The 108,125-nt window shown below is 66.1% G+C and carries 114 protein-coding genes, 1 tRNA gene and 1 pseudogene (1 of these 116 only partly in view); 61 read left to right on the top strand and 55 right to left on the bottom strand.

The window, feature by feature from the left end; translation table 11 throughout:
* The first annotated feature begins 85 nt into the window (after window positions 1–85).
* The 7 genes from CHINAEXTREME_RS13405 (at window position 86) to CHINAEXTREME_RS13375 (ending at window position 7,035) form a co-directional block, all read left to right on the top strand.
* Window positions 86–526 (top strand): hypothetical protein, encoded by a 441-nt coding sequence (locus CHINAEXTREME_RS13405; protein WP_007141866.1) that lies wholly within the window; start codon window positions 86–88, stop codon window positions 524–526.
* A gap of 104 nt (window positions 527–630) precedes the next feature.
* Window positions 631–1,224, top strand: coding sequence for a DJ-1/PfpI family protein (locus tag CHINAEXTREME_RS13400; protein WP_007141865.1), 594 nt, complete (start codon window positions 631–633; stop codon window positions 1,222–1,224).
* 173 nt (window positions 1,225–1,397) lie between these two features.
* A complete protein-coding gene (locus CHINAEXTREME_RS13395) occupies window positions 1,398–2,150 on the top strand; it encodes a hypothetical protein (protein ID WP_007141864.1) in 753 nt (250 codons plus the stop codon).
* A gap of 180 nt (window positions 2,151–2,330) precedes the next feature.
* A complete protein-coding gene (locus CHINAEXTREME_RS13390) occupies window positions 2,331–2,699 on the top strand; it encodes an ArsR/SmtB family transcription factor (protein ID WP_007141863.1) in 369 nt (122 codons plus the stop codon).
* 483 nt (window positions 2,700–3,182) lie between these two features.
* Complete coding sequence (locus tag CHINAEXTREME_RS13385; RefSeq protein ID WP_007141862.1) at window positions 3,183–3,770, top strand: arsenate reductase (azurin) small subunit; 588 nt, start codon at window positions 3,183–3,185, stop codon at window positions 3,768–3,770.
* A 2-nt stretch (window positions 3,771–3,772) separates the two neighbouring features.
* Window positions 3,773–6,355: an arsenate reductase (azurin) large subunit gene (locus CHINAEXTREME_RS13380; RefSeq protein WP_007141861.1), complete on the top strand. Its 2,583-nt coding sequence runs from the start codon at window positions 3,773–3,775 to the stop codon at window positions 6,353–6,355.
* A complete protein-coding gene (locus CHINAEXTREME_RS13375) occupies window positions 6,352–7,035 on the top strand; it encodes an FKBP-type peptidyl-prolyl cis-trans isomerase (RefSeq protein ID WP_007141860.1) in 684 nt (227 codons plus the stop codon). Before CHINAEXTREME_RS13380 ends, CHINAEXTREME_RS13375 begins: the two co-directional genes overlap by 4 nt.
* Here the strand turns inward: CHINAEXTREME_RS13375 and CHINAEXTREME_RS13370 are convergent, their stop codons facing one another.
* The gene (locus tag CHINAEXTREME_RS13370) at window positions 7,036–8,580 is read right to left on the bottom strand and encodes an FAD-dependent oxidoreductase (RefSeq protein ID WP_007141859.1); all 1,545 of its coding nucleotides are present in this window, start codon (window positions 8,578–8,580) and stop codon (window positions 7,036–7,038) included.
* Between the two features lie 126 nt (window positions 8,581–8,706).
* Between CHINAEXTREME_RS13370 and CHINAEXTREME_RS13365 the strand changes: the two genes are divergently transcribed.
* The 3 genes from CHINAEXTREME_RS13365 to CHINAEXTREME_RS13355 all read left to right on the top strand — a co-directional run bounded on the left by CHINAEXTREME_RS13365 (window position 8,707) and on the right by CHINAEXTREME_RS13355 (window position 10,480).
* Complete coding sequence (locus CHINAEXTREME_RS13365; RefSeq protein WP_007141858.1) at window positions 8,707–9,225, top strand: YciE/YciF ferroxidase family protein; 519 nt, start codon at window positions 8,707–8,709, stop codon at window positions 9,223–9,225.
* 4 nt (window positions 9,226–9,229) lie between these two features.
* Window positions 9,230–10,102 carry an alpha/beta fold hydrolase gene (locus CHINAEXTREME_RS13360; protein WP_007141857.1) on the top strand — a complete coding sequence of 291 codons (873 nt, stop codon included), beginning with the start codon at window positions 9,230–9,232 and terminating at the stop codon, window positions 10,100–10,102.
* Window positions 10,103–10,180: 78 nt separating this feature from the next.
* On the top strand, window positions 10,181–10,480 hold the full coding sequence (locus CHINAEXTREME_RS13355) for a MoaD/ThiS family protein (protein ID WP_007141856.1): 300 nt from the start codon (window positions 10,181–10,183) through the stop codon (window positions 10,478–10,480).
* Window positions 10,481–10,489: 9 nt separating this feature from the next.
* On the opposite strand, the gene CHINAEXTREME_RS13350 is transcribed toward CHINAEXTREME_RS13355, so the two are convergent.
* Both CHINAEXTREME_RS13350 and CHINAEXTREME_RS13345 read right to left on the bottom strand, forming a co-directional pair.
* The gene (locus tag CHINAEXTREME_RS13350) at window positions 10,490–12,163 is read right to left on the bottom strand and encodes an aldehyde ferredoxin oxidoreductase C-terminal domain-containing protein (RefSeq protein WP_007141855.1); all 1,674 of its coding nucleotides are present in this window, start codon (window positions 12,161–12,163) and stop codon (window positions 10,490–10,492) included.
* Window positions 12,164–12,275: 112 nt separating this feature from the next.
* Entirely contained in the window at window positions 12,276–14,237 is a 1,962-nt protein-coding gene (locus tag CHINAEXTREME_RS13345; protein ID WP_007141854.1) for a S9 family peptidase, read from the bottom strand.
* A 227-nt stretch (window positions 14,238–14,464) separates the two neighbouring features.
* Between CHINAEXTREME_RS13345 and CHINAEXTREME_RS13340 the strand changes: the two genes are divergently transcribed.
* The 3 genes from CHINAEXTREME_RS13340 (at window position 14,465) to CHINAEXTREME_RS13330 (ending at window position 17,903) form a co-directional block, all read left to right on the top strand.
* Complete coding sequence (locus tag CHINAEXTREME_RS13340) at window positions 14,465–15,061, top strand: GNAT family N-acetyltransferase (protein WP_007141853.1); 597 nt, start codon at window positions 14,465–14,467, stop codon at window positions 15,059–15,061.
* Window positions 15,062–15,278: 217 nt separating this feature from the next.
* The gene (locus CHINAEXTREME_RS13335) at window positions 15,279–16,964 is read left to right on the top strand and encodes an acyl-CoA mutase large subunit family protein (RefSeq protein WP_007141852.1); all 1,686 of its coding nucleotides are present in this window, start codon (window positions 15,279–15,281) and stop codon (window positions 16,962–16,964) included.
* A gap of 105 nt (window positions 16,965–17,069) precedes the next feature.
* Window positions 17,070–17,903 (top strand): aldo/keto reductase, encoded by an 834-nt coding sequence (locus tag CHINAEXTREME_RS13330; protein WP_007141851.1) that lies wholly within the window; start codon window positions 17,070–17,072, stop codon window positions 17,901–17,903.
* A gap of 32 nt (window positions 17,904–17,935) precedes the next feature.
* Here CHINAEXTREME_RS13330 and CHINAEXTREME_RS13325 read toward each other — a convergent pair whose 3' ends face one another.
* Window positions 17,936–18,250 carry a YbjQ family protein gene (locus CHINAEXTREME_RS13325; RefSeq protein WP_007141850.1) on the bottom strand — a complete coding sequence of 105 codons (315 nt, stop codon included), beginning with the start codon at window positions 18,248–18,250 and terminating at the stop codon, window positions 17,936–17,938.
* A gap of 162 nt (window positions 18,251–18,412) precedes the next feature.
* Between CHINAEXTREME_RS13325 and mce the strand changes: the two genes are divergently transcribed.
* The gene (mce, locus tag CHINAEXTREME_RS13320; RefSeq protein ID WP_007141849.1) at window positions 18,413–18,802 is read left to right on the top strand and encodes a methylmalonyl-CoA epimerase; all 390 of its coding nucleotides are present in this window, start codon (window positions 18,413–18,415) and stop codon (window positions 18,800–18,802) included.
* Window positions 18,803–18,917: 115 nt separating this feature from the next.
* Here the strand turns inward: mce and CHINAEXTREME_RS13315 are convergent, their stop codons facing one another.
* On the bottom strand, window positions 18,918–19,112 hold the full coding sequence (locus CHINAEXTREME_RS13315; protein ID WP_007141848.1) for a cold-shock protein: 195 nt from the start codon (window positions 19,110–19,112) through the stop codon (window positions 18,918–18,920).
* A 159-nt stretch (window positions 19,113–19,271) separates the two neighbouring features.
* On the opposite strand from CHINAEXTREME_RS13315, the gene CHINAEXTREME_RS13310 reads away from it, so the two are divergent.
* The gene (locus CHINAEXTREME_RS13310; RefSeq protein ID WP_007141847.1) at window positions 19,272–19,511 is read left to right on the top strand and encodes an FmdB family zinc ribbon protein; all 240 of its coding nucleotides are present in this window, start codon (window positions 19,272–19,274) and stop codon (window positions 19,509–19,511) included.
* Window position 19,512: 1 nt separating this feature from the next.
* On the opposite strand, the gene CHINAEXTREME_RS13305 is transcribed toward CHINAEXTREME_RS13310, so the two are convergent.
* On the bottom strand, window positions 19,513–20,169 hold the full coding sequence (locus CHINAEXTREME_RS13305; protein WP_007141846.1) for an FAD-dependent oxidoreductase: 657 nt from the start codon (window positions 20,167–20,169) through the stop codon (window positions 19,513–19,515).
* Window positions 20,170–20,321: 152 nt separating this feature from the next.
* Between CHINAEXTREME_RS13305 and CHINAEXTREME_RS13300 the strand changes: the two genes are divergently transcribed.
* The 5 genes from CHINAEXTREME_RS13300 (at window position 20,322) to CHINAEXTREME_RS13280 (ending at window position 25,026) form a co-directional block, all read left to right on the top strand.
* Window positions 20,322–22,064 (top strand): 2-oxoacid:acceptor oxidoreductase subunit alpha, encoded by a 1,743-nt coding sequence (locus tag CHINAEXTREME_RS13300; RefSeq protein WP_007141845.1) that lies wholly within the window; start codon window positions 20,322–20,324, stop codon window positions 22,062–22,064.
* Window positions 22,064–22,927, top strand: coding sequence for a 2-oxoacid:ferredoxin oxidoreductase subunit beta (locus CHINAEXTREME_RS13295; RefSeq protein ID WP_007141844.1), 864 nt, complete (start codon window positions 22,064–22,066; stop codon window positions 22,925–22,927). The genes CHINAEXTREME_RS13300 and CHINAEXTREME_RS13295 overlap by 1 nt, the downstream gene beginning before the upstream one ends.
* 481 nt (window positions 22,928–23,408) lie before the next feature.
* Window positions 23,409–23,840: a DUF2214 family protein gene (locus CHINAEXTREME_RS13290; RefSeq protein ID WP_007141843.1), complete on the top strand. Its 432-nt coding sequence runs from the start codon at window positions 23,409–23,411 to the stop codon at window positions 23,838–23,840.
* A complete protein-coding gene (locus CHINAEXTREME_RS13285) occupies window positions 23,830–24,321 on the top strand; it encodes a hypothetical protein (protein ID WP_007141842.1) in 492 nt (163 codons plus the stop codon). Before CHINAEXTREME_RS13290 ends, CHINAEXTREME_RS13285 begins: the two co-directional genes overlap by 11 nt.
* An 81-nt stretch (window positions 24,322–24,402) precedes the next feature.
* Window positions 24,403–25,026, top strand: coding sequence for an ATP synthase subunit B family protein (locus tag CHINAEXTREME_RS13280; RefSeq protein ID WP_007141841.1), 624 nt, complete (start codon window positions 24,403–24,405; stop codon window positions 25,024–25,026).
* Between the two features lie 102 nt (window positions 25,027–25,128).
* Here CHINAEXTREME_RS13280 and CHINAEXTREME_RS13275 read toward each other — a convergent pair whose 3' ends face one another.
* A complete protein-coding gene (locus tag CHINAEXTREME_RS13275) occupies window positions 25,129–25,908 on the bottom strand; it encodes a hypothetical protein (protein WP_238593282.1) in 780 nt (259 codons plus the stop codon).
* A 256-nt stretch (window positions 25,909–26,164) separates the two neighbouring features.
* Between CHINAEXTREME_RS13275 and CHINAEXTREME_RS13270 the strand changes: the two genes are divergently transcribed.
* The 3 genes from CHINAEXTREME_RS13270 to ccsA all read left to right on the top strand — a co-directional run bounded on the left by CHINAEXTREME_RS13270 (window position 26,165) and on the right by ccsA (window position 30,436).
* Window positions 26,165–27,538 (top strand): cytochrome-c peroxidase, encoded by a 1,374-nt coding sequence (locus CHINAEXTREME_RS13270; RefSeq protein WP_029601657.1) that lies wholly within the window; start codon window positions 26,165–26,167, stop codon window positions 27,536–27,538.
* A gap of 75 nt (window positions 27,539–27,613) precedes the next feature.
* The gene (locus CHINAEXTREME_RS13265; RefSeq protein ID WP_007141838.1) at window positions 27,614–28,075 is read left to right on the top strand and encodes a thioredoxin family protein; all 462 of its coding nucleotides are present in this window, start codon (window positions 27,614–27,616) and stop codon (window positions 28,073–28,075) included.
* Between the two features lie 27 nt (window positions 28,076–28,102).
* Entirely contained in the window at window positions 28,103–30,436 is a 2,334-nt protein-coding gene (gene ccsA, locus CHINAEXTREME_RS13260) for a cytochrome c biogenesis protein CcsA (RefSeq protein WP_007141837.1), read from the top strand.
* A 15-nt stretch (window positions 30,437–30,451) separates the two neighbouring features.
* On the opposite strand, the gene CHINAEXTREME_RS13255 is transcribed toward ccsA, so the two are convergent.
* Complete coding sequence (locus CHINAEXTREME_RS13255; protein ID WP_007141836.1) at window positions 30,452–31,129, bottom strand: heme exporter protein CcmB; 678 nt, start codon at window positions 31,127–31,129, stop codon at window positions 30,452–30,454.
* Window positions 31,126–31,935, bottom strand: coding sequence for an ABC transporter ATP-binding protein (locus tag CHINAEXTREME_RS13250; protein ID WP_010546765.1), 810 nt, complete (start codon window positions 31,933–31,935; stop codon window positions 31,126–31,128). Before CHINAEXTREME_RS13250 ends, CHINAEXTREME_RS13255 begins: the two co-directional genes overlap by 4 nt.
* Window positions 31,936–31,991: 56 nt before the next feature.
* On the opposite strand from CHINAEXTREME_RS13250, the gene CHINAEXTREME_RS13245 reads away from it, so the two are divergent.
* The 3 genes from CHINAEXTREME_RS13245 (at window position 31,992) to CHINAEXTREME_RS13235 (ending at window position 35,242) form a co-directional block, all read left to right on the top strand.
* Window positions 31,992–32,672: a cytochrome c biogenesis CcdA family protein gene (locus tag CHINAEXTREME_RS13245; RefSeq protein ID WP_029601656.1), complete on the top strand. Its 681-nt coding sequence runs from the start codon at window positions 31,992–31,994 to the stop codon at window positions 32,670–32,672.
* Window positions 32,673–32,993: 321 nt separating this feature from the next.
* Window positions 32,994–33,464 carry a cytochrome c maturation protein CcmE domain-containing protein gene (locus CHINAEXTREME_RS13240; protein WP_007141833.1) on the top strand — a complete coding sequence of 157 codons (471 nt, stop codon included), beginning with the start codon at window positions 32,994–32,996 and terminating at the stop codon, window positions 33,462–33,464.
* A 266-nt stretch (window positions 33,465–33,730) separates the two neighbouring features.
* Window positions 33,731–35,242, top strand: coding sequence for a molybdopterin-dependent oxidoreductase (locus tag CHINAEXTREME_RS13235; protein WP_007141832.1), 1,512 nt, complete (start codon window positions 33,731–33,733; stop codon window positions 35,240–35,242).
* Between the two features lie 87 nt (window positions 35,243–35,329).
* On the opposite strand, the gene CHINAEXTREME_RS13230 is transcribed toward CHINAEXTREME_RS13235, so the two are convergent.
* Complete coding sequence (locus tag CHINAEXTREME_RS13230; RefSeq protein ID WP_007141831.1) at window positions 35,330–35,473, bottom strand: CcmD family protein; 144 nt, start codon at window positions 35,471–35,473, stop codon at window positions 35,330–35,332.
* Between the two features lie 6 nt (window positions 35,474–35,479).
* Complete coding sequence (locus CHINAEXTREME_RS13225; protein ID WP_007141830.1) at window positions 35,480–36,226, bottom strand: cytochrome c biogenesis protein; 747 nt, start codon at window positions 36,224–36,226, stop codon at window positions 35,480–35,482.
* Window positions 36,227–36,508: 282 nt separating this feature from the next.
* On the opposite strand from CHINAEXTREME_RS13225, the gene hemE reads away from it, so the two are divergent.
* The gene (gene hemE, locus CHINAEXTREME_RS13220; RefSeq protein ID WP_007141829.1) at window positions 36,509–37,519 is read left to right on the top strand and encodes a uroporphyrinogen decarboxylase; all 1,011 of its coding nucleotides are present in this window, start codon (window positions 36,509–36,511) and stop codon (window positions 37,517–37,519) included.
* A gap of 13 nt (window positions 37,520–37,532) precedes the next feature.
* Here hemE and hemH read toward each other — a convergent pair whose 3' ends face one another.
* The 7 genes from hemH to CHINAEXTREME_RS13185 form a co-directional block, all read right to left on the bottom strand.
* Window positions 37,533–38,597 (bottom strand): ferrochelatase, encoded by a 1,065-nt coding sequence (gene hemH, locus CHINAEXTREME_RS13215; RefSeq protein ID WP_007141828.1) that lies wholly within the window; start codon window positions 38,595–38,597, stop codon window positions 37,533–37,535.
* Window positions 38,598–38,660: 63 nt separating this feature from the next.
* Complete coding sequence (gene hemG, locus CHINAEXTREME_RS13210; protein WP_007141827.1) at window positions 38,661–39,968, bottom strand: protoporphyrinogen oxidase; 1,308 nt, start codon at window positions 39,966–39,968, stop codon at window positions 38,661–38,663.
* Between the two features lie 254 nt (window positions 39,969–40,222).
* Window positions 40,223–40,510: a hypothetical protein gene (locus tag CHINAEXTREME_RS13205; RefSeq protein WP_044961917.1), complete on the bottom strand. Its 288-nt coding sequence runs from the start codon at window positions 40,508–40,510 to the stop codon at window positions 40,223–40,225.
* A gap of 6 nt (window positions 40,511–40,516) precedes the next feature.
* A complete protein-coding gene (locus CHINAEXTREME_RS13200) occupies window positions 40,517–41,053 on the bottom strand; it encodes a DoxX family protein (RefSeq protein ID WP_007141825.1) in 537 nt (178 codons plus the stop codon).
* Between the two features lie 220 nt (window positions 41,054–41,273).
* Window positions 41,274–41,636, bottom strand: coding sequence for a hypothetical protein (locus CHINAEXTREME_RS13195; protein WP_007141824.1), 363 nt, complete (start codon window positions 41,634–41,636; stop codon window positions 41,274–41,276).
* 141 nt (window positions 41,637–41,777) lie between these two features.
* Window positions 41,778–42,434 carry a helix-turn-helix domain-containing protein gene (locus tag CHINAEXTREME_RS13190; RefSeq protein WP_007141823.1) on the bottom strand — a complete coding sequence of 219 codons (657 nt, stop codon included), beginning with the start codon at window positions 42,432–42,434 and terminating at the stop codon, window positions 41,778–41,780.
* A 90-nt stretch (window positions 42,435–42,524) separates the two neighbouring features.
* Complete coding sequence (locus tag CHINAEXTREME_RS13185; protein ID WP_238593281.1) at window positions 42,525–43,169, bottom strand: helix-turn-helix domain-containing protein; 645 nt, start codon at window positions 43,167–43,169, stop codon at window positions 42,525–42,527.
* 167 nt (window positions 43,170–43,336) lie between these two features.
* Between CHINAEXTREME_RS13185 and CHINAEXTREME_RS13180 the strand changes: the two genes are divergently transcribed.
* The 6 genes from CHINAEXTREME_RS13180 (at window position 43,337) to CHINAEXTREME_RS13155 (ending at window position 48,445) form a co-directional block, all read left to right on the top strand.
* Complete coding sequence (locus CHINAEXTREME_RS13180; protein WP_238593280.1) at window positions 43,337–44,467, top strand: iron-sulfur cluster assembly protein; 1,131 nt, start codon at window positions 43,337–43,339, stop codon at window positions 44,465–44,467.
* 140 nt (window positions 44,468–44,607) lie between these two features.
* Window positions 44,608–45,384, top strand: coding sequence for an electron transfer flavoprotein subunit beta/FixA family protein (locus CHINAEXTREME_RS13175; RefSeq protein ID WP_007141820.1), 777 nt, complete (start codon window positions 44,608–44,610; stop codon window positions 45,382–45,384).
* Window positions 45,381–46,442: an electron transfer flavoprotein subunit alpha/FixB family protein gene (locus tag CHINAEXTREME_RS13170; RefSeq protein ID WP_007141819.1), complete on the top strand. Its 1,062-nt coding sequence runs from the start codon at window positions 45,381–45,383 to the stop codon at window positions 46,440–46,442. Before CHINAEXTREME_RS13175 ends, CHINAEXTREME_RS13170 begins: the two co-directional genes overlap by 4 nt.
* Entirely contained in the window at window positions 46,439–47,794 is a 1,356-nt protein-coding gene (locus tag CHINAEXTREME_RS13165) for an FAD-dependent oxidoreductase (RefSeq protein ID WP_007141818.1), read from the top strand. The genes CHINAEXTREME_RS13170 and CHINAEXTREME_RS13165 overlap by 4 nt, the downstream gene beginning before the upstream one ends.
* Window position 47,795: 1 nt before the next feature.
* On the top strand, window positions 47,796–48,107 hold the full coding sequence (locus CHINAEXTREME_RS13160; protein ID WP_007141817.1) for a ferredoxin family protein: 312 nt from the start codon (window positions 47,796–47,798) through the stop codon (window positions 48,105–48,107).
* A 107-nt stretch (window positions 48,108–48,214) separates the two neighbouring features.
* Complete coding sequence (locus CHINAEXTREME_RS13155; RefSeq protein WP_007141816.1) at window positions 48,215–48,445, top strand: hypothetical protein; 231 nt, start codon at window positions 48,215–48,217, stop codon at window positions 48,443–48,445.
* A gap of 85 nt (window positions 48,446–48,530) precedes the next feature.
* Here CHINAEXTREME_RS13155 and CHINAEXTREME_RS13150 read toward each other — a convergent pair whose 3' ends face one another.
* Window positions 48,531–49,190, bottom strand: coding sequence for a DUF6517 family protein (locus CHINAEXTREME_RS13150; RefSeq protein ID WP_007141815.1), 660 nt, complete (start codon window positions 49,188–49,190; stop codon window positions 48,531–48,533).
* A gap of 154 nt (window positions 49,191–49,344) precedes the next feature.
* Here CHINAEXTREME_RS13150 and CHINAEXTREME_RS13145 point away from each other — a divergent pair, with 154 nt between their 5' ends.
* Window positions 49,345–50,466: a pyridoxal phosphate-dependent aminotransferase gene (locus CHINAEXTREME_RS13145; RefSeq protein ID WP_007141814.1), complete on the top strand. Its 1,122-nt coding sequence runs from the start codon at window positions 49,345–49,347 to the stop codon at window positions 50,464–50,466.
* Between the two features lie 77 nt (window positions 50,467–50,543).
* Window positions 50,544–50,873 (top strand): YbjQ family protein, encoded by a 330-nt coding sequence (locus tag CHINAEXTREME_RS13140; protein WP_007141813.1) that lies wholly within the window; start codon window positions 50,544–50,546, stop codon window positions 50,871–50,873.
* A gap of 22 nt (window positions 50,874–50,895) precedes the next feature.
* Here the strand turns inward: CHINAEXTREME_RS13140 and CHINAEXTREME_RS13135 are convergent, their stop codons facing one another.
* A complete protein-coding gene (locus CHINAEXTREME_RS13135; RefSeq protein WP_007141812.1) occupies window positions 50,896–51,315 on the bottom strand; it encodes a nucleoside 2-deoxyribosyltransferase in 420 nt (139 codons plus the stop codon).
* Window positions 51,316–51,385: 70 nt separating this feature from the next.
* Window positions 51,386–52,411: a TIGR04024 family LLM class F420-dependent oxidoreductase gene (locus CHINAEXTREME_RS13130; protein WP_007141811.1), complete on the bottom strand. Its 1,026-nt coding sequence runs from the start codon at window positions 52,409–52,411 to the stop codon at window positions 51,386–51,388.
* A 253-nt stretch (window positions 52,412–52,664) separates the two neighbouring features.
* On the opposite strand from CHINAEXTREME_RS13130, the gene CHINAEXTREME_RS13125 reads away from it, so the two are divergent.
* A complete protein-coding gene (locus CHINAEXTREME_RS13125) occupies window positions 52,665–54,407 on the top strand; it encodes a Na+/H+ antiporter NhaC family protein (protein WP_007141810.1) in 1,743 nt (580 codons plus the stop codon).
* A gap of 1 nt (window position 54,408) precedes the next feature.
* On the opposite strand, the gene CHINAEXTREME_RS13120 is transcribed toward CHINAEXTREME_RS13125, so the two are convergent.
* The gene (locus tag CHINAEXTREME_RS13120; RefSeq protein WP_007141809.1) at window positions 54,409–54,714 is read right to left on the bottom strand and encodes a hypothetical protein; all 306 of its coding nucleotides are present in this window, start codon (window positions 54,712–54,714) and stop codon (window positions 54,409–54,411) included.
* A gap of 118 nt (window positions 54,715–54,832) precedes the next feature.
* Between CHINAEXTREME_RS13120 and CHINAEXTREME_RS13115 the strand changes: the two genes are divergently transcribed.
* The gene (locus tag CHINAEXTREME_RS13115) at window positions 54,833–56,287 is read left to right on the top strand and encodes an FAD-binding oxidoreductase (RefSeq protein ID WP_007141808.1); all 1,455 of its coding nucleotides are present in this window, start codon (window positions 54,833–54,835) and stop codon (window positions 56,285–56,287) included.
* An 18-nt stretch (window positions 56,288–56,305) separates the two neighbouring features.
* On the opposite strand, the gene CHINAEXTREME_RS13110 is transcribed toward CHINAEXTREME_RS13115, so the two are convergent.
* The gene (locus tag CHINAEXTREME_RS13110) at window positions 56,306–56,473 is read right to left on the bottom strand and encodes a DUF7577 domain-containing protein (protein ID WP_238593279.1); all 168 of its coding nucleotides are present in this window, start codon (window positions 56,471–56,473) and stop codon (window positions 56,306–56,308) included.
* A gap of 66 nt (window positions 56,474–56,539) precedes the next feature.
* Window positions 56,540–58,231 carry a thiamine pyrophosphate-binding protein gene (locus CHINAEXTREME_RS13105; protein WP_007141806.1) on the bottom strand — a complete coding sequence of 564 codons (1,692 nt, stop codon included), beginning with the start codon at window positions 58,229–58,231 and terminating at the stop codon, window positions 56,540–56,542.
* A gap of 105 nt (window positions 58,232–58,336) precedes the next feature.
* Between CHINAEXTREME_RS13105 and CHINAEXTREME_RS13100 the strand changes: the two genes are divergently transcribed.
* Complete coding sequence (locus CHINAEXTREME_RS13100; protein WP_010546763.1) at window positions 58,337–59,251, top strand: beta-propeller fold lactonase family protein; 915 nt, start codon at window positions 58,337–58,339, stop codon at window positions 59,249–59,251.
* 122 nt (window positions 59,252–59,373) lie between these two features.
* The gene (locus CHINAEXTREME_RS13095) at window positions 59,374–60,234 is read left to right on the top strand and encodes a UbiA family prenyltransferase (protein WP_007141804.1); all 861 of its coding nucleotides are present in this window, start codon (window positions 59,374–59,376) and stop codon (window positions 60,232–60,234) included.
* 15 nt (window positions 60,235–60,249) lie between these two features.
* On the opposite strand, the gene CHINAEXTREME_RS13090 is transcribed toward CHINAEXTREME_RS13095, so the two are convergent.
* Window positions 60,250–60,537 (bottom strand): amphi-Trp domain-containing protein, encoded by a 288-nt coding sequence (locus tag CHINAEXTREME_RS13090; RefSeq protein WP_007141803.1) that lies wholly within the window; start codon window positions 60,535–60,537, stop codon window positions 60,250–60,252.
* 264 nt (window positions 60,538–60,801) lie between these two features.
* On the opposite strand from CHINAEXTREME_RS13090, the gene CHINAEXTREME_RS13085 reads away from it, so the two are divergent.
* Entirely contained in the window at window positions 60,802–61,290 is a 489-nt protein-coding gene (locus CHINAEXTREME_RS13085; protein WP_007141802.1) for a type II toxin-antitoxin system death-on-curing family toxin, read from the top strand.
* A gap of 25 nt (window positions 61,291–61,315) precedes the next feature.
* Window positions 61,316–61,456: a hypothetical protein gene (locus CHINAEXTREME_RS21895; protein ID WP_007141801.1), complete on the top strand. Its 141-nt coding sequence runs from the start codon at window positions 61,316–61,318 to the stop codon at window positions 61,454–61,456.
* A 21-nt stretch (window positions 61,457–61,477) separates the two neighbouring features.
* On the opposite strand, the gene CHINAEXTREME_RS13080 is transcribed toward CHINAEXTREME_RS21895, so the two are convergent.
* Window positions 61,478–62,656, bottom strand: a complete 1,179-nt coding sequence (locus CHINAEXTREME_RS13080) for a redox-regulated ATPase YchF (protein ID WP_007141800.1) — start codon at window positions 62,654–62,656, stop codon at window positions 61,478–61,480.
* Between the two features lie 160 nt (window positions 62,657–62,816).
* On the opposite strand from CHINAEXTREME_RS13080, the gene CHINAEXTREME_RS13075 reads away from it, so the two are divergent.
* Window positions 62,817–63,545, top strand: a complete 729-nt coding sequence (locus CHINAEXTREME_RS13075) for a hypothetical protein (RefSeq protein WP_238593278.1) — start codon at window positions 62,817–62,819, stop codon at window positions 63,543–63,545.
* 123 nt (window positions 63,546–63,668) lie between these two features.
* Here CHINAEXTREME_RS13075 and CHINAEXTREME_RS13070 read toward each other — a convergent pair whose 3' ends face one another.
* Entirely contained in the window at window positions 63,669–64,403 is a 735-nt protein-coding gene (locus tag CHINAEXTREME_RS13070) for a bifunctional helix-turn-helix transcriptional regulator/GNAT family N-acetyltransferase (protein WP_007141798.1), read from the bottom strand.
* A 268-nt stretch (window positions 64,404–64,671) separates the two neighbouring features.
* Between CHINAEXTREME_RS13070 and CHINAEXTREME_RS13065 the strand changes: the two genes are divergently transcribed.
* From CHINAEXTREME_RS13065 to CHINAEXTREME_RS13055, 4 genes are all read left to right on the top strand, one after another.
* Window positions 64,672–67,068, top strand: coding sequence for a methyl-accepting chemotaxis protein (locus tag CHINAEXTREME_RS13065; protein WP_007141797.1), 2,397 nt, complete (start codon window positions 64,672–64,674; stop codon window positions 67,066–67,068).
* Between the two features lie 189 nt (window positions 67,069–67,257).
* Window positions 67,258–67,698, top strand: coding sequence for a hypothetical protein (locus CHINAEXTREME_RS13060; protein WP_029601655.1), 441 nt, complete (start codon window positions 67,258–67,260; stop codon window positions 67,696–67,698).
* Between the two features lie 167 nt (window positions 67,699–67,865).
* Entirely contained in the window at window positions 67,866–68,018 is a 153-nt protein-coding gene (locus tag CHINAEXTREME_RS21500) for a hypothetical protein (RefSeq protein WP_156875543.1), read from the top strand.
* The gene (locus CHINAEXTREME_RS13055; RefSeq protein WP_007141795.1) at window positions 68,015–68,752 is read left to right on the top strand and encodes a bacteriorhodopsin; all 738 of its coding nucleotides are present in this window, start codon (window positions 68,015–68,017) and stop codon (window positions 68,750–68,752) included. Before CHINAEXTREME_RS21500 ends, CHINAEXTREME_RS13055 begins: the two co-directional genes overlap by 4 nt.
* Window positions 68,753–69,198: 446 nt before the next feature.
* Here the strand turns inward: CHINAEXTREME_RS13055 and CHINAEXTREME_RS13050 are convergent, their stop codons facing one another.
* Complete coding sequence (locus CHINAEXTREME_RS13050; protein WP_007141794.1) at window positions 69,199–70,041, bottom strand: helix-turn-helix domain-containing protein; 843 nt, start codon at window positions 70,039–70,041, stop codon at window positions 69,199–69,201.
* Window positions 70,042–70,245: 204 nt separating this feature from the next.
* On the opposite strand from CHINAEXTREME_RS13050, the gene CHINAEXTREME_RS13045 reads away from it, so the two are divergent.
* A complete protein-coding gene (locus CHINAEXTREME_RS13045) occupies window positions 70,246–70,770 on the top strand; it encodes a hypothetical protein (RefSeq protein ID WP_007141793.1) in 525 nt (174 codons plus the stop codon).
* 17 nt (window positions 70,771–70,787) lie between these two features.
* Here CHINAEXTREME_RS13045 and CHINAEXTREME_RS13040 read toward each other — a convergent pair whose 3' ends face one another.
* The 3 genes from CHINAEXTREME_RS13040 to CHINAEXTREME_RS13035 all read right to left on the bottom strand — a co-directional run bounded on the left by CHINAEXTREME_RS13040 (window position 70,788) and on the right by CHINAEXTREME_RS13035 (window position 72,786).
* Entirely contained in the window at window positions 70,788–71,072 is a 285-nt protein-coding gene (locus tag CHINAEXTREME_RS13040) for an amphi-Trp domain-containing protein (protein ID WP_007141792.1), read from the bottom strand.
* Window positions 71,073–71,478: 406 nt separating this feature from the next.
* A tRNA-Trp gene (locus tag CHINAEXTREME_RS21495) sits at window positions 71,479–71,652 on the bottom strand.
* Between the two features lie 57 nt (window positions 71,653–71,709).
* Window positions 71,710–72,786: a DUF5794 domain-containing protein gene (locus CHINAEXTREME_RS13035; RefSeq protein ID WP_007141791.1), complete on the bottom strand. Its 1,077-nt coding sequence runs from the start codon at window positions 72,784–72,786 to the stop codon at window positions 71,710–71,712.
* Between the two features lie 446 nt (window positions 72,787–73,232).
* Between CHINAEXTREME_RS13035 and guaB the strand changes: the two genes are divergently transcribed.
* Entirely contained in the window at window positions 73,233–74,735 is a 1,503-nt protein-coding gene (guaB, locus tag CHINAEXTREME_RS13030) for an IMP dehydrogenase (protein ID WP_007141790.1), read from the top strand.
* 164 nt (window positions 74,736–74,899) lie between these two features.
* On the opposite strand, the gene CHINAEXTREME_RS13025 is transcribed toward guaB, so the two are convergent.
* A complete protein-coding gene (locus CHINAEXTREME_RS13025) occupies window positions 74,900–75,403 on the bottom strand; it encodes a cupin domain-containing protein (RefSeq protein ID WP_007141789.1) in 504 nt (167 codons plus the stop codon).
* 106 nt (window positions 75,404–75,509) lie between these two features.
* Here CHINAEXTREME_RS13025 and CHINAEXTREME_RS13020 point away from each other — a divergent pair, with 106 nt between their 5' ends.
* A complete protein-coding gene (locus CHINAEXTREME_RS13020; protein ID WP_007141788.1) occupies window positions 75,510–75,971 on the top strand; it encodes a hypothetical protein in 462 nt (153 codons plus the stop codon).
* Between the two features lie 23 nt (window positions 75,972–75,994).
* Here CHINAEXTREME_RS13020 and CHINAEXTREME_RS13015 read toward each other — a convergent pair.
* The 7 genes and pseudogenes from CHINAEXTREME_RS13015 to CHINAEXTREME_RS12985 form a co-directional block, all read right to left on the bottom strand.
* A pseudogene (locus CHINAEXTREME_RS13015) lies at window positions 75,995–77,742 on the bottom strand (YcaO-like family protein).
* A 102-nt stretch (window positions 77,743–77,844) separates the two neighbouring features.
* Window positions 77,845–78,996 (bottom strand): SPFH domain-containing protein, encoded by a 1,152-nt coding sequence (locus CHINAEXTREME_RS13010; protein ID WP_007141786.1) that lies wholly within the window; start codon window positions 78,994–78,996, stop codon window positions 77,845–77,847.
* Window positions 78,997–79,090: 94 nt separating this feature from the next.
* Window positions 79,091–80,335 carry a cation:proton antiporter gene (locus CHINAEXTREME_RS13005; RefSeq protein WP_007141785.1) on the bottom strand — a complete coding sequence of 415 codons (1,245 nt, stop codon included), beginning with the start codon at window positions 80,333–80,335 and terminating at the stop codon, window positions 79,091–79,093.
* Between the two features lie 290 nt (window positions 80,336–80,625).
* On the bottom strand, window positions 80,626–81,111 hold the full coding sequence (locus CHINAEXTREME_RS13000) for an RNA-binding protein (RefSeq protein WP_007141784.1): 486 nt from the start codon (window positions 81,109–81,111) through the stop codon (window positions 80,626–80,628).
* Between the two features lie 108 nt (window positions 81,112–81,219).
* The gene (locus tag CHINAEXTREME_RS12995; RefSeq protein ID WP_007141783.1) at window positions 81,220–81,456 is read right to left on the bottom strand and encodes a hypothetical protein; all 237 of its coding nucleotides are present in this window, start codon (window positions 81,454–81,456) and stop codon (window positions 81,220–81,222) included.
* A 103-nt stretch (window positions 81,457–81,559) separates the two neighbouring features.
* Window positions 81,560–81,754 (bottom strand): hypothetical protein, encoded by a 195-nt coding sequence (locus CHINAEXTREME_RS12990; RefSeq protein WP_007141782.1) that lies wholly within the window; start codon window positions 81,752–81,754, stop codon window positions 81,560–81,562.
* Window positions 81,755–81,869: 115 nt separating this feature from the next.
* A complete protein-coding gene (locus tag CHINAEXTREME_RS12985) occupies window positions 81,870–82,550 on the bottom strand; it encodes a type 1 glutamine amidotransferase domain-containing protein (RefSeq protein ID WP_007141781.1) in 681 nt (226 codons plus the stop codon).
* A gap of 186 nt (window positions 82,551–82,736) precedes the next feature.
* On the opposite strand from CHINAEXTREME_RS12985, the gene CHINAEXTREME_RS12980 reads away from it, so the two are divergent.
* Window positions 82,737–83,231 (top strand): Hsp20/alpha crystallin family protein, encoded by a 495-nt coding sequence (locus CHINAEXTREME_RS12980; RefSeq protein WP_238593277.1) that lies wholly within the window; start codon window positions 82,737–82,739, stop codon window positions 83,229–83,231.
* A 10-nt stretch (window positions 83,232–83,241) separates the two neighbouring features.
* Here the strand turns inward: CHINAEXTREME_RS12980 and CHINAEXTREME_RS12975 are convergent, their stop codons facing one another.
* Together CHINAEXTREME_RS12975 and CHINAEXTREME_RS21490 are read right to left on the bottom strand one after the other, a co-directional pair.
* Window positions 83,242–84,255 carry a DHH family phosphoesterase gene (locus CHINAEXTREME_RS12975; RefSeq protein WP_007141779.1) on the bottom strand — a complete coding sequence of 338 codons (1,014 nt, stop codon included), beginning with the start codon at window positions 84,253–84,255 and terminating at the stop codon, window positions 83,242–83,244.
* Window positions 84,256–84,281: 26 nt separating this feature from the next.
* The gene (locus CHINAEXTREME_RS21490) at window positions 84,282–84,632 is read right to left on the bottom strand and encodes a hypothetical protein (protein WP_007141778.1); all 351 of its coding nucleotides are present in this window, start codon (window positions 84,630–84,632) and stop codon (window positions 84,282–84,284) included.
* Here CHINAEXTREME_RS21490 and CHINAEXTREME_RS21485 point away from each other — a divergent pair.
* From CHINAEXTREME_RS21485 to CHINAEXTREME_RS12960, 3 genes are all read left to right on the top strand, one after another.
* A complete protein-coding gene (locus CHINAEXTREME_RS21485; RefSeq protein ID WP_085946397.1) occupies window positions 84,631–84,873 on the top strand; it encodes a GNAT family N-acetyltransferase in 243 nt (80 codons plus the stop codon). The genes CHINAEXTREME_RS21490 and CHINAEXTREME_RS21485 overlap by 2 nt on opposite strands.
* Before the next feature lie 314 nt (window positions 84,874–85,187).
* Window positions 85,188–86,654 (top strand): heme o synthase, encoded by a 1,467-nt coding sequence (cyoE, locus tag CHINAEXTREME_RS12965; RefSeq protein ID WP_007141777.1) that lies wholly within the window; start codon window positions 85,188–85,190, stop codon window positions 86,652–86,654.
* A 142-nt stretch (window positions 86,655–86,796) separates the two neighbouring features.
* Window positions 86,797–87,168, top strand: a complete 372-nt coding sequence (locus CHINAEXTREME_RS12960; protein ID WP_029601653.1) for an ArsR/SmtB family transcription factor — start codon at window positions 86,797–86,799, stop codon at window positions 87,166–87,168.
* A 77-nt stretch (window positions 87,169–87,245) separates the two neighbouring features.
* Here CHINAEXTREME_RS12960 and CHINAEXTREME_RS12955 read toward each other — a convergent pair whose 3' ends face one another.
* The 7 genes from CHINAEXTREME_RS12955 to CHINAEXTREME_RS12930 form a co-directional block, all read right to left on the bottom strand.
* Window positions 87,246–87,578 carry a 2Fe-2S iron-sulfur cluster-binding protein gene (locus CHINAEXTREME_RS12955; RefSeq protein ID WP_007141775.1) on the bottom strand — a complete coding sequence of 111 codons (333 nt, stop codon included), beginning with the start codon at window positions 87,576–87,578 and terminating at the stop codon, window positions 87,246–87,248.
* An 11-nt stretch (window positions 87,579–87,589) separates the two neighbouring features.
* Entirely contained in the window at window positions 87,590–89,050 is a 1,461-nt protein-coding gene (locus CHINAEXTREME_RS12950) for a glutamyl-tRNA reductase (RefSeq protein WP_007141774.1), read from the bottom strand.
* Window positions 89,051–89,055: 5 nt separating this feature from the next.
* On the bottom strand, window positions 89,056–90,333 hold the full coding sequence (locus CHINAEXTREME_RS12945; RefSeq protein ID WP_007141773.1) for a radical SAM/SPASM domain-containing protein: 1,278 nt from the start codon (window positions 90,331–90,333) through the stop codon (window positions 89,056–89,058).
* The gene (locus CHINAEXTREME_RS22260) at window positions 90,330–90,566 is read right to left on the bottom strand and encodes a YncE family protein (protein WP_238593276.1); all 237 of its coding nucleotides are present in this window, start codon (window positions 90,564–90,566) and stop codon (window positions 90,330–90,332) included. The genes CHINAEXTREME_RS12945 and CHINAEXTREME_RS22260 overlap by 4 nt, the downstream gene beginning before the upstream one ends.
* Window positions 90,563–91,477, bottom strand: coding sequence for a YncE family protein (locus CHINAEXTREME_RS12940; RefSeq protein ID WP_238593275.1), 915 nt, complete (start codon window positions 91,475–91,477; stop codon window positions 90,563–90,565). Before CHINAEXTREME_RS12940 ends, CHINAEXTREME_RS22260 begins: the two co-directional genes overlap by 4 nt.
* Window positions 91,474–92,646, bottom strand: a complete 1,173-nt coding sequence (locus tag CHINAEXTREME_RS12935) for a beta-propeller fold lactonase family protein (RefSeq protein WP_007141771.1) — start codon at window positions 92,644–92,646, stop codon at window positions 91,474–91,476. The genes CHINAEXTREME_RS12940 and CHINAEXTREME_RS12935 overlap by 4 nt, the downstream gene beginning before the upstream one ends.
* Window positions 92,647–92,719: 73 nt before the next feature.
* Window positions 92,720–94,570: a cytochrome D1 domain-containing protein gene (locus CHINAEXTREME_RS12930; protein ID WP_007141770.1), complete on the bottom strand. Its 1,851-nt coding sequence runs from the start codon at window positions 94,568–94,570 to the stop codon at window positions 92,720–92,722.
* A 415-nt stretch (window positions 94,571–94,985) separates the two neighbouring features.
* Here CHINAEXTREME_RS12930 and CHINAEXTREME_RS12925 point away from each other — a divergent pair, with 415 nt between their 5' ends.
* From CHINAEXTREME_RS12925 to CHINAEXTREME_RS12900, 6 genes are all read left to right on the top strand, one after another.
* A complete protein-coding gene (locus CHINAEXTREME_RS12925; protein WP_007141769.1) occupies window positions 94,986–95,705 on the top strand; it encodes an SCO family protein in 720 nt (239 codons plus the stop codon).
* A gap of 245 nt (window positions 95,706–95,950) precedes the next feature.
* A complete protein-coding gene (locus tag CHINAEXTREME_RS21890) occupies window positions 95,951–96,100 on the top strand; it encodes a hypothetical protein (protein ID WP_007141768.1) in 150 nt (49 codons plus the stop codon).
* A 6-nt stretch (window positions 96,101–96,106) separates the two neighbouring features.
* On the top strand, window positions 96,107–96,658 hold the full coding sequence (locus CHINAEXTREME_RS12915) for a cupredoxin domain-containing protein (protein WP_007141767.1): 552 nt from the start codon (window positions 96,107–96,109) through the stop codon (window positions 96,656–96,658).
* On the top strand, window positions 96,655–98,403 hold the full coding sequence (locus tag CHINAEXTREME_RS12910) for a cytochrome c oxidase subunit I (protein WP_007141766.1): 1,749 nt from the start codon (window positions 96,655–96,657) through the stop codon (window positions 98,401–98,403). Before CHINAEXTREME_RS12915 ends, CHINAEXTREME_RS12910 begins: the two co-directional genes overlap by 4 nt.
* Before the next feature lie 299 nt (window positions 98,404–98,702).
* Window positions 98,703–99,410 carry a hypothetical protein gene (locus CHINAEXTREME_RS12905; RefSeq protein ID WP_007141764.1) on the top strand — a complete coding sequence of 236 codons (708 nt, stop codon included), beginning with the start codon at window positions 98,703–98,705 and terminating at the stop codon, window positions 99,408–99,410.
* Window positions 99,411–99,627: 217 nt separating this feature from the next.
* Window positions 99,628–100,353 carry a serine-tRNA(Ala) deacylase AlaX gene (locus tag CHINAEXTREME_RS12900; protein ID WP_029601648.1) on the top strand — a complete coding sequence of 242 codons (726 nt, stop codon included), beginning with the start codon at window positions 99,628–99,630 and terminating at the stop codon, window positions 100,351–100,353.
* Between the two features lie 27 nt (window positions 100,354–100,380).
* Here CHINAEXTREME_RS12900 and CHINAEXTREME_RS12895 read toward each other — a convergent pair whose 3' ends face one another.
* Window positions 100,381–102,861 (bottom strand): heavy metal translocating P-type ATPase, encoded by a 2,481-nt coding sequence (locus CHINAEXTREME_RS12895; protein ID WP_007141762.1) that lies wholly within the window; start codon window positions 102,859–102,861, stop codon window positions 100,381–100,383.
* Between the two features lie 352 nt (window positions 102,862–103,213).
* Between CHINAEXTREME_RS12895 and CHINAEXTREME_RS12890 the strand changes: the two genes are divergently transcribed.
* Window positions 103,214–103,597, top strand: a complete 384-nt coding sequence (locus CHINAEXTREME_RS12890) for a helix-turn-helix domain-containing protein (RefSeq protein WP_007141761.1) — start codon at window positions 103,214–103,216, stop codon at window positions 103,595–103,597.
* A 160-nt stretch (window positions 103,598–103,757) separates the two neighbouring features.
* Here the strand turns inward: CHINAEXTREME_RS12890 and CHINAEXTREME_RS12885 are convergent, their stop codons facing one another.
* From CHINAEXTREME_RS12885 to CHINAEXTREME_RS12875, 3 genes are all read right to left on the bottom strand, one after another.
* Entirely contained in the window at window positions 103,758–104,447 is a 690-nt protein-coding gene (locus CHINAEXTREME_RS12885; protein ID WP_007141760.1) for a helix-turn-helix domain-containing protein, read from the bottom strand.
* Between the two features lie 168 nt (window positions 104,448–104,615).
* Window positions 104,616–104,831 carry a hypothetical protein gene (locus tag CHINAEXTREME_RS12880; RefSeq protein ID WP_007141759.1) on the bottom strand — a complete coding sequence of 72 codons (216 nt, stop codon included), beginning with the start codon at window positions 104,829–104,831 and terminating at the stop codon, window positions 104,616–104,618.
* Between the two features lie 368 nt (window positions 104,832–105,199).
* Window positions 105,200–105,628, bottom strand: coding sequence for a DUF3054 domain-containing protein (locus CHINAEXTREME_RS12875; RefSeq protein ID WP_007141758.1), 429 nt, complete (start codon window positions 105,626–105,628; stop codon window positions 105,200–105,202).
* Window positions 105,629–105,968: 340 nt separating this feature from the next.
* On the opposite strand from CHINAEXTREME_RS12875, the gene CHINAEXTREME_RS12870 reads away from it, so the two are divergent.
* Window positions 105,969–106,970, top strand: coding sequence for a J domain-containing protein (locus tag CHINAEXTREME_RS12870; protein WP_007141757.1), 1,002 nt, complete (start codon window positions 105,969–105,971; stop codon window positions 106,968–106,970).
* A gap of 18 nt (window positions 106,971–106,988) precedes the next feature.
* On the opposite strand, the gene CHINAEXTREME_RS12865 is transcribed toward CHINAEXTREME_RS12870, so the two are convergent.
* From CHINAEXTREME_RS12865 to tpiA, 3 genes are all read right to left on the bottom strand, one after another.
* On the bottom strand, window positions 106,989–107,609 hold the full coding sequence (locus CHINAEXTREME_RS12865) for a toll/interleukin-1 receptor domain-containing protein (protein WP_007141756.1): 621 nt from the start codon (window positions 107,607–107,609) through the stop codon (window positions 106,989–106,991).
* Window positions 107,610–107,636: 27 nt separating this feature from the next.
* Window positions 107,637–108,053 carry a hypothetical protein gene (locus CHINAEXTREME_RS12860; protein WP_007141755.1) on the bottom strand — a complete coding sequence of 139 codons (417 nt, stop codon included), beginning with the start codon at window positions 108,051–108,053 and terminating at the stop codon, window positions 107,637–107,639.
* Between the two features lie 67 nt (window positions 108,054–108,120).
* Window positions 108,121–108,125 carry the end of a triose-phosphate isomerase gene (tpiA, locus tag CHINAEXTREME_RS12855; protein ID WP_007141754.1) on the bottom strand. Its footprint extends 640 nt past the window's final position, so 5 of the gene's 645 nt are visible here — the last part of the coding sequence; its start codon lies beyond the right edge, outside the window; its stop codon occupies window positions 108,121–108,123.

The following is a 108,125-nucleotide window of genomic DNA, read 5'->3' as shown; positions in this document are numbered from 1 at the left end:
CGCCAGTCAGTGGCCCTGACTGTCTCCGGGTCCGACGGGTCCCAAGTCAAGAGACCTATGTACCGAGGGGCGAAACGGACGCCTCATGCGAGTCACGGAACTCGATCGCTCGAGGCTCTTGACGGCCGTCTCCGTCCCGCTCGTCGCCGCCGGGGTCGCGAGTACCGAGGGATTTACCCCGTCGGTCCGGACCCTGCTGGCGCTCGCGCTCGTCACCGTCGGCGTCTTCGGGGCGACCCGTGCCGTCGGCGACCGGCCGGTCGACGCACTGTGGGCCGCCGCGCGACGGTGGTGGGCGGTCGCGTTCGTTTCTTTCCTCCCCTACGGCCTCGCGACAGCCCCCGCGAACGAGGGTGCCGCGGCAGTCGGCGAAGCGTTCGCCGATCCCGCGGTCCTCCTCGCGCTCGAGGCGATCGCCGGGACGGCAGCCCTCTGTGCGATAGCGATCACCACGCTCTCCGTGATGGCGAGTTACGGGGTCCATCCGGGTGCGCCGTCGCCCGAGGAGCGCGTTCTGGAGGATTGACGCCCCCGGGCGGTCGTCGCTGACCGTCGACCGCCCGGGAATCGGTCTGGTACACGAGAACTAGGTTCATGTTCCTCCCCGTCCAACCCCTAGTTGGTGATTCGATGACACAAACGACAGTACTGCTGCTGGCCGGTGACTTCGTCGAGGACTACGAGGTCATGGTCCCGTTCCAGGCGCTCCAGATGGTCGGCTTCGAGGTACACGCGGTCTGTCCCGAGAAGGAAGCCGGCGACGCCTGCCCGACGGCAGTCCACGACTTCGAGGGCGACCAGACCTACACCGAGAAGCCAGGACACAACTTCGAACTGAACCACGACTTCGACGCCGTCGACCCGAGCGAGTACGACGCGCTGGTCGTACCCGGCGGGCGCGCGCCCGAGTACCTCCGGACCTACGACGAAGTCCTCGAGATCGTCCAGCACTTCTTCGAGGCGGACAAACCCGTGGCGGCGCTGTGTCACGGCCTCCAGATTCTTGCGGCCGCAGACGTGCTCGAGGGCCGAACCTGTACCGCGTACCCGGCGCTCGAGTCGGAGGTGAAGACCGCCGGGGCCGACTGGGAGGACAGCGTGACCCGTGACGGCAACCTCGTGACGGGACAGGCCTGGCCGGACCACCCCGAGTGGCTCGCCGAGTTCCTCGACTGCATGGGGACGGACGTCGACCACGCCGAGCCCGCCGCGGCCGACGACTGATACGGAGTGCTGTCCCGATGTCCCGGCACAACCGCGACCCGGGCGGCGGTTGCGCCGGAACTGACGGACAGTAAATCGTCCGGGAGCGGCGAACCCGCTATACGACGGGCGCTGACGATCCCTGCGACGGACCGATCGGCGTCCTTTTTTCGGATCGGTACCGAGCTACGGGTATGACCGCCGCGACCGTCGACGACCTCCTCACGCGAGACCTCCGCGACGACCGCACGGCCCTGGTCGATGCCACGGGGAAACCGTTCGACTACCACTGGCTGTGTACCTCCTCCTGGAAGGCGGGGAACTTCCTCCGGCACGCCGGCGTCCGGGAGGGAGTCACCGTCGGCGTCGTCGGCGACGGCCCGCTGGCGCTGCTCGCGTTCTTCGGAACGACACTGCTCGAGGGCCGGACCCGGTTCGATCCGCCGACGGACCTCGCCGCCGACGATCGCTTTCAGGCGCTCGTCGCACCGGTGGACGACCTCGAGAGCGGGCGGTACGACTTGCCGCGGGGCGCTCAACGGGTCGGCTACGGCGACAAACCCGAGGAACCCGACGTCCACAACTTCGACGCCGGCCTCTGGAGCGAGAACCCGTCGTTCCCGCCGCTGTCGATCGATCCGGACACCGACCTGCTGACCGACGGCAACCGCACGATCACACACGCGCCAGCCCTCGAGACGGCCCGGGCCGTAGTCGAGGAGCACGGGCTCGAGCGCGGCGACCGTGTGGTCGTCCGCGAGCCCGTTTCCGACCCCCGAGTCGTGGTCGCGGGCGTGCTCGCGCCGCTGCTCGCGGAGGGGGTGATCGTCCTCGATTCGGACGTGGCGGCCGACGAGGGGACGGACGGTCGCGGCGAGTACGCCGTCTCGAGCGGGAGGGTTCCCGAACCGAACGCGATCCCGCTTTCGGACGTCTCCGTTCCGTGATCGGATCGACTGCGGAGTCGGGATCGAGTCGCTTTTCGCTCGGACTGCCGGACGGGTAGTCCCGCCCGAAGCGTCCATCGTCCCGATACCGCCGGCTGTTCCGAGATTTGATTTCGGATAGAGAACGTCTCTTGATCGAGAGGTACCAATTTTATGCGCGTCCGGATCGACTAGCCGACAATGGGAGTGGAAGAAGCGAAGCGAGACGAATGTGGGTTCACCCTCCGAGAGGAGGACGTCGACCGATTGCTGAATCGATCGGTCATCGACCGAGTCGAACTGTTCTCGACGCTCGGTAACGAAACGCGGTACCGGATCCTGCTGGTCCTTACCGAGGCTTCGGATCCCGTCTGTGGCTGCGAACTGGAACCGTATTTCGACGTCGGACAGAGCAGTATCAGTCAGGCGCTGACCCGACTCCACAGGGCCGGGCTGGTTACGAGGACGAAAGACGGCCGCTGGCGATACTACGAACCGACCGCGACGGGCGAGCGTCTCGTCGGACTGGTCGAAGACGGCCTCGACGGCGAGCCGCTGATCGCCGACTGATACGGTACGGATCCCTGTGCCGATTTCCCGGGCACAACCGCCGCCCGGATCGGGTTGCGCCGGAACTGACGGACAGGAAACCGGATGAGCGCGCAGGCGTTCGTCCCCACTCACCGCTCGTTTTGGCGGGACTACGACGGACTCGAACGTCTTTTCGACAGAGACTGCCGGTAGTCGGAGCGTTCACCACGCACTCGGATACCGTCTTCCGCGAGAGCAGTCGTGGTTCTTCGCACAGTTTCGGTCGTACTCGTAACACTGCAGCAGTTCTCTCTTAAGTGTCACACCCAGTAAATAAGGGTCAATTATTAATATTACCATATAGCAATATAGCACTACGTCGTACGGGCGGCAGTACGGCGGGGAGGAGATCGAAAATGAGGACCGACAATACCGTGGCGGACGGCGGCTGGGGACCGTACTCGTGCCGAGAACCGGGTCGACTTTCGACCGGGACGAGCCGTTCGCAACACCACTCGGAACATGACTGAACGAACACTCGGTCGCCGATCGCTTCTCGCGACGGCGACCGCAACGACTGGGAGCGCACTGGCCGGTTGTAGCGCGCTTTTCAGCAATGATGATGATGATGACGACCAAGAACAGCCCGCGGACTCACCGACCGGACGCGCCGATCGACTCGAGCGGTATCCCCGTCTTCGCGTCGGCGCCGTCGACGACCTCTCGGAAGGGGACGTCGACACGTTCACGTATCCGCTCGAGGGGACGAGTAACTTCCTTACCCGGATCGACGGGGAAGCGTGGGGCGGCGTCGGACCGGACGCCAGCATCGTCGCGTACAACAGCCTCTGTACGCACATGGGCTGTGGCGTCGAAGGACAGGTGAAACCGGACCAGGAGATGGCCGGTCCGTGCCCCTGTCATTACACCACGTTCGATCTCTCGAAAGGGGGACTCGTCGTCAGCGGTGCGGCGACGACGGATCTCCCGCAGGTTCGACTCGAGGTCGAAGACGGCGACATCTACGCGACGGGGATCGACGGACTCGTCTACGGCTCTCGGCACAACCTGCGAGACGGTGATCCGATCGAGACCGAAACGGAGGACTGACGATGGCTGACAACCCAAACACCAACGAGGTTCCCGTTCCGCCGACGGACGCGGAGCGGAGCGTTCGATCGTGCCGGTACTGTATCGTCGGCTGTGGCTACGAGGTCTACAAATGGCCGGTCGGGGAGGAAGGCAGCCCCTCGGCCGACGAGAACGCCCTCGAGATCGACTATCCCGGGGGGTACGGCGAGTGGCCCTCGCCCAACATGCATCAGATCATCAAGGAAGACGGGCAGGAATACCACGTCCTGTTCGTTCCCGACGACGACTATCCGGTCAACGAAGGGGGATCACACTCGATTCGAGGGGGGACACAGGCACAGTCGCTATACACGCCCAACAACGAGGACTACGACGACCGGCTCGAACAGCCCAAGATCCGGATCGGCGGCGACCTCGTGCCGGTCGACTGGGAGACCGCCATCGAGGCGTGGGCTCGTGCCACCGAGATCGCGACCGACGGCGGGAGCGATCCGAACGGGTACGGCCAGAAGCTGTTCTTCTACCAGTTCGTCGAAAACACCTTCGCCGGGACGAAGCTCTGTTTCGACGTCATCGGCTCGCCCAACTGGGGCGGCCACAACCGGCCGGCACTCACCCCGGAGTGTCCCGGGATGGTCAACGCCGGCCTGTCCGAATGGTCGTACGCCTACGAGGACGCCGCCGAAGCGGACACGATGGTCATCGCGGGCGCGGATCCCAAGGAAAACCAGGACGTCATCTTCAGCAAGTGGATCGACGAGCAAGGCGACCCGGATATCGTCTTCATCGATCCCCGCCGGAAGTTCACGGCGAACTACGCCGAGAACAACGGCGGGATCCACCTGCAGGTCGACGAGGCGACGGACCCGATCCTGCTCAACGCCATCGCCCGTCACATCGTCGACCAGGGCTGGCACGACGAGGAGTTCATCGACGAGTGGGTGATGAGCGACCGCGAGACGATCGACGAGGAAGGCTGGTACCAGGAGGAGTTCGGGATGACCCCCGAGGAGTACTACGATCTCCTGGACGATTCCCGATACGACCCCGAGAACGCCGCCGAGACGACCGGCGTCCCGGCCGATGACATCCGCACGGCTGCCGAACTCATCGCACAGCCCGACGCCGACGAGACGAACACCCTGTTCATGCTCGAGAAGGGGCTCATCTGGGGCTGGTCCCACGAGAACACCGGTGCGATGGCGAACCTCGCGTTGATCACCGGTAGTCTCGGACGACCGGGAACCGGCATTACTCGCGGTGGCGGCCACCAGGAGGGATTCTGGACGCCCGGCGTCGAAGGGGACGTCATCGCCGAGCGCTCGACCCAGACCTTCGACGGCGAGAACGTCGACGACGTGACGATCCCACCGAACACGGTCGAGCGCGTCAGGAACGGCGAAATCAGCCACTGGCACGTCATCGGGAACGATCCGGCTCGCCAGTCCTACGCGACCCAGGACCTGCGCAACGCGTTGCGGGAGCGTACCGGCGGCCCCCAGCCACAGACCGCCGACATCGACGAGATCGAACGGGCGTTCCGCGAACGCATCGAGAACGGCGGGATGGTCCTCACCCATCAGGAACTGTATCCCAATACGACGACGCAGTTCGCCGACATCGTCCTGCCGGCGCGAGCGGTCGAGTCCGGGGAAGGAGGGGACTACCACCGCTGGAACGGTGAACGACGGTTCCGCCAGTACCAGGGCTTCATGGACGGTCCCGCAGGAGCGAAAGAGGACTGGGAGATCTTCTCGCTGATGGGCCAGCGTCTCGGGGCCGACGACATGGACTGGGACGGCCCCAGGGAGATCTTTACCGAGATCTGTGAAGAACACGCCGGCGCGGGCGGCGAACACTCCCTGCAGGGGATCGCCGACGCCGCCGCGGCAAACGACGTGACGCCGGCGGAGTACATGGAGACCGTCGAGGACGGCGTCCAGATGCCGACCTACGAGGAGGGCGGCGAGGTTCAGGGCACGCCTCGCGTCCACGCTCCCGACGGGGAACGCGAGGTGACGGACCATCGGTTCCACACCAGCACGGGCGAGGCGATCCTCCAGCGCGTCGACTGGGACCGCGTCGTCGATCCCGACGAGGGACTCACGATCGGCGACGTCTACGACCGGCTCAGCCCGGAGGGCGACGAGATCTGGGTGACAAACGGCCGTCTCCAGCACCTGTGGCAGAACATGTACACCCACCAGCGTCTGGAGTACATCCAGAAGCGGTTCAAACGGAACGTCCTCCAGTTACACCCCGTCGACGCCGAAGAACGCGGTATCGAAGCCGGCGACCTCGTCGAGGTCGTCAACGGCGACGTGTTCGACCTGCGCGGGGAGAACACCGAGGGGAGTTTCACCGCAGTTGCCTACGTCGTCGACGAGGACGACGCGATCCAGGGGCAGCCGGTTCCGGAGGGCGTTGCCTACACCTACTGGCTGTATCCCGAGCAGGTCAACAACGACATCAATCCGGCGTACCTCGATCCGGCGAACCCCAACCCCGGCTACAAGTACGGGAAAGGGGAGATCAGGCGACTCGGCGAGAGCGAAGTCAAAGACGAGATGAGCTTCAAACCCATGAACGTCGCACCCGAATGACGGACACGATGACACCGATGGCGGACCGGGAGTACCTCCGGATCGACTACGTCGCGCGAACCGGGAGCGGTCGGATCATCGACACCACGGATCCGGACGTGGCGGCCGACAGTGATCTCGCCGAGTTGGAGGCGTCCGGCCCCATCGTCGTCGTTCCCGGCGAAGGCCACCTGTTCGCTCCCGTCGAGGCCGCGATCGACGACGCCGACCCGGGAAGGACGGTGGCCGTGACCGTCGATCCCGAAGACGCGTTCGGGACGGTCGTCCCCGAGGAGCTGGTCACGCTCGAGGCCGAGGCGGTGGCTCCCGAAAACCGCGAGCCGGGAACGACCGTCCAACTCGGGGGGAGACGGGCCGTCGTCGAGGACGTCGGCGACGGGACGGTGACCGTCGACTTCAACCACCCGCTGGCGGGCGTCACCCTCGAGTACGAGATCGAGATACTCGAGCGACTCGAGGGAACCGAAACGCGCGCCGCCGGTCTGGCGACGACCCACGGGCTTCGGGAGGCCGCCGTCGACTACGATCCGGAAGCGGACGCCCTGACGCTTCGACTCCCGGACTCGAGCCCGTCCTCGGACCGCGATGCCCGAAAGCGGGCGTATCTCGAGGACGTGCGACGGCTCCTCGGAATCGCGTCCGTGACGGTGATCGAAGCGTACGGAAGCGACGCGGACTGATCACAGTTCCCGGTAGAGCAACCCCTCGAGGGCCGGCCCGGACAGGACGTCTCCCTCGTGGGTGAACCGAGAGCCGTGACACGGACAGTCCCAGGTTCGTTCGGCGTCGTTCCAGCGGACGAGACAGTCCATGTGCGGGCAGATCGCCGACACGGCGTGGACCGTCCCGCCGTCGTCGCGGTAGACGCCCATCGGCCGGCCCGCGCGTCGCACGACGCTCGCCTCGCCCGGGGACAGGTCCTCGAGGTCCGTCCGGAGCGACGCCAGCAGCGACTCGATCCGGTCGCCGACGAAGCTCCCGCCGACCTTCGCGTTCTCCTCGAGGAAGTTCTTCGCGGCGCTCGAGGTGGGCAGGCGCTGGGGGTCGAAGACGTCGGCCCACGGGTTCGCGCCGTCGACGATCAGGTCCGAGAGGATCAGCCCCGCGGCGGTGCCGCCGGTCATTCCCCAGCCGTTGAACCCGGTGCCGACGTAGACGCCCTCGCTGACGGGGTCGATGGGACCGATAAACGGCACCTCGTCGACCGGCGAGTAGTCCATCGTCGACCAGCGGTACTCGACGGACTCGACGTCGAAGTGCTCGCGGGCGAACGCCTCGCAGCGGCGGTACCGCTCGGAGGTCGGCGGCCCGTCGAGTCCCGGTTTGTGGCTCTGGCCGCCGACGATGAGGAGTTCGTCGTCACCTTCGGCGACCGGCTGGCTTCGGATCGTCGCGGGGGGCGACGAGGTGCTGTAGAACATCCCTTCGGGTGGGGTCCCCGCGATCCGGACGGCCAGCAGGTAGGCCCGGTGGGGATGCATCCGCGAGAAGTAGCCGGCCCGATCGAAGAACGGGAAGTGCGTGGCGACGACGACGTCGTCCGCGACGACCTCCCCGCGATTCGTCTCGACGCAGGGGCGAGGGCGGGGCTCGAGGTCCAGTGCGCGCGTCTCCTCGAAGACGTGGCTGCCGTCGCCGTCGATCCGCTCCGCGATCGCAAGCAGGTACTTCCGGGGATGAAACTCCGCCTGGTCGTCGAACCGGACCGCGCCCGGGACGTCGTAGGGCAACGGCGTCTCCTCGACGTACGAGGCCGACAGTCCGACCCCCTGGGCCGCGGCCACCTCGTCGCGGACCGCCTCGAGGTCGTCGCTCGAGGCCGCGTAGGTGTACGCCTCCGTCCGCCGGAAGTCGCAGTCGATGCCGTGCTCCTCGACGCGGCGCTCGACTGCATCGATCGCGGCCTCGTTCGCGTCGGCGTACCCCTTCGCCCGTTCGTCGCCGAACTGGGACGTGAGCGTGTCGTAGATCAGGCCGTGCTGGGAGGTAAGTTTCGCCGTCGTGTGGCCGGTCGTGCTCTCGACGATCCGGTCCGATTCGAGGAGGGCCACGTCGCGGCCGGCCTCCTTCAGTTCGATCGCGGCGGTGAGGCCGGTGATGCCGCCGCCGACGACGGCGACGTCGACCTCGAGGCCGCCGTCGAACGGGCCGTAGTCGGTCGTCGGCGTCGTGGCGAGCCAGAGGGATTCGGGTCGCCGGTCGTCGGGCGTGCTGGCGTCTGACATGAAGGACGGCTACCCCCTTCCACGCTCGGCGGCAAAAGACGGGGGCCTGCAAGGTTCTCGAGGCCGAACTCGGTGCCTGCGTATTCGGGCCATAGGGTTACCGGCCCGTCCGCCGGCAATTCAACCATGAACGCGAACGTAGACAGCCTGGACGAGCTGTTCGTCCACAAACTCGCCCAGCAGTATTACGCCGAACAGGAACTCGTCGAGGCGCTCGACGAGATGGCTATCAACGCGACCAACGACAAGCTCAGCGCCGGGTTCGCCGACCACCGCGACGAGACCCGAACGCAGGTCGAACGGCTCGAGGACGTCTTCGCCGCGCTCGACCGGCCCGCCGAGAGCCGCGCCATGCCAGTCCTCGACGCCCTCGAGGAGGAACGCCGCGAGTACGAGGACGCCATCGAGGACGACGACCTGCTGAACATGGTCTACCTGAACGCGGGGATGATGACCGAACGGATCGAGATGACGGCCTACGAAGGGCTGTCGACGATGGCGGGCCGGCTCGATTACAGCGACGAGGTCCGTACGCCCCTCGAGTCGAACTACGACGAGGAGAAATCCGCGTACCGCGAACTCGACGCGATGAAGACCGCCTCCGACATGAAGTCGCTGTGGGACCGGCTGACGCCGGGATCCTGAACGGGTGCTCCGAACCGAAAGCGGAGTTCTGCCGGCCGGACACCCCTACGCCCGCGTCGGCGACGGGCGGCGGGCGCTCGTCGTCCTGCCCGGCTTCGAGGACTCGATGTTCCCGGGCGTCTATCCGTCCGTCGCCGGCTGGGCGCTCGCCCCCTACTTCGCCCGGTATCTCGACGAGTACGCCGTCTACCAGGTCAGCCGCCCGCGCGGGCTGCCGGCCGGCTACGACGCCGCCGACGCGGCCGAGGGCCACGCCCGCTCCCTCGAGGCGATCGCCGACTCCCACGAGCGCGTCGACGTCGTCGGCATCTCGATGGGCGGGCTGATCGGCCAGGCGCTCGCCCGCCGCCACCCCGAAGTGGTCGACCGGCTCGTGCTCGCCAACAGCGGCTGTCGGCTCGCGGAGAGCGCGCACGGGAGAGCCCGCGAGTTCGAACGAGACGCCCGCGAGCACGACTGGGCGTCGATCCGCTCGAAGCTGGCGGCCGACATGTACTCCGACGGCCGGGCCGTGGCGTATCCGCCGACGATCCGGACGATCGGCCGGTTCCTCCTCCCGCGACCCGCCGAGCCCGCGGACGTGTGGCGCTCGCTCGAGTTCGTCCTGGGATTCGACTCGGGCGGGGGGCTCGCCGACCTCGAGCAGCCGACGCTCGTCTTCGGTGGCGAGCGCGATCCCTACTTCACGCCGGAAATCCTCCGCGAGACGGTCGACCGGCTCCCGCGGGGTGACCTCGAGCTCCGGCCCGGCGCGAAACACGGGGCCTTCCACGAGCGGAAGCCGGCGTTCGACTCGCGGGTTCGGGCGTTCCTCGATGGGACGCCGGCCGCGGGGGAGAGAGGAGATCCGGTCCTCGAGGCCGACAGCGGCCGGTAGTCGGCGACGGGTCCCTCTCGGCATCGCCACGGACTCGAGACCGTCGGCTACAAGACCGACCGCGTCGAACCGCGGACTGTGCAACTCGAGTGCGTCTTCTTCGGGCCGTTCCGCGACGCCGTCGGCGAGAAGACGGTTCACCACGAGGTCGAGGCCGACCGGGACGCCGATCGGGTTACCGTCGGAACCCTCCTCGCGGACCTCGAGGCGACCTACCCCGACCTCGAGGGGGAACTGCTCGCGGACGACGGAACCGCGACCGCCGGCGACACCGTCGTCACCGTCGACGAGCGCAACGTCACCCACCTCGATGGGCTCGAGACCGAACTGGACCCGTCGTCGGTCGTCCGGATGATCCCGTCGGTGTACGGCGGCTGACGGCGAGGGTCAGTCGTCTGCAGGAGCGGACTCCGGGGCTCGCGAGTCGGGGACGGTCCCGTCGGCCATCCAGCCGCGGGCGTCGTAGTACTCCGCGACGGCTTCCTCGAGGTCCGGGATCTCGTAGGGGAGGTCGTCGTCCGCACGGTCGAAGCCGCGCTGGTTGTTGAAGTGCCGTTCGAGGGTGACCGTCTTCGCGCCGACCGCGAGCAACTCGTCGTAGTCGGCGTCGAACAGCGTCTCGAGGCGCTCGTCGGTGACGTAGTCGCTCCCGAAGGCACAGACGACGCCCGAGTCGCGGAACGCGGCGTAGTTCTCCTGCTCGACGAGCCGCTCGGCCTTGCCGAGCGTCCCCTCCGGATCGAGTTCGCCGCTGTACTCGAGGGAGAGCATGCTCGCGTACATGTGGTCCGCGCCGCGGTTCGCGACGGCGTAGGACAGTCCCTGGCCGTGGAGCACGCGGCCGTCGTGGGCGGCGAACTCCATCCCCTTGACGGTGTAGTTGTCGACGCCGAGGTCGTCGTGACAGCGGTCGACGCCCTCCGCGAGCAGATCGCCGATCCCCTCGCGGTAGGCGATCTTCTCGGTGACCTCGTGGGCGAGGTCGGCGTTGCCGAACTCCTCTTCGCTGTCGAGGTACGCGGCGACCGCCACGCCCGCGGAGATGGTGTCCATTCCAAGCGTGTCACAGAGTTCGTTCGACTTCATCACGTCGACGACGTCACCGACCCCCTGCAGCGAGCCGAACGAGTAGACGGTCTCGAACTCCGGTCCCTCGGTCTCGAGACCGGTCTCCTCGTCGCGCGTCGGGAGTTTGCAGGCGTAGGCACAGGCCGAGCACGCGCCCTTCTTGTACTTCTTCTCCTCGACGGCGTTGCCGCCGATCCCCTCGACGCCCTCGAACTCGTAGTCGCGGAAGTACCGCGTCGGCAGCGAGAAGTTGTCGTTGATGAACTCCGTGCCGCCGGTCGTCCCCTGGCGGCGCATCCGGTCGTCGGAGGTCGCCGCCTCCCGGTGGATTTCGGACTCGGGCGGGTCCGGGATCTCGACCTCGAGTTCGGGCGCGGCCTCCCCCTCGAAGGTGACGCACTTGACGTTTTTCGCGCCGAGCACCGCGCCGAGGCCGCCGCGGCCGAACGCCCGCGAGTCGAAGGTCATCACGGACGCGAACCGGACCAGGTTCTCGCCCGCGGGGCCGATCGCGATGCAGTGTTCGGGGCCCAGATCGTGGTGTTCGTCCACGTAGTCGGAGGTCTCCGGTACCGTCGCCTCCTCGAGTTCGGGTACCTCCTCGAAGCTCACTCCGTCGTCGGTGACGTGGAACGCGAGCAGTTCGTCGCTCTCGCCGACGACCTCGAGGACGCTGATGCCCGCGTCCACGAAGTTCCGCGAGAGGTAGCCGCCGGCGTTCGTCGAGACCAGCCCGTCGGTCAGCGGCGAGAGGCCGGTCATGTTCATCCGCCCGGTAAACGACATCGCCGACTGCTGGAGCGGCCCCGTCGAGAGGTACGCCCGGTTCTCCGGGCCGAACGGGTCGGCGTCGAACGGGATACGGTCGTGGGCGAGCGCCGTCGCGAGGGCGCGGCCCCCGACGTAGTTCTCGAGCAGGTCCTCGATCTCGGTCTCGGTCGCGGTCCGCTCACCGACGTCGACGGTGAGCAGTGGCCCAGCGGCGTGAAGCATACTGGGTGGGTGGGACGTGCGATCCCTTAATACATCGGCTGCCGGCCAAGCGGCCGGTCGGTTCCGGCGCACCCGCGACGGGCCGCGCGGTTGCGTCAGTGACCCGTCAGTATCAGTCGTCGTCCGCGTCCACCGCGACGACCTCGCCGCCGATCCGTCGCTCGAGGAAGTCCGAGAGCAGCCGGAAGGTGCGCAGTTTCTGCTCCTGGTCGGTGGAGGCGTGGCCCTCCTCGCCCAACTCCTCGTACTCGAAGTCGCCGTCCTCGCCGCCCTCGTACCCCAGTTCCTCGAGTCGGTCGCGGAACAGCCGCGCCTGCGAGACGGGGACGCGGCTGTCGTTGATCCCGTGGACCATCAGCAGTGGGGCCGAGAGGTTCTCGGCGTGGGTGATCGGCGACCGTTCCTCGTAGAGGTCGGGGTTCTCATCGGGGGTCCCGAGGTACTTCTCCATCAGTTCGACGCGGTAGTGGGGCATCGTCGTCTCGTACTGTTCCTCGAGGTCCGTCAGCCCGATCCAGGCGATGCCGGCATCGTAGAGTTCCGGGTACTGGACGAGCTGCCAGTAGGCGGAGTAGCCGCCGTAGGAGCCGCCGAAGACGGCGACCCGGTCCTCGTCGACCCAGTCGCGTGTCTCGAGGACGTGTTCGACCGCGGTGGCGACGTCGCCCTGTTCGGCGCCGCCCCAGTCCTCGATGAGTCGCTCGACGAACTCGCGGCCGCGCCCGGTCGAGCCACGGTAGTTGACCTGCAGGACCGAGTACCCCTGCGCGGCGAGCACCTGCACGTAGAGGTTGAAGGACTTGTCGTCGCGACCCCGGGGTCCGCCGTGGGGCATGACGACCAGCGGTGAGCGACCGGAACCGGAACGGTCGCGATCCTCGTCGGAACTGCGCTCCGACGACGGCGACGGACGCTCGCCCGAATCGTACAGCAGGCAACCGATCTCGAGTTCCTCGGAGGGGTCGTGATCGACCGCCTCCGCGGGCGTCTCGGGAACGCCGTCCGAGTCGACGGTGAAGTACTCGGCGTCGGCGAAGTCGTCGCGGTCGAAGGGGCCGTATTCGGCCTCGAGCAGCGTCTCGTGGTCATCTTCCTCGAGGTCGTAGACCAGTAACTCGGGCCGTTTCGTCGGCGTCGTGTGCATGAGCAACAGTCGGTCGTCGTCCAGACAGACGTCGTTCGGGCCGATGCGGCCGAACGACGTCACGCCCTCCGGAACGTCGAGTTCGCGACCCTCGCCGCTCTCGAGGTCGTAGACGACCGGGACCGTGACGGCGTCCCGGGTGCGCAACGCGAGGACGCGCTCGCCGTCGGGCAGGAACGTGATCGGCGTCTCCTCGTACTCGTCGCCGCCGAACCAGACGGCTTCGTCGTCGGCGAGGTCGTACACTCCGACCCGGCCGAGATCCGGCGTGTTGTCGGAGACGAGCAGCCGGTCGCCGTCGGGCCCCCAGTCGACCGGCATCGATTCCGCGCCCACGTCGCCGATCTCGAGGTTTCCGGGATCGGAGCCGTCGGCGTTCGCGACGTAGACGTCCCGGTTGTCGAAGTCGTCGGTCTCGTTCGTCGAGTACGCGATCCGGTCGCCCGACGGCGAGAACGACGAGCCCCAGACTGCCCGCTCGTAATCCGTGAGCTTCGTCGTCTCGCCGTCCGCGAGGTCGTGTCGGTAGACGTTCATCTGCCCGTCCCGGTTCGAACCGACGAGCAGCGCTTCGCCGTCCTCGCTGACGTCGTGGAGGGTGACCTGCCCGTCCATCTCGAGGATCGTTTCCACCTCGCTGTCCCGCGAAAGGGCGTAGACGTCGTTCTGCTCGTCGCCGCCCTCGTCGCGGTGGAAGTAGACGCGGTCGCCGTTCGGGTCCCACTTCAGATACCAGCGGGCGTTCCGGGGGACCTCGCCGTCCGACCACTGCTCGAGGTCGCCGCTCTCGGCGTCGATGACGTGGAGTTCGTTGCGTCCCGTGATGTCGTAGTAGAGAGCGACCTCGTCGCCGTCGGGCGAAACGACCGGGTGGGCAACGGTCGGGAGGTTCGCGAGCTCCTCGAGCGGATCGTCGACTGAATCGACCATACCGTCGGCTCTCGCCGAACGCACGTAAAGTTTCGAGCATCGGCGAACGACGATGCACCCGATCGAAGACGGGTGCCGAGGCGTTACGGTCGGCCGTCCGGCGATCACCTGCGACCGCAGCCGACTACCGCACCGACCTCGCTCGAGAACGGGGGAGGGGCCGGAAACCCCGAGACGACGCCGAGATCCCACAAATCCTTTTGACCGCACGGCTCCTATGTCGAACCATGTACGTCCGGGACGCGAAAAACAGGGAGGAAGTCTGGCTGCTCGATCACATCGAGGAGATGGGCCTCGACGAGACGGCGTTCCGGTCCCGGGACTACGTCATCGCTATCGACGAGAAGTCGGGCGAGAAGGCCGGCTTCGGCCGGATCCGCATCCACAAGGTCGAGGACGACGATGACGACCGGGACGAAGTCTGCGAACTCACGAGCATCGGCGTCCTCGAGGGCTGGCGCGGTCAGGGCGTCGGCGCCCACGTCGTCGAACGGCTGATCGAGTACGCCGGTGACGACGGGTTCGACACCGTCTACGCGCTCACGAGCGAGGGGAGTTACCTCGCGCAGTTCGGCTTCCGCCGGATCGAGGAGTCGTCCCTGCCGGCCCCGCTCCGGGAGCGGCTGTCGGACAAACGCGAGGGCGTGGATCCGGACGCGGTGCCACACGCGATCGACGTCGATCGGTTCCGGATGCCCGAGCGCCTCCGCGAGGCGTTCAAGCACGCGCCCGAGGGCCGCGACGAGGTCTCGAACGAGGAGTCGGCCGAGGACTTCGGAATCGACGCCGATTCGGCGACGTACAAGTACGATACGGGTCGGTAGCCGCGTCGGCGGCGACCGTAGCGTCGGATCGGATTCGCTCTCTCCTCTTCGCTACCGTGTCCTCGCTCGTCCGTCCCGATCAGCGGCCGCTGTCTCGGCTCGCAGACTGCGGCATCCGACGTGGCATCCGACGGACCTGCGGTCGCGGGCGCTCGAGGCCGGGCAAACCTGGTACGTACATCAACCTTGAAGCCACCTCGCCTCTTCGGTAATCATAATGTTCGATTCCGACGAACTCGAGGAGATCCGTGCCAGCAAGGAGGAGTGGCACGAGGAGGAAGTCGAGCCGGTCCTCGAGCGCTTCGGGGAGCGCAAGGAAACGTTCACGACGGATACGGGCGGGCAGGAGGTCGACCGTCTCTACACGCCCGACGACGTCGCAGATCTCGACTACGAGGAGGACCTGGGGAACCCGGGCGAGCCGCCGTACACGCGGGGGGTCTACTCGACGGGGTATCGCGGTCGGCTGTGGACGATGCGCCAGTACGCAGGCTTCTCGACGCCCGAGGACACCAACGAGCGGTACCACTACTTGCTCGACCAGGGCCAGACCGGGCTCTCGATGGCCTTCGACCTACCGACCCAGATGGGGTACGACTCCGACGACGAGATGGCCGCGGGCGAGGTGGGGAAAGCCGGCGTCGCGATCGACTCGCTCGACGACATGGAGACCGTCTTCGACGGCATCCCGCTGGACGAGGTCTCGACGTCGATGACGATCAACGCGCCCGCCTCCGTCCTGCTGGCGATGTACATCGCCGTCGGCGACAAGCAGGGCGTCGACCGCGAGGAGCTGCGCGGGACGATCCAGAACGACCTCCTCAAGGAGTACATCGCCCGGAACACCTACATCTACCCGCCCGAACCCTCGATGCGGATCATCACGGATATCTTCGAGTTCTGCGCGGCGGAGACGCCGAAGTTCAACACCATCTCCATCTCGGGGTATCACATCCGTGAAGCCGGCTCGACAGCAGCCCAGGAACTGGCCTTCACGCTCGGCAACGGCATCGAGTACGTCGAAGCCGCCCTGGACGCGGGACTGGACGTCGACGAGTTCGCCCCACAACTGTCTTTCTTCTTCAACGGCCACAACAACATCTTCGAAGAAGTCGCCAAGTTCCGCGCCGCCCGCCGGATGTGGCACGATATCATGGACGAGCGGTTCGACGCGGACGATCCCAAATCGAAGCAGCTCAAGTTCCACACTCAGACCGCCGGCTCGATGCTGACCGCCCAGCAGATCGAGAACAACGTCGTCCGGGTGGCGTACCAGGCCCTGGCCGCCGTGCTGGGCGGCACCCAGAGCCTGCACACCAACGGCAAGGACGAGGCCCTCTCCCTGCCGACCGAGGAGTCCGTGCGAACGGCCCTGCGGACCCAGCAGATCCTCGCCCACGAGTCCGGCGCGGCCGACACCATCGACCCGCTCGCGGGCAGCTACTACGTCGAGTCCCTGACCGACGAGGTCGAGGAAGAGGCCCACGAGATCTTGGACGAGGTCGAGGACCGTGGCGGCATGCTCGAGGCCGTCGAGCAACAGTGGGTCCAGCGCCAGATCCAGGACACCGCATTCGACCGTCAGAGGGAGATCGAGGAGAAAGAGCGGGTCATCGTCGGCGTCAACGAGTTCGAGATCGAAGACGAAGAGCCCGAGATGGACGTCGAAGAGGTCACCGAGGAAGACGAACAGCGACAGATCGACCATCTCGAGTCCGTCCGCGCGGAGCGGGACACCGAAGAGGTCGACGCGACCCTCGAGGCGCTGCGGGACGCGGCGCGTGGCGACGACAACCTGATGCCCTATATCATCGATGCGGTGAAGGCGTACGCGACGGTCGGCGAGATCTGTAACGTCATGCGCGACGAGTTCGGCGAGTACCAGCCGGGCAGCGCGCTCTGAACGGCGGGTTCCGTTCCGTCGATCCGGTTCGGTTCGGTTCGGTTCGGTTTTCGATCCCTCGATCCCGGCCGAGCTTTGAATACGCGAGCCGTGCTCTCGAGGCGTATGGACATGCCCCTCTCGACTGCGACCGTTTCGGCCGGCGGGGCCGAGATTCCGGCACTGGGATTCGGCACTGCGCGGATGACGGGCGAAGAGTGTCGCCGGGCCGTCGAGACCGCCCTCGAGGTCGGCTACCGTCACGTCGACACTGCCCAGATGTACGACAACGAGGCGGCCGTCGGCGACGCGATCGCCGGCAGCGACGTCGATCGCGAGGAGGTCTTCGTCGTCACCAAGGTCCACCCGGACAACGCGGCCCGCGAGGAGGTCCTCGCGACGACGCGAGCCAGCCTCGATCGGCTCGGGCTGGCGACCGTCGATCTCCTCCTGTTGCACGCACCGAGCGACCGCGTCCCGCTCACGGAGACCCTGGGCGCGATGAACGACCTCCAGTCGGAGGGCGTCGTCGATCACATCGGCGTCAGCAACTTCACCGTGGGCGGCCTGGACCGTGCCCGGGAGCTCTCGGAGACGCCGATCGTGACCAACCAGGTGAAGTACCACCCCTATCACGGCCAGGCGGACCTGCTCGAGTACTGTGCCGAACACGACGTCTGCCTGACGGCCTACAGCCCGCTCGCGGAGGGTGCCGTCCCGGGGGACGATCGGCTCGCGGAGATCGGCGAGCGGTACGACAAGTCCGCGGCCCAGGTCGCGTTGCGCTGGCTGAACCAGCAACCCCCAGTCGCGGCGATCCCGAAGGCCGCAAGCCCCGCACACATCGAGGCCAACGCCGAGGTATTCGACTTCGAACTCACCGCGGATGAGATGGCGGCCGTCGCCGACCTCGAGGACGACGCCTGGGAGCGGCTGGCGGCGACGCTCGGCCTGCGGTGACTCCCGACGGGGCCGACGCGATCGGCTATCGGTTATCGGAGCCGAACTGCGGTCCCGTAGGCCATCACTTCGGAGCCCCCGTCGGTGATCTGTGAGGTCTCGAGGCGGACGTTGACCACGGCGTCGGCGTCCATCCGCTCGGCGTCGTCCTCCATGCGGACGATCGCCTCGTCGCGGGCCTTCGAGAGGAGTTCGGAGTAGCCCTTGAGTTCTCCCCCGAGGACATTGCGCAGCCCCTGGGTGATGTCCCGGCCGACGTTTCTCGCCTCGACCGTATTGCCCCGAGCGATACCGAGCACTTCGACGATTTCGCCATCGGGGACGGTTTCGGTGTTGGTAATGTACATTGTCCGGTTTTTCGGGAGGAGAAACGATATACGTTCCGCGCGGTTTCTCGGCTGGAGAACGCGCCCGAGACGAGTACGCACACGGAACTCTCGAGTAACCCGTAACCCATCGCGTCGTGAGCGACCCCATCGTATTTAGGATCCATCTTCGAATGGTCGACCATGCACTTCGACCACGCGGGCATCGCGACCGACGACGCCGCCGCGCTCGCGGAGCTGTACGGCGACCTGTTCGGCCTCGAGACGGTCCACGAGGAGGTGTTCGACGGCATGCGCGTCGTCTTCCTCGAGTGTGGCGACGGCGACGGCTACTTCGAACTGCTCGAACCGATCACCGAAGGAACGATCTCGCGATACCTCGAGGAGAACGGGTCGGGGATCCACCACCTCGCGCTCGCGACCGACGACATCGAAGCGGGGCTCGAGACGGCCCGGGAACACGGGGTATCGCTCATCGACGAGGAACCGCGCTCGGGCGCGTGGGGGCACACGGTGGCGTTCCTCCATCCGAAGGATACGGGCGGAATCCTGCTGGAACTCGTCGAACACTGAACACGACGTATCGCCACTGCTGGAGTACGTGTACTCGTCGCTGTCGGGAGTCGTCGCTACCTGTCGCGGTATCAAATAAGAAAACTACTCGAAACCGAAACTACTCGAGTCCGAGTTACAGTCGGGTGACGTTGGTCGCCCGGGGGCCCTTGGGGGCCTGTTCGATGCTAAACTCGACGTCCGTTCCCTCTTCGAGGTCCGGGCCGCCAACGTCTTCCATGTGGAAGAATACGTCGTCGTCCGCGTCGTCCGTCGAAATGAAACCGTAGCCGCCTGTGTCGTTGAAGAAATCAACGTTACCTTTCGCCATTGCTTCTAAAGGGAGGGGACACCCGCGGATAAGGGTTCCGTGAGTCGAGTGCACACGAGGCTCGACGCGTTGGCGGCTCCCTCGCTCGAGCCGCTTGACCCGACGAGTCCGGTGGAGCGCGTACCAAACCCTTTGGCGCTTCGCGCCCACGGGGGCAGTATGAGTCTGTTCGAGAGCCTCGGCGAGAAAGTCGAACGGTTCAAACAGGAAGCCGAGGCAGCGCGGAACGAGGCGACCGGGAGTGATGAGGACGGTGAGAACGAAAGCGAGAGGGAAACCGACGCCGAGGCCGACTCCGACTCGGAGTACCGCTGTCTCGAGTGCGACGCCGAGTTCCGCGACGATCGGGAGGCATGTCCGAACTGCGGCGCGAAAGCCGTCGTCTTCGACGGAGAGTAAGCTACCCGAAGTTCTCGATCAGCGCTTCGTCCGGATCGCCGCCCGCGTCCTCGATCGCGTCCGCGACGAACGTGACGAACCCTTCGAAGCCGAAGGCGTAGAGCTGTCCGGTCTCGTGGTGGCGCTCGATCGCCGCGGCCAGTTCGTCGTCCGCGTCGCCGTCGACGACGCGGACCGTCGCGCCATCCGCCTCGAGGGCCTCGAGTCGCTCCCGGTGGGCGGGTTCGTCGTCCTGGTAGAGGACGACCGCGTCGTGGCCCGCCTCGTGGGCCGCCTCCGCGATCGAGACCGCGGGACCGACGCCCGGACCGCCGGCGACGGCGACGACGTCCTGATCGCGTTCGTAGGTGATCGTCCCGTAGGGGCCGTCGATGTGAACCGTCTCGCCGCCCTCGAGGTCGGCGAGCCAGGGCGAGAGGTCGCCCTCGGGGTCGACGCCGACGGTGAGTTCGAAGGTCTCCTCGACCGAGGGTGACGAGAGCGTGTAGTGGCGCTCCAGAACGTCGTCTTCGTCGTCGCCGTTCGGGGCCGCTCGCAGCAGCACGAACTGTCCCGGGAGGGCGTCGAACTCGTCGGGCGTCTCGAGTTCGAGGGCCACGGTGTCCGATCCGACCTCGCGTACGGATTCGACGGTAACTGGCGTTCCGGCTATCTCCATGTCGATCGGTTGGCCGGGGAACTGAAAAGGCGTTCCGTTCTACGTTGAATCCGCTTCGGGACGTGAAGTTTGACTCGGCCGCGAGTACCGGGTACTGGGGGGATAGGCTTTCAGAAGCCTTTTTAGCGGCTGGAGGCAAGCCTCTCGATAACATGGTTGAGGACCTCAACTGGGCGATCGGAGGCGAGGCCGGGGACGGTATCGACTCCACTGGCAAAATCTTCGCCCAGGCGCTTTCCCGCGCTGGACGGCACGTGTTCACCTCGAAAGACTTCGCGTCTCGAATCCGTGGCGGGTACACGGCCTACAAGATTCGGACGTCGGTCGATCAGGTTCAAAGCGTCGTTGACCGCCTCGACATTCTCGTCGCGCTTACCCAGCGTACGATCGACGAAAACGTCGACGAACTACACGAGGGCAGCGCCGTCATCTACGACGGCGAACGCTCCTGGGAGGCCGAGATCCCCGATGAAGTGACGGGCGTCGACGTCCCGCTGAAATCCATCGCGGAGGAGGCCGGCGGCGCGATCATGCGCAACACCGTCGCGCTCGGTGCAGCCTGCGAGATCACCGGCTTCGACGTCGAGTACCTCGACGAAGCCCTCGAGAAGCGCTTCGGCGGCAAAGGCTCCAAGATCGTCGAGAACAACAAGGAAGCCGCCCGCAAGGGCCAGGAGTACGTCCGCGAGAACTACGACGTCGACCTCGGCTACGACCTCGAGACGACGGACAACGACTACGTCCTCCTGAACGGGAACGAAGCGATCGGGATGGGTGCGCTCGCCGCCGGCTGTCGGTTCTACGCCGGCTACCCGATCACGCCCGCGACGTCGATCATGGAGTACCTGACCGGGCGTATCGAGGACTACGGCGGCCACGTCGTCCAGGCCGAGGACGAACTGTCGGCGATCAACATGGCGCTGGGTGCCGCCCGTGGCGGTGCCCGGTCGATGACCGCGACGTCGGGTGCCGGGATCGACCTCATGACCGAGACGTTCGGGCTCGTCGCCCAGAGCGAGACGCCGCTGGTCATCGCCGACGTCCAGCGCTCCGGTCCCTCGACCGGGATGCCGACGAAACAGGAACAGGGAGACCTCAACATGGCGCTGTACGGCGGCCACGGCGAGATCCCGCGGTTCGTCGTCGCGCCGACCTCGATCACCGAGTGCTTCTGGAAGACGGTCGAGGCGTTCAACCTCGCCGAGAAGTACCAGACGCCGGTCTTCCTCGTCTCGGATCTCGCGATGTCGGTCACCGAACAGACGTTCCCGCCCGAGGCCTTCGATATGGACGAAGTCGAGATCGATCGGGGCAAACTCGTCGACGACGACGAGGTCGACGAGTGGCTCGACGCCCAGGGCCGGTTCCGCGCCCACGCCGTCACCGAGGACGGCATCAGCCCGCGTGCCATCCCCGGCACCGAGGAGGGCGCTCACATGAGCACCGGCCTCGAGCACGACGAACTCGGCCGTCGGACCGAGGACCAGGACGAACGCGTCCAGCAGGTCGACAAGCGCTACCGGAAAGTCGAGACCGCTCAGGAGCGGGAGGACTGGGACTATCGCGAGTTCGGCGACGAAGACGCCGACAACCTCGTCATCTCGTGGGGCTCCAACGAGGGCGCGCTCGCCGAGGCGCTCGACTACCTCGAGGAGGACGTCCACGTCATCTCCGTGCCGTACATCTTCCCACGGCCGGACCTGACCGAGGAGATCGAGGCCGCCGACGAGGTGATCGTCGTCGAGGCGAACGCGACCGGGCAGTTCGCCGACCTCCTCGAACACGACGCACTTACACGTGTGAAACGCATTAACAAGTACACCGGCGTCCGCTTCAAGGCGGACGAACTCGCCGAAGAGATTTCCGAACAACTCTCCGCGGAGGTGCCAGCATAATGAGCTCCGACGTCCGATTCACAGACTTCAAATCCGACAAGCAGCCGACCTGGTGTCCCGGATGCGGCGACTTCGGGACGATGAACGGCATGATGAAAGCCCTCGCCGAAACCGGCAACGATCCCGACAACACCTTCGTGGTGGCCGGGATCGGCTGTTCGGGCAAGATTGGGACCTACATGCACAGCTACGCGCTGCACGGGGTCCACGGTCGCGCCCTGCCGGTCGGGACCGGCGTCAAGATGGCCCGCCCCGACATCGAGGTCATGGTCGCCGGTGGCGACGGTGACGGCTACTCGATCGGTGCCGGTCACTTCGTCCACGCCGTCCGACGCAACGTCGACATGTCCTACGTCGTCATGGACAACCGCATCTACGGGCTGACGAAGGGCCAGGCCTCGCCGACCTCGCGGTCGGACTTCGAGACCTCGACGACCCCCGAAGGGCCGAAGCAGCCCCCGGTCAACCCGCTCGCGCTGGCGCTCGCTTCGGGTGCCTCCTTCATCGCCCAGTCCTTCGCTTCCGACGCCCTGCGCCACCAGGAGATCGTGCAGGAAGCGATCGAGCACGACGGCTTCGGCTTCGTCAACGTCTTCAGCCCCTGTGTCACGTTCAACGACGTCGACACCTACGACTACTTCCGCGACAACCTCGTCGACCTCGAGGAAGAGGGCCACGATCCGACCGACTACGAGGCCGCCAAGGAAGTTATCCTCGACAGCGACAAGGAATATCAGGGCGTGATGTACCAGGACGAAAACTCCGTCCCGTACCACGAGAAACACGGCGTCACCGAGGACATGTCCGAGATTCCGGACGGCGCGCCCGAGGACGCGATGGACCTCGTCCGCGAATTCTACTGAGGTCTTCAGCACTCTCGAGTCGATTTCGTCTCGTCTCGTCTCGCCTCGCCTCGTCTCATCTCGTCTTCTCGTTCGACCAGCACACGTCCTGACGACCCGAGAGCCGATTACTCTGCAATTCGATACTCGGTCTCTTATCCCCCTTCTAGTTGGATGATGCGGTATTTGTCGAACGTAGTCTGATACAGTCTGTAATGCGAATATAAAACAGCAATTTATTTGGATGGGTTACAAACAAATGTATTTTGACTTTATAACGGAACAGACATCATGTTCTTGGGGTCGCTTGAACCCATATAGGAGTACACGATCGGTCATCAGGTGTGTAACCAGCCGAATCGTTTTACGATTCCCGCCGGCACGGTCGGCCCGCGTCAGCCGTCACTCGAGGGCGGCACTTCGTGTCGTTCTCGAGTGTGCTCTGGAGCGGGAATCCGGGAACCGCACGTACTTGTCGCCGGACCACGAACGTCACGGTCGAATGGCCGTCTCGGAGTATCTCCTGGTGCGGACGCTTCACGTTCTCACCGCGTCCCTGTTGACCGGTGGCACAGCCCTCCTGTGGCTCGCATTTCGCGTCGACGACGTCGCAGTAGCGCTCCTGACGTGGTTCGAAGGATTCTTCTGGGCCGGGGCGGGGCTGATCGTGTTCACCGGATTGGGGAATCTCGTCGCGTTCGGCGTTCCGGGCCCGGGAACCACTCGAGGGGCGGCCCTGTCGATCAAACTCGGCGTGATATTCGCTCTCGTCGTCGGCTCGCTCGTCCGGACGTTCGCCGTCGCTCGCTACGGTCGTGCGGACGTCCAGGCCGTCAACGAGGACGACGACTGGCTCCGGCAGCTATACGCCGCCACCGGCTGGGGCCTCGCTGCGATCATCGTCCTCGCGGGGGTGCTCGCGCGTGGTCTCTAGGTGGCGCGCACTCGAGGTCGTCGCGACCGCCACGGCGGCGCTCGCGATGGTCGTCGTCTCTGCTGTCCTCGCCGGTCACGTCAATGGCGGACTGACGGACGTCTTGCTCGAGATCGACACTCCGACGGCGGGAATCCTGTTCGGCTACCTGTGGCTGTTGACGCTGGTGGCGGCCGCTGATCTCGAGATTACGCGGCACGAGCCGGCCGATGGCTCGTCTCGCGGCCCGTTGCGGGCCGTCGGCTGGACCGCTGGTACAGGGGCCGGCATCGCACTGGTGTATTTGACCGTCGTGTTCATCGTCGGGTTCGTCGCGCCGGGGCCGGGATCGATCGATCCGGGTTCGGTCGCTGTCGGACGGGTCGTCGGAGGAGGGACTGCAGCCGGGGCTGGGATCGGGGGCGTCGCGGGCGCGATTCTGCTCGGTTGTGACCGCGCAGCGGCGGCCGTGACGACCGTCGAGTCGCAGCGGAACGAGTGACAGGGATGTGCGTCGGACGGGATTACCGCGGCGGTAGAAGAACCACGAACGTTTTTTCCGTGACGCCCGAACTGCGAGCCGATGACCTCGGATAGCGACTTCGACGGAGCGTCGACTGGCGGCTCCGGTGCGACCCCGAACCGCCGTCGCTTTCTCGCGTTGAGCAGCCTCGGCGCTTCGGGACTTGCAGGCTGTATGGACCTCGGCGGCGAGACCGACGACGGCGCGGGCCCCGACTCGCTGGATGGCGATCCGCAAGCGGCCACCTCGAGCGGCGAAACCCGAACCGTGACGATAATCGTGCAACCGGATCCCGACGGGCTCTGGGAAGCTCAGCGAGAGATCTCGAGCGCGCTCGAGGACGGCGAACTGGATCGAGAGGAGGCGGAACGAGAACTCGCACAGCGGGAACAGGAGCTGATCGAAGCGGCGATCGAGGACGCGAGTAGCCGCATCGACGAAGTCGGTGCGACGGTACTCGATACGGTCGAGCGCGAGGGCACGCTGCTCGTCGAGGGTGAACCGCTCGCGATGGTCGATTTGCTGGAGACGCCGTCGATCTCTGCGATCCTGTCGGAAAGCCGGTTCGAACGGGCACAGCGCCGGGAAGAGGCTGGTGAACGTCCGACCGACGGGATCGAGCCGGACGACCCAGCGACGAACGAGTCGGTGTCCGAATCCGAATCCCAGAGTAGCGACGACTAGAACGGTGAGGAAGGCGACGACGGAGGCCGAGAAGAAACACGGAGACGAAGACGAAGGATAGCGTCGTACTGCCGCAACCGAGTATCCCCCGTCTCTCTCGAGTCAGTCCGCGCTTTCTTCGTCGTCGGTCTCACCGGCGGTGGCTTCAGCCGGTATCTCATCGGGAACCGTAACGTCGACCTCGTCGTGGTCGGTAAACGTCGTCTCGACGGTGACGATCGCGGGCTCGCCGCCCTGGCTCACCTGCATTCGCATGTCGGTTCCGTAGAGGGTGTCCGTCTCCGTATCGATCAGGACGTAGTAGGCGAACTCCTCGAGACTGGTTGTAACGTGGCCCGAACCGTCGATCCCCGCGAGTTCCGTCTCGCGTTCCTCGGAGACGTTGAGTTCGTACATCGTCGTCTCGACGCCGTCGACGGTCTCGGTCCGGATCGGTTCGAACGTCGCGTTCTCGAAACTCCCGGTCGCCGACTCGAGCCGATGGGTCTCCGTCCAGTTACCGTTCTCCGTTCGCACCCACTCGCCGTCGTCGTTCGTGTACCGGGTGTCTTCGAGGACGTATTGTTCGGTTTCGGTCGTCCGTGGATCGGTCCCGACGTGTGTTTCGGTCGTCATCGTCAGGTGGGCCCGTCGGCTAGTCACGTCGATGGCCCCGTCGATAGTCGTCGTCTCGTTGACCATCGCCGCCCGGAGCGTCCGCTCTACTTCGACGTGATAGCTCTCGGTAGCCTCGACGTTGGTCTCGAGCGCGCCGGCGTCGACGTCGACATCGCTCTCCTGAGGGTCGTCCTCGAGAAAGCCGATGCTCCCCGTACAGCCGGCGACGAGGAGGAGACTACAGACGACGAGCACCGCTCCGATGGGACGAATCGCTGACGCCACAGTGGCCCACGATTCGGGTGACCGATTCCTAAACCTTTCTTTCCCCGGGCTCTGGCGAGTCGCCCCTGCAGTCCGGACGGTCCGACAGCCCTTCCGCTTGTGGCCTCGACTCGTTCACCGACGACCCACTCTCATTTAAAAACCCGCCATATGTCCGAAACCGTCGAAATGAGCTTCAAAACTCAACGAGACGGGGTTCTACGCCGGTGGGAACCCCCCGAATATTTATACGATGCCCGGCGAAACTCGAACCCGCATGGGGTATAGTCGACAGCTGCTACTGCTCGTAGCCATCAGTCTCCTGACCGTCGCTGGTGCGGGAGCTGTGGCTGGGGCGGACGCTACTGAGGCGCATAGCGCTGAACCGGTGGTCGAGGGCGATGTCGCCCCACAGGTTCAGGAAGACGACGACGAAGAAGACGATGAAACGGAGGAGTTGCCGGTAGAGCCTCCGACGGAAGAATCACACCCGGGCTACGAATACATCCAGCAGGAGGGTGACACCGAAGCGAAGATCGAGCTCGGCGAACAGTTGTACTTCGATCCGCGGATCTCCGAAACGGGGACGATCTCGTGTAACACCTGCCACAACGTGATGGAAGGCGGGGACGACAGTCGGCCGACGGCGATGGGAGTTCACGGACAGACCGGTCCGGTGAACTCGCCGACGGTCTGGAACTCCGGGTTCCACCACACCCAGTTCTGGGACGGTCGCGCCGACACCCTGGCCGACCAGGCCGAAGGTCCGATCGTCGCCGACGTCGAGATGGGCATGCCCGACCACGAGGCCGCACTCGACCGCGTTCGTGCCGTCGACGGGTACGTCGAACAGTACGAGGAAGTGTACGGTGACGAAGTCGAGAGCGACGATCCCGAGGATCTCGTCACGCTCGAGCACACCGTCGACGCGATCGCGGCCTACGAGCGAACCCTCGTGACGCCGAACAGTTCCTACGACCAGTACGTCGAGGGTGACGCGGACGCGCTGACCGAACAACAACTCGACGGCATGGAGTCGTTCCAGGAACTCGGCTGTCAGAGCTGTCACTCCGGGCCAATGTTCAGCGGTCAGTGGGACGACCCCGAGTCCGGTGAGGGCGTCTACCAGCGCCACCCGACCTTCGAGGACAACCCGCAATGTGAGGAGTACGTCGAGGAGTACGACCTGATGGAGAATCCGGGTCGTGCGGGCGTCACTGACGACGAGGCCGACGAGTACATGTACAAGGTGCCGACGTTGCGAAACGTCGAACACACCGCACCGTACATGCACACGGGCGAAGTACCGACCCTCGAAGAGGCCGTCCGCGTGATGGCAACCTGCCAGCTCGACGAGGAGCCGTCCGACGAGGAGGTCGAAGACATTACCGCCTTCCTCACGAGCCTGACGGGCGAGTACCCCGAACAGGAGATGACGCGGCTTCCGGCACCGAGCGGCGAATCGATGATCCCGGCGGACGCTGACGCCGAGTTCGAGGATATCGAGGAAGAACCTGAAGAGGACACAGACCAGGTCGAGGCCGATGGTGGCGACGGGATTCCCGGAATGACCATCGCCACGGCGGTCATCGCACTGGCGATCGCGACTGCCACAGCACTGGTCGGCTACACCCGACGCCTCGACGAATAGGCGACCGTCCTCCCTTTTTTGGGAACGAACGATAACTCTTTCAGCAGCCGATCCAAACCACGAGACGTCCGACGAATGACTCCCCGGAAGCTCCTCACGATAGTCGTTCTCATCGCCGTGCTGGGGTTTGGCTACTACTCGATGAACGCAGCCCCGGTCCTCAGCGATCACGACTACACCTACCAGGGCGGGATCGAGTGGCACGAGGATCCCGACGAGGCGATCGCCGTCGCCGAGGAGCAGGACAAACCCGTCCTCGTCTACTACTGGACGACCTGGTGTACGTACTGCCAGGAGTACTCCGACAACCATTACCAGAACGAGGAGATACGCGGCGAACTCGACGAGTACGTGCTCCTCGCGATCAACCTCGACGAGCCCGGGCCCGGTGCATCCCTCGCTTCCGAACACGAGGCGGCCTACCCGCCACAGCACGTCATCATGACCGCCGACGGCGAAGAAGTGTCCCGACTCGGCGGCTACGTCGAGGAGGACCGATTTCTGGAGGAGCTCCGGAGCGGGGCCGATTCGGCATAGTTAACGCCAAAGTGATAGCCAGAGTCAATGATACCGAACACACTCACACCCGGAACGCTGTTGATCGCGATCGCAGCGTTCGCGAGTAGTCTCGCGGCGATTCTCCTGTTGTACGGCTACGTCTACCGAACCGACGAACTCCGACCCGTGACACTCGTGGCCGCCAGCACGTCGACCCTCTCGCTGGTCGTCGCCCACACGTACCTCACCTACCAGTTCGTCGTCGGCGATTACACCAATGCGTACGTCTGGCAGAACTCTGCAGACTACCTCGCGCTGCTTTACCGCCTGACAGGTCCGTACGCGAATCACGAGGGATCGATCCTCCTCTGGGCGACCTTAACTGCGGTCGTCGCCACGTGGACGGTGTACTCGAGTCGGTTCGAGGGCCGGGGAGCGAACCTCGCACAGTCGATCTCGCTGGGTATCGTCGCTGCCTTCGCGACCATGCTCGTCGCCCAGAGTCCCTTTACCCCGATCGAAGTCGCGTTTCCGGACACGCCAGCGGGATTCGTCCCGCCGGACGGTGACGGCCTGAACCCGCTGCTGGTCGATCCCTGGATGGCGATCCATCCACCGATCACGTTCAGCGCCTACGCGCTGTTGATCGTTCCGTTCGCGCTCGGAGTTACGCACTTCGTCTCCCTGTTCCGGGGTGAAGACAGCGTCTTCGACGAATGGCTCGGGAGCATGCGCCAGTGGCTGCGAGTCTCCTGGCTGCTGTTGACCGCGGCGATCGTCTTCGGCGGCATCTGGGCCTACGGCGTCCTCGGGTGGGGCGGCTTCTGGTCGTGGGACCCCGTCGAAACCGCCGTGTTGATCCCCTGGCTCGCACTGACCGGCTCCCTGCACGCGATCAACCGCTACGGCAAGACCGGCGAGTATCCGATCTTCGCGCCAGCGTCGGCGACGCTCGTTTTCCCGATCGTAACCTTCGCGACGACGGTCGTTCGCAGCGGGGTCTTCCGGAGCGTTCACTCCTTTGCAGCGGGCGGGATCGGAACCGGCATCCTGTTCCTGCTCGGCGTGACTGGAACGACGGCGATCGCTCTTCCGTTCACCTACTGGTTCCTCGAGGCAGAGGAGGGGAGCCGAGATGCCGACGAGCCCTGGCTGAGCCGCCGTACCGTCTATCACGGAGCCGTGCTTGCCTTCGGCGTCCTCGCCTTTGTTTCGATCTGGGGGCTGTCTTTCCCCGTGATCCGCAACGCTGCGACCGGTGTCGAGGTCAGCGTCGGTCAGGACCACTACAACCTCTGGAGTTATCCCGTCGTCGTGGTGGGTCTGCTGGCGGGCGGGATGTACGCGCTGCTCGATCTCCGACGGCGAAAGCTGGCGATCGGCGCGACGGCGGCCGTCGCGGTTTCGACCCTCGTCGCGGCGTTTATCGCCCCCTCGGCGAACTGGTACCTGAGCGATCCCGCTGCCCACGATCCACTCGTCTATCGGATCGTCGGTTCGGTCAGCGTCCTTTCGATCGTCCCGCCAGCGGCGTATTTCGCGGGTTCGTGGATCTGGCGGTACGTCGACCGAATCCGGGGCGTCCCGTCGAGAACGTTCAAGATCCGCGAGACGGGGATCGTTCTCACTCACGTCGGCGCTGCGATGTTGATCGTCGCTGTCTCTTTCATCTACCTGTTCTCGACGTCGGCATCGGTCGCAGTCGTCGGAATCGACGATGCCGGGACCGACCCGGAACCGATCGTCGAGGAGTCGCCCGACGGCGAATACGAAGTCCACGTGAGGAACTACGAGACCGTCGAAGAACCGACGATAGAGGAGGCGGCACGGAGTCCCGAGGAGGTACTGGCCGTCGACGAGGACGCCTCGCTGGTTCGGGGGGAGATAACCGCCATCGATTCGATCGACGGGACCGCGATCGCCCGGCTCGAGGACTCGAGCGTCTGGCTCGCGGGTGCCGACGACTCGCTTTTCGAAGAAGGAGACGAAGTCATCGCCCGTGGGACCGTTTTCGAGGGGGAGACGGCGGCAACGGACGCCCAGGCGTTCGTCTACACGGACGCTGACAACATGGGCCCGGTGTCGGATCCACCTCGTGACGTCCACACGCCGCGAGTGACCTCGCACGAACTCGACGTGACGGTCTACGAGGGTGGCGAGCGCGTCGCCGAAGGGACGCTCGCCGAGCAGGAGTACCTGCACTCACAGATGAACACCAACGATGCCGTGATCGAACGCGGGATCGCCGGCGACACGTACGTCGTTGGGTCGATCGACGAACGCAGCGCGTCCATTACTATCGACACTTACCCGCTGGCGAACCAGATCTGGTTCGGTGTCGTACTTATGATCGTCGGGATGACAGCGGTGACGCTGGCTGACAGTCGACGCGACCAGTAACGAGCCCCGTCTTCGCTATTCTTCGACGACGTACTCGAACGTCATCCAGCCCGCGAGCAGGACGAGCAGGTCGTAGGTCACCAGGATCCGGAACCACGCCGAGGTCATCCCCTCCGAAAGTCCGGGGGCAGTCAATGCCGTCCCCGAGAGGATGGTCGGGATAACGAGCGGGACGAGCAGGACCGGCAGTAGCGATTCCTGTAACTGGGAATGGAGCATAAGGATCGACAGCAACACGCCGACAGCGCTGAACCCGAGCGCGGCAAGTGGGACGACCAGCAACACCGTCGTGAGCGTCGCCATGTCGAACGCGTAATCGAGGAAGACGACGACGAATCCCAGGCTCAGGAGCCCGATTCCGGTAATAAAGACCGTCGAACTCGCGACTTTCCCCAGGTAGATCGCCGACCGGTCGACCGGCGCAAGCAGCAGGCCGGCGATGGCCTCGTTTTTCCCCTCGAGCGCGACGGCGTGGGACATGCCGACCGCACCGCCGAAGACGACGGCCAGCCACAGGGCGCCGCGGGCGAGCACGTCGCGAGAGCCGACCTCCTCGCCGAAGACGAACGAGAAGACGACGATGATGAGCAAGGCGAACACGAAAGCGGCGTTCGTCGTCTGCTTGCTGCGGGATTCGACCAGCAGGTCCTTGCGGGCGATGGTGTAGACGACCCGGAGGTAGTCCCCGATCATCCGTCGTTTGGCCCTCCGTCGTCGCCGGGTCCGCCTGAGCTTTCGGTTCCCGTCCCCACAGCCGTCGACCGCGTCGGAACCGCCGTCGCGCTCGTTACCGCCCGCGGTTCGCCGCCCGTACAGCGTCGTTCGTACTCCTCGAGCACGTCACTCGCACCCTCGAACGCCGTCGTCTCGAGGTCGCCTACGAGGCGGCCGTCGTTCATGAACAGCACGCGATCCGCCAGCCGGTAGCCCCGCTCGAGATCGTGTGTTGCCGCGAGGACGGTCCGATCCTCGAGATCCTCGAGGACTGCCGCGACGCGTTTCAGCGAGGTCTGGTCGAGCCCGGTGTAGGGTTCGTCGAACAACAGGAGATCGGGGTCGTGGACGAGTGCCCGGGCGAGCGAGACGCGCTTGCTCATGCCGTGGGAGAAGCCGCTGACCCGTTCGCCCCCGCGGTCGGCGAGGCCGACCGTCTCGAGCAGCCCGTCACAGACCGTCGCGTCGACGTCGTGTAGTCGGGCGTGCAACCGGAGGTTTTCCCGTGCCGTGAGTTCCTCGTAGAGCATCGTCTCGTGGGCGACGACGCCGAGCCGAGAGCGAACCGCCGCGTTGCCGCCGACCAGCGGCTCGCCTTCGATCTCGATCTCGCCCTCCGTCGGGCGGGACAGCGACGCGAGCATCCGGATGAGCGTCGTCTTTCCGGCGCCGTTGGCACCGAAGAGGACGACCGTCTCACCGGCATCGAGAGTGAAAGAGACGTCGTCGACGCCGACGTGCGTGCCAAACCGCTTTGTCACGCCGGAGACGGAGACGAAAGCCATTGCCCGACGCTTGGCGGACGCATGACTTAAGCATTGTAATTCCGTACTGTCGCTCGATGGAGCTACCGACGCTGTCAGTCGTTCTCCTGGCTGGTGCGGCCACGATTCTGACGCCGTGTTGTCTCCCCCTGTTGCCACCGCTGCTGTCGGGCAGCGTCGGTCACCGTCTCCGCCCCGTGGCGATCGTCTCGGGCAGCCTGCTTTCGTTTATCCTGCTCGGCGTTCTCGTCGGTACTCTGGGTTCGTTTTCGCCGGAGACGCTTCGTGCGCCGGCGTTTCTGGCGATCGTCGCATTCGGCGCGGTGATGGTCGACGACGACCTGCACGGGATCTACTCGCGATACGCCTCGCGACTCTCGAGTACCGCCACCGAACGCGTCGCTGCGCTCGACGAGCAACGACACCCGCTCGCGTCGGCGTTCTCGCTCGGTCTCCTGCTCGGGGTGATCTGGCTGCCCTGTGTCGGCCCCGTACTGGGTGCCGTCCTCGCGTACGCCGCGACGACCGGGGCAGCACTCGAGAGCGGTGCGTTCCTGTTCGTCTACGGCGTCGGGTTCGCGATCCCGCTTTTGGGCGTCGCCTACGGCGGCAAGATAGCGGGCCGGTCGATCGCGGACTACCTCGGGGTACTCGGCCGGCGGGACGTGGTTCGGCGGGCGGTCGGCGTCGTCCTGCTCGTGACCGGCGTCGCCCTGCTGTTCGAGGCCGACCGGGTTTTCCTTTCGGCGCTGTACTGATGACCGAGACTGCTAGCTGATATCGCGCCGAAACGGAATGCGGCGTCTGGAGGTGTAATTCCGCCCTGGTCGCGCCGAGACCGTGCTGGAGTCGACCGACGTCAGTATCCGCCTCGTCCTGGCCGCCCAGAACCGCCGTCGAGGTTCCGCCATACACAGATCACCCGGTTCGGACGAGCGGGCACTGTCCCGACGACTCGAGCGAGAGTGTGCTATCCCCATCGGTCGGTCCGAAGGTCCGGGGAGAACGTGACGACAGACATTCCTACTGTGTCGCGACTGGCGAAGGTTTGATGTGACGACGCCCGGAAGGGAGACGTAATGGATCGGAAAGTAAAGGTAGTGGTCGGTGGCGTCGGTATCGCCGTTCTCCTGGCGATCCTGGCGACCACGACGATGGGATCGGCCGCCCAGTTCGTCACCCCGACCGATCTCGCGGAAACGGACGACCACGACGATACCGTCGTCAAACTCGAGGGGCAGGCCGTCAACGTCGACGATGGCGATCCGATCACCTTCGAAGTCGCGGACGAGAACTACACCAAGCCGGTGACCTACGACGGCGAGATGCCCGAGACCATGTCCGACGGCCGGGTCGTCGTCGCCGAGGGGTACTTCGACGGCGAGGAACTCGAAGCCGACGACCTGACGGTCAGGGCTCACGAGGGCGAACATCCCGAGGATCACCCCGCAACCGAGACGAACGAAACGTCCGAGCACCTCGAGGACCACGCCACGACTGACGGGAACGAAAGCGACGAAGGCGGTGAACACGACGGGACCGATAGCTAGCTCGAGTCGTCCGCTTTCGACGCCGACCGCTGTTTTCGTATCCACAATCGAAGTTTCCGATAGCGTACTTTTTGTTCCCGATTTCTCACTGTCGATTCCTGAATGCGGATAACGAGGGCGGTTTTTAATTAGACGGCTCCCCGAGTACCCCCCATGATACAGGGGATCGACGGAACGTCGATCGATCAGGGACCCACCTTCGACGTCGGAACCGCTCCACCCGAGCGGGTGGCCCGAGCGGGACGGCCGGACCGGGTGATCCATCGATGACCGAGCGACGGCTCGTCACTGTCGTGACGTTGCTCGCCGCGGGTATCTCGGCAGTCGCAACGTCGTTCGGAATCTACGCGACCTCCGAGCGGTTCCTCGTCTCGTCGTTCAATCGACTCGTCCTCGAAGTACTCCCGGGCTGGTTCGTCTCCGCGGTCATCCAGCGGTTCGGGGATCTCGCACTCGAGTTGAGTCTGCTCTTTTCGGGCGTCCTGCTGTCCGTGATCGTCGGTTCCCTGGCCCTGGCCGGATACCGGCTGGGTGCGAGCGCGTTGCCCGCTTCCCGGGAACTGGTCGGGGCCGTACTCTCGGTCGTGTTCGTCTTCCTGGCAGCGTATCTCGTGGTCGGCGTCGCCCGCGCGGCCATCCTTCCGGCGGTCGTCGGCGGCGCCGTCGTCGCGGGATTCGATCACCTCTCGACCGCGGGAGACGCGAGTGCCGATGTGAGCCCCGACCGGCGTTCGGTCGTCCAGGCGGTCACAGTCGTCGCTGGGTATAACGTCGTCGCTCACGGACTCGGCTTCCTTCGCCGGAGCCAGACCCAGCGAACCGAACGCGAACTGCAGGAACGCGCGACGCGACTCGAGGCCGAACACCTGGTCTCCGAGGCCGACGATGCCGGACTGGAAGCCGACGGAATCAAGCCGTTGATCTCCGAAATCGGCGAATTCTACAAGGTCGATATCAATCCGAGTCCACCCTCGATCGATCCCGACGGCTGGCGCCTCTCCGTAACGGGGCTCGTCGAGGAGGAACTCGAACTCGACTACGACGACGTCCGTGGGTACGAAACCCGCAACCGGTACAAGGCGATCCGTTGTCTGAGCGACGACATCGACGGTGAACAGCTGGATACCGCCGTCTGGACCGGTGTTCGGATGGCAGACATCCTCGAGGAGGCCGGGATCGAAGACGAGGGGGAGTACGCGTTGCTGTCCGGCGCCGACGATTACTACTACTCGGTCCCGCTCGAGGACCTCGAGGAGTCCATGCTCGCGTTCGGGATGAACGGGATGGAGCTTCCCGCCGGTCACGGCTACCCCGTTCGACTGCTGGTTCCCGACCGCTGGGGGAAACTCCACGTCAAGTGGCTCACGGATGTCGAGATCATCGACGACGGGGAAGGCGGTTACTGGGAGGAACGCGGCTGGCACGGAATGGGGCCGGTCAACGCGGTCACGAAGGTCGACCGGATCAATCGGCTCGAGGACGGCGGTATTCAGCTGGTCGGACACGCCTACGCGGGTGCCCGCGACGTCGAGACGGTCGAGGTGTCGATCGACGGCGGCGACAGCTGGGAGTCGGCGACGCTGAGCGATCCGCTTCCGGATTCGGACACGACGCGCCAGTGGTTGTACGAAATCGATCCTGACGAGGGTGATCCGGACAGCTACGACGTCTACGCGCGAACGATCGACGGTGAGGGGACCGTCCAGCCGGAAGCCCGATCGGACCCGTTCCCGGACGGGGCCACCGGATGGGCCCACAGGTCCGTTCGTCGGGGCTAACTCCCCTCTCCAGCCGTCAGATCGAAAAAATTCACCGGCCTCGCTCGAGGCCTCGGACGTCAGTGCCGGTCGATCGTCCCGGCGGCGTCAATCCTGTCCACTCGATTCGCGCTCTGCCGTTACGTCCTCGAGACGCTGCTCGAGTTCCGACAGTCGATTCCGAAGGTAGAACACGTAAACGACGAGTGCTCCGAATACGGCACCGTAGGCGAACAGCAACAGGTAGTCCATGGCTGATCAGTACTCCTCCGTCGGTTTGTAGGTTTCCGTCCGCGAGCGGTTCTTCAGCGAGTCGACACGGGTCGTGAGTTCGTGCAGACGAACCCTGGCCGCAAGCAGGGACAGGTAGAGAAACAGGACGGCGACGAGCGACACGAACAGCACCGAGGCCGTAATGGCGGCTTCCGCGTCGGGGTTGCCGACCGACGGCGCGTGCAGCCGGGCGGTCCACAGCCGCGTCGACGCGTAGGAAATGGGAACGGTAATGAACCCGATGACGCCGTAGACGGAGGCGAGACGGGAGACTCGGCCCGCTCCGCCGCCACTCGAGTAGATGATCAGATAGCCCGCGTAGATGAACCAGACGAACAGGAAGGTAACCAGCCGGATATCGGACCAGTTCCACCAGGTGTTCCAGATGACGCGTCCCCACGCGCTGCCCGTGACCAGCGTCAGCGTCGCGAATACGAACCCCAGTTCGGCAGAGCCGTGGGCGAGTTGTTCCCAGAACCGAGTGCCGGTGACGAGATAGCAGACGCACCCGAGGAAGGTAACCGTCAGCGCCAGACCACCGACCAGTGCGAGCGGGACGTGCCAGTACGCAATGAGGTTGACCCCGTGGCTGACGCCGTACATCGAGTCCGACGCATAGCCAAACACTAGCCCGAGCGATGCGAGGCCGAACAGTAGCGTGAGATACCCGTGCACGGAACTACGGAGTATCCGCCGTAGTAGTCCGATCGTCCGTTTTTCGTACGAGCCCATACTCCCGGGTTCGCTGCCACTCTCAAAAAACATCCGTCCCGTTCCCACCGTTCGGAGAGTTCTCGGCGTCGGATGGGTGACCGCCGACCTCCGTCGGCGAACGTGTCAGGTTCAACCTATATAAGAGGACTGTATTTTACAGACGTACCGGCGTAACCAGTTACTAATAAGTAGGGGCTACTTATGCACCATTGTCATCGACTGACAGGATAGTTCACGTTGTCCATCCTCGCTGCGACGGGTTTCACAACTATTAGGCCAGCCCCTCGCTTACGGGTGGCCATGAAAGACCTGTTCCGCAAGGCAGCCCGGGGCGAACCCACCGAGCGCCCCCCGGTGTGGATGATGCGCCAGGCCGGGCGGTACCTGCCGGAATACCGGGAACTCCGGGAGGACTACTCGTTCCTCGAGGCCATCTCCACGCCGGAGGTCGCGGCCGAGATCACGCTCCAGCCCTGGGAGCGGTTCCGTCCCGACGCCGTCGTCATGTATTCGGACATTCTGACCGTTCTCGAGCCCCTGGGGTTCTCCTACCACCTCGAGTCCGGCGTCGGCCCGGTCGTCGAAAACCCGGTCGAAGCGCCTGCAGACACACGCCGCGAACGCGGTGACGTCCGCGAACAGCTGTGGTACGTCGGCGACCTGCTCGAGCGACTCACGGACGAACTCGGGGAGCAGGCCGCGACGCTGGGCTTTGCCGGCGGTCCGTTCACGCTTGCCGCCTACGTCTGCGAGGGCACGCCCTCGCGGTCGTTCATGGCGGTCCGTCGGCTCCGGGCGGAACACCCCGAGGCGTTCGAGCGACTGCTCGAGGCCTTTACCGACGTGCTGGTCGAGTACGTCGAGTTCCAGGTCGAGTCGGGTGCCGACGCCGTCCAGCTGTTCGACACCTACGCCGGGTTGCTCTCGCCCGCCGACTACCGGGAGTTCCTGCTCCCGCTACACCGGGAGGTCCTCGAGGCCGTCGACGTACCGACGATCGTGTTCGCGCGCAACGTGAGCGGCAACCTCGACCTGCTGGCCGACAGCGGGGCCGACGTGGTCGGCCTCGACTGGACGGTCGACCTCGAGTCGGCACACGAGCAACTCGCGGACGAGGACGTCGCGATCCAGGGCAACCTCGATCCCGCCCTGCTGTACGGCGATCCCGAAACGGTTCGCGACCGCACGCGCGACGTCATCGACGCGGTGGGCGACGCCGGCCACATCCTCAACCTGGGCCACGGCGTCGATCGGAACACGCCGGTCGAGAACGTCGAGGCGTTCTTCGAGACGGCGAAAACCGTCGAGTAGAACGGATCTGGTTCTAGTTTTCCGGCGGCAGTCCCGCGTTGAAACAGTACGTCCCCGGCTCGTCACGGCACTGACACTGCCGGAGCTGATAGTACGACGGTTCGAAACCCGACAGGAACGGCTCCACGACGTCAGCGAGCAGCCCGGGGAACCGCGGGTCGTCGTGGGGCACTGGGACCCGGTGGAGGTCGAGGCCGACCTCGGCGGCGTCCTCCGCGAGGTCGACGTCGAGTTCGACCAGCGTCTCGGACTGCTCGTGCATGAAGCTCATCGGCTCGACGACGACGCGTTCGGCCGCGTCGCCGAGGTTCTCGACGACCTCCTCGGTCTCGGGCTCGGTCCAGTCGATGCCGCGGTTCTGGTGGTTCTGGTAGCCGATCTCGTACTCCTCGAGGCCGATCATGCTGGCGATCGCCGCGGCGTGTTCCTCGACGTACTGGTCGTACCGGCTGCCCTCCTTGAGGTACTTCGTCGGCGTGCCGTGGGCGGAGAAGACGAACGCCGTATTGGGGTCCGAGAGGTCGAGTCCCTCCTCCTCGGCGAACTCGCGGATCCCGTCCGCGCGGATCCGGTTGTAGACCGGCGCGCGGTGCCAGCCGGTGATCGAGGAGAAGTCGGGGTCGTAGCCGTCGACTTCGTCGATCGACTCCTCGAGCGAGTCGATAGCGGAGACGGTCGTCGACGGCCCACAGAGCGGGTAGATCGGCACCGCGAGCACGGAGTCGAACCCCTCATCGGCCAACTCTTCGGCGACGTCGGGGATCAGCGGCTCCATGAACTGCATCGCGTGGTAGACGGAGACGTCGTGACCCCGTTCGTCGAGCGTCTCGGTGAGGGCGTCCATCTGTGCGGCCGCCTGATCCTGCAGCGGCGAGCCGCCGATCTCCTCGTACTCCTCCATCAGGCCCGGCAGCCGGCGCTTGGCCAGTTCGCGGGATCGTTCCCAGGCCGCGTCCTCGGATTCGGCGTCCTCGAGCGAGGCGTTGTCGTAGAAAATCCGTGTGAGGTACTCGAGCACGACGTCGCGGTCCGGTTCGGACGGCTCTCCGAAGTTCAGCAGGACGATAGCGGTCTCCATGATCGGCTGTTAGGAGAGGTCCGGTATAGGTACTTCGGAGACGAAAGACCGGACAGCCTGCACTCAGTTCGATTCGGCGACGGCGGCCGACCGGCTCCGGTCCCCCTCGTCCCCGGCGAGTTTACCGGCAAGTCGTTTCGCGTTCCGGATCCGTCCGGGAATTCCGGGCCGGCCGACGTAGTTCGCACAGAAGTGAATCCCCTCGGGTGGCTGGAGGTCGTCCATCGCCGTCCACGAGCGGTCGTAGGCGGGCATCCCCGGATCCCACCGGTGGACGTGGATCGGCGTCGCCGAGGCGCCGGTGAGCCGTTCGAACTCTGCTGCGGCGACCGCTCCGAGTTCCTCGTCCGAGCGGTCGGGCATCTCTGGATCGCTCGCCGGGTCGACGTAGCAGGTGAACAGCCGGTCGCGGTCGAGGAAACTCGCGTTCCAGGTGCTGCCGCTGATGCCGACGTCCGATCCCGATGGAACGAGCGCGCCGATCCCGTCGCGCTCGAGGTCCGACTCCACGAAGACCATCCCGATGGGGTTGTAGTTGAACGACCGGAGCGTCCTCGCGAGCCCGTCGTCGACCGACTCGAGCAACGCGGCGCTCGTCGGGGCCGGCGTCGTCAGGACGACGTCGTCGACCCGTTCGGTTCCGTCGGGAGTGACGATCTCGTATCCTTCTCCCGGTTCCTCGATCCGTTCGACAGGCGTCTCGAGGGCGATCGAATCGGCATGCTCTTCATATAATCGTTCGGATAGTTTTCCGAGACCATCGTCGAACGAACATATCGGCGGTGCGTCCCGACCCGAGACGACCTTCCGGGCGACCCACGTGAGGATGCTCCCGTCGATCCCGGCTCCGTCGAGCGCCCGACCGAGCGAGTACTCCATCAGCATGTCCCTTGGGTCGGTTCCGTAAAGACCGCTGTACAGCGGACCGAAGTACCGCCGGGCGGCCTGTCGACCGAACTTCCGTACGAGGAACTCGTCGACCGTTTCGCCGGGGCGCTGTGGATCGGTGAAGGGTTCTTTCAGGATGCGGAGTTTTCCCAGGGGACTGAGCAGGTCCGTCGTGATCGCCTCCTGCACCGACAGGGGGACGACCTCGAGGGAACCGTCGTGGTAGACGTAAAGCGGTTGGTCGTCGTCCCCGATCCGGAGCTGGTCGCGAAGTTCGAGGTCCTCGACCAGCGACTCGATACCGGGCGTGAGTCGCAGTCGCTGCGGGCCGAGTTCGAGGACCCGGCCGTCGACCTGACGGCTCCGCATGACGCCGCCAGGTTCGTCGCGCGCCTCGAAGGCTGCGACGTCCACGCCGCGTTCCTCGAGCGATCGGACGAGCGTGAGCCCGCTGATACCGGCTCCGACGACGCCGACGGTCATCTCATCGCCCCGTTTCGGTTCGCCGTGTTCGATCGTCGATTCCAGTGGGCACTGCCGTATCCATTGTCGGACGTTGCTAACTCAGCGACATAACGATTCCGTTGTCGCGGTTTCACTCTGGGGAACATAACTATACTCAGATATACATTCTTATCTGATATAAATAGTGGAGCCAGTCAGTTTCAGGACTATCCAACAGCGGAAAACGACGTGACGATCGGTTCGGATGACCGAACCGGAAAGGAACGATGCCGTTAGTCGTCAGCCGGTGCTGCGGGGGAATCGATCTCGGCCGTCGGCGGTGCACTCGTCAGCTTGTACACCCCGTAGACGAACCAGACCAGCAGCCCCAGCGCGATGAGGTACGCCCGCAGGTCCGGCGACACCACTGGCGTCGCGACGATCGCTCCCTCTTCCTCGACGGGGACGTGCGGCGCTCCCGCGAGGTCGTTGATCAGGCCCATGACGACGATCCCAAGCAGCATGAGACCGCCGCCGAGGCCCATAGCGATCCGGTCGACTACGTCGGTTGTTGTTGTCATCGGTGGTCACCCCATGAGGTACCGCAGCCATTTGCGATTCTGTACGTAGTCGGTCCCCTCTAGGTACGCGTCGATTCCGAAGACGCGGCCTGCACCGAACACGATCAGCGTCAGGAACAACAGCAGTCCCATCAGGTCGCCGTTGACGAAGCCGTGGCTCCAGTCGGCGTTCCCGAAGTAGAAGAAGAACATCAGGATCGCGCCGTTGGCAGCGGCGAGCCTGGTCAGACAGCCCACTATCAGGCCGAGTCCGATCGCAAGCTCGCCCCACGGGATCATCAGGTTCGGCAACCACACTGCGTTGGCGGCGAACCACGACGTGATCGGATAGATGAGCGTCCCCTCAGCGGCGAACATCATCCACCCGTGGGCGTCGTAGAACACGCCGTGTTCGACGATCTTGGACAGCCCTGCTCCCAGGAACCACCAGCCGACGATGAGCCGCAGGAACACCATCCAGTAACTGGCCCACGGCTTGTCGAGTTCGAACGCTACCGAGCGTCCGAACAGTTCAGTCCGAACGGGTTGTGTGTCGTATGTCATGTTGGATCCACCCTGTTTCGAGGTACGGTCGAAGTCCGTTCCGTTCGTAGTCGATTCCGGTCTCGCCCGACACAGGTCTTCACACCTGGGAGTAGTCCGTCCCGTCCGGTAGGTCTGATACTGAATACTACAGTCTTTTATAAGGGAAACCGAAGCGCGTCAGGAGAACAACTACAGTCCCGGTCGCGAGAACGCGCTCGCCCGCCCAACCCCATTACGCTCATCCGGTAGTAGTACAGCGAACCTGGAACTCGCCGACCCACCCCTCGAGTCGCTCGAGAAGCGGGATGAACTCCTCGTCGCTGAAGGTCGACCAGCACTCACCGTCGACCTCGATCTGCAAGGTCACGGTCGTCCGACGGTCGCTCTCGCGACGATCGACGGTGACGTCCTTGACAGCCTCGACCTCGAGGCACTCGAGACACCAGTCGAACAGCCAGCCTTCGTGTTCGGGACGGTGGTCGACGAGTCCGTGGTCGATCTCGTACTGGATTTCACACAGGCACGACCGCGTGTCGGTTCGGCCGGCGCACTCCCCGAGAACGGCGGGCGTGCTCCGGGAGGAGTCTCGCTCGAGGGACATACGAGTACTAACGATACCGATACCGAAGGTAGTACGTCTCTATACTACACGGGTTTATAAGCCCTCCACTACCGGCACCACTCGGAGACCCGGTTCGTGGCGGACCGGGTCCACCCGTCCGGCCGTCCGCCCGGCGCCGGTTCAGCCCCGAACGAGGGAGTTGACGAGCTTCGACTCGACCGCGTTGAGCCGCTGGGAGACCGCGGACCGAGAGACGCCGAGTTCGTCCGCGAGGTCGGCGAGGTCCGCCCGACGGGGCGTCTCGTAATACCCCGACTCGACGGCGACGACGACCGCCTCGCGCTGTTTTTCCGTTAGCCCGTCGGCGTCGGGATCGGGGGCGGTCCGGCCGTCGACGTCCGGCCCGGAACTCGTGATCCGCTCGAGTTGGACAGTCGCCCCGGTTTCCCGGAGATCGTCGACGATCCGCTCGAGTTCGGTTCGGTCCGGCGTCGTCAGCGAGACCCGTAGCGAGCCGCGCTCGATACCCTCGATCGACGTGATACAGTCGTGACGCCGGAAGACGGGACAGATACAGCGATCCGTGACCGCCGTTCGGATGTACTGCGATCCGCCGTTGCTCGGGTCGCTCACCTCGGATCGGCACTCGCAGCCGTCGCCACAGTCACCGTCTCGACAGAGAAGGTCCTGGTCGATCTCGGCTTCGCGCTCGCCGGCGTCCAGGACGGAACAGTACGCGTCCGGATGTGGCTCGATCCGGAACTGGGCGCGAACGTAGCTCGAGGGATCCGGGGCGGAAGCCGACTCGGACTCACGATCGGGTTCCTGTAGCGCCATTACAGCCGTTCATTCGAGGGCTGTTGATAAAGGTCGACGGCGAATCCCCAATCGATGGGAACGCGGTCGTCCCGAACGGAGGTGGAGGCGTCACGAATCGGTGAACGAACGCACGAGCGTCGTCTCGACGGCGTTAAGCCGCTGTGACACCGCCGACTTCGAGATGCCGAGTTCGTCGGCGAGATCCTCGAGCGTCGCCTCCCGCGGGCGGCCGTAGTAGCCCAGTTCCACGGCGAGTTCGACGGCCTCGCGTTGCTTTTCGGTGATCTTCGTGGTATCGATCTCGAGGCTCGTCTCCGCTTCGTTCGGCGATTGGGTGAGCCGGCGCAGCCGGACTGCCGTCGCGTCGCGCTCGAGCGCGTCGACGATTCGGCCGATTGTCTCGCGGTCTTCGACGATCACGGAGACGAGTAACGACCCGTCACTGACGCCCTCGACGTCGAATACACAGTCGAAGCGAGACAGGGTCGCACAGAAACAGCCACCTTCGATCCGCTCGGAGACGTACCGGTGCTCGGCTTCCTCCTCGCCCTCCGATTCGACTGTCACCGCGCTGTGACAGACGTCGCCCGCGGAAACGCTCCGTTTGACCGCGGTCGCATTGGGGGCCGCCGACGCGACGGGACAGGTCGTCTCTCCCGGCGTCACCTCGAGCATCGCGCGCAGCGGCCTGGCACCGGGGTCGGCGTCAGTGTCGGACCGTCTCGCAGCGGAACGAGCGGATTCCACGGTCATACTCGTGAATCCGTGAGACGACCGAGTATAAGAGCCGGATCGTTCTTGATCTGTGAGGGACGACCTGAACGTGTCCATGCGCTATTTCATCGGCCGGGAATCGCGACGCCGGTTTTCGACCGGGTGTGTCGGAGTACCAATCACGGGCAGTCCGAGTCCGGGATACTATGACACGACCTCCAGCGGATCAACGAACTCGAGAGCAGTTGCGCGAGCGCCTGCGGGCGGTCGAGGACCCCATCCTCGACGACGACATCGTCTCGCTGGGCCTCGTCACCGACCTGACCGTCGAGGGCGACGACGCGCTCGTCTCGCTTGCCTTCAACGCGCCGCTGTCGCCCGCCGAGTGGGAGATGTGCGACGAGATCCGGGCGCTGTGCCGAGGGATGGGACTTACACCCCGGCTGTACGCCGACACCGACCGGAGCGATGCCCTCCCCGGGGTCCGGAACGCGGTCGCGGTCGGCACGACGGTCCCCGAGGCCGCTCCAGGGCCGGCGGTCGGGACGCTGACAATGGAACTGGAACGGCTCGGGGCCAGCGTCGGCGTCTTCGACCTGCGTCCCGAACCGACCGTCGAGAGCTGGCTCGACGGCGTCGAACCCCCCGACGTCTCCGACGACCAGTTCGTCCCGCCCGAGGCCCGCGGGGTGCCGGTGGTGAGACTCGGATCGCTGGTCCCCGACCCGGGCACGGTGCCCGCGACCGACGCTGTCCTGGAGTTTCTCGTGCCACACGTGCTCGAGCGCGCGGAGTGGGGGCCGATCGATTATCTGCTCGTCGTGCTGCCGTCGTCGATCGATGCCCTACCCGAGGTCGCACTGAACGAGACGCCGATCCAGGGAACGATCGCCGTCGGGCCCGTCGACGAGGGCCTCGGGCCGGTTCGGACGGCGGCCCGGGAACTCGACTCGGCGACTCCGGTGATCGGCACGATCGGGACCGCCGACGACGGCGGTCCGCCGCGCGCCCTCGAGGAACGGAGACAGGTCGGTGCCGGTCCCACCCCGGCGTACGGACCGGACTGCGGCCGGGACCGTGACCGGTTCCACACCATCGCCGACGTCGAGGAAGATCTCGGCTGCCCGTACCTCGGCACGCTCACGCCCGGGGCGGCCGCTCCGGAAGACGACGGGGGCCGCGAGGGATCGACGTCGGACGATCGACTGCCCCCATCGGCGGAGCGCCCCCTGGCGGACGAGTCCGAGAACCGGTCCACTCGAGCGGTGGCGACCGCCGTGGCGGATCTCGTCGGCCGGATCAACCGCCGCCACGCCGCGAGCCGCCAGGCGGCGTGATCGACCGGCGTTCTCGGCCGGATCGTCGCGACGGCGGGGACGATATAAAGATCTGGAACAGTGAAGGTAGTTCCCGGACGATTGGAAATGCCATTATAAAGTATCTCTTTCTCCCGCAAAGGCTCAGGTGTAGTGATACCATGTCATGGACGATAGTCGTCGGGGTCAAACAGGTTCCCGACGCCGACGAGGTCGGTATCGACCCCGATACGGGCCGGCTCGACCGGGCGAGCGCCCCCGCCGTCATGAACGGGCCGGACCGTGAGGCGCTCGAGGCCGCCTTCAGGATCCGCGATCAGGCCGGCGGCGAGGTGATCGCGATGAGCATGGGGCCGCCGAACGCCACGAGCGTCCTCGAGGAGGCCGTCGCGATGGGCTGTGACGACGCCGTGTTGGTCTCCGATCGGGCGTTCGGGGGCAGCGACACCTGGCCGACGAGCCTCACGCTGGCCCGGACCGCCGAGGCCCTCGATGCGGACGTCGTCGTCTGTGGCGAGGAGACGACCGACTCCTCGACGGGGCAGGTGCCGCCGGGGATCGCGGCCCACAACGACTGGGCACAACTCACCTACGCGGAGGCCGTCGACGCCCGTCCCGACGAGAACCGGCTCGTTGCCCGGCGGGACGTCGAAGGCGGCCACGAGGTCGTCGCCGCGGATCTCCCGGTCGTCGTCGCGGCCGCGTACGGCGAGTTCGAGCCCCGGCCCGCGCCGCTGCACCGCAAGATCTACGGCGAAAACGACTTCGAGCCGACGGTCTGGGACGCCGAGGATCTCGAGATCAAAGACGAGGTCGGCCTCGAGGTTTCGCCGACTTCCGTCGGCGGCATGGAGACCGTCGACCCCGTCGAACGGAAGGGCGAGGTGGTCGACGACGTCGACGACCTTGCCGAGTCGATCGAGGAGGTGGTAGCATGAGCGACGAAGGCGAAGGCGAAGGCGATGGCGAAGAACACGAAAACGGCGTCGTCGACGTCGATGAGTACGAGGACGTCTGGGTGTTCATCGAGGAACACGATGGCGAGGTCATGTCCGTCTCCTGGGAACTGCTCGCGGAGGCGCGGACCCTGGCCGACGAACTCGGCGACGACCTGGTCGCACTGGCGATCGGCGAGGGGTTAGACGACGTCGCCGAGCAGGCCCTCGAGCGCGGCGCGGACCGCGTGCTCGTCGCCGACGACCCGGTGTTCGAACCCTACCGGGCCGACCCGTACGGCGAGCAGTTCCGCGCGATAGTCGAGGAGCGGAAGCCGTCGATCGTCCTCATCGGCGGCACTCACACCGGTCGGGACTTCGCCGGCCGCGTCGCGGTGCCGGCCCACGCGGGCCTGACCGCCGACGTCACCGAACTCGGTGTCGACGAGGACGGCCTGCTCGAGGCGCGTCGACCCGCGTTCGGCGGGAACGTCCTCGCGACGATCCTCTGTGAGGAACACCGGCCGCAGATGGCGACGATCCGGCCCGGCGTCTTCGAGGCCGCCGATCCGGACGGGGAGGCCGACGGCGAGATCGTCGAGGTCGACGTCGTCGTCGAGGACGACGACTGCGTCAGCGAGGTGCTCGAGCGCGAGGTCGGCGACACGGCCGACATCACCGAAGCCGACCGGATCGTCGCCGTCGGGCACGGTATCGACGGCGACCTCGAGCCGGCACGCCAACTGGCCGACGCGCTGGACGCGGAGATCGCGGCGAGCCGTGCCGCGGTCGACGAGGGCTGGGTCGACGGCGCGCGACAGGTCGGCCAGACCGGCAAGACCGTCCGCCCCGAACTGTACGTCGCGGTCGGGATCAGCGGCGCGGTCCAGCACCTCGAGGGGATGAACAAGAGCGAGACGGTCGTGGCGATCAACAACGACCCGAACGCGCCGATCTTCGAACACGCCGACTACGGCATCGTGGCCGATCTCTTCGACGCCTGTCCGGACCTCGCCGAGGAACTCGAGGGCGTGACCGAGCCACAGGAGGTGGTACAATGAGTCTAGAACTGAAAAGCGACACCGTAGCCGATCCGAACTACGACGACGAGTTCGACGCCATCGTCGTCGGGGCCGGCCTCGCCGGGAGCGCCGCCGCCCTGACGATGGCGAACCGCGGACTCGAGGTACTGATGATCGAACGCGGCTCCTCGCCGGGGGCCAAGAACGTCTTCGGCGGCGTCCTCTACACGCCGACGATCCGCGAGTTGACGGACTTCGAGGACGCGCCGGTCGAACGGTACGTCGCTGAACGGCGGTTCAGCATGCTGACCGAGGGCGACGAGACGGCGTTCTCGCTGCGACCCGGCGAGTGGCACGAGGAACCGCACAACGACTCCTATACCGTCCTCCGGGGTGAGTTCGACGAGTGGTTCGCCGAGCAGGCCGTCGAGGAGGGCGCGACCCTGCTGACCTCGACGACGGTGACGGGGCTGCTCCGCGAGGACGGCCGCATCGCCGGCGTCGAGACCGACCGTCCCGACGGCACCATCCGCGCGCCCTACGTGGTGCTCGCGGAGGGTGGCAACTCCCTGGTCAGCGAGGGTGCGAACCTCAAGCCCACGGAGACCCGCGAGAACGTCGCCGTCGGCGTCAAGGAGGTCCTCGAGTTCCCCGAACGCGACGGCGTCATCGAGGACCGGTTCCGACTGACCGACGACGCCGGCGTCTCCTACCACTACTTCGGGGAGGGGGCCGTCGGCGACGCCTTCGGCGGCGGGTTCATCTACACCAACGACGACACGATAAGCGTCGGCGTTGCCTACCGGATCGAGGACGCCGCGACCCACGACCAGTCGCCGGAGGAGACGCTGAACGCGTTCAAGTCCCATCCGGCAGTCGCGCCGCTCGTACGTAACGCACGGACCGTCGAGTACAGTGCCAAGACCATCCCCGAGGGCGGCGCCGACAGCATCCCCGACCTCGTCCACGACGGCGCGGCGATCGTCGGCGACGCCGCCGGTCTGGTGCTCAACAACGGCGTCCACCTCGAGGGGACCAACATGGCCGTCGAAAGCGGCTACCACGCCGGCAACGCCATCGCACGGGCGGCCGAGAACGGGCGCGTCGGGGCCGAGGCCCTGCAGGCCTATCCCGCGGCGCTCGAGGAGTCGTTCGTCGTACAGAACCTGGAACACTACAAGTGGATGATGGACGCGGTCGAGGAGGACCGCGACCTGCTGTTCGAGGACCTGCCGCGTGCGTTCGCCGACGCCGGAACGGAGTACTTCCGGATCGATCGCACGCCGAAGGAATCGCACGCCAAGAACGCGAAACGCGCCGTCCTGGACGCCGTCGGCGGCTGGACCGGCGCCGCGAAACTCGCCCTGCGGTACCGCAAGGTGGTGACATAAAATGAGCGTCCAACCCCAGACCCCCGACCTCGACAACGACTCGATGGAGGATCGTCTCTACACCGTCAAGTACGACGACCCCGGCGACTCGCACCTCGACGTGAAAGTCGAGGACGTCTGTGCGGAGTGTGAGACCAACGACTGCGTCCGCGTCTGCCCGGCGAACGTCTGGCGCGAAGGCGAGGACGGCGTTCCCCACATCGCCTACGAGAACTGCCTCGAGTGCTCGAGCTGTCGGTTCGCCTGCACCTACGACAACGTGGTGTGGACCTACCCGGAACGCGGTGCCGGCATGACGTACAAACACGGCTGACGGCCGCCTTCGACGGCTGAACTCGTCCAGACGGTTCCCAATCCTCGGGAACGGTAAGGACGTTTCTTGAGTGAGAAACACAAGCGTGCAGATAGAGGGTGATCTCCATGACCGACCGACTTTCCGCCGACGACGCACCCGCTATCGCGACCAAGGAAGACGCCGCAGTCACGGCCTACGACGCGCTCAGCGACGCCGGCTGTGACGCCGTCGTGACGTCGATGCCCCGTCGGACCCGCTCGACGTGGATCGTGCCGGCGACCAGCGAGGACAGTTCCTGGCGGGTCCACATCGACCCGCGAACCGGAAAAACACGGATCGTCGAAACGCCCGAGTGAGAACGTCTCGTACGGATCGTTGTAGGTCCTACTGGAGATCGTTCCGACGGGAGCGGTCACCGGTAAGGAACTACCCCGGACCGTCTCAGACCGGGTGGTCGATCGACTCCATCAGCACTTCGACGTTCGCCGATTCGTCGGAGAACGGCTCGGGGTAGCTGCCGAGCAACACGAGCAGGTCGCCCTCGTGAGCGAACGAGGTAATCACGACGTCGACGTCGACCGTCCGGCCCTGGAACTCCGTCTCGCCGACGAACACGTCGACGTCCCGCCCCTCGCCGAGGATCGGCAACTGGAACGTCTCCTCATGGGAGAGGTCCTCGAGTTGGTTGCCGTCGGTCTCGAGTTGCGAGAGGAACTCGTCGAGCAGTTCTCCGTTCGAGAGGCCGTCGAGCGGGTTGAACGAGTAGCCGAACTGCTCCATGGCGGGGACCGAGACGGCGGCGAAGACGCTCGCCTCGTGGCTCTGTCCCTCGAACTCGCGGTCCTTCGTGTAGACCGACGCCCAGATCGAGGCCTGGACCTCGCGCTCGAGGCCGCCGACCTCGACGGTCTCCTCGAAGGACTGTTCGTCGACGTCGTCCTCCGTGTAGCCGGTCTCCTCGAGCGCGGCCGCACTCGGGGCGGCGCGTTCGGCCGTGAACTCGAGGGGAGCGTTGCCGAGTGCGAAATCCAGACAGCCGGCGGTCAGCGCGAGGGTCCCGGTCGCGCCCGCCGCCAGTAGTGATCGACGAGAGAGAGTCATTACCTCAGTTGTGCGCCAGCGGGTGCATATTCCTTACGGCTCCTGTGATCTCGGAGACAAGAGTATCAGGACTTCTGATAGCACAACGACAGGAGTTTCGGGCCGCGTTCGGGGAGCATCAAGAGTTATCGGGGTCGCCCGCACCTGTTTAGGCATGACCACATTCTCCGACCGGGTCGAGCAGGTGTCGATCAGCGGGATTCGCGAAGTGTTCGAGGCCGCAAGCGAGGACGCGATCAACCTCGGGATCGGCCAGCCGGACTTCCCTACCCCCGAACACGCCCGGCAGGCGGCGGTCGAGGCCATCGAGGCCGGGGAGGCCGACGCCTACACCTCCAACAAGGGAACGCGGGAACTCCGGGAGGCCATCGCGACCAAGTACGATCGGGATTACGGTCTCGAGGTCGATCCCGGCCACGTCATCGCCACCTCCGGCGGCAGCGAGGCCCTGCACCTCGCACTCGAGGCCCACGTCGACCCGGGCGAGGAAGTGATCTTCCCCGATCCGGGGTTCGTTTCCTACGACGCGCTGACGAAGATCGCGGGCGGGACGCCGAAACCCGTGCCGCTGCGGGACGATCTCACCCTCGATCCCGCGACGGTCGAAGAGGCGATCACCGACGAAACGGCCGCCTTCGTCGTCAACAGCCCCGCGAACCCGACGGGTGCCGTCCAGAGCGAGACGGACATGCGCGAGTTCGCCCGCATCGCTGACGAACACGACGTGCTCTGTCTCTCCGACGAGGTCTACGAACGGATCGTCTTCGAGGGCGAACACCGCTCACCGATGGAGTTCTCCGAGACGGACAACGTGGTCGTCGTCAGCGCCTGCTCGAAGACCTACTCGATGACCGGCTGGCGGCTCGGGTGGGTAACCGCCTCGAATCGCCGCATCGAACGGATGCTGCGGGTCCATCAGTACGGCCAGGCCTGTGCGTCCGCGCCCGCCCAGTTCGCCGCCGAAGCCGCGCTCACCGGCCCACAGGAGCCCGTCGAGGAGATGGTCGACGCCTTCGAGGAGCGCCGGGACGTCGTGCTCGACGGCCTCGAGGACGCCGGCCTCGAGGTGCCGACGCCGGAGGGTGCCTTCTACGTCATGCCGAAGGTCCCCGAGGGCTGGTGCGACGCGGTGCTCGAGCGGGAGGTGGTCGTCGTCCCCGGCGAAGCGTTCGGCTCGAACGGCGAGGGGTACGCGCGACTCTCCTATGCGACCGGGATGGAGGAACTAAAGGAAGCACTCGAGGTCATCGACGACGCGACCCGCGCGGTCCGGTGACGGTTCCCCATCGCTCCTATCGGGAACAGTAACTCGAGTAACACGTTTATATTCCTATCCGTCCTACCGCAACCTGCATGAGCGACATTACCATCACGACGACCGATAGCCTGGAAGGACGGGAGATCGTCGAGTACCGCGGCGTCGTCTCCGGCGAGGCGATCATCGGCGCGAACGTGGTCAGCGACATCGCCGCCGGCATCCGCGACATCGTCGGCGGGCGCAGCGGCTCCTACGAGAAGAAGATCGCGGTCGGCCGCGAGGAGGCGGTCTCCGACATCCGTGCGGAGGCGGCCGACCTCGGAGCCGACGCCGTCGTCGGCGCCTCGTTCGACTACGAAGAGATGGCCGAAGGCATGCTGTGGGTCAACCTCTCGGGGACCGCAGTGACGACCCGCCGCGAGTGACGGGTACGCTGCCACGAACTTCTTAGTGACCGCGCAGGAACTCCGCGAGATCGGCCTCGACGTCGGCGACCGTCTCGTACTCGATGACCTCGACGTCGCCGTTGCCACGGACCATCGCGGAGAGGTCGTGGTCCCCGTCGGGGCGGTACAGACAGCAGACCGGCTTCCCCCACGCGACCGCGCGGCCGAGTTCGTAGCCGACGCCGAGGCTGGGGGTGGTTACCTCCGCGACCACGACGTCGGCCCGCCGGAGCCAGGTGAGGTCCTGCTCGTAGATGTCGGCGTCCGTGAGCCCCACCTCGGCTTCCTTCTCCTCGACGTTTTCTTTGCCGACGTGTTCTGTCAGGACCGTTCCGTGGTCCTCGAGTAGATCGATGATGGCCGCGTACAGATCGACGTCGGACCGCCCGCCGCGGATCGAGCCGCCGAAGTAGATGTCCATGTCGGCGCGGTTCCGACTGGCGGGGTATCAACGTTGCTGATCCGGGCGCCGTCGTCGCTCGAGTGCTACGCTACGCTACGACCGCCTCCATCGTCGTTCGCTTCTCCTCCTCGGTCGTCCCGTCGACGAACCCGATTCGGACCGCGTCGACGCCGTCGATCGCGCCGTACTCCGCGACCCACTCGCGGACCTCTGTGGGGGTGCCGGCGGGCGCCAACTCGTCGAGCACGTCGTCGGGGAGCGCCGCGGCCATCGCGTCGGTGTCGCGGTCCTTCCAGGCCGCGCGGACCTCCTCCACGACGTCCGGATACCCCTGTTCGGCAACCGAGTTGCCGTAGTACGGACCGTAGGCCCCGATCATGAACGCGATCGTCTTGCGCGCCTTCCGGCGGGCCGCCTCCCGGTCCTCGCTCGCGATCCCGCGAACGATCGGCGCGACCCGCAGGTCCGCGAGGTCCTTGTCGGCGAGGTGGGCACCGCGTCGCAGGTCCTCGAGTCGATCCTCGAGGCCCGCTTTCGTGAACAGCTGTGGTGCCCAGCCGTCGCCGAACCGGCCGGCCATCTCGGTCGCCTTCGGGCCGAGCGTGGCGAGATCGATCGGCGGGGGCGACTCCGGAACGCCGCGCTCGTAGTCCAGCCCCGCGATCTGGAAGATCTCGCCGTCGTAGGCCGGGGTTCCCTCATCGTAGACGGTCCGGATCACCTCGATCGTCTCCCGCGTCCGCCGGAGCGGGCGGTCGAACTCCCGACCGTGCCAGCGTTCCGTGATGGCGGGCGAACTCGGGCCGATGCCGAGCCGAAAGCGGCCGTCGGCGGCGTCCTGTAGCGTCAGCGCCGTCTGGGCGAGCATCGCCGGCGAGCGCCCGTACGGCGAGACGACGTCGTTCGAGATGCCCAGGTCGTCGGTCCGATCGGCAGCCAGCGTCAGCGACGGGACGATGTTCCAGCCCGTCGTCTCGCCGGCTGTGATCCGGTCGAAACCGAGTTCTTCGGCCTCGACCGCGCGTTCGGCGACGTCCTGGGGGCGTTCGTAGTCGTTCAGCGCCACCAGCAGGTCACGCTCGAACGTCGTAGTCGTGGTCGCGGTCGCGGTCACGGTCGATCCCTCCCTCGTCCTGCCCGCCGCAGCCTCGAGCGACGGTCCGCTCGTTCTGGTCGTGCCAGTGCCATCACCCTCGAGCGCGTGAGCCATTCACATAAAATGGGGCGTCGCAGGTCGCAACCGGCAGGTCTCGGCTCGAGCTGAATACCTGAAAAGAATCCTCTCTATCCCGATATCGATTCCGATAATTTGTGTAAATCGATCCGTCACCCAAAACTTTACACTAGTCGGTATTCTCGGTGGCGGTATGTCCGAATTCGGGGCACTGGCACTCGCACCGCCGCTCGTGGCCATCGCGTTCGCCATGTACACGAGACAGACGGTGGTGTCGTTGTTCGCGGGCGTATGGATCGGCGCGCTGATGGTGGCGGGCTGGAACCCCATCGAAGCGACGGCGCTCTCGACCGAGTGGATCGTCGAGATGATCATGACGCCGTTTAACGCCCGATTCCTCGTCTTGATCATGTTCATGGGGGCCGGTGCGGCGTTCATCTACAAGTCCGGCGGGATCATCGCGCTCGAGAACTGGATCGGCCACCGGATCCGGACCGCGCGGGATTCCCAGCTGCTGACGTGGCTGATCGGGATCTTCATCTTCTTCGATTCCTACACGAGTACGATCGTCACGGGCAACGCGACGCGGGAACTCTCCGAGGCGAACGACACCTCCCGCGAGATGCACTCCTACGTCCTCGACTCGACGACCTCGCCCGTGACGACGTTCGGGCCGGTGTCGAACTGGATCGGGTTCCAGGTGTCGATGATCATCGTCGGGTTCGAGTCACTCGACGTGACGATGGAGAGCCTCGACGTGACGGCGTTCGGCCTCTTCCTCCAGAGCATTCCGTGGAACATCTACTGCTTCCTGGCGTTTTTCATGGTCGGGTTCATCGCGATCACCCAGCGGTTCTACGGGCCGATGCTCGACGCCGAGTGGCGTGCCCGGACCGAGGGGAAGACGATGCGCGAGGACGCGACGCCGCTTTCCGACATCACGACCGACGTCGGCGAACCGAGCCGGGAGAACCCCAAGCTGATGAACTTTTTCCTCCCGATCTTCGCCCTGCTGGTCGTCGGGCTGGTCTCGCTGTGGTGGCTCGGCGAAGGGTACAGGGCCGACGTCGACGTCGCGACGGCGTTCCAGGAGACCGACGTCGCGCTCGGACTGCTGTACGCCGCGTTCGCGTTCATGGTCACCGGGATGGCCGGCTCGCTCGCCTACGGGACGATGGACCTCGAGGAGGCGAGCGAGACCATCATCAACGGCTTCAAGACGATGATGATCGCCGCGGCGATCATCATCCTGGCGTGGTCGATCGGCCACGCCGCGGAGCAGGTCGGCACCGCGGAGTTCATCGTCGATCTGATGGTCGGGGGCGGCGTCCCCGGCTCCCTGTTGCCGCTTATCATCTTCGTCGCGGCGATGTTCATCGCGTTCACGACCGGGACGTCCTGGGGGACGATGGGTATCCTGACCCCGATCGCCATCCCGCTTGGCTACGAACTCGCCGGCGTCGGGATCCTGCCGGTGTTGATCGGCGTCCTGCTGGGCGGCGCGATCTGGGGCGACCACTGTTCGCCGATCAGCGATACGACGGTCATGTCCTCGATCTTCGCTGGGGCCGACCACATCGACCACGTCAACACGCAGATCCCGCTGGCGATGACCGCGGCGGGCGTAACCGCCGTCGTCCTGCTGCTGTACGCCGTCGGGCTCCGACAGCCCTACATCGCACTGCCGCTGGCGTTCGTCCTCACGGCCGCGCTGGTCGTCGCGCTCAACAAGTTCGACGCCAGGCGGAAGAACCTGCCCGAAGTGATGCCGACCCAGGAGGAACTCGAGAACGGGACCCCGGACCGCGAACCGGACCGTCGTTCGGTGGACGAGAACGGTGACTACAGCGTGTTCGATCCGGTCGCCGTAGCCGCGCTGTTCGTCGTCGGCGGCTATTTCGTCCTGCTGTTCGCGTTCGCGACGCTGGGTGGATAGGCTATCGGTCCGCGGCCGAACCGTTCTCCTCGAGTACGTCCGCACACCGCTCGAGCGCCGCCTCGACGTGTGCGCGGGCTTCGTCGTGTTCGATCCCGTCCAGGTCCAGTTCCCCGAGCAGGTCCCGGACGGTCCGGACCCGCTCGCGGACGGTCTCCGCGTCGAGATCCCCTGCTGCCGCGTCGCTGGCCACTGCTTCGGCCTCGCCGAGCACGCGGCTCGCGGATCGCTCGAGCGGCAGTTCGCCGGTCGCTTCGAGGTGTCGGGCCAGTTCGACGACCGGATCCGCCGCGTTCGAGTCGGTCACGCTCTCGAGTATGCGTGGAGCGGACGTGACGGTTTCGCTCTCTCCTCTCGGTTCGACCTACTCGGTCCCCGCTCAAGCGGGTGAAAACCTTCATATCCGCCCCGGATAATGCGGTACTATGACACACGACTGCTCGTTCCTCGAGGACCTGTCCCTCGCGGACGACCAGTTCTCCTTCGGCGAGTCGGCACGGGAGGGCCACGCCGCGGACTGGGGGGCCGACCGGAAAGGCGAAGGCGTCGTCCCCGACGCGGTCGTCTGGCCGGAGTCGACCGACGACGTCTCGGCCGTGCTGGCCGCCGCGACCGACCGGGGAGTTCCCGTCACGCCGTACGCGGCGGGAACCGCGCTCGAGGGCCACGCCGTACCGGCCTACGGCGGGATCAGTCTCGATCTCACGCGGATGAACGAGGTGGTCGACTACCGGCCGGACGATTTCCAGATCGACGTCGGACCGGGGATGCTCGGGTCGGACGTCGACGACTACGTCGGCCCAGACGGGCTCTTCTTCCCGCCGCTGCCGTCCTCGGGCGACATCTCGACGGTCGGCGGCATGATCGCGACCGACGCCAGCGGGATGAAGACGGTCAAGTACGGGGAGGTCGCCGACTGGGTGCTCGGGCTGGAGGCCGTCCTCGCGGACGGGACCGTCGTACAGACGGGTTCACGGGCTGTCAAGACCTCGAGCGGCTACAACCTGACCGACCTGCTGATCGGCAGTGAGGGGACGCTTGCGGTCGTCACGGAGGCGACGCTCGAACTGGCCGGCCGGCCCAGGCAGATCCGCGGCGGCCGGGCTATCTTCGACACCCTCGAGGACGCCACCGAGGCGGTTTTCGACGCCGTGCGGACCGACGTCGACGTCGCCCGGATCGAACTCGTCGACGCCCTCTGTGCCCGCGCGGCCAACGACTACCTGGGGACCGACCTGCCCGACGCGCCGATGGTCTTTCTCGAGTTCCACGCCAACCACGGCGTCGACGAGGAGATCGACCTCTGTGAGACCATCTTCGAGGACCACGACGTCGTCCGGTTCGAGATGAGCGACGACGACGCCGAGATGGACGAACTCTGGCGGGCGCGGCGGGAACTCTCCTACGCCATCCCGAGCTACGACCCGGACCTCGAGCCCCAGCACCCCGGCGACGTGACCGTCCCCATCAGCGCCTACCCGACGATCGTCCGCGAGGCGAAGGAACTCGCGGCGGAACACGACGTTCGGATCCCCTGTTTCGGCCACGCTGGGGACGGTAACCTCCACTACAGCATCCTCGTCGATCCCGACGATCCCGCGGCGGTCGAACGCGGGAAACGCGTCTACGAGACGATCATCGAACGCGCCCTCGAGCTGGGCGGCACCGTCACCGGCGAACACGGTATCGGCCAGGGGAAACGGGAGTTCCTCGAGGCCGAACACGGCGCGGGCGGGGTCGAGGCGATGCGTGCGGTCAAACGCGCGCTGGATCCGACGGATACGCTCAACCCGGGGAAGATATTCCCGGAGACTGCGGAGGGCGAACGCGTCCGCGAGGAAGGGACGGCGTCCGGCCGCCGCGAGTCGGACCTCGAGTAGCGGTCGTTACCGGGGTCGCTACCGGTCCTGTCGGTCCCCGCGGCGGCGCGGACTCCGATCCCTGGTCGTGTACGCCTCGTTGGGAAGCGTCTCGAGGCAGTTCCGACAGTAGGTGTAGAATACCTCGTTTTCGGTCCGACATCGCCGACAGCTGACGATCCGCGAGGAGTCGGTACTGGGACTCATCACCGGACGTTCGGCGGGTTCGGGCATATCATCCCGGCCAACCTATGCAAGCACGGCGCTTGCGGCCTAATCGTGGACCAGCACGTCGAGTACGTCCGGGCCGTCGCGGGCGAGCGCCGCCTCGAGCGCGCGCTCGATCTCGTCGGGCGTCTCCACGCGTCGTGCGGTCGCCCCGTGGCTCTCCGCGTTCCGGGCGATGTCGACCGCCGGTTCGAAGTCCATCCCGACGAACTCGTAGTCGTCTTCCTCGCCGCCCAGCAGGTCCAGCGTGTTGTCCTTCAGGATGCGGTAATTGCGGTTGTCCGAGACGACGACCGTCAGATCGAGGTCGTACCGCGCCGCGCTGTAGATCGCGTGCGGGTAGTAGAGGTACGAGCCGTCGCCGACGAACCCGAGCACGTCCCGCGGTTCGTCCCGCTGGGACTCGGCCAGTGCCGCGCCGACGGCGGCCGGCAGCCCGTATCCCAGCCCGCCCCCCTTGTTCGAAATGTACTGTTCGGACTCGAACTCCCACCGGGTCAGCAGGGCGTACTTCGATGTGACGGCCTCGTCGACGACGAAGGCGTCGCCGGCGACTCGTTCCATCGCGTCGGCCAGTTGCGCCTTCGAGGCCCGCGGATCGTCGGGGGCCTCGTCCTCGCCCAGCGCCGCCATCTGGGCCTCGACCATCTCCTTGACGGCGGCGACGTGCTCGAGGCGTTCGGCGACGGTCGCGTCGTCGATCCGCTCGCGAACGCGGTCCGCGAGCTCCCGCAGGACGAGCCCGGGGTCACCGAGGACGGCCGCGTCGGCCGGCTCGTTCTTGCCGAGTTGCCAGTCGTCGTCCCCGACGTGGATGCAGGTCGTCCCCGGGTCGACCAGCGGGTCCTCGTGCCGAGTCAGCGTCGTATTCGTCGAGCAGCCGGCGAAGACGATCGTATCGGCGTCCAGCAGCGTCGACGCGAGGTCCTCGTCGGGCGGGAGATGCGAGACCCACTGCTCGTGGGCCGTCGGGAAGTCGATCTCGCTCGCCAGAATTTCGGCGTGTACCCGCGCCCCCGCGGCTTCCGCGAGGTCGACTGCCGCGTCGACGCCGTTCTCGCTCGAGCGGGCGACGTGATCGCCGACCACCAGCACGGGGTCGTCGGCCTCGACGAGCAACTCCGCCGCGCGCTCGAGGGCCGCGGGATCGCCCCGGCCGGCCGAGGGGATCGGCCCGAGCCGCTCCGGTTCGGCGTCGGTCTCGGCGAGCATGACGTCCAGCGGGAGTCCGAGGAAGACCGGGCCGGTCGGCGGCGTCAGCGCAACCCGGAACGCCCGCCGGAGCATCGTCGGCAGCGCCGCCACGTCCAGCACCTCGTCGGACCACTTGCAGAACTGGTCTGTCAACTCGCACAGGTCGCCCGAGAGGATCGGCTCCTCGTGGCGGAAGTCCGTGCTGTGGTTGCCGGCCGTGACGACCAGTGGCGCGCCCGCCATCTTCGCGGCGTAAAGGTTGCCCAGGCCGTGGGCGACGCCCGGCGCGATGTGGAGATTGGCGACGCCGACCGGCGTGATCGACCCGTCGTCGCGGGAGTGGTATCGCCGCGTCTGGGCGTACCCCGCGGCCATCCCCACCGCGACGTCCTCGTGCAGTCCCAGGACGTACTCGAGGTCGCCGCGGCTGATCGCGTCCACGACCGGCAGTTCCGTCGTTCCGGGGTTCCCGAAGACGTAGTCGACGCCGTAGGACTCGAGCGCGTCGGTGACGAGATCCGCACCGGTGTAGCTGCCCGTCATGCTCTATCGTGTCCTTCGATAACACATCAATCTGTGTGTTCCAGCGGGGTCGTCTTCCTTTCCGCTTTTCCAGTCATTACGTGGCTCCGCTTCGACGGCTTTCGCATGAGCGATCGGTTGCTCGTCCTCAACAAGGACTCCGATACGATGTCGGTGATCGACGCCGAGGCCGGCGACACCGAGACGGTCGTCGAGACCGAATTCAACCCACACGAGATCGCTGTGACGCCGGACGGCGAGAAGGCCTACGTCACTTGCTCGCTCGGCGACACGTTGCTCGCTTTCGACACCGAAACGTGGGAGCGGACCGCGGAGATCGAACACGAGGGGTTCGACTTCCCCCACGGGCTGGCGATCCGGGAGCGGGCGGGCGAGTTGTGGCTCGCCTCAACCTACAGCAGCCGCGTCTACGTGATCGACCTCGAGAGCGACGAGATCCTGACGGACTTCCCGACCCACCAGGACAAGTCCCACATGGTGGCGCTGACCCCCGACGAGGAGCGGGCGTTCGTCGCCAACATCGGCAGCGGGAACGTGACCGCCATCGACTGCGAGGAGCGGCGGATCCTCGCGGACCCCGAGGTCGGTGAGGAACCCGAGGGGATCGAGGTCCACCCGGAGGCTGGACTGCTCGTCGCCAACCAGGAAGACGGGATGCTCTCCGTGCTCGACCCCGAGACGCTCGAGAAAACGGGCCGCGCGCTGCTCGGCGAGACTCCGATCCGCGTCGTAAGTTCGCCGGACGGACGACACGTCCTCGTCCCGAACCGGGAGTCGAACGACGTCTCGCTGATCGACACCGAGCACGTCCGCGACGGTGAACGGCAACCCTGGGAGATCGCCCGGATCCCGGTCGGTATCTGGCCCGGCGGGACCGTCTTCGCTCCGGACGGGAACCGCGCGTTCGTCGCGAACAACAAGACCAACGACGTGTCGGTGATCGACTGCGAGACCTGGACCGAGACCGAGCGCTACGGGACGGAACTCCACCCGGACGGCATCGCCTACCTCGAGCGGTAACGTAGCGGTAGCGGTAGCGAGAGTCGTCGTCCCGATTCGGTGACCGTTCGACCGGTGAGTACCGGCCCACCAGCCTCCGGGCCACCCACGGAATTATACGTCAGTTCGTTGTCCCTCGAGGCATGGCGCTCTCGCGACGTGGGACCGGCGTCCGGACGACGACCCACGCGTTCTGGTCGCAGGTCCATCCCGTGTTCATGCTCCCACCGCTGGCTGCGTCGCTGTTCGGTGCGATTCTGGCTCGAGACGTCGCTCCCTCCCTCGCCGCGATCCACGTCGTCGCGATGTTCGCGGCGGTGTACACGGCCCACGTCAAGGACGGCTACGTCGACTTCCACGTTCGCGGTGAGGACGACGACCACCCACTGACGGAACGCGGCTGTCAGGTCGGCCTCGCACTCTCAACGACGGTGTTCGCGGCGTGTGTCGTCTTCCTGGGCGTCGCGGTCGACCTCGTCGCGGTCGCGCTGACCGTGCCGACGTGGCTGATCGCCTACCACCACGCGCCACAACTGGACACGAACCCGCTGACGGCCACCACGGGGTATCCGCTCGGCATCTCGCTTTCCCTGCTCGGGGGGTTCTACGTCCAGGCCGAGGCGTTCGCCGCAGTCCCGATCGGGTTCGCGGTCGTCTTCCTCGTGCTCCTGTCGGGAGTCAAGGTGATCGACGACGCCCAGGATTACGACTACGATCGGTCGATCCAGAAGCGAACCGTCGCCGTGGCCGTCGGGCCGACACGGGCCTACGACGTCGCCTACGGGCTGATGGCGACCGCGTTGCTTGCCGTCGTCGCGTTTGCCGTCGCCCGTGTCTTCCCCCCGTCGTCAGCCCTGGCCGCGCTGGCGTTCGCGGCGGTGGCCGCCGTTGCCAGGCGCGCCGAGCCGGACCTCGCGACCATGCTGCTGATCCGAGGGTCGTACGTCTTCCTGGCGATCCTGGTCGCGGCGGTGTGGTTCGAGCCGCTGGTCGGTACCGGGTAACCGCCGGCGCTTTTCCTATTCTCCCTCCACCTCCGCTCCCGCGTCCGGTGCGGCCTCTTCCGTCGCTCCCGGCGGTCGCCACCCTAGCTTCAGCGTCACCGCTTCACGTTGCCCTCGCAGGATCGACGACCGCTCGCGGACGCTTACTTCGTACGCGATCGAGTCAGACGGACGGAGATCGACCGTCTTGTTCCCGGCACGCACCGTCGCCTCGTCGCCGTCCTCGAGTTCCTCGGCGATGGTACGCAGTTTTTCGGCGACTTCCTCGGGACTGACCTGTTCGGCGGAGACGGTTTCCACCATGGGCGTGCCCTCAACGATTTTCGGAATAAATCGTCTGCCTAACGCCTATACAGAGTCTTGAACACCTCTACGGCATGAATTTCGCCGAAAAGGGACCGTCGGATACGGTGATGGGAACCGGTCCGTGTGAACCAGTCAGTTCGTACTTACGATCTTGATTAGTGCTTCTGAGTATACAAAACGTACACAATGGATAAACCCAGCCAGACACCGTGAGCCGTAATAGCAAGGATTACCTCGGGTGCGGTCTGATTGGACAAACGAATGGCAGACTCGTTCTGGTATCCGTCAGTCAACGACGTTCTCGCCATCCACGATGACGTCGTAGCAGAATATTCCGACACGCACGCTGGAGTCAAGAATCGCGGAGATATTGAGTTTGCCCTGAACTACGTCGAGAATGGGAGTTTCGGAACGGTGCCCGAGACGATTCACGAGAAAGCGTTTCACCTCATCCGGATGTTGGTAGCGAACCACCCGTTCGTCGACGCAAACAAGCGTACCGCACTCAACACGACGGTCGTGTTCTACTTTCTCAACGGGTATCGGTTCGCGTACGACGACGAAATCAGGACGATCCTCAAGCAGTTCGGCACCGATCAGGCAACAGTCGACGAAACGAAAACTCTCGAATACCTTCGATCTCACACCGAAGAAATCGACCTCCCAGGCGAGATCGAACGGTGGCGTGACGACCTCATCCAGTACGGACTGGACGAACTGACAGGCGACTCGTCTAACCCGAACGATTAACCGCAGTCGGGACGATACACCAGATATGGCGACCGAGGAAGGTTCGGAGTCCGGTTCCCCGCTCGATGAAGTGATGGACGACATCCGACGAGAACTCGTCCAGCGAGTAGCAGCGGCTGACCGAGACTCGAATCGAGATATATACGACGCGCTCGAAAACGAGTAACGCGCTCTAATTCCGGCTGTATCAGTTCGTACTCACGATCTTGATCACGTCGCCCTCCTCGAGTTCGTAGTCCTCGCCCACCTCCCGGTTCGACGTGGCGTCGACCGCGTGGAGGTAGCCGTCGCCGATGTCGGAGTGGACGGCGTAGGCCAGGTCGACGGGCGTCGACCCCGCCGGGAGCAGGTGGGCGTCGGGGAGAATGTTCCCGCTCCCGTCGGACCACTTCGAGGCGTCCTCGACTGGGTAGGCCGTGATGTGATCGAGCAGGTCGTAAACGGCGTAATCAAGCGCCGACTGGACGCCCGTCCCGTCCCACTCGGCCATCGTGTCCGCCAGGTCCTCGAGCGCGCCGCGTTGAGCGTCGCTGACGCCGTCGCCGATCTCGAGGGTCTCGTCGCCGGGGTCGTAGTCGACCAGGTCGTTGTCGGCCGCGCGGCGCAGGGCGAGTTCGCCCTCCGCGGTGGTCGGGATCACCGGTTTGTCCAGTTCGAGCAGGCGTTCGACGTTTTCCTCGGGGGCGACGTCGATCTTGTTGGCCGCGACGACGATCGGCTTCGTCCGCTCCCGGACCAGTCGTGCGAGTTCCTCCCGGTGCTCGTCCTCCCACTGGATCGGATCCTCGGGGTAGTCGAGTTCCCGCAGGACGGTCGCGATCCCCTTCGGCGAGGCACCGAAGCCCGAGAGCATGTCCGCTAAGGCGTCGTCGATGTCGAAGTCGGGCGACCGGGACTTGCGCTCGACCGACTCCCAGTTGCGGTCGACGATCCCCGCCAGCCAGAGGTCCATCTCCTCCTCGATGAAATCGATGTCCTCGAGCGGGTCGTGCTCGCCGATATCGACGGGTTCGCCCTTCTCGTTCGTGCCGCCGGAGGCGTCGACGACGTTGACGATCACGTCGGCGTTCGTCAGTTCGTCGAGGAACTGGTTGCCGAGGCCCTTCCCCTCGTGTGCCCCCGGTACCAGCCCCGCGACGTCGAGCAACTCGATCGGGACGTAGCGCTTGCCGTCTTCGCAGTCGTCGGCGTTACAGCGCTCGTCGCGCTCGAGGCAGGGACACTCCGTGCGGACGTAGCTTACGCCTCGGTTGGCGTCGATCGTCGTGAACGGGTAGTTGGCGACGTCCACGTCGGCCATCGTCGCCGCGGTGTAGAACGTGGACTTGCCGGCGTTTGGCTTTCCGGCAAGCGCGATCGAAAGCATGGGAAGGGGTAGCGTCGTCGTCTCAAATTGTCTTTCGATTCGGGAAAGGGTGGTCTCGGCCGGTTCCCGACCGAGCCGGGAACCCGAACCCAGGGACCGGAAGCGAACCGTTCGATCGGCCGAAGCGCTGAACTTCCAGGCCCGGGATACACGGACGTTTATGGGAGGAGAGTCCGCTGGTGCGGTCGGCCGAGCCGACGCCGGACCCGGATCAGACGATCTCTCGATCGAGCCGTTTCTCGAGGGCTCGACGTTCGACGCGGACGGGCGTATCGAGATCAGCATCTTCGTCTCGGGGGAAGGGACGCTCGAGGAGAGCGAACTCGACGTGTTTCTCAGGCAGCCGCGGATCGACCCCGGCGAACGGATCGAGATCGGGGTCTTCGTCTCGGGGATCGATCGCGTCGAGGAGAACGAACTCAGCGTCTTTCACGGCCACGAGGAGGTGATCGACCTGGAGGATCCCGGCGTGGTTCGCCGGAACGCGACGGCGGCCTCCGATGCTCGAGCGGGACGCGACGGCCCCACGGAAGCGCGAATCGATGCCGAGACCCCCTCCCAGGGCGATTACGTCCATCCCGTCGTCTTCCGCGAGGGTTCCGACGGAAGGAGCGACTACGCTCTCGAAGGGAAGACCCTCGACGGGAACGCCGACGCGAACCCGGCGTACATCTTCGAACTCAACACTCGAGCGGGTGCACCGCCGGGCGAGTATGCCCTGCCGATCGTGTTCACCTACCACTCCGAGGACGGCGTCAAGCAGGTCAAGAACGCGCCCTCCGTCCACATCAACGACTGGCGCGAGCGGTGGGAACCCTGGCTCACGCGCGGCGTCGCGACGCTCGCGTTCGTGACCGTGGTCGCGCTGTCCTGGATCGCGGTCACGTAGCAGTCGGGAGAAGGCGACTGTCGTGCGGGAAAAGGCGGGACTCGAGGACGAACGTCGTGGCTCGGCGGCCAGCACGAACCGCTCGAGACGACTCGAGACGGGCGAGACAGGGTCGAAGCGACGTTACCGGAGTTCGACCGCCATCATCACCTCGTCGACGTAGTGGCCATCGAGCTTGTAGTGGTCCTCCCGCACGGCCTCGGTCTCCCAGTCGTGGGCCTCGAGGAACGCGATCGCCTCCACGTTAGTCGAGGGCACGCTCTGGTAGACCTTCTCGTACCCGTTGGTGCCTGCCCACTCGAGGCCCCGCGAGAGCAGGTGCGAGCCGATCCCGTGGCCGCGATAGCCCTCGAGGACACCGACGGTGAGTTCCGCGGTGTGGCTCAACTTGTCCAGTTCCGGCGCGTAGAGGTGGACCCAGCCGACTACCTCCTCCTCGACCGTCGCCACGAAGAACATCCGGGACTCGAGTTCGTTCTGTCGCAGCAGCGCCTCCTCGTGGTCGATCTCGTCGGCGACGCTCTCGGCGACGATGTAGGTCCGCTCCTCGGCGACCTGACGGATCGCGCCGACGATCCCCGAGAGGTCCTCCTGGCGCGCCGGCCGGATGTGGAACTCGAGGTCCTCGGAGACGTACTCCTCTTCGGCCCCGGCGTCGATCGTGACCCGGAGTTTGCCGTCTTCCTCCTCGAGTCGGCCGTCGCGTTTGAGGATCGCGATGTGGTGGCGGAATCCGCTCGGATCGATCCCCAGGTGGTCCCGGGTCTCGTCCGGGTCGGCGGCCCCGTGTCGCTCGACGTACTCGTAGATGCGTTTCCGGTCCTCGTGCCCGAATTCGAGCGATTCGCCGATTTCCATGCCATGCTATACCAGACCACATTACTTAATCCTTCGCTCAGGACGCAGGTGAGACGTTCGCTCTCCGTGAACGGTCGACGCAATCGAACCGTCGTCCTCGCTGTCGAAAGCGGCCGGTACCGTGTTGAGCAGTCGTCCAACCCAGTTCGCCGGAACAAGACGATAGCGAGCCCGGAAGTTACTGGATATACGAGAAATGCCGTCCAAACCCAGTTTCGATCACACGTTCGGCCAGTACGTTTAATCGACATCTATCTGATGGGGCAGTATGAGAAACCTGGAGGACGACGGGTCGGGTACGTCTCCGTTTGGGGGGGTGTACGATCGTCTGCGGTCCCGATATTTCTTCAAGATCGGTGCCGCGATACTCGTTCTGTCGATCATCCTTCTCGGCGTGGGATACATCACGCTTACCACGGTGCAGGCGAGCGTCGAGTCGGATTCGACGGAGACACTGTTGACGGCCGCCGAACGCGAAGCGGACGGAATCGAGGAGTTCATCGTCGATCGGAACGCCGACGCCGTCCGCATCTCCGAGAGCGAAGCGCTCGCCGAGGGCGACACGGAGCGAATCAGAGGGGAGTTGCAAACGAACCTCGATATCCTGCCCAACAGCGTTCGATCGATCCACTACTACGACATGGAGACGGGGACGATCACCGTTAGCTCCCACCCCGTACAGGACGGCCAGGAGGTCCGCGGCGACCGTCCGTGGGCGGTCGACGGGTCCGCGTTCGACGGGCCGGGCGACGTGCGGTCCTTCGAACCGTACGAGACGAACGGCGAGAAGCGAATGGGGTTCGTCAGTCCAGTCGTCGGCCAGGAGGACCACGCGGTCGTCGTCACGGTCGACCTGACGAAACAGGGCCGGTTACTGACGCCGCCCGTCGACGGCGCCAAGATCGACGTCGTCTCGACGCGGACCGGCGAGGTCGCGCTCGCCAGCGACTCCGACGCGATCCTCGAGGACTACTTCCTCCTCGAGGAACTCCCACACCTCCAGGAGAACGTCAGGGAATCACGGACGGACGCCGCGAGGATCGACCACGAACTCGTCGACGACGACCAGGTCGTCGTCACGACGGTCCCGATCCAGCAGAAACCGTGGGCGGTCACCGTCGTCGCGCCGGAGAGCGAAGTCTTCGGGACCGTCGGCGACGTCTCGCGAAGTATCCTGGTCCTGATCGCGGTCTCGATCGTCGGCTTCGGAGTCGTCGGCGTGCTCATCTCGCGCGACATCAACGAGTCGCTCGGGACGATGACCGGGTACGCCGAAGAGATCGAGGAGGGGAACCTCGAGGTCAGTATCGACCGCTCCAGAACCGACGAGTTCGGGCAGTTGGCGGCCCTGTTCGCCCGCATTCGGGACACGCTCAAGGAGCAACTCGACGAGGTCGAACAGCGGGCGGCGGAGGCCGAGGCCGAACGCGAACGCGCCCGGGAGGCCAAGGCCGCAGCGGAGGAGGCACAGGCCGACGCACAGCGGGCCAAAGCCGAGGCGGAAGCGCTCAGCGAGCACTTGGAGGAGAAGGCGACGGCGTACAGCGAGACGATCGACGCGGCGGCGGACGGCGACCTGACTCGACGGCTCGACACCGAAAGCGAGAGCCGGGCCATGACCGAGATCGGCGAGTCGCTCAACCGGATGCTCGAGGACCTCGAGGGGATGGTCGTTCGGATCCAGACCGTCGCACAGCGCGTCGACGAGAAGAGTTCCGAGGTAACGGCCTCGACGGAGGAGGTCCGGGCCTCGAGTGCGGAGGTCGCCGAGAGCATCGAGGAGATCTCGGCCGGAGCCGAACGCCAGAACGAGAAGTTGACGACGGCGGCCTCGGAGATGAGCGATCTCTCGGCGACGGTCGAGGAGATCGCGTCCTCGTCCGCAAACGTGGCCGGCCAGTCGGAACAGGCTGCGACGGTCGGACGGGAGGGCCAGCGAACCGCACGCGGGGCGAGGGAGTCGATGGCGGCGATCGAATCGAAGACGGAGGATACCGTCGGGGAGATGGAGACGCTCCAGGCGGAAGTCGAGCGCATCGAGGAGGTCGTCGCGCTGATCGACGACATCGCCGACCAGACGAACCTCCTTGCGATCAACGCCTCGATCGAGGCCGCGGCGGCGACCGACGGCGGGGACGGGTTCGCCGTCGTCGCGGACGAGGTCAAGTCGCTGGCCGAGGAGACCGCCGAGGCGACCGACGAGGTCGAGCGACTGATCGAAGCGGTCGAGGACTCGACGTCGTCGGTGGCCGAAGACATGTTCGAGATGCAGTCGGAGGTCGAACACGGCCGCGAGACGATCGACGAGACGGTCTCGGCGCTCGAGGAGATGGTCGAGCAGGTCGCGGATGCCAACGCGGGTATCCAGTCGATCAACGAAGCGACCGACGACCAGGCGGCGTCCGCACAGGAAGTCACGACGATGGTCGACGACGTCACGTCGGTCAGCGATCGGACCGCGAAAGAGGCAGCGAACGTCTCGGCCGCCGCGGAGGAACAGACGAGCGCGGTCGAACGGATCGCGACCGGTTCGGAGTCGCTGTCGGGACGTGCAGACGAGTTGCGGACGCTCGTCTCCCGCTTCGAGACGGACGGGAATTCGGACGAAGCGTCGAACGACGATGTCGACGCCGCCGACGTCGATTCTATCGTCTCGGACGACTAGCTGACGTTCATCCTCCCCACAAACCGACGACCGGTCGAGGCGCGTCCTGGTAGGTCTCCGAGAGTGATCCGGCCCGACTTAATACCCGAACCGATGAAGCCTGTTAGACTTCCGGATACCGTTCTCAGAGAGCAACTGCGTGGAGTTGCCCCCGATCGACGAACCGGCCGGGCGGATCTCGCGCGAGACATGATCGGAACGGCTCCCCTGGTGGCGGGTTGTGTGCTCCTGGGCACAGTAGCGGTGGGACTGGTCGTCCACGAGTGGGCCCACGCCGCGGTGCTTCGACTCGGGGGGATAGACTACGACGTGTCGTTCTTCCCTGGGCACGAGTCGGGTCCGCTGGGGTTGCTCGCGAGTTGTCCCTGGGCCGTCGTCCGTCCGAATCCGACGGACCGAGACCCTGCCTGGCTCCTGCGCTGTGCCGCGCTCGCCCCGGCATTGCTCTCCGCACCGGTGTTCGTGGTCGGGTTCGTCGGCGACGGGTGGCTCGCGTCCCCGCTGGCGACGGCGGCAGCGATCGGCTGGCTCGCCTGTTCGCTCCCCAGTCCGCAGGACTTCTCCGTCGCCTTCTACGCTCATCGAGCCCTCGAGAAGCGGACGGCCGGCGTAGCATCTCTCCCGCGCTGACTGACGGTCGCCGGGAAATTCGCAGGTGGATCCGCTCTTCGACTCCGTCTCGCCGGTTCCGTCCGTCGGCTTCCGGTGCCTTTCTCGAGTCGACCGACCGGTAGCGGCAGACGTTTCATCCGTCCCGAAATTTCATATTGCTGAATGTAATGTGTCCGCGTGGCACTATGGCCGCGAACACCTCGGCGCTCGAGATACTGGTGGGTGAGGGCGCTCGGAGCAGGACCGCGATCGAAATCCGGGACGGGACTGCGACCGGAACCGCAACGATCGACGCACTACGCTCGAGCGAGGCGACCGACGGAGGGGGTCTATCGTGATCCCGGAATCGACAGTCTACGTCCTCTCGGGAGGTGCGCTGGGCACACTTGCGCTCCTGTTTGCCGTCTGGACGGCGCGGCTCCCGTCGGCCGTCCGACGGTACGGGTTGGCGGTCGTGGTGGGGACTGCGAGCATGACTGTCGCGTACTTCCTCATGTCGGCAGGGGTTCTCACTGTCCAGACGACGGGGCGGGAGCAATCCGCTGCACGGTTTCTCGGCTACACCGGGACGTGGACGGCGTTTGCGTACCTGCTCGCAGCCGTCGCCGGCGCTGGACGACGGATTGCGGCGATACTGCTCGCGGCTATCCTGTGGGTCCAGTGGGCGACGCTCGTCTCCTGGGTCGTCGGCGGTACCGCGGAACTGTTCGTTTCGGTGAGCATGCTCGCTGCGCTCGCGCTCGTCGTCTACCTGCTTTTCGTCCCGTTCACGCGACGAGCGGGGGAAACGACCGGCGAACGGTTCCTCCTCTTCTCGAAGCTCAAGTACCTGACCGTCCTCGGCTGGGCCGGGCTGGTGACGGTCGCGATCGTCTCCGAACAGAACCTGGCGCTGGTCGATATGTTCGTCGGGCAGGTCGCGGCGACCTACATCGACGTCGTCCTGCTCGCGGGTCTGGGGGGCATCGTCCTGCGCCACGTCGACGCGCTCGAGGCGACGGCCGCCGGGACCGACGCCCCACGTGACGTCTCGAGCGGGGACCTCGGTCACGACGCAAATCCCGTGGACTGACGGCTACGACAGCGGGCGATGGTCCGTTCGACGTCTTCTGGTCGGGACGGTCGAACCGCTCTGGGGTCGTAATCGGTCAAAGAAGGCAGCGCGGCGGCCACACAGCCACGGGTAGCCACGGCGCCGCTCGAGCACGAGTGTTCCACCGGCACTCACAGCGTTTGTTCGGGTGCGATGCGTCGGGGAGTCGGCGTCGCGCCGACATGACCACCAATGTTATGTCCAACAATAAATCTATTCGTTGCCGCAACTACGACCATTGTGCGCATATAATTAGACAATCGATTCATAGAACTGCATTTTTGGAGCTGTATTTGGTAAAACTGTCTATGGTGGAGCAGGATCGCTGCCGAAACGCGTGATCGGACGGGTTCCGACCGGTACAGCAAAAGGACGGGAGGGTAGTGCTCGAGACGAGCGGCTACGAGGTCGAACGGACACCCCGCTCAGGGGTCGATCCCCGCCGGCGACAGCCGCGCCGAGAGCTCCGCGCTGATGAGCGCGGCGTGGCTCCGGCGGAGCCGCTCCGAGAGCGCCTGGTGGGAGACGTCGAGTTCGGCCGCCAGCTCCTCGAGGGTGATTCTCCGGGGGACATCGAAGTAGCCCAGTTCGTGGGCCGCCACGATCGTCTCGTACTGGGTCTCCGTCAGCGGCGTCCGCTCGCGCTCGAGGTCTTCGGGAGTGCTGATACGGGTCACTTCGACCCGGAAGTCGTACTGTCCGAACAGATCGTGGCTGGCCGAAACCGACTCCCGATCGTGGTAGAGCAACTGCAACGACCACCGTCCGTCGCGGCCGTGGGCAGCGAGGATCGCGCCGTCGTTCTCGGCGACGATCTGCTGGAACAGTTTGAGACCGTCCCGGAAATCGAGACGGTACAGCCACTGGCCCCGATCGGGACCCGATTCCCCGTTCGAAGGGGCGGCCCGTCCACGCTCCCTATGAGTCCGACTCGCCGCGGCGGTCCCGACGTTGGCCTCCGATGCGGTGACATCGAACGTCGCGTTCGACTCCGCCGACCCCGCTTCTGCGTCGCTGGCTGCCACGCTTCCGTCCGAGTCCGGCCCTCCGACGTTTGCACGGTCCGCCACGCTCGCAATCACCTCGACCGACGGGTCGGCCTCGAGCGCGTCGTCGACAGTGTGCCGATCGGGTCCAGCCACTCGAACCAGCGGTGCCGAGTCGCCGATCAGTCCGCCGATCCGAAACTCGAACGTCGACACGCGGTCGAACGTTCGTGCGAATCCGAGCCGATCAGCCGGAATCTCGAGTTCGACGACCGTGGTCATCACGACAGTCCACCACGAACGCATATAGACGGATTTCCCTTCCGGTAGCCTTTCCCGCCACCCAATCGCAGTGAGAGTCAGTCGAACCCGACGGTCGACTACGTTGACCGGTCGTTCGAATCAAATGATCGGTCCGACACGCGAGCGGCGCCGACAGGCTCCCGAAACGAAACGTCCGAGTACTCGCCCTTCACACACCCCGCCATGGAGTCGTTCGTCGCTGATAACCTCGAGTACTACGCCGAAACCCAGGGCGTACTCCCGAGTCGCCTCGAGGAGTTCGGCGAAACGTACCGCGACCAGGGGTATCTCACCCGCGACCAACTGTACGAAATCGCCTACGAGTCCTCGACACGCAGCGCCTACCACGTAGAGAAGAACCCCGAAGAACGGTGTCGCACCGTCACGGAGAACGTCCTCATCGTCGAGGACGACTTCTCGAAGATCCACCTGCTGACCGGCCTGTCGGGGTTCAAGGCGCCGACGGCGTCGTGCGTGCTCGCCGCCTACGATCCGGACCGCCACGCCGTCGTCGATACCCGTGTCTGGGCGTCGCTCGAGCGACTGGACTACCTCGAGGGGCGCAAGGAGTCGTTCGACGCGGCCGACTACGTGACGATGATCGGCCCGATCCGCGAGATCGCCGCGGAGACGGGGTACAGCGTCGCCGAGGTCGGCTACGCGCTGTTCGCCTACGACGACAAGGTACGAGACGGGACCTTACACTGATACTGATACTGTGCGGATCACTCGATCCGCAGTTCGCCGTTGCCGTCGCCTCCGCCCGCGCCCTCGTCCCACTCGAGTTCGAACTCGACGCTCAACTCGCCCGGCCCGTCGGTCGGGCCCTCGCGTTCGGCCTTCACCTCGAAGGTGGGGCGGGCCGGCGGCTCCATCGTCACCGACTGATCGCCCGCCGAGAGCGTGATGGCCTCGCCGGCCTCGAGATTGTCCGCGACCCGGCGGAGGTAGTCGGCGATGGCGGCGCGGTCCTGGCTGCTCTCGGATTCGAAGAGGACTTTCTCCGGCATAGGTTACCTACGTGTCGCGCAGATAAATAGTTCGCTCCCGGAGTGTCCCAGGAGTCGACGGTCCCCGTGGGAGGTGCAGTTGACTCGAGTGCGAAGACCGGAGAAGTAACTACCCGAGTAGCGTTCCGGGAGAACGACTTCCCGTCATATCTCCACCTTGTAACCAGAGTAACTTAAAGGAGCGACGGGGCTCATCGGAGTCAACCGCTCGACCGGGGCGTCGGGACGGGCGTCGCGTTCTCGAGTCGGTCGACGAACCGTTCGCTACTGGCCCCTGAGAGCGTGATAACGAAAGTGCGGTCGAAGGGATTTGAATCGCGAGGACTCCGCTCCGCTCGTCCTCTGGGCTCGAATCCGCCGACATCACGTATTTGCCGCTCACGAGCTTGTTCGCGGCAAAATACAGTGGGGTCGGAGGGATTTGAACCCCCGATCGACTGATATCTCCGGTGCGCCTCGGAACTCCAGAGGGTCATCACACGGACGCTGATCAGGCGTCCGATCAGTATATCAGTCTGGAGTGTCGTCCCGGGCGCGTGCCTCTGGAGTCAGTCGCCATACCTGGCTTGGCCACAACCCCTCGCCATTTCGTAGGGGGGTTTTCCCTAAAGTGGTTTCGATTCGAGTTACGCCGAGGTCACAGCCACGGGGCCCGACCGGCCGTGTCCGTGGTGTCGTCCCCGGGGTAGGTCTCCTCGGTTTCGTCCTCGCTCTCCGTTTCGTCTTCGTTCTCGGGTTCCCCATCCGTTCCGTCGTCGGACTCGAGGTCGGGGCCGGCTCTGTTCGCTCCGTGTTCGACGGTCGGATGGCGGGGGTTGACGCTCGCACTCGCGCTTGCGCTCGTGGTCGTGGTGGTGGTCGTGGACGGACGCGGACTCGTACTCTGACTGGAACCCGAGTCCGAACCCGACCCCCAGCTCCCGCCGTCGGGCAGCGGTCCCGTCCCGACCGCGGGGGCCGTGAACTCCTCTTCCTCGTCCTCTGCGCGCTCGAGCGGCGGGTCGATCGCGAAGATGGCGGCGACGATCAGCGCAGCCAGCGGTGCCTGCCCGAAGGCGTCCGCGACCAGCGCCATCGGCAACAGGCCGAGCGCGACGGCGCTGCCGAACCGGAACCGGTCCAGATCCATGTACTCGCGCAGGTAGGGGCCGCTCAGCGCGACGGCCAGTGCGAAGGCGACGCCGATGGCTGCGGCCAGCACGGAGTTGGCCACCAGCGCGGGGTCGTTCATCAGCACCAGGTTCATCCCGGTGGGGTCGATGCTCGCGACCAGCCCCAGCCCGATGATGACACCGGGGCTGGGCAGGTACTCGCCGACCGTTGCGCTGGCGGTTTTCGCGGCGATCGCGAGGATCACCAGGGCCGCGAACCGCTCGAAGATCAGGATGTCGATGACGCTCTCGATCGCCGGCGCGAGCGCAGCCTGTACTGCCGAGAGCAGGATCAACGGGATCCCGACCAGCAGGACGACGCCGGCCTGTTCGCGGGGCGATCCGGTCATCTCCGCGAGGATGACCGCCACCGTCGCGCTCCCGCCGAAGATCAGCAGCCCGACCTGGATAGCGCCCAGGGGCTCGTCCAGGGCTCCCGCCAGGATCAGGGCCGGGAAGACCCCGTCGATCAGCGGGAGCATCATCACGAGGGCGAGCAACTTGGCGTTACCACCGACTAATGACTCGAGGCGGAGTGCAACCGGATGTTCAGAGGCGCTCATTTCTCAGGGTCGATGGCCATGACCCGAGGCCGATGGGTGATATGACGGACGATCCCGATGGTAACTGTGGGAATGAACCTGGCACCATGACCGAATAATCGGTTGCCAGATCGTCCGGTTGAGGCCTCGTGCTGTGAGTTTTCGTGTATTCCCGAATTTAAAGCTGGAGGCGGAGACCGCACTCATCCGACCACCGATTCGGGCTTCGCTGGAACTCACAGCGTGCATATCCAGACGGACGGCCGGATTGTCCATAAACGTTGTGTGAGACGGCGTTTCACGATACATTTGGTCTCCGACACTAACAGCCATATTCGGGTCGTAATGTACGGATCTGCCGTTTATTGGGTGCTGCTACCGCGTAACGTGTGTCTCGATAACGGACAGTGGGTCGCCGACGTGGTCAATCTCGCAACGCTTTTCACCCGCGGGTTCGGACGGTTTACATGGCGAACGACGTTCCAGAGCACGAGCCCTATTCTTCGAAACTCCAGGTACCGGAAGCGCTGACGTTCGACGACGTCCTTCTCCGGCCGAAAGAGAGCCGAGTCGAACCCGACGACGCCGACCTTTCCTCGCGAGTCTCCACGAACGTCGAGGTGTCGGTCCCGATCCTCTCGGCCGCGATGGACACCGTCACCGAGAGCGAGATGGCAATCGCGATGGCTCGACACGGCGGTCTCGGCGTCCTCCACCGGAACATGAACATCGACGAGATGGTCGAGGAGATCGAGCGCGTCAAAAGCGCCGACGAACTCGTGATCCCCTACGACGACGTCGTCACCGCGGACCCGGAGATGACCGTCCGCGAGGTCGACAACCTGATGGCCCACGAGGGTGTCGGCGGTGCACCCGTCGTCAACACCCGCGGCGAGGTGCTGGGTATCATCTCGAGTACGGACATCCGGCCCCACCTCGAGGTCAACGAGGACGACCCCGTCACGGAGGCGATGACCGACGAGGTCATCACGGTCGACGAGGGCGTCGATCCCCGCGACGCGTTCGACCTGATGTACGAGCACAAGATCGAACGCGTCCCGGTCGTCGACGACGAGAACCTCCTCGTCGGGCTCGTCACGATGCAGGGGATCCTCCAGCGCCGGGAGTACAGCGAGGCCGTCCGCGACGAGGACGGTCGACTTCGCCTGGGCGTCGCGGTCAGTCCCTTCGAGGAGGACCGCGCCGCGGCCGCCGACGAGGCCGGCGCCGACGTCCTCTTCATCGATACCGCACACGCGCACAACCGGAACGTCATCGAGGGCGCACGCGACATCAAGGAGTCGGTCGACGCGGACGTCGTCGTCGGCAACGTCGGCACGCGCGAGGCCGCGGCGGAACTGGTCGACTTCGCGGACGGCATCAAGGTCGGTATCGGGCCGGGTTCGATCTGTACGACCCGCGTCGTCTCCGGGGCGGGGATGCCCCAGATCACGGCCGTCGCGCAGGTCGCGGACGTCGCGAGCGAACACGACGTGCCCGTCATCGCCGACGGCGGCATCCGTTACTCCGGCGACGCGATCAAGGCCGTCGCCGCCGGTGCCGACGCGGTCATGCTCGGCTCGTACTTCGCCGGCACGGACGAAGCGCCGGGTCGTGTCGTCACCATGAACGGCAAGAAGTACAAGCAGTACCGCGGCATGGGCTCGGTCGGCGCGATGAAATCCGGCGACAGCGACCGCTACCTCAAGGAGGAACCCGACGAGGAGGAGGATTACGTCCCCGAGGGCGTCGAGGCCGCGACGCCGTACAAGGGCACTCTCAAGTCCGAACTCCACCAGCTCGCCGGCGGGATGCAGTCCGGGATGGGCTACGTCGGCGCCGAAACGATCCCCGAATTCAAGGAACGCAGCGAGTTCGTCCGCGTCTCCTCGGCCGGCCAGGCCGAGAGCCACGCCCACGACGTCGTCATTACCGACGAGGCGCCGAACTACTCGCCCGACGGTAACTGACGGAACCCCCCTCGAGCGACGCGACGTTCGTCAGGTGGTTCGCCCATCGGCTCGAGACAGGAGCCCGTTCCCACTTTCCCGCCCTTCTTCGGTCGGATCGCGACCGCTCCGTTATCCGGCGTTCGGCAGACCTGACGCGGGCCACCTGCCCACATCCGTGCCAGTCACGCGGAGTCGCCCGCCCCACCGATCGTGAACGCGGTGCCACACTCGGTACACTCCATCCGGAACGCGCCGTCGTCCGTGAGTTCCAGCCCGTGTCCCCGTTCCGCGTCGCACTCCCGACAGTGGACCACCGACTCGATCTCGTCCCAGTCGTGTCTCGGCCCGGGCGCGCCGAAGGCGAACCCGACGACGGGTTCGGTTGCGCCCTCGGCGTTGTAGCCGTGCTGGAACTCGCCGGGGGCGAACCGGATCACCTCGCCCGCGTCGACGGCGACCTCCCCGTTCTCGGTATCGAACGTCGCCGTCCCCGACTGGACGTAGAAGACTTCCTCCTGGTCGTGGTGGGTGTGATAGCCGCCGGAGAAGGACTCGCCGGGCTCGAGTTCGAAGTAGTTCATCGCGAAATCGGTACAGCCAAGCGCCGCCGAGATCGGGCGTCTGATCGAGTGGACGCCCATCGGGTTCGGCTGGGTCTCGACGTCGTCGATCGTGACTTTCTCCATGCCACGTCGTCCGTATGGATTGACAAAAATCCCTGGGCCGAGGACACGTCAAATCGCTCCCCGGCGAAGAGTAACGCCTACCTTTGTCCGGCCCCGACGATTCGTCGTGAACCGTCGCACGGTACTCCGGACCGCGGGCGTCGCGACGATGGCCGGCCTCGCCGGCTGTCTCGAGGGCGTTCGAGAACACTTCAGCGTTCAGGGCGTCGTCACCCTCGAGATCGTCAACGAAGCCGACGACTCCTACAACCTGCGCCTCGAGGCCCACGAGTCCGAGACCAACCGACAGACCTACGACGAGAGCTTCACCGTGACGCCCGGCGAGCGGGCGATGCCCCAGCATCTCGAGCGGACCGACCAGCGGTTCCGGGTCATCAAGTTCGACGGCACCGAGCAAGAAGAGATCAGGGAGGTCTCGATCACGCCGGAGACCCGACACGTGAACGTCTACGTCCGGGACGACGACCTGGTCATCGACGTCCACCGCGGCGACGACGAGGGGAACACGACCGTCGACGGCGGTCCGACCGAGGAAACGACCGACGACGAGTCCGAGTCCGACGACTGATTTTCCGGCCGCCGTCCGCCGCCCTACGGATAGGGGTGGAACGCCCGCTCGAGCCGCGGCTCGAACCCCAGATCTTCGGGCACGCTCCGTGCGCGCTCGCCGAAGTACGGCTCGCCGGTAAACAGCGGCTGCGCCCCGGGGACGACGACGCGAACGGCCTCGAACCCGATCGACGAGACGTCCCGGGTCGTCAGCCGGGCCGCGTACGGCGTGAGACCGGGGGGAGCCGGTCCGCGCCGGTCGGGACGGGATCGGGCCCAACACTCGCCGCGGGGATCGTCCGCTCGACGTCGACGAACGACTGCGCTCGCTCGGGGAACGCGGCGTACTCGCCGATCGCGCCCGAGGCCTCGTCGGCGTCGTCGGGGCCGAGGTTCCGCAACTCCATCCAGTTCTGTAGCCCTTCCTCGAGTGCGGCGACCGCGGCCGCGGTCGCGTCGAGACCGGCCGCCGAGCCGACGGCGAACGCGGGCCACTCGTCCGCGGTCTCGTCGACGGGCGCGGCGGCCGGATCGCGGTGGACCGCGACCGCGACGACCGGCACGTCGACGTCCTGGGTCACGAGCAGCGGCGTCACCGACAGCCCCTCGCTGCGTGCGCGTCGCTCGAGGGCGTCGAACGCCTCGTCGTCGACGGCCAGCCCGAGCGGGTCGAACGTCGAGTACCACGCGAGCATCGTCGCGTCGCGCTCGATGACCTCGGTCAGCCCGGATAGCAGGGCATCGACCGTCGAGGAGCCGAGGCCGAGCCCGGTCGTGATCGCGGGGACGAGCCGCGGGCCGGGCTGTGGGAACTGGACGGCCGCGGCCGGCAGGTGGGCCTGGTCCCCGGTCGCGAGGTTTTCACCGGGGACCCACCGGTGCTCCTCGCTCGAGTCGTAGGCGGGCGCGTCGTCGGGCCGGACGAGCGCGGTCGGCGATACCGCGGTTTCGCCGTCTGCCTCGAGGTCGTCCTCGCTCGCGTGGACGAACGCCGACTCGCGGTAGACGCCGGCACAGTACCGCTCGAGGCCCTCGCCGACGGCTTTCATCAGGGCCGCGTTCCAGTCGGTCGCGACTCCGGCGGCCTGGGTCGGCGCGTCCGCGTCGCTGTAGACCGAGGTGTCGGCGTTCGTCGCCAGGTAGTAGGGAGCGGGGAACGACTCGACCTCGCCAATGCTCTCGACGATACCTACACGGTCGTCGATCGCAGCCTCGACACGTTCGACGGCCATCTCGAGGGCGAGCGCGTCGTCGTCGCGGCTGAGGGTACGGTCCCGTTCGTCCCCGTCCGCACAGCCACAGCCGGGAACCGGGAGGAACCGTCGGCGCTGGTGCGGGAGTTCGACGACGCTGCCGACGATCGATCGTTCGTCACCCGAGAACACGCGGACGCACTCGCGACCGGCGATCGCGCCGGCGAGTCGGGCCGCGCTGCGGTCTGCCTGCGGGCTCTCGTCCGCGTCCCCGACGTGGGAGGCGACGCGTGCCCGGAGGCAGTCGAAACAGCCCGTTCCCGCTCCGGGGGCGAACCCCGACACCGCGGCGTCGACGGTCGACAGCGGCTGGCCGCCGACGCCGCCGATCTCGACGGCGATCCAGGGAGTGTCGCCGGCCAGGGCCGACTCGTTCGCCCGTTCGAAAGTCGCTGCCCCGGCGACGTCCCCGACGACTGCGAAGCGCGCGTCCGCGAGCTCGTCCGGGGTCGCGTCTTCGACGGTGACGTCGACGTCACCGAGCGCGGCGACGACGGCCGAATAGACCGGGTCGTCGCCGACGACGTGGACTTGCATACCCGAACGGTCACGGGGAGGGGGCAAAAGAGCCGCGCTCGTTCCCGGCCCCCTTCCCGCGGTTTTCCGGACGGCACGCACCGGGAGTCGCAGCTCCGATCGTCAGGAGCCGTCGGCATCCGATCCGCCGTCCTGGCGCGTCTCCGGAACGTCGACGACGTCTCCGCCCTCCGACGGCATGTCCTCGCCCTCCTTGATCGCCTGGGCCTCCTTCTCCATCGCCTCGACGTCCATCTCGGCTTCCTCGATCTCGCCGATGATCTCGGCGATGTCGTCCAGGCCGATCAGTTCGCGGGTCTCCTCGTCGAACTCGAGGCTCTCGAGTTTGCCGTTCCCCTCGGCGACGTCGCTGCCCGAGAGGTGTTTGCCGTAGCGACCGACCATCGAGGTCAGCTCCTGTGGCATGACGAAGGTCGTGGACTCGCTCTGCCCGATCCGCTCGAGCGTCTCCATCCCCCTGTCGATGACCGCGCGTTCGCCCATCGATTCCGCGGAGCGAGCGCGCAGGACGGTCGAGATGGAGTCACCCTGGGCCTCGAGGATCTGGCTTTGCTTCTCACCCTGGGCGCGGATGATGTTCGACTGCTTCTGTCCTTCGGCCTTCTCGATCGCGCTGCGTCGTTCCCCCTGGGCCTCGAGGATCATCGCGCGACGCTTACGCTCTGCGGAGGTCTGTTGCTCCATCGCGCCCTTGACGTCCCGCGAGGGCGTCACTTCCCGGACCTCGACGCTCTCGACGCGGATCCCCCACTCGTCCGTGGGTTCGTCGAGTTCTGTGCGGATCCGCTCGTTGATCATCTCGCGCCGGCTGAGGGTGTCGTCGAGTTCCATGTCGCCAATCACCGCGCGAAGGGTCGTCTGCGCGAGGTTCGAGACCGCGCGCTCGTAGTCGTCGACCTCGAGGAACGCGCGTTTGGCGTTCATCACCCGGATGTAGACGACTGCGTCGGCGGTTACGGGCGAGTTGTCGCGAGTGATCGCTTCCTGGCTCGGGACGTCGATCGTCTGGGTCCGCATGTCGAACGTGTAGACCCGCGAGACGAACGGCGGGACGATGTTCAGTCCCGGCTCGAGCAGTTTGCGGTACTCCCCGAAGACGGTCAGTGCACCCCTGTTGTAGGCGTCGACGATCTCGACCATCGACCAGACGGTCGCGAGGACGACCACGAGCACCAGCGCTCCGACGAGTACCAGCGGATCCTCGAGTCCGACCTGCATCAGCCCCCCGACGAGGATATGTGTGAGGATGTCCATCAAGCAAACTAGGGAGCCGAGCCGAATAACACTTGGCCCCTAACGACGGCTCAGTATCGGCGCCCGCGTCGACGGGCTGGGTTTGCCGTCAGCGTTACTCCGACCCGGACGACTGTGGAGTGGTGTCGACGTAGACCAGTTCGTCCGCCGACTCGAGCAGTCGCACACCCCAGGTGACGGTAACCGGGACGAGTGCGGTCGTGAAGATGGCGATGAAGACCAGGATCGAGAACAGCGACTGGCCGATGACGCCGGCCTCGAAGGCGACCTGTGCGATGATGATTTCGACCGTTCCGCGGCCGTTCATGCCGAAGCCGACGACCAGCCCCTCACGCGAGGTCAGCGATGTCGGCAGGGCGAACAGCCACGACCCGATGATCTTCCCGAGGAAGGCGACGGTAACCAGGCCCGCGAGGATGACGAACGAATCGGAGAACACCCCGAAGGTGATCTGGAAGCCCACGGTGACGAAGAAGACCGGTGCGAACAGCCCCATCGCGAGATCGTAGATGACGGTGTGCATGTGCTCGTACAGCCCGGGTTCGACGTCGGACTGCCGGAGGAACATGCCGGCCATGAAGCCGCCGATGATCATGTGGAGGTCGGCGAGCGTCGCCAGCTGGGCGAACAGCAGGGAGACGAGCAACGCGAAGGTAAACGCGGTGGTCCGGTCGACGAAGCCGTATCGCTCGCGCTGGCGTTCGATCGTGCGCCAGGCGACCGGCAGGAAGCGGTAGCCGAGCACGAGCGTCACCGCGAAAAAGCCGATCGCCTGGGCGATGATGATCCCGAGTTCGGCCGGATCGAACGCGCCCGCGGTCACGTAGCTGTCGACACCTGCGAACACGACGAGAACGCCGACGTCCGAAGCCAGCGCGCCGCCGAGCAACACGTTCGCGATCCGCGTGTCGAGCAACTCGAGGTCCGCGAGGATGCGGGACTTCGTCGCAAGCGACGTCGCAGCCATCGCGAGTCCGAGAAACAGCGCCGCACCGATCGACAGGTCCAGCCAGATGCCCGCCGCGAACCCCATCCCGAAGGGGATGACGAAAGCCCCGAACGCGATCAGCAGCGACTGGGTACCGAGCCGAAACAGTTCACGGAGGTCGACCTCCATCCCGACGTAGACCATCAGGATGAACACGCCGAACTCGGCCAGCACGGAGAGCAGTTCCGAGGGCTGTAAGATTCCGAGCAAGGCGGGCCCGAAGGCGATGCCGGCAAACAGTTCGCCCATCATCGTCGGATAGCCGAACCGCTCGGCGATCGCGCCGAAGATCCACGCGACGGTCAGTACGAGCAGGAGACTCAGGATGTCGATCGAGACTGTTTCTACCATTTCTCACCTGTCGTTGACGGTCCGACGGCTGTGGTTTCGTCGTCAATTCTTGGTCGGGGGAGCGCCCCAGACCGGCAGCGGCATCAGGTCCGGTCGAATCAATCGGTCCGGGACCACGTTAGTGTCGGGGGTCGCCCAGGGGTTGCTCGATCGTTTCGCGGCGAGTTGGTATTCCTGAAAGGACGATTACCACGTCCGCTCGAGGTGGCGTAGTCTCTCGGTCGGAACCGCGACGAAGAGGGCAGAGAAGGGAGAAGGGCAAAGACCGTCAGTCGCAGAGGGGCCGTAGGTCACCCCTGGTCGCGGAGTCGCGTGAGAACTTCCTCCGCGTTCTCGACGGCTTGCTCTTTTTTCGCTGGGTAGGCCTCGACCTTCCCTCGGAAAGTGAGTCCCTCGCCGAGTCGGACGTCCCCGCCGAACGCGGCCTGTTTGTCCAGTCGCAAGAAGAGTTCGGTGTTCTCAGTGACCCGATCGTCGAGTTCGTCGATCAGCCGGTCGAACTCCTCGAGGTCGGCGAGTCGCGAGAGGACGTACCGGACGTCGTCGGCGTTCTCGACGCGAGCGGAGAGGACGAGGATCCGGTCGCCGTAGTGGCCCTCGCTTTCGGTGCGTTCGATCGGGAACGGCTCCTCGTCCTCGTCCTCGTCCTCGTCCCTATCGCTCTCGTCGTCATCGCCCGGAAGGAACGTCCGGAGCGCCTCCTCGACGCGCTTTTCGTCCTCCGTGGCGTAACAGAACGTCCGTAAGTCGACGTAGTGAAGCGGAATCTGTGGCATCTGCGGTTCGGTAGTGTACTGAAACTCGAGGTTCGGTCGCCGGAGTCGACCTCCGGCGGAACGCGGAACGCGGAACGCGACGCGGTGCGCGAGGCGACGACCAGTCGGTTACTCGTCGGCTTCGGCGTCGGCGTCGGCGTCGTCTTCATCGTCGGCGTCCGGGGCCTCGTCGGCCGCCTCGAGGGCGTCCTCGGGAACGCCGGCTTCCTGCCCGTCTTCGAAGCTGACGGTGTAGGTGACGTCGCCGAACATGGACTCCATCGTCTGGGTGATCGTGCCGGTCTCTCCGTCGAATTCGCTGTGCTCGTCGTGCAGGACGACGTGGTCGTCTTCCTCGAAGCTCATAGCCGATAGTTCCCTGGCGTCTCGTAAAAAGGGACTGATTCACGCCAGGCGCTCGAGTTCGGTTCTCGACGGTATCCACCGGTCGTTGGCGAACTCCAGCCGGTCACCGCATGCTCTCGAGGGCGACGACAGTGTCGGACATGAGCCACGCGTCGTCCCTGGCGGTGTCCTCGATGCTGAGCGCGAAGAACGATTCTCGCCCGTCGTCGACGGTGATACGATAACTTCGGCTCTCGAGGGACGTCGGGGTGGCGGCGTTCGGATCCGCGGCGTCTGCGTTCGGGTTTGGAGGGGCCACGACCGTCCTCGGAGCGCGAGGGGCATAACGTCCTCGTTCCAGGACCGACGCATCGATCCAGTGACAGGATTCGATCCGACAGGTCGAGTGCCGCCGTCTCAGGCCGTGTCGCGCCCTACACGTCGAGTTCCTCGAGCAGCGTCTCCGCCGCCGCCGACGAGGAACCGGGGCCCCGACCGGTGAGCAGGTCGCCGTCGACGGTGACGCTCGTGTCGCTCTCGAGTTCGGCGTCCCAGTTGCCGCCGGCCGCTTTGACCTCGTCCTCGACCCAGTAGGGGAGTTTGCGACCGCTCGGCATACAGTCGTTCTCGTCGACGATGCCCTCCTCCCACTCGTTGGGGAAGCCGGTCACGTCGCGACCGTTGACGATGAACGCACCGTGGCTGTCGCGGGCGAACGCCAGGATGCCGACCGCGTGACAGACGACCAGTGCCTTCCCGTCGTCGCCCTCGACGGTGTCCCGCAGGAGACGGCGCGCGTCGCTGTCCTGGTTGACGTCCCATGCGGTGCCGTGGCCGCCGGGGAAGACGACGGCGTCGTAGGCCTCGGCGTCGGCTCGAGCGGTCGGGATCGGATCGTTCAGTCGCTCGTCGTTCTCGTGGACCTCGCGGACGTGTTCGGCGGTCTCCTCGCCGACCTCGTCGGGGTCGATCGAGCGCTCGTCGACTACCGGCGGCGATCCGGACGGCGTCGCGACCGTGATCTCGACCCCCGCATCCGACAGCGTCTCGAGGGGCTCGACGCACTCCTCTCCCCAGTAGCCTTCCTCGCTGACGACGAACAGTGCCGATGTCATACCCATCGGTACGCCGAGCACGGTAAAAACGTCCAGCCCTGCCCTCGCCTCTGCCGCCTCCGGAGGAGCTAACCCGCTCGAGTCACGGTCGATCGTATCCGGCGGGACTCTGCGAAGCCACCGCACCCGCCCTTTTGACCCGGCAGCACGTAGCAACCTATACCCATGCTACCGCGTTCCGCGCCGTTGGACGATCTCGAAGACCGGGGTAAAGCGGCGGTCGAGACCTTGCTGACCGAAGTCGGTGAGCGACTCGAGGACGCCGTGCGGACGTACACCCGGACCGTCGACGAGCGGAGCCGACTCGATCTCGCGGCGGGATGGACGGGAATCCGGATCGATCTCGTCGACGCGGGCGACGAACTGTTCGTCGTGGCCGACGTACCGGGGTACGAGCGCGACGATCTGACGGTTCGGCTCGAGGGGGAGACGCTGACGATTCGGGGGGACCGCGGCGGGGATCACCGTCGTTCGAGATCGGCGACCGAATCGGTCCACGACCGGACAGCGCCCGCCTACCTCCGACGTGAGCGGACCGCCCGGTCGTTCGCCCGCCGCGTTCGCCTCCCGGAGCCGGTCGCGACCGACGACGCGACGGCGTCACTGGACGACGGCGTGTTGACCGTCCGGTTCCCGAAGTACGCGTCGACGATGGAGGCGACCGAAATCGAGGTCGACTGACGTTCCCGCGTCACTCCTCGCGCTCGAGGTTCAGCGCCTCGAAGAAGCGTCGGGAGAGTCGATCGCCGGCGAACTCGAGCAGCGCGTCCGCGTCGTCGGCGTCGTCGGCGAACAGCCCCAGTTCGATCCGGCCGCCGGCCATGTCGTGGTGCCCCCCGACCTCTCCGAGTTTTCCGTACGCCTCGATGAGCGTCTCGCCCATGTGGACGCGGGGGTCGATCGAACGGCCGCTTATTCGGATCCCGTCGCCGACGATGCCGTAGACGAGGACGGTGTCGACCCCCTCGAGATTGAGCAGGTAGTCCGCAGCCTGTGGGAGCGCGTCGCTCTCGGCCGTCTTGCCTGCACTCGCGACCATCGAGGAACCGCGTCGGTCCCGGGTCGCGATCGCCCGGCCGATCGCGTCGAGCGTCGCCGGTGAGAACGCGCTGCCGTACAGTTGCTCGAGGGTCTCGAGGTCCGCCTCCGGGTAGACCGCCAGCGCGGCCTCGTACTCCCGGCGCGTCGGATCCCGGACGAAGTCGAGCCGTTCCCGATGGAGGGCGAACAACAGGGCCGAAGCTAGTCGCGTCGTCAACTCGACCTCGAGATCGGTGAGGTACTCGACGAAGATGGTCGCCGTCGCGCCGGACTCGGTCCGGACGTCCGCGAACGTGACTTCGTCGGAGCCGTCCGCGTTCGGATCCGGATGGTGGTCGACGACGATGTCGGGTTCGACCTCGGAGACTTCCGTGTTCCCGCCGGCCCGGGTGTGGTCGACGAACGCGACCCGTTCGTGGTCCTCGAGCGCGACCGAGGAAACGTGCCCGAGGTCGATCTCGAGCATGTTGACGAACGCGCGGTTTTGCTGGTGGGAAATCTCGCCGCCGTACCCGATCGTCACCTCGTCGACCCCGGTATCGAGGGCGATCGCTTCGAGCGCGAGCGCGCTCGCGAGACAGTCGGGGTCCGGATCGTCGTGACAGACGATCGCGAGCGACTCGGTCGACTCGAGGACCGCGGCGAGGTCTGCCGCGCGGCTCATGTTCGAACGTACGGGAAGCAGCGGTTTCAACCCAGCGTCGGCGTGAGTCGGGAAGTGGCGAATTCGCTGCTCGCCCGCACCGGCGAACGTGTCAATGAAACCACTATACTGCCGGACGACGAGGGGACGCCCGTGGTCTCGATCCGACCGCGTCCCGCGACGACGCTCTCGAGCTGGCACGAATAGAGGCCGACGCCCTCCGACGGCGCGCGGCCGACCGGTACACCGGGGAGCAACTGGGGCTGGGTCCCCTGCTCCCGGACGACGGGATCCCCGACGAGGAGTTCGACGGCGACGCAACCCGACCGGTCGTCGCCGAACGCGACGGCTCGGTCGTCGGCTGGGGCAGTCCACCTCGAGGACGGTTCGGCCGTCATCGCAGCGACGTTCGTCGACCCCGAACATGCGAGGTCCGGGGTCGGGCGGGAAATCGTCGATCACCTGCTATCCGTCGCCCGCGAGGAGGGCTACGAGACGGTGACGGTCCACGCCTCGCTCAACGCCGTCGGGTTCTACGAAGTGGCCGGGTTCGAGCACGTGCGGGAGATAGACATCGCTGGCCCCGCCGGTGCGGGGGTCGACGTTCCCGCCGTGCTGATGCGGACGACGCTTTCCTGATTGGCCCGCTCGAGTCGACCGGCGAGCGGTCGACCGGCCGCCGGAGTTCTCGCGTACCCGGCCGTCAGGTGCCCGTATCGTCTCCCGAACCGGTTCGGGGGGAGACATAGGGGAGCCCCGTTCGTCCCTCCGAATACGGACGCCGTGCCGTCGGTTTCGGCGGCACGGCCGATCGACCGCCGTCGGCAATGGGGGACTGCGCTCGCAGGATGGCGCGATAGCGAAAGCGACGCGAATCGATACCCGATCCGCCGACGGAAACCGGCACGCGACACTCGTACGCTCGAACACCCGCGACTCGAGGGACGGACACTATGATGCCACCAATCGATCGTCGACGGTTCGGAGATTTGCTCGGGGCGACTGCCATCGCCGCCTATCTGCTGATCGCCCTCGGAACTGCCGTGTCAACGACCGGGAGCGGCTCCTCCTGTACGACCTGGCCCAGTTGCTCGAGCGACTGGACGATCGGACCGATGACCGGCGACGCCCTGCTGTTCTGGGGCCACCGCGCTGCCGCACTCGCGGCCGGCCTCCTCGTCGTCGCGACCGCCCTCGCCGCGTGGCGACTCGACGTCGACCGCCGCGCGAAGGCCGGCATCGCGGTCGCCGTCGTCCTCTTCCCGGTCCAGGTCGCGCTCGGGGCCGCGCTCGTACTCGGTGCCTCGACGCTCGTCGGCGTCGCGCACCTCGTCTTCGCGATGGCCATCTTCGGCGGCCTGCTGGGCGCGCTGGCGGTGACACTGGAGAATCGCGCGCTCGAGCGCGAGCAGGGGGAGACCGACCTCACTGAACCGATCGCATCGGACCCCACGCTGACCTCGGCTCCGGCCGGGGATCCCGCCGACGGGCCCGAAGCGGAACCATCGACCGAGGTTCGGATCGAGGACCTGGGAACGATCGAACGGCTCCGGCGAACGGCCGGCGCGTATCTGACGCTGACCAAGCCCAAACTCATGTGGCTGCTCTGTCTGGTCGCGCTGGCGGGCGTCGGACTGGCGACGGTCACCGGCGAGTCGGTCGCCGTAAGCACGGTCGCCGCGACGCTGCTCGGCGGCGTGCTGGCGATCGGCGCATCGGGAACGTTCAACCACGTCCTCGAGCGCGACCGCGACCGGAAGATGGACCGGACGAACGATCGGCCGCTCGTCCACGACCTCGTCCCAGTCCGCAACGCCGTCGCGTTCGCGATCTGCCTCGTCGCCGCCTCGATAGCCGTCATGCTGACCTGGGTGAACGCCCTGGCCGCGGGGCTGACCCTCGCCGCGATCGCGTACTACTCGGTCCTCTACACCGCCGTACTGAAGCCGAACACGGCCTGGAACACGGTACTCGGTGGCGGTGCGGGAGCCCTGCCCGCGCTGATCGGCTGGGCGGCGGTCACCGGCAGCGTCGGTCTCCCCGCCGTGGTGCTCGCCGCAGTCATCTTCTGGTGGACCCCCGCCCACTTCTACAGCCTCGCGATCGCGTACCGCGAGGACTACGCCAGGGGCGGCTTCCCGATGTTCCCCGTCGTCGAGGGCGTGCTAACGGCCCGGCGACACGTCCTCCTCTTCCTCGGGGCGACGTTGCTCTCGGCGAGCCTGCTGGGCTGGCTCGCCGGGCTGGGCTGGCTCTACACGGTGACGTCGGTCGCGCTCGGGGCCGTCTTCCTCCGGTCGGTCGTCCGCCAGTACCGCGAATCGACCGACGACGCGGCGCTCCGGTCGTTCTACGTCTCGAACTACTACCTCGGAGCGATCCTCGTCGCGATCGTCCTCGAGACGATCGTCGTCGCCTGACACCGGGCCCGTCCGTACCGGACCCCGGTTTCCTCGATTCCCTCTTGTAGCCCCGTTTTACCGGACGAACCCATTCGTGTCGAATCCCGAAGACTGGGAACCGGACACGGTCGTAAACCACGTTCACGTCCTAGACGCTCGTATGAGCAAGTCAACCGATCCAGCGAAACCCTGCAACGGTGCCGAACGAGCGTGGGAACAGGGCTGTGACCCGTCGCTGATCGTCGACACGATCGCCGACCCGACGGCCAGACGCATCTACGAGGCGATCGAGCTCCCGACTACCGCTCGAGAGCTAGCCGCGGAACTCGATCTGCCGGATTCGACGACCTACCGGAAGCTCTCGAAGCTCGAGGAGGCCGGCCTGATCCGCGAGCTAGATCAGGGGCCGAACGTCGACCAGCCGGCCCGATACGTGCGACGGATCGACCGCGTTTCCGTGACCAGCGACGGCGAACTCCGTATCGACTGTCGCAAGGGTGGCAAGAACGTGTTCTGCAACCCGGACCTCTAACTGGCGCAGGACCGCGATCACGTTCACGTTCACGATCGCCGCTGCGGGCCCAACGGATGGCTCGCGACGAACCCGCGCTACTCGTCCATCGTGACCTCGAGATCGCCGTGGACTTCGGTCTGACAGGCCAACCGACGCCGAGATCGGTCGACGTCGGTTTCGTCTCCGTCTCCGTTTCCGTCTCCTCCCTCGCAGGGACTGTCCTCGCACGGCTCCGACAGCCGATTCCGCTCCGCCTCCGTCAACTCGTTCGTCTCTCCCTCGACGGTGACGGCACACATGCCGCAGACGCCGTTGCCGCACAGCGAGACGGGGGTCGCACTCGAGAGTGCACCCCTGGGGAGCGCCCGCAGGAGGTTGCGGCCGTCCTCGCACTCGATCCGTTCGCCGTCGAAGCGTATCGTTGGCATGGCTGCGTTCTTCAGTCGTCCGCGTCGCTTTCGTCGGCGATCGATAGCTCGAACAGTTCGCGCGCTGCCCGCAGCAACTCGGGATCGTCCTCCCGGGCCGCCTCGCGGAGCCGGTCCGTCGGCGGTCCGAACAGCCGGCCGGCGAAGGAGGTGGCGAACTCCTCGAGGATCCGTTCGGGATCGGCCTCGCCGTCGCGCAGGCGGTTCCGGGCGCGCTCGAGTTCGGCCTCGCGAACCGCCGCGGCGTGTTCGTGCAGCGCCCGCAGCGTCTCCTCGGCGCGGTTCTCGCGTTCCCGCCGGACGAACCGGATCAGATGCTCGTCGATCAGCGCCTCTGCCTCCGGTACCGCCCGTCGACGGCTCGTCCGGTCGCTGGCGAGCCGCTGGACGTCCGCGAGCGACCAGTACTCGATGGCAGGCCGCTCGGCGAGCGCCGGATCGACGTCCGCGGGGTTGCCGAGGTCGACGACCGCAGTCGGCGTCGCCTCGCCGTCCGCGAGCGCGTCGGTCCCGACGACAGGCTCGTCGGCCCCGGTCGCCGCGACGACCGCGTCCGCCGGGGCGACGATTTCGTCGATGCACTCGAGGCCGACGGCGACGCCGTCCCCGGTCGCGAGGTCGCGTGCCCGTTCGACGGTGCGGTTCGCGGCGTCGATCCTGACCCCGGGCCAACGCTCGCGGATCGCGTCGACGGCCGCCCGGATCACCTCGCCCGCGCCCACGACGGCGATCCGTTCGGGCGCGTCGACGCTCCCGGCGAGAAGGTCGCGAGCCGCCGTTCCGTAGTCGAGGCGCCCGTCGGCGATCCCCGTCTCGGCCCGGCAGGCGCGGCCGGCGCGGAGCCCACACTCCGCCGCCCGGCCGACGACGCCGTCGACCAGCCCCGCCTCGTCCGCGGCCTCGAGGGCACGGCGAAGCTGCCCGATGATCTCGTCCTCGCCGAGGATCGGGCTCTCGAGCCCGGCCGCGAGCCGCGACAGGTGCCCGACGGCGTCGAGGCCGGTGTGGATCCGCCCGACTGCGGCGTCGGCGGGTAGCGACAGCGTCCGTCGGGCGGCCTCGAGGGCGTTCGGCAGATCCGACGGCGACCGTCCGCCGACGTAGACTTCGACGCGGTTGCAAGTCGTGAGCACGAAACACTCGGTGATCCGATCCGTCGCGACGACCGACTCCGCGGCCGCGACCGGGTCGTCGGGCGCGAGGTCGCCGATCCGCTCGAGCGAGCCGTCGTGGCCCGCGACGGTCAGACAGGCGAGCCGTTCGATCGATCGCGGTTCCCCGTCGCTCGCGGCGCCCGCGGCGCCTTCCCTCGCCCCGGATCTCGAGGGGGAGGGCGACGCCGAAGCGGTCGTCTGGCTTCCGCTCTCGGTCCCGCTCTCGCTCGAGCACGAAGGCGAACGCGACCGAGCGGGGGATCGGGACTGCGATCTCGAGCGCGACCCCGAACGCCGGGATTGGATCGGATCTGACATGGTTCTCAGGTTCGAAGCGTGTCGGTCGGGACGTCGGTCGGCTCCTGGACGGTCCCGCTCTCTCCCTCGCCGAGGCCGAGTTCCTCGTCGGTCAGGTAACACCGCGGGTCCTCGGCCCAGAGGTCGCCGTTCTCGGCGACCGCCCGGGCCCGGGAGTTGCCCCCGCAGACCTCCTTGAACGGACACTCGCCGCACCGCCCCTCGAGGTGGCGGCTCGGTTCGGCGAGTTTCGACCAGACGTCGCTGTCCTCGAGAACCGCCTCGAGCGGCCGCTCGCGAATGTTGCCCATCGTGATCGTCGGCAGGAACATGCTCGGGTGGACGTCGCCGCGGTAGTCGATGTTGACCACCTTCGGGCCGCCGTCGCCCTTCTTGACGACGCGGCCGGGGCCGTCCTCGAACAGCAACTCGCGGGCGCGGTCGGCCCGTTCGGGCAACTCGCGCTGGATCTTCCGGTAGAGGTAGACCGCGTCGGCGTAGTTGCCCGCCGAGAGCAGTTGCATGCCGGGATCCGTCTCGGCCAACTCGAGCGTGCGCTCGAAGAGGTAGTCGACCATCTCCCGGGTGCGCTCGAACGGGAGATCGGTGTCGGTGATCGTCCCGCCCCGGCCCGTGTAGATCAGGTGGAAGACGTTGAGCCGGTCGACCTCGAGGTCGACGGCCAGATCGACGAGGTCGGGGAGGTCCGCGATCGTCTCGCGGGTCATCGTCGATCGGATCCCAGTGCTCATCCCGGCGTCCTGGGCGTTCTCGATCCCCTCGAGGGCCGCCTCGAACGAGCCCTCCTTGCCGCGGAACTCGTCGTGGGTGTCGCCGACGCCGTCCAGCGAGACCCCGACGTAGGCCATCCCCGCGTCGGCGACGGCCTCCGCGCGCTCGGGGGTGAGGTAGGTGCCGTTGCTCGAGGCGATGGTCCGCATCCCCTGCCGGTCGGCGTAGGCTGCGAGTTCGGCGATGTCCTCCCGGACGAACGGTTCGCCGCCGCTGAACACCAGCACGGGGACGTTCGCCGCCGCGAGGTCGTCGATGAACGCCTTCGCCTCTGCGGTCGAGAGCTCCTCGTCCGAACGGCTGTCGACCGCGCCGAAGTAGCAGTGCTGACACCGGAGGTTGCAGGCGGGCGTGGTGTTCCAGACGACGAGCGGGACGAGGGGCGAGTCGTCGCCCTCGTCCTGGGACTGGTCGCCGCGCTCGCCGTCCTCCCCTCCCCCGAACGTCCGCTCGTACTTCATCCCCTCGGGGCGGTTGTCGATGCCGTTGACGAATCTGGTGAGGTCGATCATGGCTGGAAGATTCCGCTCGGCATCTCGCCGAGTCCGTCGATTCGATCGACGACCGTCACGTCAGCCGGGCGGTCGGCCCGCAGCGGCTCGAGGTCGAGGACGGCCACCGAGGAGCGATCCATGTTGCCGACGTAACACTCGCGGTCGTCGGGCGAGACGACCACGTGCAGGGGTTCGCCGCCGACCTCGACCCGGCCGGCGACCGACAGCGTCTCGGCGTCGACGATCGTCACGTGCGCCTCGTCGTAGGAGTCGACCAAGACGTACCGATCGTCAGCCGCGGTCGCGGCGAAGCCGGTCGCCGTGCCGACGTCGACGAACGCGGTCGGGCGCCCGCCGGGAGCCGATCGTCGTCACGGGCGGGGACGTAGGCCCGCCGCCCGCCGGGGCCGTCGGCGAACGCGATGCCGTGTGGGTTCTCGCCCGTGGGAGCCGTCGTCCGAACCTCGCCCCGGGCGGCGTCGACGAACGTCGCGAACGACTCGCCCGCGTTGTTGACCGCGATCAGGTCGGTCCCCGGGACCGGGTAGATGTCGTGGGGATCGTCCCCGACCTGGTAGCGTTCGAGTTCCGACAACTCGGCCGTCGGCGACAGCGCGATCAGTTCGCCGGCGTTCTTCTCGGCGACGTAGACGAGTCCGTTCGGGCCGGTACACATCCCGGCGCAGCGACCGAGCGTCGTCGTGCCGATCCGCTCGAGTCGGAGCGCGTCGTCGCCGTCCGCGCCGTGGACCCGGAAGGCCACTACCCCGGGGTCGACGTCGTCGGGCAACTCCGCCGCCGTCCCGACGAACAGCCGTTTCCCGTCGTCGGTCAGCGCGCTCCCGACGGTCGCGACCCCGAGGTCGTCGATCCGCTGGACCGTCTTCATCCGTTCCAGGTCGACGGCCTCGAGGTGCGAACTCGAGATGTACAGCAGGATCGCGTGTCTCCCGTCCGGGTGGAAGACGGCCGTGTGGGGGTAGCTGCCGTCGCCGACCTGGGCGATCACCTCGCGGGTCGCCAGGTCGACGGCGCTGAAGTGGCTGCTACCCGCGTTTTTGACGATCGCGAGGCCGTCTCTGCCCCGCTCTCCGTCCGCGGTTTCCGTGTCGGGCGCGTCCGCCCGGGTCGTCTCGGTTTGGGTCTGCGTGGATCGTGTCATGGCGAATCACCGAAATCGAAACCGGTCGCGCCCTCGGTCAGGAAACAACTCGAGGGGGCGCTGTCCTCGGGGAGTTCGATCGTCGCCTCGACGGTCGGCGGTCGTTCTGTCGTCCGAACGAGTGGTCTCGTGTCTAGCACCGAAAAAGAATCCCCGCTCACGTTCGGGACGTAGCAGCGACGGCCGTCCGCGCCGAATCGCGGATGGCGGGGTTCCGGACCCGTTCGTACCCGTGCGACGGGCTCGAGCGTCTCGACATCGAGGAACGTCACGCGGTCGTCTTCGTAGGCGTCGACGACCGCGTACTCGCCGTCGGGGGTCACGTCGGGAAACGCCGTCGGCGTGCCGAGCGAGGGTCGCTCGAGCGGCGTCGGTTCACCGGCCACGTCGATCACCGTCACGCCGTCGCCCTCGGTGTTTCCGACGAACCAGCGATCGTGCGCGGCGGAGACGACGCCCCCTCGCGGGTTCAGCGCGTCGACGGTCCCGACGAGTTCCCGCTGCTCGAGGTCGAGGAACGAGACGCTTCCGTCCTCGACGTTGTTCACCCCCAGTAGCCCCACCGACGGCGCGTACGCCAGGTCCTGGGGATCCCCCGGTACGGAAAACCGGTCGCGAACCTCGAACGGGGGTTCGGCGTCCATCCGGACCACCGCATCGTCGGCTTTCAGCGCCACCCAGAGGTCCCCAGATCGATCGACGACGGCGCCGGCGCACTTCCCGATCTCGCGGGTGGCGACGGGCTCGAGTGCGGTAGCTTCCCCGTCGGCCGACTCGAGCGTCCGGAGGACCGTCAGCCCCGGGCCGTCGCCGTCGGGCAGTTCGCCGTACCCGGTGACGAACAGGTAGCGCCCGTCGCGGGAGGCTTCGATCCCGATCGGCGCGGTCCCGACGGCGTCGGTTCGCTCGACCGTCGACAGCGAGCCGAGGTCGACGGCTTCGACCGTGCTCGAGCCCGCGAACGCGACGTACACCCGCTCGCCGTTCGGGGCGACCGCCAGCCCGTGCGGGTGGCGCCCGTCGCCGACGGTCGCGACGTGGTCGCCACGACGGACGTCGATCGCGGCGACGCCCGTGTCGCGCATCAGTTTGACGAACGCCAGGTCGTCGGGCGGTACGCTCGAGTCGGGTTCGGCGGTCGCGGTGGGTCCGGATTCGGATCGGGTCATGGGAAGACGGTGGCTGAGATGGAGGGTAAGTGAGGGTGTGGTGCGGTGCGAGTCGATCGTTCAGCTCTCGGCGTCAGGCGTCCCAGTCCATGGCGAACTTCTTGGCGCGTCGCATCGGGAACTTACCCGTACAGTCGGTGAAGTCGCCTTCGACCTCCTCGATGTGTTCGCCGGTGTGGCTGTCGTAGACGTGAATCTCCCCCTCGGCCCAGTGGCTGACGAACACCTCCTGGCCGTCGTTGGAGAAGATCGGGTGGATGGCGTGGTCGCTTCCGGTCTCCACCTCGAACGCGACTTCGAGGGTCTCGCGGTCGATCGCGTACACCAGCTGATCGAGTTCGGGGTCGTCCCGCAGCGCGACGTCACACCAGATGTAGTCGCAGTCCGGGTGGTCGCGCAGGAACAGGCCGCCGCCGGGGACGTCGATCAGCTTCTCGAGTTCCCAGGTATCGGTGTCCCAGGCAGCGACGACGTCGTCGCCGATGTGGGTCGTGAACGCGCGGTGGCGCTCGGCGTCGAGCGCGCCCGGCCCCGGGTGCGGCACTGCGCCGACCTCGAGGTTCTTCACAAGTTCCTGCTCCTCGAGGTCGATGATCGACATGACGTTGTCGGTCTGGGAGGCCAGCATGAAGTAGCGGCCGTCCTTGGTGAAGAAGCCGTCGTGCAGGGTCCGGGCGCAGTCGATCTGTTCGACGACGGGGAAGTCGTCCTGGGTGTAGTCGATCAGCCACACCTGGCCGAGTTCCTTGAGCGCGGCGACCCAGACCCCATAGTGGGGCGCGTCGTACAGCGCACAGACCCGACTCTCGACGAACTGGCCGTCGAGGTCGATCCCCTGGGTAGTGATCTGCTTGAGCGGCTCCATCGTCTCCGCGTCGACGACGAACAGCTGTCCGGGGTTGTACAGCCCCGCGATGAGGTAGTCGTTGGTGCGGTTGAGCGAGAGGTCGCGGGCGTCGGTCCCGACCCGGACGCGTGCGACGCGGTTGAGCCCGAAAAGGTCGAGCTTGTACAGATAGCCGTCGCGGGCCATCGTGTACATGTATGCGCCCTCGCGTTCGTTCTCGGGGATGTCGCGGTGGAACTCGGTCACGTGGATCGCGTGGCCGACGTCCTCGATCCGACCGAGTTTCTCGTGGTTCTCCATGTCGACGTAGGACACGGAGGCGTTCCCCCGCTCGACGACCGCGAACATGTCCGTCAGGTCGTCGACCAACTGCGGCTCCTGGGGCAGTTCGCTCTCCTCGTTGAGGATCTCGTGGGTCGTCTCGACGTCCTCGATCTTTCGGTAGTCGAACTCGGCGGCCTCGTCGCCGACGAAGAGTTCCCCCTCCATCTGGGCGTGCCCCGAACCGCAGTACAGCGTACACTCGTAGAGGTGACGACCGGGTTCGTCGGCGATGAACTCGACCGACTGGCTGACCGAGTCCGGATCGGTGTCCTCCTCCAGACCGACGTGTTCGTCGTAGGGCTCGAGGAGGTGCCAGTCGTGGAGGTTGAAATCGGGGTTCTCCTCGAACGTCGATTCGACGAAGTCGATCTTGACCTTCGCTCCTTCGGGAACCTGGATCTCCTGGGGTTCGAAGCCCCACTGGTAGGCCCGCATCTCGAACTCATGGAGTTCGGCGTCTTCGTCACCTCCGGACCCACCTTCGGAGTCCTCGCCGTCGTCGGTCTCGGTCCCGTCGGCCGGCTCCTCGTCCCCCATACAGCCGGCGACGGCCGCCGTCCCGGCCGCAGCGGTTCCGGCCAGGAACCGACGCCGCTCCGGTAGGTCGAGGTCGATCCAGTCCGGGAAATCCAACTGCTCGTCGATCCCCATCTCCTCGGCGTCGTCTACCCGCATCGCGTAGGCTTTCTTGATTCGCTCGATTCGTTCCGCCGTCGTCTTCGCGTCGTCTGATGGATGTTCGCTCTCTGACATGGCTGTCGGTTCCGAACGCGGATCGGTCGTACGGGTCGCTACAGGCGACGATCACTACAGTGAACACTTGGTATCGGAACACGACCCCCACCCGCTGAGAACCGATGCGGAACAATTCGCGTCCATACTCACTCACTGGGATGGGTGGCGAAGCGGTTCGCCTCGAGGTTCATAACCCCCGACAAGGGCAGCCACGCACGCGCGAGACGCGGCGGGCATACGACCTGTCTCGCCGGACCCAACGTTTTCTTCGCGTGTGCCCGCCGGCGTGTCCCGGCGCGCTCGAGCACCGATCACGGTCACGACTCGAGTCACACACGTCAACCCCGACCCGAACGCGTTCCGGTTCCTTCCTGTCTAGCGGGAACTCGGGGGAGGGTATTAGCGACAGAAGCGTCGATTCTCGCTCGAGACCATGGCCTCCGACGACGTCCCTTCGACGCCGGCCCTCGACAGGCGGTCGTTCCTCAAAGCGACCGGGACCGGAGGAACCCTCGCAGTCGCGGCGACCGCCGGCTGTACCGATCTCCGGGCTGCCGACCGGGACGACGTCGTCCTGTCGCCGCCGGAGGGCTACGACGAGGACGTCGCCGCGGAACTTCCCCACCCGACCTACGGCGACGAGGTGCCCGAGGTGACGATCCCCGCGCCGCTGGCCGACCGGGAGGTCACCACGACCGACTTCGTCGGGGAGCGCCACTCGCTGTACACGTTCCTGTTCACGCGGTGCTCGTCGGCCTGTCCCGGCCTGATGGCGAACCTCGTGCACGTCCAGGCGGACTCGCTCGAGGAGGGGTACGCGGACGACGTAACCCTGTGTCCGGTCACGTTCGACCCGGAACACGACACGCCGGAAGTGCTGGCGGCGTACGAGGAGGACCACGGCGTCGACGACGACGCCGGAAACTGGTACACGCTGCGCCCGGAGACGCCGGCAGCGGCCACGGACGTCGTCGACGACACGTTCGGGGTCACGTTCGCGGAAACGGACGACGCGGACGGGATGGCGTTCATGCACACCAACCTGGTGCTGGTCGTCAACGAGGGCGGCCACGTCGAACGCGCCTACACCGGTGACGTGCCCACGCCGGCGGACGTCGTCGACGACGTCCGAACGCTGCTCGAGAAGTGGTGAACCGGTAGACGCGGGCTGTCGCAGCCCGACTCGAGGTCGCGAGGCCTGTTGGGACCGGCGATCGGTCCGACGTGGCAGGGATCGGACAACCGCTCGTCGCATCGCTGTCCATCTAATTCTTCACGGAAATATATTGGTTCAATAAATATAGTAGATGATCCAATAACTACTGCTACCTGATCTATCGAATATGTACGGGAGAATGAATAGGGGGGTTGGATACCGAGTTCCGCCTGGAGCGAGCTATGACGACCACAGACAACGGAGAGGAGATACCGTTCATGCAACGGTTGTACAATCGAATCTGGCTTCTCGCCGCGGCAGCGCTGCTGTTTTTCGCGCTGTCGTACTCCGGTTGGGGGATGCTGGATCTACTGACGATTCCATCGGGGTGATTCAGGATGACGTCACCGATCAAACCGCCGAAAGGAAACTGGTGGGACCAACCCGTCAACAGACGTGAATCGATCTGGCTGGGGCTCGGCGTCGGCTGGGCGCTAGTACTGTTCGGGTGGATGAGCGCGTTCACCCGGATCGGCGACCAGAACCCGATCGGCGAGACCTACCGCGTCACCGAGGACGAACTCCGGGAGAAAGTCGACGCCTTCAAAGACGCCGCCGAGGAGCGCGAGGACGGCGCGTACGTCCCCGACGGCGACGACGTCTTCGTCGTCGGCCAGCGCTTCGACTGGGACGGGCTCCCGGTCGTCCTCGAGACCGGCAAGGAGTACGACTTCCACCTGAGTTCGTACGACGTCCAGCACGGCTTCTCGATCCGCCCGGAACACGCCTTGAGCCAGCAGATCAACCTGCACGTGATGCCCGGCGAAGAGTGGATCGTCCCCATGGAATTCGACGAACCCGGGACCTACCACGTGCTCTGTAACGAGTTCTGTGGCGAGGGCCACCGCGGCATGCACGGAACGATCATCGTCGAGGAGGGTTCACAATGACGCACGCGCTCGACGTCTTCGGCTGGTTCGACAACGAGTACGACGACGACGGGTTCCGCACGTGTTCGGTGACCGGCTTCGACATCCACCGGTCCGTCGAGAACCACGTCAAACTGTTCGGGGTGACTGCGGTCGTCTTCCTGCTGATCGGCGGTATCTTCGCGACCACCGTCGCCACCACCCGGTGGGAGCTCATCGGCTTCCTCGAGCCGGGTGACTACTACAAGCACCTGAGCATGCACGCCTGGAGCATGCTCCTGTTCTGGATCGTGTTCATGGAGGTCGCGATCCTCTACGTCGGCGGCCCGATGGTGCTCGGGCGCAAACTGCCGCTACCGTCCCTGGCGAAGGTCGGGTACGTCGTCATGATGGCCGGCGTCCTGACGATCTACTACGCCATCTGGACGGCCTCCGGGAACCCGGTCGCCGACAACGCGCCGCTGCTGACCGCGTACGTTCCCCTCGAGGTCAACCCGCTGTTCTACGCCGGTGCGATCGTCTACATCGTCGGGATCGTCGTCGCGGCGCTGCCGTTCTTCCTGACGATCTGGTACGAGAAACGCGAGAACGGCGGCACGCTGCCGCTGGTCACGTTCGGCGCGTTCGTCACCGGGATCATCGCCGTCGAGGCGCTGGTCGGCGGTCTCGTCGCCTTCGCGGGCGCGCTGGCCTACAACTTCGGTCTCGCGGAGTGGTTCGACGCCGGCGTCTACCGCCAGTGGTTCTGGATCATCGGCCACGGCACCCAGCAGATCAACCTCGTAGCCATGATCACCGTCTGGTACCTCTTCACCCACGTCCTCGCCGGGGCCGAGGTCGTCAGCGAGAAGGTCTCCCGGACGGCGTTTATCCTCTATCTGTTCTTCATCAACCTGGGCGCGGCCCACCACCTGATGGTCGACCCCGGGCTCTCGGTCGGCTGGCGCGTCTGGAACACCTCCTACGCGTTCTACGGGGCGACCTTCGCCAGCCTCGTGCACGCCTTCACGATCCCCGCCGGCCTCGAGGCGGGTCGCCGCAAGCGGGGTAAGGGCGGCGGCCTCTTCGGCTGGCTCACGTCCGCGCCCTGGAAGAACCCGATGTTCTCGACGTCGATCTTCGCGATCATCCTGTTCGGGTTCCTCGGGGGCATCACCGGCGTGATGATGGGGCAGCTCCAGCTCAACATGAGCTGGCACAACACGTTCGCGACGGTCGGCCACTTCCACAGCACGGTCGTGCTCGGGACGACGGTCACGTTCATGGGCGTCGTCTACTTCGTCATCAGGACGATGTTCATGCGGGAGTTCGTCTCCTCGAAACTGGCCTCGTTCCAGCCGTACCTCTACTGCAGCGCGATGGCGGTCACCGCGCTGATGATGATGTACCTCGGCATCCTCTACGGGATCCCCCGCCGGACCGCGGAAGTCGTCCGGAACATCCCGCGGACCGACTTCAGCCTCATTGAGGCCGCGCCGCTGTTCAACGTCTTCGGCGTCTTCGCGCTGCTGGCGATCACCGGCGGCGCGCTGTTCGTCCTGCTTGCCGTCGGCTCGCTGCTGTTCGGCGACCGGATCGAGCCCGGTGGAAACGGCGACCTCGTGGCCGACGGCGGCCTCGAGATGGCGACCGATCCGGAGGACCCGGTTCACGCCTACGAGATGCGTGGCACCTTCGTGCTCTGTCTGTTCTTCCTGGGGGTGTTCGTCGTCGCGTACGCGTTGAACTGGTTCCTGCTCACGCAGCTGTGGTCGATCGGGGCGTAAGCGTGGCTGTGGGTCCGACCTCGGATCCGGGTTCGGAACCGGGATCGGAATCGGATTCCGATTCCGACCGGGATCCGGTCCCGACACCCCTCCCCGTCCCGCCGTTCGCCTCTCCCGCCGTCGTTCGCTGACGGCGGCTAGTCGTCCCGTTCCCGACCGTCACACGCCGTACCGACCCGTCGTTGTGGCGAGCCGGTACGTGAACCGTGAACCGAGAACCGACCCGATCTAACTCGTCCGACTCGACTCGAGCGACGTTCGCCACGATACGATCCACTCAACACATCACCAGACGATCCATGCCCGATTCGCAGCACGTTCCCTCACGACCCGGAATCGTCCGACGCACAGCGAGACAGGCCTGGCGCAACCTGTTGAACGTTTACTACACCAACACGACGGTCTGGCGCTACCTCAAAAGCGGCGCGCTGGTGTGGTTCGGGCTCATGCTCTGGGCCTTCTCGAACCTCCTGCTGTCGTACCGGCCGGACCTGACGGTCATGTACTACACGATGGCCTACGGGTTCGTGTTGATCCTGTGGGGGCCGCTGACCCACTTCGTCGTCGTGCCGCTGGTCATCCGCCTCCGTCGATCCGGGGCGACTGGCGTCACCGGGACGATCGCCCGTCACGGCTCCAAGATCAACCTGGCCGTGTTCTTCGCCCTCGTGATCCTGCTGGGGGCGATGCCGTTCGGACCCATGGTACTCGACTTCCAGCCGTCGTCGACCGACGGCACGCAGAGCGTCGCACCCCCCGAACTCGAGTGTTCGAAGACCGACGAACTCGTCACGTGTTCGATCTCCCACGAGGAGGGGTACGACCGCGTGGTCGTCTCCGACGCCGACGGCGAGATCACGACCGTCGACGAACCGCCCTACGAGTTCGAGATCGATGCCGCGGGACACGACCAGTTCGTCGTCGAACTCGTCGACGAGGACGGCGAGATGGTCGACCGGCGCGTCAAACGGATCGGGTCGATTCCGTCCGAATCCGAGTCCGGGTAGTACGGGCTATAATTCGCAGCCGTCGCTCGAGGGGACGTCTTCCGCCTTCTCCGTCGCTCCTCTCCGCTTTCTTTTATCGGTCCCGTTCCGACTGCTGTCCCTCGACGACCAGGACCCCACGCCGGTGAGGAGTCGATGACGGTCCGGGACGGTCGGTTCGCCCATCGACTCGAGCGGACCGGTAGCGTCTTTGCTTCTCGAGGTCCAACCCCGACCCGTGACCGAGCTTCGATACCTTCCCGACGCGGACGACGTGACGACGTTCACGGCCACCGTCACCGAAGCGAGCCGGGACAGCGTGTTCCTGGACGGCACCTACTTCTACCCCGAGGGCGGCGGACAGCCGTCCGACCGGGGCGTCCTCGAGTGGGACGGCGGGGTCGCGGACGTCGTCGACGTCAAGAAAGATCACGGCGACGTGCGCCACGATATCGAGCTTCGATCCGGCGAGCCCCCGGCGGAAGGGACGACGGTCGAGGGTCGAATCGACGAGGAGCGTCGCCGACGATTGAGCCGGATGCACACCGCCCAGCACGTCGTGTCCCGGGTGGTGCTCGACGAGTTCGGCGCGAGCACCGCCGGCAACCAGGTGTACCCCGACCGGTCGCGGATCGACTTCGAGCCCGCGTCGTTCGACGAGGACGACCTCGCGCTCATCGAGCGCCGCAGCAACGAGGCGATCGAGCGCGACCTCCCGGTAGTCAAGGAGAACCGACCGCGACCGACTGTCGAGGAAGAGGTCGACGAAGGGCGCGCGCTGCTCGACATGATCCCCGACTCCGTCGACCCGCTGCGGGTCGTCGAGATCGAGGACTTCGACATGTGCCCCTGCGGCGGCACGCACGTCTCGAGCCTCGGCGAACTCGGCGGGATCACGATCACGGATACGACGTCGAAAGGAGCGGACGTCGAGCGACTCGAGTTCGAACTGTCGGACGGCTAAGGGCGAAGACGGGCGGTCGACCTCGAGTCACGGATCGCCGCCGATTACGGGGCGTGAGGAGTTCTTGACTACCAGCAGGCTGCTGGTCGCCATCGCGACCGCCGCGAACAGCGGGTTGATGGCCCCGAGTACGGCAAGCGGGATCGCGACCGCGTTGTACAGCAGCGCCCAGCCGATGTTCTCGCGGATGCGCCGTCGGGTCCCCGCCGCCAGATCGAACACGGTGTGGACGTCCCGCAGGTCGCTGTCGGTGACGATCGCGTCCGCGGCGTCGGCCGCCCGCGCGGTGCCGTTGCCGAGCGCGATTCCGAGGTCGGCCGCGGCCAGTGCCGGGGCGTCGTTGGTCCCGTCGCCGATCATAGCTGTGACGCCACCCCTCGAGAGCCGACGGACCGTCTCGACCTTGCCGTCCGGCGGGACGCCGGCGAAGACCCGGTCGACCGCGGGGTGATCCCGGAACTCCTCGGCCGCCGACTCGTCGTCGCCGGTGAGGACGACGACCTCGCGGTCATCGACCGCCTCGAGGACGTCGCGCCACTCGTCGCGGGCGCGGTCCCCGACGACGGCGACGGCCCGTGCCCGGCCGTCGTAGCCAATGACGACGGGTAGACGGCCGCGCTCCCGCGCTTTCGTCGCGGTCGCCTCGAGGTCGTCGGGGACGGAGCCGACGAGCCGTTCGACGAGGTCGACCGTACCCACGACGACGCGGTCGCCGTCGACGCGGCCGCTGACACCCTCGCCGGGGTGGCGTTCGAACTCCTCGACGGGGCCCAGGGGGCTCGAGGTCGAGTCACCTGGCGGGGTCGGCTCCGTCGCCACGGCTGGGTCGGCGACGCCACCGTCGGCCCGGACGGCCTCCGGTGTCGCCACCGCATCTTCGTCCTCGAGTCCGTCCGCGTACGCCGTGATCGCGGCCGCGACCGGGTGCTCGGAGAGCCGTTCGACCGCCGCGGCCTTCCGGACGGCATCCCGATCGCCGTCGACCGCGAGCACCTCCATCTCGCCCTCGGTCAGCGTTCCGGTCTTGTCGAAGACGAGCGTGTCCGCGGCGGTCGCGGACTCGAACAGTGCCGAATTCGTGACGACGACGCCGCGCTCGAGGGCATCGCGCAGCCCGGACGCGACCGCCAGCGGCGTCGCAAGCCCCATCGCACAGGGACAGGAGACGACCAGCACGGTCAGTCCGGTCAGCAGGGCGTCGGCTGGAGCCGTCCCGGTTGCGAGCCGGTAGGCGGTGACGACCGTCGCGAGCACGAGGACGAACGGAACGAAGATCGTCGCCAGCTTGTCCGCGAACCGCTGGACGCCAGGGGACTCGCTCTGGATCTCCCACAGCAGCGTGGCGATCCGGTCGAGCGTGCTCTCGGCGTCCTCGTCGACCTCGAGCACGAGCGCGCTGTCGGTGACGACCGCGCCGCCGACGACCGCGTCGCCGACCTCTTTGGTGACCGGCAGCGACTCGCCCGTCAGCACCGACTCGTCGACGTCCGCGGTGCCCTCGAGCACCTGCCCGTCGATCGGGACCCGTTCGCCCGGCCGGACGACGACCTCGTCGCCGGGCTCCAAGTCGTCGACGGAGACGGTCTCCGTGCCGCCCGCGGTGCGACGGGTCGCCTCGCGGGTCCGAGCGGCAGTCAGATCCGAGAGGAGGTCGGTCGCCCGCCCCTTGATCCGTCGCTCGTAGTAGGTGCCGAGGCTGACGACCATGATCACCGCGACGGTCACGTCGTAGTAGAGGTGCATACTGCCCATCGCGAGGGCGACCGTGCTGTAGGCGTAGGCTGCGACCGCCGCGATCGCGATCAGCAGATCCATGTTCGGCCGGCCAACGCGGAGGCTGACGTAGGCTCCTCGGAGGACGGGATAGCCGGTGTAACACAGGACCACGGCCGTCATCAGACCGATAAAGGCCATGGGCAGGTAGAACCCGACCGAGGTCGTCGCGTCGACGGTGAGAATTCCCGTCTCGAGGCCGACGTAGCTGGGGTAAAGGTAGAAGAGGTACCACGGCATGATCAGCATCGCCATGAATCCGCCGACGAGTAGTCGCTGGATGAGGTCGTCGTTCCGGGTGCGGCCGTCGACCTCCTCGTCGGGGAACCGCGCGTCGTAGCCGTGTGCCGACAGCGTGTCGGGGAGATCCGTCCGCTCGAGGTCGTCGGGATCGTAGACGATGCGGGCGGTGTCGGTGGCGTAACTGGCCTCGACGCGGCGGATGCCCTCGCTTCGCTCACCGAGCAGGCTAACGAACCCCTCGCAGGTCGAGCAGTGCATGCCGTCGATCGAGAGAAACGCCACCTCGGCGTCGTCGGGGACGTCGCAGTGCTCGTCGCCGTCGGAATCGTGGGCGCGCTCCCTGACAGCTTCGCGGTCGACGTCGAGGTCGTCGCTCGCCGAAAGCGTTCGGCTGACTTCGAGACAGCCACGACAGCAGAAGGTGCCGTCGACGCCCTCCTCGGTCACCGGCTGCTCCGGCGTTGGCAACTCACAGAGTGAACAGGTGGTCATCCCCTGACCGACCGTTGGACCACTCGGCCGATAGACGTGGTGACGAATATGTTCGACGGATACCGTACCTGAGACGCCGAAAACCGGCAGGACTCGCGAGATCCTTATAAATAACTGTAATATAAAGAGGTGGCTAAATCGGTTCGGGGTACGTTCCCACACGTATGAGCCATTATCCGATCCGGGACGGGGCGACCGGATATCCGGGCCCCAAGAACGGGCGGAGGGTCGCGCTCGAGGCCACCGCTCGGCGGTCCCGCCCCGGATGCGCCGCCCATGCCGGAGACTGGCTTCCGGAAACGGCTTTTCGCCCTCTCGAAGCCGTCGGTCCCGCGAACGGGGGTGGCCGCCGATGAGCGACGAGTCGGTTGACGACCGGTTCCGGATCACCGTCACCGTGACTGACGAGGAAACGATTCTGGACCTCGTCGATCGCGTCGACGACGTCGTCGACGCCCGCGTCGTCCCCGACGGTGGGGCCGACGACCTCGTCCCGCCACAGAGCCGTCCCTCGAGCGTCCGGGTCGATCTCCGCGATCTGACGCCGAAACAGTGGGAAGCCCTCGAGTTGGCGTTCAAGAGAGGATACTACGATCAGCCCCGATCGGTCGACCTCCAGGCGCTCTCCGAGGAGCTCGATATCTCGAAATCGGCGGTCTCCCAGCGGCTCCGCTCGGCCGAGGCGACGGTCGTCGAGAGCGTCCTCGAGGGAGCGATGTCGGCGTCGAACGGCTGATACGGGTTACTATAAGAGGGGACCCGTCGTCGTACTCGTTGTCAGTCGCGGCGTGACCGCCCTCGGGTCGCGGTTGCGCCGGTACATCGGACAGCAACCGTATGAGTCGTCCTCTCCTTGCTTTCTCCTCCGACGACGAGAGCGCTCTCCGACCGCCGACTCACGACGAGAGAAACGATCTGAGCAACTTCGACTCCGCCGCGTTGAGTCGCTGTGAGACGGCCGATCGCGAAATCTCCAGTCTATCGGCAAGTTCCTGGAGGTCCGTCCGACGGGGCCGGTCGTAGTAGCCCAATTCTACCGCCAGTTCGATCGCCTCCCGCTGCTTGGCCGTGATGTCGGCCGCGTCGACCGACGGCTCGTCCCGCTCGGCTCCGGCTCCGGCTTCGGCTTCGTCGGTAGTGATTCGCTCGAGTCGCACCGAGCCGCCGGTTTCGCGGATCGCGGCGACGATGTCGGTAATCAACTCCCGGTCGCGAACGACGATCGTGAAGACGAGCGATCCGTCCCTGATGGACTCGAGCGAGAAGACGCAGTCGAAGGCCGAGATCGCCGGGCAGACACAGTCCGACCCGATGTCGGCCGACGTGTGGATCCGCTTGCGACCGCTGCCCCGTCCTGCGGTCCGGTTCCCGTTCCCATTCCCCTTCCCGTTCGCATTTCGCGACGCGACCGTCACTTCACTGTGACAGGTGCGACAGTCACCGGCACACGACAGCGTCTGGGAGACCGCCGCCGCGTTCGGGGCCTTCCGGGCGAGCGGACAATCCGGCGGGTCGACGAGTAGCGTCGCCTCGAGCGGAGTGCCCCTCGACTCCGAACTCGTCGCTGCGGAAGCGTCGGTGGCCATGTTCGTATCCACCGCTCTCGAGCGAATATATGATCGGTCACGTTCCAACTGGGTGGGAACCGACGGCAGGTGTAGCGGGGAGACGCTTCCCGTCCCTATACGAGCGCGGCCGAGGACGGGTGTCGAACGAGTGGAAACGGAAGGAAAACGAGACGAGGGATGACTGGATTAGTCCGCGTTGAGGGGCGGTCGGGCCGACTGGGCCTCGTCGGAGGCGTCCGCAGGCGTATTCACGAACATCGCGTGGCCGATGATTCCCATCGAGACGAACGCGCCGATCGGGACTGCCGTGGTAAAGGACATGCCCACGACGAGGAGGGCTGCGGTGATCCCGAGCAGTGCGACTGGGATGAGGCCGAGAACGATGTCGTAATATCCAGTCATAATCTATCCAATAGTATGAGAAACGCGTATATAAGCGTTTCCCATAATCGGCCAGTACTTGACCCGTTTCTAATACATATTCACTGGATTAGATTTTCATAAGTTATGAGATGGTTATTAGACAACGGATATCCACGAAATATTTTCGGTATCGGGCCGGATTAGTGGCAAGGAACAGGTAGGAACTGACAGATGGAATTTATTAAAAGCAAGAAGGCGGCGAGTTGAAGAGCGTCGAATGACTTGCAACGGCCCCATAATTATAATATTCTATAATTCACTTTGTTTCGCGGGAGGATTTTTCGTATTCTGTTCGTGATACATCCGTCGACGATCGGGCGTTCCGGCCGGCTCGGACCGGCCGAGGGTTACGCCGATCGGGTCGCGTATACGGCGTACGCGACTCGCCAGCCGACCAGTGCGACGAGCCCGGTCCCGGTCATGACGACCGTAAACGTCCACGGTGCGTCGCCCGCGAACACTGGCGACCCACGCAGGATGAAGCCCACGTTCGCCGCCGCGATCCAGCTCACAGCCGTCAGGCGGGCGACTCGAGAGGGAGTCGTCGCGACGCCGCGGGCGTACAGCCCGACCAGAATCGATGCCGCGATCCAGCCGATCGCGAACGGAACGATAGTCTCCAGCGATGCCAGCGGCTCGGTAACGATATTGACGTCGTGGGAACGCTGTCCGACGAGGATCAAGGCGACGAGGACCGCGAGATCGGCGACACCGAGCGGTAGCGCGTCTCGATCGAAGAGACTGCGTCCGGTGCCGGCTCGAGTTGCCGTGTCCATATCGACCGATGGGTGCCCCGGCACTATCGGTGTCCCGGTTCGCGACGCTTCGCCCGCGGCCCGTTCGCGGCCGGACGATGGGGAGCGAACGCCTGCCGGACGACCGCTGTCCGAACGACGTCGTTCGACGGAACGGGCGACTGACGAACTGACCTCTTGCAGGCGAGACGTCCCTCTCGGGACGCTTCGGTATTCGTATCGGTCATCGGTCAGCAGAACTCGTCCCTCGAGCGGCCGTAGACCGGTCTTACGCTCCGCTCGTGGACGTCCCGTCGGGTGTTTTCGCGTTTCGTAATTACCACACAGGACTCATAAGGGATGGCTGCGAACCACTGCGACTGTGTCGGGGCAACGACGAACGCGAACCGCGTGTGACGGCTGTGATCGGACAGTCCCCGAAGCGGAGGCGACGACGGTGACGATGCCCGGCGGGGAGCGGGTGACCTGCTGTCCCGAGTGTGCCGAACACGCGCGGGCGGTGACGGACCGGGCCGACGACCGCTCGGCGCCGCTCGATTCGGCCCGCACCCGTTCCGGCTCCCGTACTCGCACGACCCCCTCCTCCCCCGATTCCGGCGGCTCCGAACCCCGGTCCGGCGACTCCTCGAACGCCGGGCGAACCGGCACCTCGAGCGCCCGCTCCGGGAGTTCTACTCGGGTCACGGAGTCGACCGGTAACTCCTCGATCGATCACCAGCGAGCCACCTGCGACGGGTGTGCCCAGTCCGTTCCCGAGACGGACCTCGAGACGCTCATGGTGACCGACGGAACGACGCTCTCCTGTTGTCGGTCGTGTGCGATCGAGGCTGCGAAACGGGACGACGTGTTCCGGCCGGGCGGCGTGGACCGCGATAGCGGATCCGGGCCCGACTCGAGCACCCGGACCGAGACGGGGACGACGAATGCATCGGACGTCTCGAGTTCCCGTTCCGACTCGAGTGACGACGGCATCGATGGCACCGGCTCCTCGCTGACCGACGACTGTGACTCCGACCGGGACCGAGATCGAGACCGAACCCGAAACCGGTGTACGCAGTGTCGCGACGCCGTCGCCGTCGAACGCTACCGCGTCACGACGATCGACGGCCGAACCGAGTGGCTCTGTCCCGCCTGCAAGGACGAGGCCGAGGAAAACGGTATCCTCGAGTCGGTGGCCATGCGGACGACGCGGGCCCGCGAGGTCCTCGGCGTGGGGGACGACGCGACGCTCGAGGAGATCCACGAGGCCTACCGTGTGCAGGTCAAGCGAGCGCACCCCGATCGGCGGAGCGGTAGCCGCTCGGCGTTTCAGCTAGTCACCGATGCTTACGAGCGGTTGCGAGAAGCCGAGGACGACGCGTAACTGGCGACACGGCACGGATTACTGCCGGCGGCCGTTCGGTTCCTCGCGACCGAGGTAGCCGATCGTCCCCGGGTCGAAATAGTACCGCGAGCCACAGCCGTCACAGTCGGCCGACAGCCGGTGGCCGTTGCGGTGGAGTTTCCAGAGTTTCGTCTGGTCCCGGTCGATCTCGAGGACGACCGGTTGCTCACAGTTCGGAACCGTACAGGGAAACTGCACGTACCAGTTGGGTACCGACAGCGCGCCGAGGGGCGCGAGTTCGCTGCGGAGCCGACTGAGCAGGTTGAACACCGTCACCGAGGGGTTCTCCCGATCGATCGCGACGCCCTCCGCGTCGTCGACGAAGCCGGCGCGTCGCTTTTCGCTGTCGTACATCGGAACGATCGGGATCCCCTTCGCCCGGGCGTAGCCGATCTCCTGATGGATCCACTGGTTGTGCTCCGAACGCTCGGTCAACACTGCGACGACGACGTCGCTGTTGGCGATCCGGCCCTCGAGTCGCTTCCGCGAGCGGCCCGACTCGACCTCCTCGAGGGCGACGTGGACCCCGATGGGGAAGTTCTTGACCGTAGCGAACAGCTCCTGGACGAGTTCGACGTCGCCCGGCGCGTGCGAGACGTAGAGCTGTTCCCCCGGCATTGACTGAGGTACGTTACCCCTCCACCATTAATTTACGTGATCCTCACCCGTAGTTACCGTCTCGAGGACGCGCTCGGAGAATTCGACGTCGGAGAGCTCGATCCCGAGCCGGTCGAACCAGTCGGCCTCGACGTGCCAGCGCCCGCGCAGGTCGCCGTCCGTCGTCAGCGAGGTCGCCTCGAGTCGGCCGGGGGTCCACTCCCGCTCGTCGGCGATCGAGAGCAGGGTTCGGACGACCGCGCCGACCTCGTCGCTCGTGACGACTGGGGGTTCCGCGACGGCCTCGTATTCGAGGGCGAACGCGGGACGTGTGCCCCCGCTCGCCTCGATCTCGCCGTCCTCCCCTTCGCCGTCCCCGTCCAGTCGCTGGCACGACTCCACGTAGATCCCGTGGCTCATGAGTCGGTTCTCGAGCGCGACGGCCACCGGTCGCTCGTCGGTCATGGGTGGTCGTTGGACGAGTACCGAGAAAAGTGATTGTGGTCGGACGACGGGACGACGACGCCGAAGATCAGA

It is taken from the genome of Halobiforma lacisalsi AJ5, assembly GCF_000226975.2.
Lineage (GTDB): Archaea > Halobacteriota > Halobacteria > Halobacteriales > Natrialbaceae > Natronobacterium > Natronobacterium lacisalsi.
This window is presented reverse-complemented; position numbering and strand designations above follow the sequence as displayed.

Excerpts from the sequence above, each read along its gene's own strand:
- CHINAEXTREME_RS12945 (WP_007141773.1), bottom strand. The coding sequence starts at position 90,333 with ATGATCGACCTCACCAGATTCGTCAACGGCATCGACAACCGCCCCGAG.
- CHINAEXTREME_RS13095 (WP_007141804.1), top strand. The coding sequence starts at position 59,374 with ATGGCGCTCTCGCGACGTGGGACCGGCGTCCGGACGACGACCCACGCG.
- CHINAEXTREME_RS13100 (WP_010546763.1), top strand. The coding sequence starts at position 58,337 with ATGAGCGATCGGTTGCTCGTCCTCAACAAGGACTCCGATACGATGTCG.
- CHINAEXTREME_RS13240 (WP_007141833.1), top strand. The coding sequence starts at position 32,994 with ATGGATCGGAAAGTAAAGGTAGTGGTCGGTGGCGTCGGTATCGCCGTT.
- CHINAEXTREME_RS13400 (WP_007141865.1), top strand. The coding sequence starts at position 631 with ATGACACAAACGACAGTACTGCTGCTGGCCGGTGACTTCGTCGAGGAC.
- CHINAEXTREME_RS12960 (WP_029601653.1), top strand. The coding sequence starts at position 86,797 with ATGAGCAAGTCAACCGATCCAGCGAAACCCTGCAACGGTGCCGAACGA.
- CHINAEXTREME_RS12880 (WP_007141759.1), bottom strand. The coding sequence starts at position 104,831 with ATGACTGGATATTACGACATCGTTCTCGGCCTCATCCCAGTCGCACTG.
- CHINAEXTREME_RS13065 (WP_007141797.1), top strand. The coding sequence starts at position 64,672 with ATGAGAAACCTGGAGGACGACGGGTCGGGTACGTCTCCGTTTGGGGGG.
- CHINAEXTREME_RS13090 (WP_007141803.1), bottom strand. The coding sequence starts at position 60,537 with ATGGTGGAAACCGTCTCCGCCGAACAGGTCAGTCCCGAGGAAGTCGCC.
- CHINAEXTREME_RS12895 (WP_007141762.1), bottom strand. The coding sequence starts at position 102,861 with ATGACCACCTGTTCACTCTGTGAGTTGCCAACGCCGGAGCAGCCGGTG.
- CHINAEXTREME_RS13395 (WP_007141864.1), top strand. The coding sequence starts at position 1,398 with ATGACCGCCGCGACCGTCGACGACCTCCTCACGCGAGACCTCCGCGAC.
- CHINAEXTREME_RS13170 (WP_007141819.1), top strand. The coding sequence starts at position 45,381 with ATGAGCGACGAAGGCGAAGGCGAAGGCGATGGCGAAGAACACGAAAAC.
- CHINAEXTREME_RS13365 (WP_007141858.1), top strand. The coding sequence starts at position 8,707 with ATGAACGCGAACGTAGACAGCCTGGACGAGCTGTTCGTCCACAAACTC.
- CHINAEXTREME_RS13140 (WP_007141813.1), top strand. The coding sequence starts at position 50,544 with ATGAGCGACATTACCATCACGACGACCGATAGCCTGGAAGGACGGGAG.
- CHINAEXTREME_RS13270 (WP_029601657.1), top strand. The coding sequence starts at position 26,165 with ATGGGGTATAGTCGACAGCTGCTACTGCTCGTAGCCATCAGTCTCCTG.
- guaB (WP_007141790.1), top strand. The coding sequence starts at position 73,233 with ATGGCGAACGACGTTCCAGAGCACGAGCCCTATTCTTCGAAACTCCAG.
- CHINAEXTREME_RS13255 (WP_007141836.1), bottom strand. The coding sequence starts at position 31,129 with ATGATCGGGGACTACCTCCGGGTCGTCTACACCATCGCCCGCAAGGAC.
- CHINAEXTREME_RS13125 (WP_007141810.1), top strand. The coding sequence starts at position 52,665 with ATGTCCGAATTCGGGGCACTGGCACTCGCACCGCCGCTCGTGGCCATC.
- CHINAEXTREME_RS13145 (WP_007141814.1), top strand. The coding sequence starts at position 49,345 with ATGACCACATTCTCCGACCGGGTCGAGCAGGTGTCGATCAGCGGGATT.
- CHINAEXTREME_RS13370 (WP_007141859.1), bottom strand. The coding sequence starts at position 8,580 with ATGTCAGACGCCAGCACGCCCGACGACCGGCGACCCGAATCCCTCTGG.
- CHINAEXTREME_RS12910 (WP_007141766.1), top strand. The coding sequence starts at position 96,655 with ATGACGCACGCGCTCGACGTCTTCGGCTGGTTCGACAACGAGTACGAC.
- hemG (WP_007141827.1), bottom strand. The coding sequence starts at position 39,968 with ATGACCGTCGGCGTCGTCGGAGCCGGTATCAGCGGGCTCACGCTCGTC.
- hemH (WP_007141828.1), bottom strand. The coding sequence starts at position 38,597 with ATGGAGACCGCTATCGTCCTGCTGAACTTCGGAGAGCCGTCCGAACCG.
- CHINAEXTREME_RS13340 (WP_007141853.1), top strand. The coding sequence starts at position 14,465 with ATGTACGTCCGGGACGCGAAAAACAGGGAGGAAGTCTGGCTGCTCGAT.
- CHINAEXTREME_RS13325 (WP_007141850.1), bottom strand. The coding sequence starts at position 18,250 with ATGTACATTACCAACACCGAAACCGTCCCCGATGGCGAAATCGTCGAA.
- CHINAEXTREME_RS13190 (WP_007141823.1), bottom strand. The coding sequence starts at position 42,434 with ATGGCGCTACAGGAACCCGATCGTGAGTCCGAGTCGGCTTCCGCCCCG.
- CHINAEXTREME_RS13075 (WP_238593278.1), top strand. The coding sequence starts at position 62,817 with ATGGGAGGAGAGTCCGCTGGTGCGGTCGGCCGAGCCGACGCCGGACCC.
- CHINAEXTREME_RS12925 (WP_007141769.1), top strand. The coding sequence starts at position 94,986 with ATGGCCTCCGACGACGTCCCTTCGACGCCGGCCCTCGACAGGCGGTCG.
- CHINAEXTREME_RS13300 (WP_007141845.1), top strand. The coding sequence starts at position 20,322 with ATGGTTGAGGACCTCAACTGGGCGATCGGAGGCGAGGCCGGGGACGGT.
- CHINAEXTREME_RS13060 (WP_029601655.1), top strand. The coding sequence starts at position 67,258 with ATGATCGGAACGGCTCCCCTGGTGGCGGGTTGTGTGCTCCTGGGCACA.
- CHINAEXTREME_RS13080 (WP_007141800.1), bottom strand. The coding sequence starts at position 62,656 with ATGCTTTCGATCGCGCTTGCCGGAAAGCCAAACGCCGGCAAGTCCACG.
- CHINAEXTREME_RS13250 (WP_010546765.1), bottom strand. The coding sequence starts at position 31,935 with ATGGCTTTCGTCTCCGTCTCCGGCGTGACAAAGCGGTTTGGCACGCAC.
- CHINAEXTREME_RS13155 (WP_007141816.1), top strand. The coding sequence starts at position 48,215 with ATGACCGACCGACTTTCCGCCGACGACGCACCCGCTATCGCGACCAAG.
- CHINAEXTREME_RS12885 (WP_007141760.1), bottom strand. The coding sequence starts at position 104,447 with ATGGCCACCGACGCTTCCGCAGCGACGAGTTCGGAGTCGAGGGGCACT.
- CHINAEXTREME_RS13110 (WP_238593279.1), bottom strand. The coding sequence starts at position 56,473 with ATGAGTCCCAGTACCGACTCCTCGCGGATCGTCAGCTGTCGGCGATGT.
- CHINAEXTREME_RS13195 (WP_007141824.1), bottom strand. The coding sequence starts at position 41,636 with ATGTCCCTCGAGCGAGACTCCTCCCGGAGCACGCCCGCCGTTCTCGGG.
- CHINAEXTREME_RS12905 (WP_007141764.1), top strand. The coding sequence starts at position 98,703 with ATGCCCGATTCGCAGCACGTTCCCTCACGACCCGGAATCGTCCGACGC.
- CHINAEXTREME_RS12995 (WP_007141783.1), bottom strand. The coding sequence starts at position 81,456 with ATGAGCTTCGAGGAAGACGACCACGTCGTCCTGCACGACGAGCACAGC.
- CHINAEXTREME_RS13010 (WP_007141786.1), bottom strand. The coding sequence starts at position 78,996 with ATGGACATCCTCACACATATCCTCGTCGGGGGGCTGATGCAGGTCGGA.
- CHINAEXTREME_RS13335 (WP_007141852.1), top strand. The coding sequence starts at position 15,279 with ATGTTCGATTCCGACGAACTCGAGGAGATCCGTGCCAGCAAGGAGGAG.
- CHINAEXTREME_RS12975 (WP_007141779.1), bottom strand. The coding sequence starts at position 84,255 with ATGAGCCGCGCGGCAGACCTCGCCGCGGTCCTCGAGTCGACCGAGTCG.
- CHINAEXTREME_RS13310 (WP_007141847.1), top strand. The coding sequence starts at position 19,272 with ATGAGTCTGTTCGAGAGCCTCGGCGAGAAAGTCGAACGGTTCAAACAG.
- CHINAEXTREME_RS12860 (WP_007141755.1), bottom strand. The coding sequence starts at position 108,053 with ATGACCGACGAGCGACCGGTGGCCGTCGCGCTCGAGAACCGACTCATG.
- CHINAEXTREME_RS13180 (WP_238593280.1), top strand. The coding sequence starts at position 43,337 with ATGACACGACCTCCAGCGGATCAACGAACTCGAGAGCAGTTGCGCGAG.
- CHINAEXTREME_RS13390 (WP_007141863.1), top strand. The coding sequence starts at position 2,331 with ATGGGAGTGGAAGAAGCGAAGCGAGACGAATGTGGGTTCACCCTCCGA.
- CHINAEXTREME_RS13115 (WP_007141808.1), top strand. The coding sequence starts at position 54,833 with ATGACACACGACTGCTCGTTCCTCGAGGACCTGTCCCTCGCGGACGAC.
- CHINAEXTREME_RS12950 (WP_007141774.1), bottom strand. The coding sequence starts at position 89,050 with ATGTCAGATCCGATCCAATCCCGGCGTTCGGGGTCGCGCTCGAGATCG.
- CHINAEXTREME_RS13105 (WP_007141806.1), bottom strand. The coding sequence starts at position 58,231 with ATGACGGGCAGCTACACCGGTGCGGATCTCGTCACCGACGCGCTCGAG.
- CHINAEXTREME_RS12985 (WP_007141781.1), bottom strand. The coding sequence starts at position 82,550 with ATGACATCGGCACTGTTCGTCGTCAGCGAGGAAGGCTACTGGGGAGAG.
- CHINAEXTREME_RS13035 (WP_007141791.1), bottom strand. The coding sequence starts at position 72,786 with ATGAGCGCCTCTGAACATCCGGTTGCACTCCGCCTCGAGTCATTAGTC.
- CHINAEXTREME_RS13385 (WP_007141862.1), top strand. The coding sequence starts at position 3,183 with ATGACTGAACGAACACTCGGTCGCCGATCGCTTCTCGCGACGGCGACC.
- CHINAEXTREME_RS13225 (WP_007141830.1), bottom strand. The coding sequence starts at position 36,226 with ATGGGCTCGTACGAAAAACGGACGATCGGACTACTACGGCGGATACTC.
- CHINAEXTREME_RS12865 (WP_007141756.1), bottom strand. The coding sequence starts at position 107,609 with ATGCCGGGGGAACAGCTCTACGTCTCGCACGCGCCGGGCGACGTCGAA.
- CHINAEXTREME_RS13230 (WP_007141831.1), bottom strand. The coding sequence starts at position 35,473 with ATGGACTACCTGTTGCTGTTCGCCTACGGTGCCGTATTCGGAGCACTC.
- CHINAEXTREME_RS13025 (WP_007141789.1), bottom strand. The coding sequence starts at position 75,403 with ATGGAGAAAGTCACGATCGACGACGTCGAGACCCAGCCGAACCCGATG.
- CHINAEXTREME_RS13040 (WP_007141792.1), bottom strand. The coding sequence starts at position 71,072 with ATGCCGGAGAAAGTCCTCTTCGAATCCGAGAGCAGCCAGGACCGCGCC.
- CHINAEXTREME_RS13295 (WP_007141844.1), top strand. The coding sequence starts at position 22,064 with ATGAGCTCCGACGTCCGATTCACAGACTTCAAATCCGACAAGCAGCCG.
- CHINAEXTREME_RS13050 (WP_007141794.1), bottom strand. The coding sequence starts at position 70,041 with ATGACCACGGTCGTCGAACTCGAGATTCCGGCTGATCGGCTCGGATTC.
- CHINAEXTREME_RS13070 (WP_007141798.1), bottom strand. The coding sequence starts at position 64,403 with ATGGAAATCGGCGAATCGCTCGAATTCGGGCACGAGGACCGGAAACGC.
- mce (WP_007141849.1), top strand. The coding sequence starts at position 18,413 with ATGCACTTCGACCACGCGGGCATCGCGACCGACGACGCCGCCGCGCTC.
- CHINAEXTREME_RS13375 (WP_007141860.1), top strand. The coding sequence starts at position 6,352 with ATGACGGACACGATGACACCGATGGCGGACCGGGAGTACCTCCGGATC.
- CHINAEXTREME_RS13045 (WP_007141793.1), top strand. The coding sequence starts at position 70,246 with ATGGAGTCGTTCGTCGCTGATAACCTCGAGTACTACGCCGAAACCCAG.
- CHINAEXTREME_RS13235 (WP_007141832.1), top strand. The coding sequence starts at position 33,731 with ATGACCGAGCGACGGCTCGTCACTGTCGTGACGTTGCTCGCCGCGGGT.
- ccsA (WP_007141837.1), top strand. The coding sequence starts at position 28,103 with ATGATACCGAACACACTCACACCCGGAACGCTGTTGATCGCGATCGCA.
- CHINAEXTREME_RS13280 (WP_007141841.1), top strand. The coding sequence starts at position 24,403 with ATGACCTCGGATAGCGACTTCGACGGAGCGTCGACTGGCGGCTCCGGT.
- CHINAEXTREME_RS13185 (WP_238593281.1), bottom strand. The coding sequence starts at position 43,169 with ATGACCGTGGAATCCGCTCGTTCCGCTGCGAGACGGTCCGACACTGAC.
- CHINAEXTREME_RS13330 (WP_007141851.1), top strand. The coding sequence starts at position 17,070 with ATGGACATGCCCCTCTCGACTGCGACCGTTTCGGCCGGCGGGGCCGAG.
- CHINAEXTREME_RS13165 (WP_007141818.1), top strand. The coding sequence starts at position 46,439 with ATGAGTCTAGAACTGAAAAGCGACACCGTAGCCGATCCGAACTACGAC.
- hemE (WP_007141829.1), top strand. The coding sequence starts at position 36,509 with ATGAAAGACCTGTTCCGCAAGGCAGCCCGGGGCGAACCCACCGAGCGC.
- CHINAEXTREME_RS13405 (WP_007141866.1), top strand. The coding sequence starts at position 86 with ATGCGAGTCACGGAACTCGATCGCTCGAGGCTCTTGACGGCCGTCTCC.
- CHINAEXTREME_RS13350 (WP_007141855.1), bottom strand. The coding sequence starts at position 12,163 with ATGCTTCACGCCGCTGGGCCACTGCTCACCGTCGACGTCGGTGAGCGG.
- CHINAEXTREME_RS13160 (WP_007141817.1), top strand. The coding sequence starts at position 47,796 with ATGAGCGTCCAACCCCAGACCCCCGACCTCGACAACGACTCGATGGAG.
- CHINAEXTREME_RS21895 (WP_007141801.1), top strand. The coding sequence starts at position 61,316 with ATGGCGACCGAGGAAGGTTCGGAGTCCGGTTCCCCGCTCGATGAAGTG.
- CHINAEXTREME_RS13245 (WP_029601656.1), top strand. The coding sequence starts at position 31,992 with ATGGAGCTACCGACGCTGTCAGTCGTTCTCCTGGCTGGTGCGGCCACG.
- CHINAEXTREME_RS13380 (WP_007141861.1), top strand. The coding sequence starts at position 3,773 with ATGGCTGACAACCCAAACACCAACGAGGTTCCCGTTCCGCCGACGGAC.
- CHINAEXTREME_RS12935 (WP_007141771.1), bottom strand. The coding sequence starts at position 92,646 with ATGACCCGATCCGAATCCGGACCCACCGCGACCGCCGAACCCGACTCG.
- CHINAEXTREME_RS13175 (WP_007141820.1), top strand. The coding sequence starts at position 44,608 with ATGTCATGGACGATAGTCGTCGGGGTCAAACAGGTTCCCGACGCCGAC.
- CHINAEXTREME_RS12890 (WP_007141761.1), top strand. The coding sequence starts at position 103,214 with ATGAGCGACGAGTCGGTTGACGACCGGTTCCGGATCACCGTCACCGTG.
- CHINAEXTREME_RS13205 (WP_044961917.1), bottom strand. The coding sequence starts at position 40,510 with ATGACAACAACAACCGACGTAGTCGACCGGATCGCTATGGGCCTCGGC.
- CHINAEXTREME_RS13200 (WP_007141825.1), bottom strand. The coding sequence starts at position 41,053 with ATGACATACGACACACAACCCGTTCGGACTGAACTGTTCGGACGCTCG.
- CHINAEXTREME_RS13290 (WP_007141843.1), top strand. The coding sequence starts at position 23,409 with ATGGCCGTCTCGGAGTATCTCCTGGTGCGGACGCTTCACGTTCTCACC.
- CHINAEXTREME_RS13265 (WP_007141838.1), top strand. The coding sequence starts at position 27,614 with ATGACTCCCCGGAAGCTCCTCACGATAGTCGTTCTCATCGCCGTGCTG.
- cyoE (WP_007141777.1), top strand. The coding sequence starts at position 85,188 with ATGATGCCACCAATCGATCGTCGACGGTTCGGAGATTTGCTCGGGGCG.
- CHINAEXTREME_RS12955 (WP_007141775.1), bottom strand. The coding sequence starts at position 87,578 with ATGCCAACGATACGCTTCGACGGCGAACGGATCGAGTGCGAGGACGGC.
- CHINAEXTREME_RS13000 (WP_007141784.1), bottom strand. The coding sequence starts at position 81,111 with ATGCCACAGATTCCGCTTCACTACGTCGACTTACGGACGTTCTGTTAC.
- CHINAEXTREME_RS12915 (WP_007141767.1), top strand. The coding sequence starts at position 96,107 with ATGACGTCACCGATCAAACCGCCGAAAGGAAACTGGTGGGACCAACCC.
- CHINAEXTREME_RS13135 (WP_007141812.1), bottom strand. The coding sequence starts at position 51,315 with ATGGACATCTACTTCGGCGGCTCGATCCGCGGCGGGCGGTCCGACGTC.
- CHINAEXTREME_RS13315 (WP_007141848.1), bottom strand. The coding sequence starts at position 19,112 with ATGGCGAAAGGTAACGTTGATTTCTTCAACGACACAGGCGGCTACGGT.
- CHINAEXTREME_RS13150 (WP_007141815.1), bottom strand. The coding sequence starts at position 49,190 with ATGACTCTCTCTCGTCGATCACTACTGGCGGCGGGCGCGACCGGGACC.
- CHINAEXTREME_RS21890 (WP_007141768.1), top strand. The coding sequence starts at position 95,951 with ATGACGACCACAGACAACGGAGAGGAGATACCGTTCATGCAACGGTTG.
- CHINAEXTREME_RS13345 (WP_007141854.1), bottom strand. The coding sequence starts at position 14,237 with ATGGTCGATTCAGTCGACGATCCGCTCGAGGAGCTCGCGAACCTCCCG.
- CHINAEXTREME_RS13305 (WP_007141846.1), bottom strand. The coding sequence starts at position 20,169 with ATGGAGATAGCCGGAACGCCAGTTACCGTCGAATCCGTACGCGAGGTC.
- CHINAEXTREME_RS12875 (WP_007141758.1), bottom strand. The coding sequence starts at position 105,628 with ATGGACACGGCAACTCGAGCCGGCACCGGACGCAGTCTCTTCGATCGA.
- CHINAEXTREME_RS12930 (WP_007141770.1), bottom strand. The coding sequence starts at position 94,570 with ATGTCAGAGAGCGAACATCCATCAGACGACGCGAAGACGACGGCGGAA.
- CHINAEXTREME_RS21490 (WP_007141778.1), bottom strand. The coding sequence starts at position 84,632 with ATGACGGCCGAACCGTCCTCGAGGTGGACTGCCCCAGCCGACGACCGA.
- CHINAEXTREME_RS21500 (WP_156875543.1), top strand. The coding sequence starts at position 67,866 with ATGGCCGCGAACACCTCGGCGCTCGAGATACTGGTGGGTGAGGGCGCT.
- CHINAEXTREME_RS12940 (WP_238593275.1), bottom strand. The coding sequence starts at position 91,477 with ATGACACGATCCACGCAGACCCAAACCGAGACGACCCGGGCGGACGCG.
- CHINAEXTREME_RS13005 (WP_007141785.1), bottom strand. The coding sequence starts at position 80,335 with ATGGTAGAAACAGTCTCGATCGACATCCTGAGTCTCCTGCTCGTACTG.
- CHINAEXTREME_RS13085 (WP_007141802.1), top strand. The coding sequence starts at position 60,802 with ATGGCAGACTCGTTCTGGTATCCGTCAGTCAACGACGTTCTCGCCATC.